Source organism: Acinetobacter johnsonii ANC 3681, assembly GCF_000368805.1.
In the GTDB taxonomy this organism is placed as follows: domain Bacteria; phylum Pseudomonadota; class Gammaproteobacteria; order Pseudomonadales; family Moraxellaceae; genus Acinetobacter; species Acinetobacter johnsonii.
In genome coordinates this window covers 1-115,343 of sequence record NZ_KB849708.1, presented here as the reverse complement: position 1 = coordinate 115,343, position 115,343 = coordinate 1, and the positions used below count along the sequence as shown (strand labels likewise).

At 41.4% G+C, this 115,343-nt stretch carries 116 protein-coding genes and 1 other RNA gene (1 of these 117 running past the window's edge); 39 read left to right on the top strand and 78 right to left on the bottom strand.

The window, feature by feature from the left end; translation table 11 throughout:
• The 3 genes in view from F946_RS15505 to F946_RS15495 are tightly spaced (at most 10 nt apart) and all read left to right on the top strand, a layout consistent with a single transcriptional unit that may run on beyond the window.
• Positions 1-1,191, top strand: the 3' portion of a protein-coding gene (locus tag F946_RS15505) for a phage tail tape measure protein (RefSeq protein WP_004984382.1). It extends 1,389 nt beyond the left edge of the window; the window shows 1,191 of its 2,580 coding nt (coding positions 1,390-2,580); the start codon falls outside the window, past its left edge; it ends in the stop codon at positions 1,189-1,191.
• A 10-nt stretch (positions 1,192-1,201) separates the two neighbouring features.
• Positions 1,202-1,627 carry a phage tail protein gene (locus tag F946_RS15500; protein ID WP_004984381.1) on the top strand — a complete coding sequence of 142 codons (426 nt, stop codon included), beginning with the start codon at positions 1,202-1,204 and terminating at the stop codon, positions 1,625-1,627.
• Complete coding sequence (locus tag F946_RS15495) at positions 1,624-2,610, top strand: contractile injection system protein, VgrG/Pvc8 family (RefSeq protein WP_004984379.1); 987 nt, start codon at positions 1,624-1,626, stop codon at positions 2,608-2,610. Before F946_RS15500 ends, F946_RS15495 begins: the two co-directional genes overlap by 4 nt.
• Here the strand turns inward: F946_RS15495 and F946_RS15490 are convergent.
• From F946_RS15490 to F946_RS15460, 7 genes are all read right to left on the bottom strand, one after another.
• Complete coding sequence (locus tag F946_RS15490; RefSeq protein WP_004984377.1) at positions 2,583-3,248, bottom strand: hypothetical protein; 666 nt, start codon at positions 3,246-3,248, stop codon at positions 2,583-2,585. The genes F946_RS15495 and F946_RS15490 overlap by 28 nt on opposite strands.
• 17 nt (positions 3,249-3,265) lie before the next feature.
• Complete coding sequence (locus F946_RS15485; RefSeq protein ID WP_004984375.1) at positions 3,266-3,979, bottom strand: hypothetical protein; 714 nt, start codon at positions 3,977-3,979, stop codon at positions 3,266-3,268.
• The gene (locus tag F946_RS15480) at positions 3,966-4,409 is read right to left on the bottom strand and encodes a hypothetical protein (protein WP_004984372.1); all 444 of its coding nucleotides are present in this window, start codon (positions 4,407-4,409) and stop codon (positions 3,966-3,968) included. The genes F946_RS15485 and F946_RS15480 overlap by 14 nt, the downstream gene beginning before the upstream one ends.
• 5 nt (positions 4,410-4,414) lie before the next feature.
• Positions 4,415-5,500: a hypothetical protein gene (locus F946_RS15475; RefSeq protein WP_004984364.1), complete on the bottom strand. Its 1,086-nt coding sequence runs from the start codon at positions 5,498-5,500 to the stop codon at positions 4,415-4,417.
• 167 nt (positions 5,501-5,667) lie between these two features.
• The gene (locus tag F946_RS15470) at positions 5,668-6,258 is read right to left on the bottom strand and encodes a hypothetical protein (RefSeq protein WP_004984361.1); all 591 of its coding nucleotides are present in this window, start codon (positions 6,256-6,258) and stop codon (positions 5,668-5,670) included.
• An 8-nt stretch (positions 6,259-6,266) separates the two neighbouring features.
• Positions 6,267-7,562 (bottom strand): DUF2207 domain-containing protein, encoded by a 1,296-nt coding sequence (locus F946_RS17330; protein WP_004984358.1) that lies wholly within the window; start codon positions 7,560-7,562, stop codon positions 6,267-6,269.
• Positions 7,563-7,723: 161 nt separating this feature from the next.
• Positions 7,724-8,737 carry a hypothetical protein gene (locus tag F946_RS15460; RefSeq protein WP_004984355.1) on the bottom strand — a complete coding sequence of 338 codons (1,014 nt, stop codon included), beginning with the start codon at positions 8,735-8,737 and terminating at the stop codon, positions 7,724-7,726.
• Between the two features lie 432 nt (positions 8,738-9,169).
• Between F946_RS15460 and F946_RS17305 the strand changes: the two genes are divergently transcribed.
• The 5 genes from F946_RS17305 to F946_RS17295 are packed head-to-tail and all read left to right on the top strand — an operon-like array spanning position 9,170 to position 10,662.
• A complete protein-coding gene (locus F946_RS17305; protein ID WP_004984353.1) occupies positions 9,170-9,313 on the top strand; it encodes a hypothetical protein in 144 nt (47 codons plus the stop codon).
• A gap of 10 nt (positions 9,314-9,323) precedes the next feature.
• Positions 9,324-9,500 carry a hypothetical protein gene (locus tag F946_RS17300; RefSeq protein WP_004984352.1) on the top strand — a complete coding sequence of 59 codons (177 nt, stop codon included), beginning with the start codon at positions 9,324-9,326 and terminating at the stop codon, positions 9,498-9,500.
• A complete protein-coding gene (locus tag F946_RS15455) occupies positions 9,500-10,192 on the top strand; it encodes a hypothetical protein (protein ID WP_004984350.1) in 693 nt (230 codons plus the stop codon). Before F946_RS17300 ends, F946_RS15455 begins: the two co-directional genes overlap by 1 nt.
• Complete coding sequence (locus tag F946_RS15450; RefSeq protein WP_004984348.1) at positions 10,182-10,487, top strand: hypothetical protein; 306 nt, start codon at positions 10,182-10,184, stop codon at positions 10,485-10,487. Before F946_RS15455 ends, F946_RS15450 begins: the two co-directional genes overlap by 11 nt.
• Positions 10,488-10,500: 13 nt before the next feature.
• Positions 10,501-10,662, top strand: coding sequence for a hypothetical protein (locus F946_RS17295; protein WP_004984347.1), 162 nt, complete (start codon positions 10,501-10,503; stop codon positions 10,660-10,662).
• Between the two features lie 32 nt (positions 10,663-10,694).
• On the opposite strand, the gene F946_RS15445 is transcribed toward F946_RS17295, so the two are convergent.
• Both F946_RS15445 and F946_RS15440 read right to left on the bottom strand, forming a co-directional pair.
• A complete protein-coding gene (locus F946_RS15445; RefSeq protein WP_004984345.1) occupies positions 10,695-11,468 on the bottom strand; it encodes a hypothetical protein in 774 nt (257 codons plus the stop codon).
• Between the two features lie 77 nt (positions 11,469-11,545).
• Positions 11,546-11,902 (bottom strand): helix-turn-helix domain-containing protein, encoded by a 357-nt coding sequence (locus tag F946_RS15440; protein ID WP_004984343.1) that lies wholly within the window; start codon positions 11,900-11,902, stop codon positions 11,546-11,548.
• A gap of 106 nt (positions 11,903-12,008) precedes the next feature.
• Between F946_RS15440 and F946_RS17200 the strand changes: the two genes are divergently transcribed.
• The 4 genes from F946_RS17200 to F946_RS15425 all read left to right on the top strand — a co-directional run bounded on the left by F946_RS17200 (position 12,009) and on the right by F946_RS15425 (position 15,737).
• Positions 12,009-12,182, top strand: a complete 174-nt coding sequence (locus tag F946_RS17200; protein WP_004984342.1) for a toxin-antitoxin system HicB family antitoxin — start codon at positions 12,009-12,011, stop codon at positions 12,180-12,182.
• A gap of 128 nt (positions 12,183-12,310) precedes the next feature.
• On the top strand, positions 12,311-12,709 hold the full coding sequence (locus F946_RS15435; RefSeq protein WP_322783415.1) for an ogr/Delta-like zinc finger family protein: 399 nt from the start codon (positions 12,311-12,313) through the stop codon (positions 12,707-12,709).
• Between the two features lie 9 nt (positions 12,710-12,718).
• On the top strand, positions 12,719-15,454 hold the full coding sequence (locus F946_RS15430; RefSeq protein WP_004984340.1) for a toprim domain-containing protein: 2,736 nt from the start codon (positions 12,719-12,721) through the stop codon (positions 15,452-15,454).
• A 94-nt stretch (positions 15,455-15,548) separates the two neighbouring features.
• Positions 15,549-15,737 carry a hypothetical protein gene (locus F946_RS15425; protein WP_004984339.1) on the top strand — a complete coding sequence of 63 codons (189 nt, stop codon included), beginning with the start codon at positions 15,549-15,551 and terminating at the stop codon, positions 15,735-15,737.
• Between the two features lie 27 nt (positions 15,738-15,764).
• On the opposite strand, the gene F946_RS15420 is transcribed toward F946_RS15425, so the two are convergent.
• Positions 15,765-16,913 (bottom strand): tyrosine-type recombinase/integrase, encoded by a 1,149-nt coding sequence (locus F946_RS15420; RefSeq protein WP_004984336.1) that lies wholly within the window; start codon positions 16,911-16,913, stop codon positions 15,765-15,767.
• 191 nt (positions 16,914-17,104) lie between these two features.
• Positions 17,105-17,463, bottom strand: a transfer-messenger RNA (tmRNA) gene (gene ssrA, locus F946_RS17120).
• A gap of 130 nt (positions 17,464-17,593) precedes the next feature.
• Here ssrA and glpK point away from each other — a divergent pair.
• On the top strand, positions 17,594-19,078 hold the full coding sequence (gene glpK, locus F946_RS15415; protein ID WP_004984334.1) for a glycerol kinase GlpK: 1,485 nt from the start codon (positions 17,594-17,596) through the stop codon (positions 19,076-19,078).
• 96 nt (positions 19,079-19,174) lie between these two features.
• On the opposite strand, the gene F946_RS15410 is transcribed toward glpK, so the two are convergent.
• The 3 genes from F946_RS15410 to F946_RS15400 all read right to left on the bottom strand — a co-directional run bounded on the left by F946_RS15410 (position 19,175) and on the right by F946_RS15400 (position 22,607).
• Positions 19,175-20,704, bottom strand: coding sequence for a DHA2 family efflux MFS transporter permease subunit (locus F946_RS15410; protein ID WP_004984332.1), 1,530 nt, complete (start codon positions 20,702-20,704; stop codon positions 19,175-19,177).
• Positions 20,705-20,710: 6 nt separating this feature from the next.
• The gene (locus F946_RS15405; protein ID WP_004984327.1) at positions 20,711-21,862 is read right to left on the bottom strand and encodes an HlyD family secretion protein; all 1,152 of its coding nucleotides are present in this window, start codon (positions 21,860-21,862) and stop codon (positions 20,711-20,713) included.
• A 247-nt stretch (positions 21,863-22,109) separates the two neighbouring features.
• Positions 22,110-22,607 (bottom strand): thioesterase family protein, encoded by a 498-nt coding sequence (locus tag F946_RS15400; protein WP_004694841.1) that lies wholly within the window; start codon positions 22,605-22,607, stop codon positions 22,110-22,112.
• 108 nt (positions 22,608-22,715) lie between these two features.
• Here F946_RS15400 and hemB point away from each other — a divergent pair, with 108 nt between their 5' ends.
• Both hemB and thiO read left to right on the top strand, forming a co-directional pair.
• Complete coding sequence (gene hemB / locus F946_RS15395) at positions 22,716-23,729, top strand: porphobilinogen synthase (RefSeq protein WP_004694843.1); 1,014 nt, start codon at positions 22,716-22,718, stop codon at positions 23,727-23,729.
• Positions 23,730-23,756: 27 nt separating this feature from the next.
• The gene (gene thiO, locus F946_RS15390) at positions 23,757-24,866 is read left to right on the top strand and encodes a glycine oxidase ThiO (protein ID WP_004984325.1); all 1,110 of its coding nucleotides are present in this window, start codon (positions 23,757-23,759) and stop codon (positions 24,864-24,866) included.
• Between the two features lie 7 nt (positions 24,867-24,873).
• Here the strand turns inward: thiO and F946_RS15385 are convergent, their stop codons facing one another.
• The 3 genes from F946_RS15385 to F946_RS15375 form a co-directional block, all read right to left on the bottom strand.
• The gene (locus F946_RS15385; RefSeq protein WP_004984323.1) at positions 24,874-25,794 is read right to left on the bottom strand and encodes a TIGR01777 family oxidoreductase; all 921 of its coding nucleotides are present in this window, start codon (positions 25,792-25,794) and stop codon (positions 24,874-24,876) included.
• A 59-nt stretch (positions 25,795-25,853) separates the two neighbouring features.
• A complete protein-coding gene (locus F946_RS15380; RefSeq protein WP_004984321.1) occupies positions 25,854-26,300 on the bottom strand; it encodes an ABZJ_00895 family protein in 447 nt (148 codons plus the stop codon).
• A gap of 334 nt (positions 26,301-26,634) precedes the next feature.
• Positions 26,635-27,612, bottom strand: coding sequence for a GGDEF domain-containing protein (locus F946_RS15375; protein ID WP_004984317.1), 978 nt, complete (start codon positions 27,610-27,612; stop codon positions 26,635-26,637).
• Positions 27,613-28,008: 396 nt separating this feature from the next.
• Between F946_RS15375 and F946_RS15370 the strand changes: the two genes are divergently transcribed.
• Together F946_RS15370 and F946_RS15365 are read left to right on the top strand one after the other, a co-directional pair.
• Entirely contained in the window at positions 28,009-29,262 is a 1,254-nt protein-coding gene (locus F946_RS15370; RefSeq protein ID WP_004984315.1) for an exonuclease SbcCD subunit D, read from the top strand.
• Between the two features lie 9 nt (positions 29,263-29,271).
• Positions 29,272-32,865, top strand: coding sequence for an AAA family ATPase (locus F946_RS15365; protein ID WP_004984313.1), 3,594 nt, complete (start codon positions 29,272-29,274; stop codon positions 32,863-32,865).
• A gap of 115 nt (positions 32,866-32,980) precedes the next feature.
• On the opposite strand, the gene F946_RS15360 is transcribed toward F946_RS15365, so the two are convergent.
• Positions 32,981-33,715, bottom strand: coding sequence for a hypothetical protein (locus F946_RS15360; protein WP_004984311.1), 735 nt, complete (start codon positions 33,713-33,715; stop codon positions 32,981-32,983).
• Between the two features lie 183 nt (positions 33,716-33,898).
• The gene (locus F946_RS15355) at positions 33,899-34,588 is read right to left on the bottom strand and encodes a YggS family pyridoxal phosphate-dependent enzyme (RefSeq protein WP_004984309.1); all 690 of its coding nucleotides are present in this window, start codon (positions 34,586-34,588) and stop codon (positions 33,899-33,901) included.
• Between the two features lie 122 nt (positions 34,589-34,710).
• On the opposite strand from F946_RS15355, the gene F946_RS15350 reads away from it, so the two are divergent.
• Together F946_RS15350 and F946_RS15345 are read left to right on the top strand one after the other, a co-directional pair.
• Positions 34,711-35,748: a type IV pilus twitching motility protein PilT gene (locus tag F946_RS15350; protein WP_004694862.1), complete on the top strand. Its 1,038-nt coding sequence runs from the start codon at positions 34,711-34,713 to the stop codon at positions 35,746-35,748.
• A 26-nt stretch (positions 35,749-35,774) separates the two neighbouring features.
• On the top strand, positions 35,775-36,896 hold the full coding sequence (locus F946_RS15345; protein ID WP_004984301.1) for a PilT/PilU family type 4a pilus ATPase: 1,122 nt from the start codon (positions 35,775-35,777) through the stop codon (positions 36,894-36,896).
• A gap of 59 nt (positions 36,897-36,955) precedes the next feature.
• Here the strand turns inward: F946_RS15345 and fur are convergent, their stop codons facing one another.
• Positions 36,956-37,393: a ferric iron uptake transcriptional regulator gene (gene fur, locus F946_RS15340; RefSeq protein ID WP_004694866.1), complete on the bottom strand. Its 438-nt coding sequence runs from the start codon at positions 37,391-37,393 to the stop codon at positions 36,956-36,958.
• Positions 37,394-37,505: 112 nt separating this feature from the next.
• On the opposite strand from fur, the gene F946_RS15335 reads away from it, so the two are divergent.
• Positions 37,506-37,904, top strand: coding sequence for an outer membrane protein assembly factor BamE (locus F946_RS15335; RefSeq protein ID WP_004694868.1), 399 nt, complete (start codon positions 37,506-37,508; stop codon positions 37,902-37,904).
• Between the two features lie 46 nt (positions 37,905-37,950).
• On the opposite strand, the gene F946_RS15330 is transcribed toward F946_RS15335, so the two are convergent.
• From F946_RS15330 to F946_RS15290, 9 genes are all read right to left on the bottom strand, one after another.
• The gene (locus F946_RS15330; RefSeq protein WP_004984298.1) at positions 37,951-38,274 is read right to left on the bottom strand and encodes an RnfH family protein; all 324 of its coding nucleotides are present in this window, start codon (positions 38,272-38,274) and stop codon (positions 37,951-37,953) included.
• Positions 38,274-39,356: a hypothetical protein gene (locus tag F946_RS15325; RefSeq protein WP_004984296.1), complete on the bottom strand. Its 1,083-nt coding sequence runs from the start codon at positions 39,354-39,356 to the stop codon at positions 38,274-38,276. Before F946_RS15325 ends, F946_RS15330 begins: the two co-directional genes overlap by 1 nt.
• 142 nt (positions 39,357-39,498) lie before the next feature.
• Entirely contained in the window at positions 39,499-39,954 is a 456-nt protein-coding gene (locus F946_RS15320) for a bacteriohemerythrin (RefSeq protein WP_035327235.1), read from the bottom strand.
• Between the two features lie 274 nt (positions 39,955-40,228).
• Positions 40,229-41,077, bottom strand: coding sequence for a class II glutamine amidotransferase (locus tag F946_RS15315; RefSeq protein WP_004984292.1), 849 nt, complete (start codon positions 41,075-41,077; stop codon positions 40,229-40,231).
• Positions 41,078-41,246: 169 nt separating this feature from the next.
• Positions 41,247-42,149, bottom strand: a complete 903-nt coding sequence (argB, locus tag F946_RS15310; protein WP_004984290.1) for an acetylglutamate kinase — start codon at positions 42,147-42,149, stop codon at positions 41,247-41,249.
• A gap of 10 nt (positions 42,150-42,159) precedes the next feature.
• The gene (locus F946_RS15305) at positions 42,160-43,587 is read right to left on the bottom strand and encodes a phosphomannomutase/phosphoglucomutase (protein ID WP_004984289.1); all 1,428 of its coding nucleotides are present in this window, start codon (positions 43,585-43,587) and stop codon (positions 42,160-42,162) included.
• A 196-nt stretch (positions 43,588-43,783) separates the two neighbouring features.
• Positions 43,784-44,236 carry a dUTP diphosphatase gene (gene dut, locus F946_RS15300; protein WP_004984286.1) on the bottom strand — a complete coding sequence of 151 codons (453 nt, stop codon included), beginning with the start codon at positions 44,234-44,236 and terminating at the stop codon, positions 43,784-43,786.
• Positions 44,237-44,279: 43 nt separating this feature from the next.
• Positions 44,280-46,319: a UvrD-helicase domain-containing protein gene (locus F946_RS15295; RefSeq protein ID WP_004984285.1), complete on the bottom strand. Its 2,040-nt coding sequence runs from the start codon at positions 46,317-46,319 to the stop codon at positions 44,280-44,282.
• A gap of 126 nt (positions 46,320-46,445) precedes the next feature.
• Complete coding sequence (locus F946_RS15290) at positions 46,446-47,096, bottom strand: YiaD family glycine zipper/OmpA-like lipoprotein (protein ID WP_004984284.1); 651 nt, start codon at positions 47,094-47,096, stop codon at positions 46,446-46,448.
• Positions 47,097-47,353: 257 nt separating this feature from the next.
• On the opposite strand from F946_RS15290, the gene F946_RS15285 reads away from it, so the two are divergent.
• The 6 genes from F946_RS15285 (at position 47,354) to F946_RS15260 (ending at position 51,767) form a co-directional block, all read left to right on the top strand.
• Positions 47,354-48,286, top strand: coding sequence for an acyltransferase (locus tag F946_RS15285; protein ID WP_004984283.1), 933 nt, complete (start codon positions 47,354-47,356; stop codon positions 48,284-48,286).
• 10 nt (positions 48,287-48,296) lie between these two features.
• Positions 48,297-49,346 carry a hypothetical protein gene (locus F946_RS15280; RefSeq protein WP_004984281.1) on the top strand — a complete coding sequence of 350 codons (1,050 nt, stop codon included), beginning with the start codon at positions 48,297-48,299 and terminating at the stop codon, positions 49,344-49,346.
• Positions 49,347-49,469: 123 nt separating this feature from the next.
• Positions 49,470-50,201, top strand: a complete 732-nt coding sequence (gene minC, locus F946_RS15275; RefSeq protein ID WP_004984277.1) for a septum site-determining protein MinC — start codon at positions 49,470-49,472, stop codon at positions 50,199-50,201.
• Positions 50,202-50,270: 69 nt separating this feature from the next.
• Positions 50,271-51,083, top strand: coding sequence for a septum site-determining protein MinD (gene minD / locus F946_RS15270; RefSeq protein ID WP_004694902.1), 813 nt, complete (start codon positions 50,271-50,273; stop codon positions 51,081-51,083).
• A 2-nt stretch (positions 51,084-51,085) separates the two neighbouring features.
• A complete protein-coding gene (gene minE / locus F946_RS15265) occupies positions 51,086-51,358 on the top strand; it encodes a cell division topological specificity factor MinE (RefSeq protein WP_004694905.1) in 273 nt (90 codons plus the stop codon).
• 121 nt (positions 51,359-51,479) lie between these two features.
• Entirely contained in the window at positions 51,480-51,767 is a 288-nt protein-coding gene (locus F946_RS15260; protein WP_004984275.1) for a PA4642 family protein, read from the top strand.
• Positions 51,768-51,831: 64 nt separating this feature from the next.
• Here the strand turns inward: F946_RS15260 and F946_RS15255 are convergent, their stop codons facing one another.
• Positions 51,832-52,737 (bottom strand): AEC family transporter, encoded by a 906-nt coding sequence (locus F946_RS15255; RefSeq protein ID WP_004984273.1) that lies wholly within the window; start codon positions 52,735-52,737, stop codon positions 51,832-51,834.
• A gap of 57 nt (positions 52,738-52,794) precedes the next feature.
• Complete coding sequence (locus F946_RS15250) at positions 52,795-55,890, bottom strand: DNA translocase FtsK (protein ID WP_004984271.1); 3,096 nt, start codon at positions 55,888-55,890, stop codon at positions 52,795-52,797.
• Between the two features lie 295 nt (positions 55,891-56,185).
• Here F946_RS15250 and trxB point away from each other — a divergent pair, with 295 nt between their 5' ends.
• The 3 genes from trxB (at position 56,186) to F946_RS15235 (ending at position 58,794) form a co-directional block, all read left to right on the top strand.
• Positions 56,186-57,139, top strand: coding sequence for a thioredoxin-disulfide reductase (gene trxB / locus F946_RS15245; RefSeq protein ID WP_004984269.1), 954 nt, complete (start codon positions 56,186-56,188; stop codon positions 57,137-57,139).
• A gap of 86 nt (positions 57,140-57,225) precedes the next feature.
• Positions 57,226-57,957, top strand: coding sequence for a leucyl/phenylalanyl-tRNA--protein transferase (aat, locus tag F946_RS15240; protein ID WP_004984268.1), 732 nt, complete (start codon positions 57,226-57,228; stop codon positions 57,955-57,957).
• 21 nt (positions 57,958-57,978) lie between these two features.
• Positions 57,979-58,794 carry an arginyltransferase gene (locus F946_RS15235; protein WP_004694916.1) on the top strand — a complete coding sequence of 272 codons (816 nt, stop codon included), beginning with the start codon at positions 57,979-57,981 and terminating at the stop codon, positions 58,792-58,794.
• A 29-nt stretch (positions 58,795-58,823) separates the two neighbouring features.
• Here the strand turns inward: F946_RS15235 and rimI are convergent, their stop codons facing one another.
• The 7 genes from rimI to F946_RS15200 form a co-directional block, all read right to left on the bottom strand.
• Positions 58,824-59,282 (bottom strand): ribosomal protein S18-alanine N-acetyltransferase, encoded by a 459-nt coding sequence (gene rimI, locus F946_RS15230; RefSeq protein ID WP_004984263.1) that lies wholly within the window; start codon positions 59,280-59,282, stop codon positions 58,824-58,826.
• 104 nt (positions 59,283-59,386) lie between these two features.
• Positions 59,387-60,268, bottom strand: coding sequence for a metal-dependent hydrolase (locus F946_RS15225; RefSeq protein ID WP_004984261.1), 882 nt, complete (start codon positions 60,266-60,268; stop codon positions 59,387-59,389).
• 295 nt (positions 60,269-60,563) lie between these two features.
• Complete coding sequence (tuf, locus tag F946_RS15220; RefSeq protein WP_004692776.1) at positions 60,564-61,754, bottom strand: elongation factor Tu; 1,191 nt, start codon at positions 61,752-61,754, stop codon at positions 60,564-60,566.
• 93 nt (positions 61,755-61,847) lie between these two features.
• A complete protein-coding gene (gene fusA / locus F946_RS15215) occupies positions 61,848-63,983 on the bottom strand; it encodes an elongation factor G (protein ID WP_004694927.1) in 2,136 nt (711 codons plus the stop codon).
• A 130-nt stretch (positions 63,984-64,113) separates the two neighbouring features.
• Positions 64,114-64,584, bottom strand: a complete 471-nt coding sequence (gene rpsG / locus F946_RS15210; RefSeq protein WP_004694929.1) for a 30S ribosomal protein S7 — start codon at positions 64,582-64,584, stop codon at positions 64,114-64,116.
• A 177-nt stretch (positions 64,585-64,761) separates the two neighbouring features.
• Positions 64,762-65,136 (bottom strand): 30S ribosomal protein S12, encoded by a 375-nt coding sequence (rpsL, locus tag F946_RS15205; RefSeq protein ID WP_002050319.1) that lies wholly within the window; start codon positions 65,134-65,136, stop codon positions 64,762-64,764.
• Positions 65,137-65,290: 154 nt separating this feature from the next.
• Complete coding sequence (locus tag F946_RS15200) at positions 65,291-66,748, bottom strand: EcsC family protein (protein ID WP_004984257.1); 1,458 nt, start codon at positions 66,746-66,748, stop codon at positions 65,291-65,293.
• Positions 66,749-67,026: 278 nt separating this feature from the next.
• On the opposite strand from F946_RS15200, the gene F946_RS15195 reads away from it, so the two are divergent.
• A complete protein-coding gene (locus F946_RS15195; RefSeq protein WP_004694933.1) occupies positions 67,027-68,256 on the top strand; it encodes a beta-ketoacyl synthase N-terminal-like domain-containing protein in 1,230 nt (409 codons plus the stop codon).
• A 23-nt stretch (positions 68,257-68,279) separates the two neighbouring features.
• A complete protein-coding gene (locus F946_RS15190; protein ID WP_004279237.1) occupies positions 68,280-68,732 on the top strand; it encodes a CopD family protein in 453 nt (150 codons plus the stop codon).
• Positions 68,733-68,816: 84 nt separating this feature from the next.
• On the opposite strand, the gene F946_RS15185 is transcribed toward F946_RS15190, so the two are convergent.
• The 5 genes from F946_RS15185 to F946_RS15165 all read right to left on the bottom strand — a co-directional run bounded on the left by F946_RS15185 (position 68,817) and on the right by F946_RS15165 (position 74,485).
• Positions 68,817-69,923, bottom strand: a complete 1,107-nt coding sequence (locus F946_RS15185) for an acyltransferase family protein (RefSeq protein ID WP_004984253.1) — start codon at positions 69,921-69,923, stop codon at positions 68,817-68,819.
• A 187-nt stretch (positions 69,924-70,110) separates the two neighbouring features.
• Entirely contained in the window at positions 70,111-71,553 is a 1,443-nt protein-coding gene (locus tag F946_RS15180) for an amino acid permease (RefSeq protein ID WP_004984251.1), read from the bottom strand.
• Between the two features lie 141 nt (positions 71,554-71,694).
• A complete protein-coding gene (locus F946_RS15175) occupies positions 71,695-72,054 on the bottom strand; it encodes a RidA family protein (RefSeq protein ID WP_004694941.1) in 360 nt (119 codons plus the stop codon).
• A 37-nt stretch (positions 72,055-72,091) separates the two neighbouring features.
• Positions 72,092-73,189: an alanine racemase gene (gene alr, locus F946_RS15170; protein WP_004984249.1), complete on the bottom strand. Its 1,098-nt coding sequence runs from the start codon at positions 73,187-73,189 to the stop codon at positions 72,092-72,094.
• Between the two features lie 36 nt (positions 73,190-73,225).
• Positions 73,226-74,485 (bottom strand): D-amino acid dehydrogenase, encoded by a 1,260-nt coding sequence (locus F946_RS15165; RefSeq protein ID WP_004694945.1) that lies wholly within the window; start codon positions 74,483-74,485, stop codon positions 73,226-73,228.
• 137 nt (positions 74,486-74,622) lie between these two features.
• Between F946_RS15165 and F946_RS15160 the strand changes: the two genes are divergently transcribed.
• Both F946_RS15160 and F946_RS15155 read left to right on the top strand, forming a co-directional pair.
• The gene (locus F946_RS15160) at positions 74,623-75,087 is read left to right on the top strand and encodes an Lrp/AsnC ligand binding domain-containing protein (RefSeq protein ID WP_004694947.1); all 465 of its coding nucleotides are present in this window, start codon (positions 74,623-74,625) and stop codon (positions 75,085-75,087) included.
• An 84-nt stretch (positions 75,088-75,171) separates the two neighbouring features.
• Complete coding sequence (locus F946_RS15155; protein WP_004984245.1) at positions 75,172-75,915, top strand: sporulation protein; 744 nt, start codon at positions 75,172-75,174, stop codon at positions 75,913-75,915.
• Positions 75,916-76,012: 97 nt separating this feature from the next.
• On the opposite strand, the gene F946_RS15150 is transcribed toward F946_RS15155, so the two are convergent.
• Positions 76,013-76,657, bottom strand: a complete 645-nt coding sequence (locus F946_RS15150; RefSeq protein ID WP_004984242.1) for an HAD-IA family hydrolase — start codon at positions 76,655-76,657, stop codon at positions 76,013-76,015.
• Between the two features lie 93 nt (positions 76,658-76,750).
• Here F946_RS15150 and F946_RS15145 point away from each other — a divergent pair, with 93 nt between their 5' ends.
• Positions 76,751-77,518: a hydroxymethylpyrimidine/phosphomethylpyrimidine kinase gene (locus tag F946_RS15145; protein ID WP_004984240.1), complete on the top strand. Its 768-nt coding sequence runs from the start codon at positions 76,751-76,753 to the stop codon at positions 77,516-77,518.
• A 116-nt stretch (positions 77,519-77,634) separates the two neighbouring features.
• Here the strand turns inward: F946_RS15145 and F946_RS15140 are convergent, their stop codons facing one another.
• The 9 genes from F946_RS15140 to rpe form a co-directional block, all read right to left on the bottom strand.
• Positions 77,635-78,288 carry a nuclease-related domain-containing protein gene (locus F946_RS15140; protein WP_407637097.1) on the bottom strand — a complete coding sequence of 218 codons (654 nt, stop codon included), beginning with the start codon at positions 78,286-78,288 and terminating at the stop codon, positions 77,635-77,637.
• Positions 78,289-78,409: 121 nt separating this feature from the next.
• Positions 78,410-78,895: a methylated-DNA--[protein]-cysteine S-methyltransferase gene (locus F946_RS15135; protein WP_004984234.1), complete on the bottom strand. Its 486-nt coding sequence runs from the start codon at positions 78,893-78,895 to the stop codon at positions 78,410-78,412.
• 33 nt (positions 78,896-78,928) lie between these two features.
• Positions 78,929-79,246 carry a quaternary ammonium compound efflux SMR transporter SugE gene (gene sugE, locus F946_RS15130; RefSeq protein WP_004984232.1) on the bottom strand — a complete coding sequence of 106 codons (318 nt, stop codon included), beginning with the start codon at positions 79,244-79,246 and terminating at the stop codon, positions 78,929-78,931.
• An 82-nt stretch (positions 79,247-79,328) separates the two neighbouring features.
• The gene (gene sugE, locus F946_RS15125; protein WP_004984230.1) at positions 79,329-79,646 is read right to left on the bottom strand and encodes a quaternary ammonium compound efflux SMR transporter SugE; all 318 of its coding nucleotides are present in this window, start codon (positions 79,644-79,646) and stop codon (positions 79,329-79,331) included.
• A 232-nt stretch (positions 79,647-79,878) separates the two neighbouring features.
• On the bottom strand, positions 79,879-80,805 hold the full coding sequence (locus F946_RS15120) for a copper resistance protein B (RefSeq protein WP_004984228.1): 927 nt from the start codon (positions 80,803-80,805) through the stop codon (positions 79,879-79,881).
• Positions 80,792-81,085, bottom strand: a complete 294-nt coding sequence (locus tag F946_RS15115; protein ID WP_004984226.1) for a hypothetical protein — start codon at positions 81,083-81,085, stop codon at positions 80,792-80,794. Before F946_RS15115 ends, F946_RS15120 begins: the two co-directional genes overlap by 14 nt.
• A complete protein-coding gene (locus F946_RS15110; RefSeq protein WP_004984223.1) occupies positions 81,072-82,940 on the bottom strand; it encodes a copper resistance system multicopper oxidase in 1,869 nt (622 codons plus the stop codon). Before F946_RS15110 ends, F946_RS15115 begins: the two co-directional genes overlap by 14 nt.
• Positions 82,941-82,985: 45 nt before the next feature.
• Complete coding sequence (locus F946_RS15105; RefSeq protein ID WP_004984221.1) at positions 82,986-83,459, bottom strand: hypothetical protein; 474 nt, start codon at positions 83,457-83,459, stop codon at positions 82,986-82,988.
• A 431-nt stretch (positions 83,460-83,890) separates the two neighbouring features.
• Positions 83,891-84,577: a ribulose-phosphate 3-epimerase gene (rpe, locus tag F946_RS15100; protein ID WP_004984219.1), complete on the bottom strand. Its 687-nt coding sequence runs from the start codon at positions 84,575-84,577 to the stop codon at positions 83,891-83,893.
• A 178-nt stretch (positions 84,578-84,755) separates the two neighbouring features.
• On the opposite strand from rpe, the gene F946_RS15095 reads away from it, so the two are divergent.
• On the top strand, positions 84,756-85,031 hold the full coding sequence (locus F946_RS15095) for a DUF2218 domain-containing protein (RefSeq protein WP_004984216.1): 276 nt from the start codon (positions 84,756-84,758) through the stop codon (positions 85,029-85,031).
• Positions 85,032-85,048: 17 nt separating this feature from the next.
• Here F946_RS15095 and F946_RS15090 read toward each other — a convergent pair whose 3' ends face one another.
• The 9 genes from F946_RS15090 to F946_RS15050 all read right to left on the bottom strand — a co-directional run bounded on the left by F946_RS15090 (position 85,049) and on the right by F946_RS15050 (position 93,311).
• On the bottom strand, positions 85,049-86,104 hold the full coding sequence (locus F946_RS15090) for a M48 family metallopeptidase (protein WP_004984214.1): 1,056 nt from the start codon (positions 86,102-86,104) through the stop codon (positions 85,049-85,051).
• Between the two features lie 10 nt (positions 86,105-86,114).
• Positions 86,115-87,224 (bottom strand): YjgN family protein, encoded by a 1,110-nt coding sequence (locus F946_RS15085; protein ID WP_004694984.1) that lies wholly within the window; start codon positions 87,222-87,224, stop codon positions 86,115-86,117.
• A 126-nt stretch (positions 87,225-87,350) separates the two neighbouring features.
• Entirely contained in the window at positions 87,351-88,187 is an 837-nt protein-coding gene (gene fghA, locus F946_RS15080; RefSeq protein WP_004984213.1) for an S-formylglutathione hydrolase, read from the bottom strand.
• Between the two features lie 23 nt (positions 88,188-88,210).
• Complete coding sequence (locus F946_RS15075) at positions 88,211-89,587, bottom strand: C13 family peptidase (RefSeq protein ID WP_004984210.1); 1,377 nt, start codon at positions 89,585-89,587, stop codon at positions 88,211-88,213.
• A 123-nt stretch (positions 89,588-89,710) separates the two neighbouring features.
• A complete protein-coding gene (locus F946_RS15070; RefSeq protein WP_004984208.1) occupies positions 89,711-90,529 on the bottom strand; it encodes a class I SAM-dependent methyltransferase in 819 nt (272 codons plus the stop codon).
• Complete coding sequence (locus tag F946_RS15065; RefSeq protein ID WP_004984206.1) at positions 90,523-91,347, bottom strand: undecaprenyl-diphosphate phosphatase; 825 nt, start codon at positions 91,345-91,347, stop codon at positions 90,523-90,525. Before F946_RS15065 ends, F946_RS15070 begins: the two co-directional genes overlap by 7 nt.
• Before the next feature lie 12 nt (positions 91,348-91,359).
• On the bottom strand, positions 91,360-92,025 hold the full coding sequence (tsaB, locus tag F946_RS15060; RefSeq protein ID WP_004984205.1) for a tRNA (adenosine(37)-N6)-threonylcarbamoyltransferase complex dimerization subunit type 1 TsaB: 666 nt from the start codon (positions 92,023-92,025) through the stop codon (positions 91,360-91,362).
• Between the two features lie 129 nt (positions 92,026-92,154).
• A complete protein-coding gene (locus F946_RS15055) occupies positions 92,155-92,685 on the bottom strand; it encodes a gamma carbonic anhydrase family protein (RefSeq protein ID WP_004984202.1) in 531 nt (176 codons plus the stop codon).
• 23 nt (positions 92,686-92,708) lie between these two features.
• Complete coding sequence (locus tag F946_RS15050) at positions 92,709-93,311, bottom strand: NUDIX hydrolase (RefSeq protein ID WP_004984200.1); 603 nt, start codon at positions 93,309-93,311, stop codon at positions 92,709-92,711.
• A gap of 123 nt (positions 93,312-93,434) precedes the next feature.
• Between F946_RS15050 and F946_RS15045 the strand changes: the two genes are divergently transcribed.
• Positions 93,435-93,983: an NUDIX hydrolase gene (locus F946_RS15045; RefSeq protein WP_004984198.1), complete on the top strand. Its 549-nt coding sequence runs from the start codon at positions 93,435-93,437 to the stop codon at positions 93,981-93,983.
• A gap of 58 nt (positions 93,984-94,041) precedes the next feature.
• On the opposite strand, the gene filF is transcribed toward F946_RS15045, so the two are convergent.
• From filF to filA, 6 genes are all read right to left on the bottom strand, one after another.
• Positions 94,042-95,961 carry a putative pilus system protein FilF gene (filF, locus tag F946_RS15040; RefSeq protein ID WP_004984196.1) on the bottom strand — a complete coding sequence of 640 codons (1,920 nt, stop codon included), beginning with the start codon at positions 95,959-95,961 and terminating at the stop codon, positions 94,042-94,044.
• Between the two features lie 19 nt (positions 95,962-95,980).
• Positions 95,981-97,198 (bottom strand): putative pilus assembly protein FilE, encoded by a 1,218-nt coding sequence (gene filE, locus F946_RS15035; RefSeq protein WP_004984194.1) that lies wholly within the window; start codon positions 97,196-97,198, stop codon positions 95,981-95,983.
• Between the two features lie 29 nt (positions 97,199-97,227).
• On the bottom strand, positions 97,228-98,892 hold the full coding sequence (gene filD, locus F946_RS15030) for a putative pilus system OmpP1/FadL family transporter FilD (protein ID WP_004984191.1): 1,665 nt from the start codon (positions 98,890-98,892) through the stop codon (positions 97,228-97,230).
• A gap of 12 nt (positions 98,893-98,904) precedes the next feature.
• Positions 98,905-100,062, bottom strand: coding sequence for a putative pilus system protein FilC (filC, locus tag F946_RS15025; RefSeq protein ID WP_004984188.1), 1,158 nt, complete (start codon positions 100,060-100,062; stop codon positions 98,905-98,907).
• A gap of 48 nt (positions 100,063-100,110) precedes the next feature.
• Positions 100,111-100,944 carry a putative pilus system C39 family peptidase FilB gene (gene filB, locus F946_RS15020; RefSeq protein ID WP_004695004.1) on the bottom strand — a complete coding sequence of 278 codons (834 nt, stop codon included), beginning with the start codon at positions 100,942-100,944 and terminating at the stop codon, positions 100,111-100,113.
• Positions 100,945-101,131: 187 nt separating this feature from the next.
• Complete coding sequence (gene filA / locus F946_RS15015) at positions 101,132-102,088, bottom strand: putative pilus system protein FilA (RefSeq protein WP_004984187.1); 957 nt, start codon at positions 102,086-102,088, stop codon at positions 101,132-101,134.
• A 254-nt stretch (positions 102,089-102,342) separates the two neighbouring features.
• On the opposite strand from filA, the gene pabB reads away from it, so the two are divergent.
• Positions 102,343-103,692 (top strand): aminodeoxychorismate synthase component I, encoded by a 1,350-nt coding sequence (gene pabB, locus F946_RS15010; protein WP_004984183.1) that lies wholly within the window; start codon positions 102,343-102,345, stop codon positions 103,690-103,692.
• 71 nt (positions 103,693-103,763) lie between these two features.
• Here the strand turns inward: pabB and hisC are convergent, their stop codons facing one another.
• Positions 103,764-104,855 carry a histidinol-phosphate transaminase gene (hisC, locus tag F946_RS15005; protein ID WP_004984180.1) on the bottom strand — a complete coding sequence of 364 codons (1,092 nt, stop codon included), beginning with the start codon at positions 104,853-104,855 and terminating at the stop codon, positions 103,764-103,766.
• A 174-nt stretch (positions 104,856-105,029) separates the two neighbouring features.
• Positions 105,030-106,331: a histidinol dehydrogenase gene (gene hisD / locus F946_RS15000; protein ID WP_171065428.1), complete on the bottom strand. Its 1,302-nt coding sequence runs from the start codon at positions 106,329-106,331 to the stop codon at positions 105,030-105,032.
• A 175-nt stretch (positions 106,332-106,506) separates the two neighbouring features.
• Between hisD and F946_RS14995 the strand changes: the two genes are divergently transcribed.
• A complete protein-coding gene (locus tag F946_RS14995) occupies positions 106,507-106,851 on the top strand; it encodes a nuclear transport factor 2 family protein (protein ID WP_004984175.1) in 345 nt (114 codons plus the stop codon).
• 74 nt (positions 106,852-106,925) lie between these two features.
• Here the strand turns inward: F946_RS14995 and hisG are convergent, their stop codons facing one another.
• From hisG to F946_RS14970, 5 genes are all read right to left on the bottom strand, one after another.
• Positions 106,926-107,627, bottom strand: a complete 702-nt coding sequence (gene hisG / locus F946_RS14990; protein ID WP_004984172.1) for an ATP phosphoribosyltransferase — start codon at positions 107,625-107,627, stop codon at positions 106,926-106,928.
• Entirely contained in the window at positions 107,624-108,883 is a 1,260-nt protein-coding gene (murA, locus tag F946_RS14985) for a UDP-N-acetylglucosamine 1-carboxyvinyltransferase (RefSeq protein WP_004984169.1), read from the bottom strand. Before murA ends, hisG begins: the two co-directional genes overlap by 4 nt.
• 6 nt (positions 108,884-108,889) lie before the next feature.
• Positions 108,890-109,141, bottom strand: coding sequence for a BolA family iron metabolism protein IbaG (gene ibaG, locus F946_RS14980; RefSeq protein WP_004695019.1), 252 nt, complete (start codon positions 109,139-109,141; stop codon positions 108,890-108,892).
• Positions 109,142-109,277: 136 nt separating this feature from the next.
• On the bottom strand, positions 109,278-109,610 hold the full coding sequence (hpf, locus tag F946_RS14975) for a ribosome hibernation-promoting factor, HPF/YfiA family (protein WP_004695021.1): 333 nt from the start codon (positions 109,608-109,610) through the stop codon (positions 109,278-109,280).
• Between the two features lie 171 nt (positions 109,611-109,781).
• Positions 109,782-111,236 (bottom strand): RNA polymerase factor sigma-54, encoded by a 1,455-nt coding sequence (locus F946_RS14970; protein ID WP_004984164.1) that lies wholly within the window; start codon positions 111,234-111,236, stop codon positions 109,782-109,784.
• A gap of 326 nt (positions 111,237-111,562) precedes the next feature.
• On the opposite strand from F946_RS14970, the gene F946_RS14965 reads away from it, so the two are divergent.
• Positions 111,563-112,117 (top strand): protease, encoded by a 555-nt coding sequence (locus F946_RS14965; RefSeq protein WP_004984161.1) that lies wholly within the window; start codon positions 111,563-111,565, stop codon positions 112,115-112,117.
• Between the two features lie 58 nt (positions 112,118-112,175).
• Here the strand turns inward: F946_RS14965 and F946_RS14960 are convergent, their stop codons facing one another.
• The 3 genes from F946_RS14960 to F946_RS14950 all read right to left on the bottom strand — a co-directional run bounded on the left by F946_RS14960 (position 112,176) and on the right by F946_RS14950 (position 114,819).
• Positions 112,176-112,487: an ankyrin repeat domain-containing protein gene (locus F946_RS14960; protein ID WP_004984159.1), complete on the bottom strand. Its 312-nt coding sequence runs from the start codon at positions 112,485-112,487 to the stop codon at positions 112,176-112,178.
• Between the two features lie 49 nt (positions 112,488-112,536).
• Entirely contained in the window at positions 112,537-113,370 is an 834-nt protein-coding gene (locus F946_RS14955) for a hypothetical protein (protein WP_004984157.1), read from the bottom strand.
• 99 nt (positions 113,371-113,469) lie between these two features.
• A complete protein-coding gene (locus tag F946_RS14950; protein ID WP_004984155.1) occupies positions 113,470-114,819 on the bottom strand; it encodes an aromatic acid/H+ symport family MFS transporter in 1,350 nt (449 codons plus the stop codon).
• Between the last annotated feature and the right edge of the window lie 524 nt (positions 114,820-115,343).

Below are 115,343 nucleotides of genomic sequence, written 5' to 3'. Positions count from 1 at the left end.
AACGAAACCTTAGCAAAAATGAATGCTCAAGCCGACCTGCAGAAACGTGTTAATGAGCAGCTCGGTACGTTAAAAAATCTATGGGATGCAGCTTCAGGAACTTTCACCAGTGCCATGACGAACTTCGGTGCTGCGATCGCACCTGAGCTAAAACAAGTCGTCACTGGCTTAACGGATATGACTGAAAAATTGGGAGCCTGGTCTAAAGAAAATCCTCAATTGTCGAATGCCATTATGAAGACCATTGCCATTATCGTGATTCTCCTTGCTGCGTTTAGTGCCCTATCGCTTGCATTGGTGACCATACTCGGTCCAATGGCTTTATTACGTCTGACGTTTGGCGTACTAGCCAAAGGCTTCGGTCTGATTAATATCATCAAGCTGATTGGCTCGGCCTTTATGTGGCTTGGAAAAGGCATCTTTTTTGTCGGTCGTTTAATGATGGCCAACCCTCTATTTTTAGCGATCGGACTTTTGGCCACGGCAGCCTTTTTGATTTATCGCAATTGGGGTTCCATCAAACAATTCTTTGCGGACATTTGGAATTCCATTGGCACTTCAGGCATGACGACCACACAAAAGATCGTTTTATTTTTTCAGCTTGCCCTCCAAAAAATTACCACCTTAATTTTGAACTGGTCTCCGATCGGCCTGTTTTATCGCGCCTTTGCTGCGGTGATGAATTACTTTGGGGTGCAATTACCAAGTACCTTTACAGGCTTTGGCCAAATGCTGATGCAAGGACTGGCCAACGGCATCAGTAATGGCATTGCAGGCGTGATTGGTAAAGCCAAAGCTGCAGCAGCTCAAGTCACTAATACAGTAAAAGGTGCTTTTGGCATCCACTCCCCTTCCCGTGTTTTTGCCCAATTGGGGGCATACAACATGCAAGGTTTAGCGAACGGCATCTCAAACAATAGCCATCTGGCCAGCAATGCAATCGGCACAGCAAGTCAGGATATGTTGGGCTTTTTTGATACCAGTGCTTTTAGTTTTGACCAACGTCCATCTATTTCAGCCAGTACCAAAAATGTCTCTGCAACAGCAGCTCCAGTGCAGCAAATTTTTAATATTTATGCTGCACCGGGTATGGATGAAAATGCGTTAGCACAATTGGTGGCAATGGAAGTGGCCAAGGCGCAGCGCATGCAACAACCAAGCAACGTCCGCAGCTATAGCGACAACGATTAAGGGGACAATCATGTTGATGAGTTTAGGACAATTCATTTTTAAGACCAGCACATTGGCCTTTCAAGAGATCCAACGCCAACGCTCATGGAGCTATGCCGAAAATGCCGTGGCCAATGGACGTGCGAAAAAGCAGTTCACTGGTGCAGGTTCAGACACGGTGACAATGCCTGGTCTCATTTACGAAGAATATGGCTTCGGTACACGCTTTGCGCTAGATGAGTTGGCAAGCATGGCCGATACAGGACAAGGCTATGTGTTGATGGATGGTTCAGGTTATTTATACGGTGTCTTTGTCATCGACAGCATCGACGAAACCAAATCCATTTTGATGGACAACGGTGTCCCACGTAAGGTCGATTACACCCTGAAGCTGAGCCGTGTTGATGATGAACGTATTGAAATGCAATCTGCACCACAACAGGAAGGTTCAGCATGATTAAAACGCCTGTATGTATGATTAGTGCTGACAATAAACCGTTAAATGAGCTTATTTCTAAGCGAATTTTAAGCGTCACCGTGACAGATAATCGCGCCAATGAAGCAGATGAATTGAGTATCGTGCTCGATGACCATGACGGGGCATTACAACTGCCTAAACGTGGTGTACGACTGAATTGTCTAATGGGTTTTAAAGGCGAAGGCTTACACGATAAAGGAGACTTTATTGTCGATGAGACTGAATGGTCAGGTACACCCGATCAAATCACCATTAAAGCCTCCAGTGCCAATTTTAAAAGCAACATCAAAGAAGCCAAGTCTAAGTCATACCACCGTAAAACTTTTGGTGCTATTGCGACTGAAATCGCGCAAAACCATAAACTGACGCTGGTCATGGCAGCAACTCTAAAGGAGATTGCTTTAAGCCATATTGACCAAACCAATGAGTCGGATCTCAACCTCCTGCAACGACTGGCCAAACAAAATGGTGCAGAGATGGCGGTGAAAAAAGATCGGCTTTTAATCTTTACCGCAGGTAGTGCAAAAACCGCTTCGGGTAAAAATTTACCGACAATCACTTTGACCAGGAACAGTGGTGACCAATTTCGTTACAGTGAGCAGGATCGTGAGTCCGACCATACTGGTGTATCAGCCAGTTATCAGGACACAGGCAAAGCCAAACGTGAAAAGGTGGTTAATGGTGATAAGGGAAAAATTAAACACTTAAAAGGGACGTTTGCTAACAAAGCTGAAGCAGAACGTGCGAGTGCTGCAAAGATGGCAGAGATTAAGCGTCAAATGGCGAAATTCAGTATCAATTTGGCTTATGGGCGACCTGAGATCAGTACTGAGTCTCCAATCAAACTACAGGGCTTTAAAGCTGAGGTAGATAAGCTAAAATGGATCGTTGAAAAAGCCACTCATAGCTATGCTAAAAGTGGTGGATTTACTACTCAATTAGACCTTGAAGCTCGTGTTTGAATTTCTGGTTCTTCAGGGCGATACTCTACATTTAACTTGTTATAAATGTTTAAAGCAGCATCAGCACTCCAAAAAAATATCCAAATAGAAGAAATTGTTAAAATGAATAAAGATAAAGAAAAAATAAATCCTAAAAAGTAAACACTTGAATTTACAGGAATAGGATTTACATACGGCAGCCATGTTAATATTGCAACTAACATATCATTTAGGTACAAAATCACTAGTGATAGAAAATATGAAACCGCAAGAAAAATCATTAACTTAATGAGTTGTGATTTAGTGTAATGAGTTACAAAGGTGGTTTTATCCTCAATAGTTTCTATCTTTATCAACTTTCTCGCAGTAATCACATCTTCAATTACTATAAAAAAACGCTGTGGGTAATTTGCAATCACATAGTCAACTTCAATGTGCCCTACTTTCTCAGATCCAACTAAAAGCTGTGCTGCACAGTCCCTTTCTATTTTTTCTTTATCAGAGTTATAGTAATTATCAAGATACTCTTTTACAGCATCTAACCTACTTAAATAAAATTTTCTTCGATGTGTAAAACGCTTACCTTTATCTAACCAAACAATAAATGGGACCAAAGCAACTAAGACAGTTGTAATTTTTATTAAATTATCTAAATTCACGAATGAACCTTTTAAAATTAAAAATCTATTCTAATATCCAAACAGCAATGTCGAATCTTGTACTTGATACCAGTTTTATGATGATCATGCTCAGAAACAAAAATTAGCGGATAGTCAGCACGATAGTTATAAGTAAAGTTCTTCAATCTAGCAGCTGAATCAATTGAAATTTGCTGAAGATACTCCTGCCATTGTGTAACTACCTCCATAACATTGTATTGTGTACTATTTAAATAAATTAGTACGCCTCCACTTTCGTTCGGATTACCAAGGGAATAGTCATTTACTAACTGATATAAGCCTTTTTCACTATATTTTTTTCCTCCATATAGTTTAGCCTCGCCTAACCACTTAAATTTTTTGTTTTGGCTTCGTACTAAAATATCAACATGCCCGTTGTGATTTGGATCGTGCTCAGCGATAAATCCACTTTCATCTAACATATGAGCAATTTGACAGGAAATATCATCTTCTAACTTCTTTTCTAATAGCTCTAAATGAAGTTTTAACTCTTTAGGATCCTGAATATTTCTTTTAGCAGAATCACATAGTTCATTAAATGTTTTAACAGATGAGTTTTTCTTTGCAGATGAGCAAACTTTTTCTGATGCAAGTACTAATTTATCTTCCAAAAGATTTAGAAATTCTTCATGCGAATCTACATTTATGATTTTTATCAGTGTGTGAACTAAAGGATGAGCATGCAAAGGATTTGAATCATATTGAGTCATTTTTATGATCCAAGAAATACTTTGTAACGGCAAAAAACGGTATAACCTCTTCGAAAAATTGATCCTCGGTTAGTTCGACTCCAGTATATGGATGTGAAAACTGTTTAGAATTGATCATTCTAAGCACTTTCTCTTTTCTTACTTCTACGTATCTATCTTCGACTGCTTTCCACGCTGAAAAACCCTGATCAAGAATCTTGATATCCTCTCGGGTCAAATAAAATACGCTAGTAATAAAATCTTCGTCACTGATCTTTTGATCAATATTTTCACGTAATTCATCAAAACTAAAACTGACCTCTAGGTCTCTGCCAGCCACTATTAGATAATCTAGAATTAAAAAACAGCTATAACGTACTTCAGAGAATTCAGAAAATTTCTGATCCCTAATTATCTTATGAAAATAGCTGTTTTTTATTTCATAGTTCATGGCTTTTATCTATTAGCTAATATCTTATCGATTATAAAACTATAATCTTTATAAGATTTTATATCGAAAATATGCGCTTCATATAAACTTTTCAAACCAGGTTTATTGAAATATCGATAGTGTATTCCTGCATAAACTTGGGGCCATTTATTTGTTACTCTTTCAAATCGCTTACTGATGCGATATGGACGAATTTTGCCACCCAAAGCCTCTTCTGCGGCTTTACCTCTTAAGTGATACTCAGCTTTTCGGATATCACGAGCTCGATCTCTCAAAGTTTCATGGTGGTTATTTTTTGAAGTAGAGAATGAAGCAGATGTTACCTCTCCTTCGTCATTATCATAGAATTTTTGTATAGCGTTATAAAGGTTTTCGAATTGAGCTTTTTCTGGTAAACGACAGTTCGTGACGCCAGCAACGTCGAAAGCTTTGTTAATACTAGTAATGAGTTTATGAAAAAATTTGTCAACAGCATTAGCTAAAACAATACTTCCCAAGTCTAACTGTAAAATTACACGATTATTTTTCGTATCTACAATTACAGCATCATAGCAAGTCACTTTGACAGGTCTATAACCAATTACACGATTATATTTATCTAAGACAGAGGCTAGTTCACCTAAATCGCTTTCTGTTAATTCTTTACGCTCTGATATTTCACGTATTATTTGAAAACAATAGATCGAAACATCATTTCCAACATCATAACTACTATCTGCAATGTATTCAGAGTCCTCGAATGCATCATCTACACTATAGACTTCACTAAATGCATTATTAAACTCATCTGATTCACCATCGAGCAAACGATCAAAAATCATGATGAGCTTGTCATCATACAAGATGTGATTAGTTAAAAGTTTATCTACTTTTTCTGTAATATTAGATGCAGCGTCATCACCGCAACTCGCGGCTGCAGCCGTCAATGAACTCCATCTATGAATTACATCAACCCCTTCTTTTTCAAAAATTTCTTCAACAATAGAAAGATCAATTCTACGTTCTTCACAGATTTTAATATTATCAATTAAGGCTTTTCGCGGGCGATTACTATCATCTTGTTCAATTTTAAGTGCTGTTTGATCAGTCATTTTTATAACTTTACATGATTTTTAACATAGTTAAATGTATAACAATTTAACAAAAGAATCATCATGTATTCGACTAATTGTTATTCTTTTCAATTTTTGCAAAATACAACATGTTTATAAAAATTTATGGCTTCGTTGCACAAAGCCATTGAATACTGAAAAGCTATTTAATCCAAATCTACAAATTCTTTAGCACACTTCAGTCGTTGATACTTGACGACATGTGATGCACCCACAAATAAGAATAAAATTGAAAAACATAGTGTTAAAATAAACTCTTTATAGTTATTACTTATATCCGAGTTATATTCCTTTGAAAAATAATACATGAGTAAAGCAGATAAAAACGACCAAAAAATATAAGCAGCCACAGACTTTTCTTTAATAGTTAACTCAGATTTTTTAGATTTATTTTTATCAAAGATATATTGATTTCCATCTTTCATTTCAACAGTATGACTTTCTTTATTGCAATAAATGTAGTTTTTCGCAATGTTATATAACTTAATCGCTTGATGCTGATCATTTCTTGAAAGGATATAGCTCAATACGTAATCTGGTACATTTCTTAGACCTAAAAATCTATTCTTTTCATGATTTTTCTGAAATGCAGTCAAACTATCATCAAGATTTTCACCACTTACATAAAGCTCCTCATATTGATCATAGCTTTTATGCACAAAGAAAAAATTAAGTAAACTATTCGCTATTGAATATATAAAAATCGAAATAAAAACAATTAGAAGAGATAAAAACATTTTTTAATTCAACCTCCACTTGTTTCTGATTGACTTGTACTATTACGTGGCTTGGTACTTGTAGAGTTTTCAGTAGTCTTGGTACTAGCAACTGATAGTGAAGCTGCTGCCTTGACCAGTTCACTACTTGTCTTAAGCTGTTCTTGCGCTATATCACCAATTTTCTGATAACCACTTGGATCAATTTCTTTACCAAAATACTTTAGTGCTAATTGTTCTTTGATTTCATTCGACTTTTCCTCACCAAGCTCGGCGGCATATTGAGGGAATGCTAGTAGCTCAAGATGCGTTTGTTCTGCTTGATCAGCAAGTCGTCGATAATGGGTAGAGATTTTTAAATAGTAAGCAATTAAAATCCCGAAGAAGACTACAATCATGATTTTTATCGAAATAAATTGAGAAAAGTCTATTGCCTTAAATATAAAGGCTATAATCGTTATTAAAGATAACATTAAACTAAATACTGTAACTCCAATAAATTTACTTTCACTATTTTTTGATCTAGCTGTGTTCTTATGATAAGAGTTTAAATATACGTTTTCTGTCTTAATCTGCTGAATCTTTTTCCAATCACTTTGTATTTTACTAAAATATTTTTCAAATTTATCGATCATTCCATCTCTATCCAAAACTACTTCATTCATAAACTCTTCAAATGCTTTATATTTGATACGATTTTCTTCAAATTGTTTGCTTTTAATTTCTTGAAGTTCTTTATCGTAGCCTCTGATTAAACTACCAAAGCTCTTATCATTATTTTCAAAAATAGTTTTTAATCTTTCTCTAAGAGAATTGATCTCTGATTGATTTCTTACTTGATTTTTTTCGATTATTTCGTTCAGTCTATCTCTTGCAATATCAATTTCTGCATTAATTTTATTTGCATTCTCCTCAAGCAATCGCTCCTGTAAGCCATCAATCCTTTTTCTATAATTAAAATCAATAATACTTATTAACTGTACATCATTTAATAAATCTTGTGTTTTATAAGAATATCTTAATAGTTCATCAACCTTTTCATTATAAGTTCTATCACTACGCACTGCACTTCGAATCTGCCCTTCTATCGATTTAACTTTGCGATAGACAAAGTCAAAAACGAACTCTTCGTCCAGAAGACTTTTTCTTTCATATAGACCCTCTTGAAACTGCGGTAAGAATGAATCTATATATCTTCGTAGTATATCTACCTTTCGAATTTCCGATTCAGAACCATCAAAATCTGTTTGATTCAAAAAGCTTTCAAGCTCTCTTCTTATATTATGAATTACATGAAATATATCTTCTAGGTTTCTATTCGCCATAACTATCTTCTATCTATTTGCCCCCATGCATCGTATCAACATGACCCGATCCATTAGCTCGAAATGAGCCAAACCATTGTACTAAAAGGGAAAAATTAATCTACTCAAATCCCCAAAAAAAGCCCTCCAATGGAGAGCTTTTAATTTTTCTTTGCCTGATATTACGATGACGTAGTGCTACCCTTGGCTTTTACCAACTCTGCACTTGCCTTAATCAACTCTGTCCCAGCAGAAAGTTGATCCTTCATCAAGTCCCCAATTTTATCATTCTGTGTTTGATCCAATTCTTTACCGAAGTATTTCAATGCTAACTCTTTGATTAATTCCTGCTTGTCTTCTTCTTTCAGCGATCGCACATGAATTGGAAATGCATCAATTTCGACATGTGTTTGATATGCTTGATCCTGTAATTTTTTGGCATGCGAAGCACGTCTTAGAAAGATCGAACACAAAGTTATTGCTAATGCTAATATCAATAATTTTATAGATACAAAAGTTATCCAATTTATTGAATTTTCATTTGCGTAATAGGCAATTGAAAAGAACGTTAGCGCAGCAGATACACCAAGACAAATATAAAAATATTTATAATATGCATTTGATTCCGCCTCATATTTCGTTGCCAAATTACTGTATATCTGATTTGTTGATCTCATCTCTAGAGCGAGGCGTACTGACTCAAGATCTTTTACTTTTTCAGCTACTTCATTAATTTTAGGCTGTAATTGCTTATTGAAGAGATCATTTGAATTTTTAATTGCTAACATCGATTGCTTTATAACTTTCATACTGCTATTAAATTCAAAGACATATTCATACAACTTATTAAAATCTTTGAATGAAACCTCACCTAATGAAGTAACTCTATTCTGTAAACTTAAGAACTCATCAGATAAAAAACTCCATAAATCATCATTATCTAATAAATTTAAGTAAGTTGATAAAGAAAGGATATGCATACTAAATTCTTTATCACAAAATTCTCTTAAATACTTATAATGATCATCAAGTGTTAATAGATTAATTTCTACTTCTTCACTACTTTTAATTTCAGCTAAATAAATAGAAATAGCATTCAAGGTTTTTTCAAAACTACTTATTATCTCATGAGCTCTAGGGCCAATATCATCTGTCTTATTTTCAATTTTTGATTGTTCTTCATTTAAATCATTCATTTTTAAATTACTCTATAACTTGCCCCCATGCATCGTATCAACATGACCCGATCCATTAGCTCACAATGAGCCAAAGCATTGTATCAAAAAGAACTTTTCTTCTATATACAAATAGAATAAAGAATAGAGTTATAAAAGAATGATCAAAGTTAAAAACAGTTGACTAAAAAAATATTTAAATTATATTGTCCATATCACAGCAAAATCTGTGATCAGGCGTGGAAACCTGTTTATCATCAAAGAGCGCAAAACCAAAGTCGCTTATGCGGCATTTTTTTTGCCCACTGTTTAGCAGTCGTTATGGCAGGCTAGGCAGGGCAGCTTCGTGCTGGCCGTTACTCTTTGAGCGGTATTTCCACCCCTGTTTAGTCTGCCACCATTCCGTGGAAAGAATGTTGGTAGGTGTTAAATCTTATCAAAGAGAAAACGACTATGAACACTCAAAACAAAAGTGTGCATTCAGCACATGTACGCCTCGACACCCTCTGTCTACAACGCTTACAAGCATCTAACTTTGCTCAACCCCAAATTCATAAACAAATTTTAAATTTTATTCGCCTACGTTTCACACGTTAAGGGGAATCGTATGCCTAAAATTTATATCAACACTGAACTCGGTACAGAAAAGCGCTGTACCCTTTGTGGCGACTACTACCCTCTCGACACAGATTTCTTCTATAAAAATGGTATTTGGCGTGGCAAAACACAATGGAGATCACATTGTAAAGCTTGTTTCACAGAAACCTATCGGGGAGAAAAATAATGAAAAATATCCTCCTTCAACACCAAGAATATCCACTCATTGCCTCCCCTCAACTCGCTAAAGAGCTGGGGACTGCAGCAGCCACATTCTTGCAGAAATTGCACTTCCTCATAAGTGAAAATCGGAAGTACAAACAAAAGAAAAACCTCACTGTCCACCAAAACCGTAAGTGGTGGTTTCACACCTTTGAAGAGTGGCAGTCCACACTGGGTTTGTTCAGTGTCTCGACCATCAAAAGAGCTGTGGCCAAACTCAAAGAACTCGGCTTAATTGAGATCAATAAGCTCTCAAAAATTAAGTCTATACGGGTGAATTACTACACCATCAACTATAAAAAATTAAAGCAACTGTTTGGGATTAGCATCTCACAGCCAACTAAAAAAGATCCTGGTACTCCATCTTCTGCTGAGCCAATTAAAGGCAATGATGCTCCAATTAATCCAGTTGCAACAAAGGAGGATTTATCAGTCTTTCACAGCGACTATCGCTCACTGTATTTACAGCTTCGCCAGTACAAACTAGACATTGCCCATGACGATCCACGACTACACCAGTGGCTCAACATCGCTCGAAAAATAATTACCTACACTGCTTCAGCACCAACACGACTCAACATCAACAGGTGGCAATGGCACACGCCTGAACAAATTCTACCAACCGAATTTTTACGAGGGACTGATCATGGGTATTGAAAAGCACGTTATGCGCCTACAAGAGCCAAGTACCAAGAAGCGTAAGTTCTTCATCAGTTCAAAGCATTTGTACCGCTTACTCGATACAGACGTGTCATATAAAACATTCGTTGAAACCAACATTACCTGGTCTCGCCTGCGTGAGCATATCGACTACCATTTCAATGAAGAGCATGAGACCTACAACCTTTCTATCTGTGCTGTGCAGGCTATTTTGATATTAGAAAATACAGAAAAAAGCTGGCGATTCTTCAATGAACTGTCCGACCTGATAAACAACGGTTTTAACCGTTAAGAGGGGGAATATCATGGATATTCAAACAAGATTATCATTATTAGATCAGCACTTATCTTTACTCATTGAATCGACGGAAAGCTGTGATTCTTTAACTGGGGAGTCGGTGGCTGCGACATTATTTATTATTCAGGAACAGGTACGGCAGATTCAAAAGACTGTAAATCAAGAATGATAAAAAAAGCCCTCTTAGGAGGGCTTTTTTTATCAGTAGCGTCTTCTATATTCACTGTAGTTTGAACAAGTAGAATTACTTTGCATATCTAATTTTTCTCTGTCTTCTTTCTTCTTTTGTTCATCATAAATTCTATATGCATTGTAAAACTTGGACAAAAACATAGATGTATCATCCATTGCAATAGCTAACATCGGAAAAAGAAAGGCTAAGAAAAAAGTAATGGTTCCAAAAATCACAGGAAATGCAAAATCATAAAAGTTTGTCGAAGTTAAAACTAAATATGAAAAAAATAGTGAATATAAAATCAACACTATAAAAAATGCATAGAAGCTTATGCTTGCCATTTTTTTTGTATTTTTGACTTTTTCAACATTTGAATAATATTGCAGGCTATTACTTTTACTAAATCTAAAGCTAAAACACTCATAGATATCGATATTTTTTTCATATTTTAAATATCCAAATTTGTATCCTCTTTTGAACAAATACATCATTTCGTTTAAATCTATAAGCTTTCTTTCATTTAACTCTAAGAGTAGATCAACTAAAAATGAATCTACATCTTTACTGCCAACTAAATCACAAGCAGCTGCATCTTTAACGTGCTTGGAAAAATTATTTTTTCTAGCATTCTTGGAAAATTTTTCATCATACTCAATGCTAGATTTAAGCTTCTTATTCAAAAAATTTTCATGATGATTCTCAAACTCTTTAAATTTGTAAAAAATCATGGCTATAGCGGTTAATGCAGAGAAAAATACACCTCCGAATGCCAATAAATTTTTTATATCTTCTGGAGCCATAAATACCACATATTATAAGGATAATTTTAATTATGAATTGAATGAGTAAATTCTCATTTACTCATTGTTAAATATGATTATTTTTTACCAAAACTTTCCGCAAAATTACGCACTAAAGTCATTAGCGTTTGATGCTGCTCAGGATCAACCTGATCCCAATATTTCAACAACTCTTTTGCTTCATCAGAAAGTAAATCAGGCTGGGTCCGTTCACCAGTGATCAAGTACCAAACATCCACACCCGCTTTATGCAGCGCTTCTAAGTCTTCCTGCCCCATAACGCGCTCGCCTTTCTCGTAGCGCATTACAGCCATGTTTTTCTTACCAAATAACGCAGCGAAATCTTTTTGCGACAGATCTAAGCGTGATCGTTCCTGACGAAGGCGTTCGCCTCTTTGATCGTTATTCTCATTTACCATTTGGGATAAATCCATATATTAATTATCCCAATTGGGATAATATTGCTTTGCTTATTTACCATTTTAACAAAGTTCTCTATTCACCACAGTTTAATAACTGTGGACTCAAAAGGAAACAAACATGGCTACTCAAGAGTCTCAAAAAGAAGTACAGATCAGCTTTCGCACTACACCAGAAAATCGTCGTCTCGCTCGTATCGAAGCAGCAAAGCTCAACATGTCACTGAACGAATGGATTAAAAGCCTTGTTGAAGCTGAACTAGAAACTTCACCTCAAGAAACAAAATCATCATAAGGCACACCTTTTGAGCCACTCACAGATTTACGGGGTTCTGTTTACAGATTTTTACAATTCTGTGTAAAGCAAAAAATATTAAGTACTTGGTGTCGGGAGCAACAACTACTTAATTCAATTCAGAGGTAATGATGAGTAAATCAATTGGTTTCTACTGCCCGCACTGTGGAAGACGTATGTATGTATCTAGTCGTAAAAAGCCCTCTCCTCTTTTACACGAACTGATTGTGAGCTGTCAGAACGACCAGTGCCTTGCCAGCTTTGCAGCCAGTCTAGAAATGGTTCGCCCAATTCAAAACAGCATCAATCCAAACATCGAAGTTCAAACCGGGTTACCGCAGCACAAACGTCAATGGGAAGTAGAACTAGAACATCACCTGTCCAGTTTAGAAATGATGACTGTGATCGACAAACAACAAGAAAACTATGTTGAAGGCTTTATCTCTGCCTTATTCCACTCATCCACGATTGATTTGACCAAAGCCAGTGTCTACCGCAATCGGCTTAAACAAATCAGACTCTTATAAGGCGTAGATATGTATCACCTACAGCAACGGATAGATGACCGACTCAACCAGTTATTCCATTTCAAGAAAAAAGGTGAATGGTATCGAGAGGGAGTCTGTCCGAAATGTAAAGAAAAAGAACTCTATACGCATGCAATCACCCCACGTATGGTGAAGTGTGGACGGATCAATAAATGTGGCTACGAAGAACATGTCAAAGAGATCTGTGAGGAGCTTTTTAAAGACTGGTCTGAGTATCACCCGCAAACAACAGCAAACCCACATGCAGCAGCAGATGCTTACCTCAAAGAAGGCCGTGGTTTTGATATCTCAAAGCTCAAGGGGCTGTATACCCAAGAGCTGTATCGTTCACCTAAAAACCGAAGCCTCGTTACAGCGACCGTTCGTTTTAAATTGGCTGAAGGTATTTATTGGGAACGCCTGATCGACCGCCCTGAACGCTTCGAACGCATGAAGGCTAACTTCATTGGAAAGTGGTCTGGCCTTGCTTGGACAGTGCATGATTTAGATGCACTGTGTAACGCAGGCAGTATTTGGATTACTGAAGGTATCTTTAATTCGATCGCACTTAGTCAATCAGAATTGATCAGTATGAGTAATATGAACAGTGGGAATTACCCTGCTGTACTTTTAGAGCAAATTAAGAACCGCTGTCATGAACTCAATAAAAGTAGACCGCGTTTAGTTTGGGCTTTGGACAATGATCCTGCAGGGAAAAAATATCTAGCGAAACACCATAAACGCGCAACGGATGAAGGGTGGATTTCTACTGCTGCCCTACCACCTGCGCCAATGAATGGTAAATCAGTCGACTGGAATGATTTGTTCCAAAGAGGACAGCTCACAGAAAAAGACCAGGATAAATATCTGCACTTCGGAAAGTTACAGATTTCAGAAACGCCTGAAGAAACAGGTTTATTAATTTACAATTTTTACGGTAGCAGTTTAAGCCAATTCTTTTTTAATCACCGTTTCCGTACCTACTGGTGGGAGCTTGATTATGAAAAATATAACAAGGCTGTTCAGTATGTAGAAGAATCTCAAAGCACTGTACTGACTGAAGAAGAAATACGGATTCAAGCATTAAAGACCTGCTCTTCAGCAAAAGAGATTTGTAATGCTCAGCTTGAGCCACTTTATTTCCAACGAAATGAAATTACCGATGAGTCCTGGTACTACTTTCATATTCAGTCACCGTGGGGTGAAGTTAAAACCACATTTACCGCAGAGCAAATGTCCTCTCGCAGCAAGTTTAAACCACGTGTATTAGCCGTATTATCGGGAACTATTTGGTCAGGTAACGACCATCAGCTAGAAACATTCATCAAGCGTAAAACAGAGCGTCTACGTGAAGTAAAAACTATCGACTTTATTGGCTACTCTAAAGAATATGAAGCCTATATTTTTGATAAGTTTGCTGTGCATAAAGGTCAAGTTATCCACAAAAATCAGCATGACTTTTTTAAAACAGGCAATAAGGAAATCAAAACCTTAGCTGCATCCCCTGTTATTCATTTAAATGCGAAACAAGAGTTTTCACCGACATGGTGGAAAGACTTTTATGCACTTCAAGGAGAGAAAGGATTAATCCTTTTAGCTTGGTGGACAGGCACATATTTTGCCGAGCAGATCCGCGCTATCAATTCCTCTTATCCATTCTTTGAGTTCGTCGGACAAGCTGGCTCAGGTAAATCTACCATCATTGAGTTTTTATGGAAGCTGAGTGGCCGTGAAGCCTATGAAGGTTTCGATCCAAACAAATCAACCAACGTGGCGATTTACCGTAACTTTGCCCAAACCTCCAATATGCCAATCGTACTAATTGAAGGTGACCGTAACGACCAGGCTGGATCTCAAAAAGCAAAGTTCAGTTGGGACGAATTAAAAGATGCTTATAACGGTCGAGCAATTCGCTCTAAAGGCCTAAAAACCGCAGGAAATGAAACCTACGAGCCACCTTTCCGTGCTGCGGTAATGATTAGCCAAAACACCCCGATTCAAGCATCTGAAGCAGTGTTATCTCGTACGTTGCATATTTCTGTAGACACTAAAAATCACAGCTTAGAGAAAAAGCACGTTGCCACTCGACTGACACAGATGAGTTTAGAAGATGCATGTAAATACATGACCTTTTGCTTAAAGAATGAGGAAAGCATCCTCAAAACTTATACCGAAAAACATAAAGAAATTGAAATTGAGCTACATCAAAAAGGCATTACCAATACCCGTATCGCCCTCTGTCATGCCCAAGTGTCAGCCATGATTGATGCCATTGCGGAGCACGTCTTTAAAGATGCAATCGATTTATCTGACATCTGTGATGCCAAAAGATATTTAGAGGGTATGGCCATGCGACGTATTGAAGAAATTGCAGCAGATCATCCATTTGTTCAACAGTTTTGGGATGCATTTGAATATCTCAATAGTATTCGTGGTACCAGCTTCCAATTGAACCATTACGCAACTACAGATTCGCAGATCGCCATCAATCTGAATGAGGTCTACAAAGTTGCTGCACGTAATTATCAGGCACTACCTGAGATCAATGAAATGCGGAATTTATTAAAAACAAGTAAGCGCTACAAATTCATTGAGGCAAACAAAACCGTTCGTTCATCACACCAACCTGCAGATGAAAGTAAAGCTATTCAAGGCTATGGCAATCAACCAAGTATTAAAGAAGACCGTATCGTCAAATGCTGGATTTTCTCTAACCCTTATCAAGCTGCAGGTGGGAAAAAATGAATATGACCGAAGTAACAATTTTATTAAGCACTTCAAGCTTTTGTGGTGCTGTCTATTTTTTGACTGAAACAGTTAAGTAAAGAGGGAAACTATAATGAAAGAAACTTCATCTACGATCGTAAAATGGTACTCAATGAGACAAGTGGCTGCTGAGTTAGGTATGGCAGTCAATACATTTAAAAAACACTATTTGGAAAAATACCCACCTGATCGATCATCAGATAAATATAAAGGATGGACCGAAACGTCCTTAAATAAGATCAAAAAAGAAATAGGCGCTTAAAGCGCCTTTTTTACTTTCTTTTAATTGTTAGACAATCCACTTTTCAACTTCATTGCTATACCAGTTCATTAATTCAACGCGCTCTGGCCAGTATTCAGCTCTGTTATAAATCTTGCTCGTTTTATCTGCTTTTGTCGTTTTATTGACATGCGCAATTTGATAATCAATCACTTCTGCCCTAAACAGCTTACTTTCATTTGCATGGGTAGAAAATAATGTCCTAAATCCATGTGTGACCATCTCATTTGCATAACCGTTTCTTTTTATGACTACCAAAGGCGTTTCAGAAGTCATATGCTTCCAAGGCTCACGTGTATGTTTGAAGATAAAGCCGTCATCACTCCGGGTGTGAAATAAAGCCATAAATAGATCATAGACTTGAGGTGATAAAGGAACCATTAATTCCTTTCGTCGTTTCATACGAAATGCTGGAATTAGCCACACTTTATTTTCAAAATCAATTTCACCTGAATCCCATCTCGCTTTTAAAAGCTCGCTGATTCGAGTACCAGTAAAACAGGCCAGTTTTAGAACAACTTTAGTAATTGGAAACGCATTACATTGCTCTAAACGTCTAAAAAACTCAGGCATTTCACTCGCAGGTAAGCACGGATAACTTTGAACCTCATGCTCAGGAATAAGCTCACCGACTAAAATACATGGGTTCTTTTCTGTATATCCTGATGCGATCGCAAAGTTAAAAACTGCATTGAGTAAACGTAGACAACGTGTGGCTGTTTCGAGTGTTCCTTTGGCCACAATTTCTTTTACTTTGGATGAAACCTGAAAGCGAGTGATTTCATCTAAAGGCAACTCTAAAAAATCTTCAGTGATGTAGTCCAAACGGTATTTAACCGTGCTGATATATTTTTCACTAGACCACTGCGGACTCATTAATTCAAACCATTCATCACACACTTGTTTTAAATGATGAGAGACCTTTGATTTACCTGAAACCTCGGCCTTAAAGTCCCTTGCAATTTTTCTTATGTCTTTACAGCCTACTTCGGGATATTCACCCAGTTGTTTTCTGGTCTGCTTTCCTTCAATTCGATATGAAAGTACCCATTTCTTTTTCCCAGTAGGAAAAACCTCAATAGAAAGCCCTTCCCCATCTGCTATTGAATATCGCTTTTCTTTTGGTTTAAGACTTTTAACTTGGATGTCTGTAAGCATTCTTATTGTTACACGCGTGTCACTATTGTGTCACAAGTATATTTGATAGAAAGCAATTATCAATGACTTACAATAACAGACGCTGATAAACAACAGGCAGAAAAAAAGCCCTGATTTATTTCTAAACCAAGGCTTTTATTCACTTTTTTGATTAAATCTGATCATTAGCGATCATCTTTAATCGGGAATTTTGGTGGAGGTGGCGGGAGTTGAACCCGCGTCCGCCAGCACTACGCTCGAGAATACTACATGCTTAGATATCGTCTACTGTTTTAACTCTTTGTGACCCGACGAACAGGGTACAAATCGCGATCCTCTTAATTTAGTACAAAACCCCGAGGCTTGGTTTTATACGGACTTGTGTGCGTGCGCTTCAGTCGGACTCTCTAACCACAAGTATTCGGAGAGGCGGACAAGCTGCCCTTAGGCAGCTAGAGCGTATGATTCGTCGTTTGCGACTAAAAAATGCAAATTTGATTTACGAGAGAAAATGCGCTCTCGACATGCATCTATGAGTTTCATCACCAGCGTCGAAGCCAGAAACACCCCCAAAGTAGCGACAATCATAGCATAGTTGCTAGAAAATACGATCTATTTTCTAAACAAACACACATATTGATGCGCTTAATTACATAATTGCGCTAATATTTTGGTTTTCAAGTCCAACAATAAAATAATTTATGAGCTACTTACTTGCACTCGACCAAGGAACCACTTCGAGTCGTGCCATTATTTTCAATGAACAAGGTCAAGTTCAGGCAACGGCGCAACGCGAAACACGTATACATACCCCCCAATCAGGCTGGGTAGAACAAGATGCCCAAGAGATTTGGAGCTCACAAATTGCTGTTGTACAGCAGGCTCTGGCCTCTGCTCGTATTTTAGCCAAAGACATCAAAGCCATTGGTCTTACTAACCAAAGAGAAACGACTGTCGTATGGGATAAACGTACAGGACAGCCGCTTGCACCAGCCATTATCTGGCAAGACCGTCGCGCATTTGAATGGTGCAATCAGCTCCTACAGCAAAACTTAAAAGATAAGATTCAATCCAAAACTGGACTCCGAATTGACCCTTACTTTAGTGCAGGAAAATTGGTCTGGTTACTTGAGCATGTCAATGGTCTACGCAGACTGGCTGAACAGGGGCATGTGGCCTTTGGCACGATTGATAGTTGGCTGATTTGGAATCTTACCCAAGGTGCTCAACATGTCATGGAAGTCAGCAATGCCTCTCGCACCATGCTCATGAACTTAAGTACCCAGCAGTGGGATGAAGAGCTATTAGATTTATTTAATATTCCGTCTGCATTACTACCGAAAATCATCAACTCAGATACCTACGTCGCAGATACCGCGGCAGGCTTGCTCGGTGCCAATATTCCGATCACAGGCATATTAGGCGACCAGCAGTCTGCACTGTTTGGACAGTCCTGTTTTGACATTGGGACTGCAAAAAACACCTATGGCACAGGTTGTTTTATGCTGTTCAATACAGGCGAGACCGTTCAATACAGTAACAACAAACTGCTTTCGACACTGGGTTGGAAAACGCAAAATCAAACCACTTATGCCCTAGAAGGCAGTGTATTTATGGCAGGTGCGATTGTTCAGTGGCTACGGGATAATTTAGGCATTATTCAAAAAAGTAGCGATGTTGAAAAATTAGCTTGTACAGTTAAAGATACCGATGGCGTTATGCTTGTTCCTGCATTTACTGGACTTGGTGCGCCACATTGGGACAGTGAAGCGCGTGCCCTCTTATGTGGAATGTCACGCGGCACCAATAAGGCCCATATTGCTCGTGCAGCCTTAGAATCCATTGCCTTTCAAGTCTCGGATGTACTGACCGCCATGCAAGCCGATATCCAGCAGCCGCTGAAAGAGCTCCGTGTCGATGGTGGCGCCAGTCAAAATGACATGCTCATGCAGTTTCAAGCCGATATTTTAAATGTGCCTGTACTACGCCCTAAGATGCAGGAGTCGACCGCATGGGGCGCGGCTGCTATGGCAGGCTTAAGGTCTGGCGTATTTTCAAGTTTGGATGAAATTGCACAGTCTTGGCAGCTTGAACGTGCTTTTGAACCGAAAATGAGTCCAGATCAACGTGAGTTTCATTTGCAACAATGGCAATCTGCCTTAAAGCGTGCAAAGTCAGAACTTTGATTATTTAACGCTATTGTTTTGAGATAACAAAAACATCATAAAACTGCATAACATGCATAATAAAAAACCGCTTCAAGAAAGCGGTTTTTTATTACCTTAATGCGCATGCCCGCCACCGCCTGCCCCTATTTTAGGTTTAGGACAGAGCCAAATAATAGATGCTGCAAATAGGAACACCAAGGCCAAGATTAGGAAAATATAGTTTGCCGATAGAGTCAACGCTTCTTTATCCACCAAACTAGAAATATAACCTAATGCACCTTCCGCGCTCATTCCCTGCTGCATCAACACCGACTGAGTTTGATCTGTATGCAAACTACCGACCATTTCGCTACGTGCAACTTTGGTATGGTCGTCCCAAATAGTGACAGCAATAGAGGCACCTATCGCACCTGCCATGGTTCTTAAGAAGTTCATTAAACCTGCGGCAGATGCCATTTCATGCGGCAATACCGATGACAGTGCCATATTTGATAATGGGATAAAGAAAAATGGTACAGCAAAGCCTTGCAAGATTTGCGGCAATGCCAATGCAAAAAAGTCTGCATCTGTGGTCCAGAACGAGCGCATCAAGGTCACCCCGCCCAAGATGCTCAAACCAAAACTGGCCAGTGCACGTTGGTCATATTTGGTTGCCAATTTCGCCACAATGGGTGACATAGCTAAACTACCAAAACCCATGGTTGCGGTTAAATAACCGGCCCAAGTTGCGGTATAGCCCAAATTGATCTGTAACCACTGCGGAATCAGCACAATACTGCCAAAAAATGCGCCAAAGCCAAAGGCCAGTGCCAAGACAGAAATCGTGAAACTACGGTATCTAAAGATTTGGATATTCACCACTGGATGCCGTTCGGTCAGCTCCCAAATGGTAAAAATCACCAAGCCAATCACAGCCGTTAAAGCCAGTACCACGATCGCTGGGCTATTAAACCAATCGCGTTCATGCCCCAGATCGAGCATGAGCTGTAATGCTCCAATCCATAAAATCAGGAGGATCAATCCACCGCGATCAATTTTGAGTTTGGCCGTGGCGGTTTCCGCAGGTTTAAGCAAACGCATCGCAGCAAAAGCACACGCGATCCCAACAGGAATATTAATAAAGAAAATCCAATGCCAAGACATGTTGTCACTGATGGTTCCTCCTAAAATCGGACCAAGAATCGGGCCAACCACCGTCGTCATTGCCCACATGCCCATGGCTTGGGATTGCTTTTCTGGAGGGAAAATCCGCATCAGTAACATCTGACTGAGCGGCATGATCGGGCCACCAAATAAACCTTGACCAATTCGGCAGAAAACCAGCATTTCTAAACTGGTCGATAAACCACACAGTACCGAAAATATGGTGAAGCCAATCAGACTTAAGGTAAAAACCCTCACTCCACCAAAACGACCTGCGAGCCAGCCTGTTAAGGGAACACAAATCGCTTCAGCCACGGCATAAGAGGTAATCACCCATGTTCCTTGTGAACTCGATACTGCAAGGCTTCCCGTAATATGAGGCACAGAAACATTGGCAATGGTCATGTCCAGCACGACCATAAAGTTGGCCAAAGCAAGGACGAAAGCCGCCAGCATCAGGCGACCACCCTTTAAGTCACCATAGGGAACGTAGCTATTCATGCGCAACTACTTCGATTTCAAATCGATTTGAGCTTCCATCGACAAGCCAACACGTAAAGGATGTTCAGCCAACTCTTTCGGGTCGAGTTGAATACGTACAGGCAAACGCTGTACCACTTTAATCCAGTTGCCTGTGGCATTTTGTGCAGGAATCAGCGCGAAGGCAGAACCTGTTCCACCAGAGAAGCCCAAGACCGTGCCATGGAACTCAACCGAGTCGCCATACAAATCTGAGGTTAAAACCGCTTTTTGACCTGGACGTACATTTTCCAGCTGGCTTTCTTTAAAGTTCGCGTCCACATATAACTGTGAAATTGGCACCACCACCATGAGCACAGAACCCGGTGCCACACGCTGTCCAACTTGAATTTTTCGGCTCGTCACCACCCCATCAAATGGTGCTTTAATTTCAGTACGTTCTAAATCAAGTAAAGCTTGTTTCAGTTTTGCTTGAGCAACCAAAACATCGGGAGTCGAATTTTCATTGCTGCCTTGAATTAAAGCTTCATTTGCAGCCAAATTGCTTTGCGCAGCTTTCTGACTGGATTTAGCCTGCGCCCAACCCGCTTGCGCCAAGTTATAGCCCGCTTGTGCATTATTTAAAGCAGCTTGTGCCGTGCTTAATTCTTCTTTAGAAATCGCGCCTGTCGCACTCAACTGCTGACGACGATTCAAGTCATCTTGCGCTTTATCTAACTCTGCTTTGGCTTTAGCCACTTGTGCTTCAGCACTGTGAATAGCATCATCACTCACAAAGACTTGCGAGTTTAGAGAGCTGCTGTTGGCCGCACTTTGTTTATACTGGCGCTGTGCTTTAAGTAATTCGGCCTGAGCTTGCGCTACAGCAATTTCAGCATCACGATGATCGACCAAAACCAGCACATCACCTTTTTTTACAGTTTGCGTGTCACTGACCAAAACTTTTTCAACTTGGCCTGTCACCATAGAGGTAATCGAGGCCGTTTCCGCGCCCACATAAGCATTATCAGTTGAAACCGAATGGTTAAAGAACAGTTTCCAAATCAAGAATAAAATGGCAGCAATGATCAGGATCACAGCCACGAAACCTAAGCTTTTCTTACGTTTAGCTTTCAGTGCTTGATCATTGATTTGATCGGCTGGATCAGTATCTGGCAGTGTATTTGAGGCATCTGTCATTGATTTTTCCTAAATCTAACAGACTTGGTCAGCCGGCATCATCCCTGCGAAAGGGACATCAGACAAGTATTGTCTGCATTGGTGTCGATGAGAAAGTCACAATAAAATTTGATGCATTCTAAGAGCAAATAATCACATTTTGAGAAAATAAATTGTAACTGCTCAGTCTATTTTAGTTTTCAGCATCCAACTTCCTATTAGATGCTGTAGATTTCACTTGAATATTAACTACTTAATTAATTTAAAACTAATAAGCATAAGAAGCAATCGCTGTTGCAATCGATTTGCCTTCATCATTGACCATGGTCATGCGCATCGTGCAGCCTTTACGCCCCAATCTTAGGGTTTCAGCACGGGCAATAAAGTATTTTCCACGTCCCGGCGCAAGATAATCAACTCGCATATCGACTGTAGCTAAACGGGATACTTTTTTAATGGTGTCCGCAATCGTGTCAGGTTCCGCTTTTTTATACAGCTCCCCCATCGCTACAATACCACCAATACTGTCCAAAACCGTTGCAGCCACGCCCCCGTGTAGAATCTGGAACGCAACATTGCCAATTAAGTAATCTTGCATATCGATATAGGCTTCAATTTGCCCGTCAACGACTCGCATAGTCATGGTGTTGTGCTTAAAAAATGGCGACGCATTAAAAGCCTTAACCAACTGCTCAAAAACCACATCTATATCCACTTTTGCTCCTAAGTGTATGCTGCCCGTCCAGCTTTTTTCACCACTACTCATAACAATCTGCTTCACTCTTAAAACAATAAAAACCCGTCAATATGTGCCCAAAGCCATAAGATAGGTCTACAATACTGACCTAGTTTAATACCGATTATCGAGATTTGTATGACCTATACGTTCAACCGTCCCGCCTTCCCCGCTACTCGCATGCGCCGTATTCGTAAAAATGAACATCTGCGCTCTATGGTTCGCGAGACCCATTTAACGACAGATCATCTTATCTATCCAGTATTTGTACTGCCGGGACAAAACCAAACGCAAGACATTCCCAGTATGCCGAAGGTGCAACGCCTATCTGCGGACTTACTCTTAAAAAAAGCAGAACGTTTACTTGAACTTGGCGTATCGAAACTGGCGCTATTTCCAGTTACTCCCCAAGAAGATAAAAGCTTAAGTGCCGAAGCAGCATGGCGTGAAGATGGTGTGGTTCAAAACACGCTACGTCTGCTCAAAAAAGAATTACCTGAAATGGTGCTGATTACCGATGGAGCACTTGACCCGTATACTACGCATGGTCAAGACGGCATCATTGATGAAACAGGTTATGTACTCAATGACGAAACCGTTGAAGCCCTGATCAAACAAGGGTTAAGCCACGCTGAAGCTGGAGCAGATGTCTTTGCGCCAAGTGACATGATGGATGGTCGTATCGGTGCGATTCGTCAAGCCTTTGAAGCCAATGGTCATATCTACACCTCAATCATGGCCTATTCAGCAAAATACGCGTCGAGCTTCTATGGCCCTTTCCGTGATGCGGTCGGTTCATCCAGCAACCTTAAAGGTGGCAACAAATACAACTATCAAATGGATGTCGGCAACCGCGCAGAAGCATTACATGAAATTGCCCTTGATATTCAAGAAGGGGCTGACATGGTGATTGTGAAACCGGGTATGCCGTATTTGGACATTGTCCGCGAAGTCAAAGACAACTTCGGCGTGCCAACTTTCGTTTACCAAGTCAGTGGCGAATATGCCATGCTCGCAGCGGCCATCCAAAACGGCTGGTTATCGGACAGCGTGATTATTGAATCACTGATGAGCTGCCGCCGCGCGGGTGCAGATGGCATCTGGACCTATTTTGCAGAAGAAGCGGCACTGAAACTAAAAGACATGAAATAACAGCGCGTTTAAAAGGATTGAATTTCAATGCATATTGCCATCATTGGCGCAGGAATCAGTGGTTTACTGACAGCGCTTGAGCTGATTGAACACGGTTGTTCGGTTGAGATTTTTGACCAACAGCAAGCGGGACAAGCGGCTTCATGGGCAGGTGGAGGGATTCTCTCCCCGATGTACCCATGGCGCTATCCACAAAGTGTCAATGACCTCGCCAAATATGGCCAAAGCATATATCAAGCATGGAATGAAAAAATTAGTCCGGTTTCGGGGATAGATTTTGAAATCCACGAAACAGGTATGCTGATTTTTGATGAAGCTGATTTTGACATTGGCCTAAATTATAAAGATCAACACCAAGAACCGATGCAGCATTGTGAACTTTTGCAACGCGAACAACTGGAACAGGTCAATCCGCGCATTTCTTCGCACTTTCAACAAGCCATCCATTTTCCACAGTTAGCCAATGTCCGTAATCCTCGACTGCTCAAGTCGATTGTGGAATATCTCAAACGGCAGCCACAAGTCACCTTTCATGAGCAAGCGTGGGTACATACCTTTGACATGGTCAATCAGCAAGTTCAAGGGATAAAAACTGCCGATGGTCAGAGCTATTCAGCGGATCATGTGGTGATTGCAACAGGCGCATGGTCACAGCATTGGTCCGAACAACTCCAGTGCAGCATTCCAGTGAACCCCGTACAAGGACAAATGCTGCTGTTTAAAACCCCTGAAAACTGGCTACCAACTATGTGTATGAATCAGGTTATGTATCTGATTCCACGTTTGGATGGTCATATCGTTTGCGGTTCAAGCATGGCGGATGTCGGTTTTGACCAACGCCCTTCTTTACAAACCCAGCAAAATATTTATAAAGCATGTTTGGACATGGTGCCTGAGCTGGCTGATTTTCCGATTGTGAAACATTGGGCGGGTCTACGCCCAAGTTCACCCACGGGTGTTCCTTATATTGGAGCATTCCCTGAAATAGCCAATCTCTGGGCAAACTTCGGTCACTATAGAAATGGTCTATGTATGGGGCCTGCATCTGCACGACTGCTACGCGAATTGATGTTGAGCCAAAGCTTAACGGTTGACGCCAGTGCCTATAGCCCTGAGCGTTTAGTAAGCTTTGCTTGATCAAACGCTATTTGGGTAAATTTTGCGGTTGAATAATGTGGATCAAGGCTTCTTTTAAAGTGGGATATTTAAACTCAAACCCCTGTGCTTTCAATGCTTCGGGGCGAACAAATTGACCATTCAGCACCAGTTGAGACTGCTCACCTAAAAGTAACTTCAGCACAAAAGCAGGTAAAGAAAGTACAGGTCTACGTTTCAGAATTTGCGCTGCGGTTTGTGCAAATGCTGACTGGGTGACTTTTTCTGGACTGACGACATTAAAGACTTGTGCAGTGGTTTCATGCAACATTAGAAACTCAATCGCTCGCAGCACGTCTTGAATATGCACCCACACCACAGGTTGTCGCCCCGAACCAATACGTCCACATAAGTTCATTTTGATCGGAAACAACATTTGCGGCAAAATGCCGGCCCCACGTCCAAAGACCACGCCTAAACGAATAATTTTGGTATTTTGCGAAGTGTCTTGCCGTGCAGATTGTTCCCATTTTTGACACAACTCTGACATAAAAATAGACTGCGGAGCTGACTGCTCATTACAACACTCTGTCCATTGTTCAGTTGAATCAATACCGTAATAGCCCACTGCCGAACCCGAAATAATACATTTCGGTTGAATCTTTCTTTTAGCGAGATATTGATAGAGCATTGTCGTGGTTTCAACACGACTGGCAATCAGCTTTTGTTTGCGGGCATCTGCCCAACGCCCCTGAGCAATACTTTCCCCTGCCAAATTCACCACATAATCAATGCGATCATGCTTGAGTTCTTCTAAAGCTCGAATCCAAGTCAAATGTGGGTGAATTTTAGGCAAATTTTTCTGTCGGCTTAAGCCGATCACTTCATAATCTTTTTCTAATAAATAATCGAGCAAGTTTGAACCAATAAAACCACTTGCTCCTGTCACCAATACACGTTCTTTTTGCATAGCGTGATCTCAAATGATGCTTTTGCTCAAACTATAGCATTTAGAAGAAAGCTTTACGATTAATCGATCATTTTTGCTGCCATACGCTCTGCTTGTTTGCCATAAAACCAGTAAGTCAGCACATACAGCGGAATCGCGATCAATAAAATCAAAATCACCACCATACTGATAAATTGAGGTTGTTGAACGTAGAGCATAAAGTTTTGCCAAACTTCGGCATCTCCCTGCGCAAAGATAAATAAACCTAACATGAAAAAGGCAAAGTTATAGCTCCAAAAAATCAGACTAAAACCTAAAGCGAATTTCTTCCGCTCTGCTTGGGTTGGCGCACGGCGCTGCTGCTTAATAAATTTAAGTAAAACCCAAATCATGGCCACCAAATAAGGTACAGCCGTTAATACCGCTCCCATCCCTGTCGGAAGTAGAGCAGCGAGTACACCACAGACACAACTAAAGACAAAACATATGAAAAAAAACCAGAGAAAATATCGTGTTAGCGAAATCATAGCGCTACTTTAAACCCAGCCAAAAAATCATTATAAAAAAAATTCAGTTTTTTTTCATTTTTATGTCAACCAATCGAAGTTGATGTGCGTTAAATAGGGTACAAGGTCGCAGCAACCGTCAACATTGTACCGGCATCCACAATACGTACGGTGACCTTTCCTAGAGCAATAAGATTGGCTCCAAATTTAAATGTTGTCAGCAGCCGACATTTAAGCGTGAAGCAGTTTTCTTTGACCGACGATTTCATCATCACTCGAATCGTCGGTCTTTATTTTTTTGAGGACTGATTTTTCAGTGCTCCCCCACCTCAATAGATGAAGAAGCCCTTAAAAGTTAATATGAGTTTAAGTGCTGGACGTCTTCTGCATCCTGAATGACATAACCATTACGTCCCTGCTCTTTGGCCAAATACAGATTCTGATCGACCTCTTTTAAAAAGGCCATTTTGTCATTTTTCTGGGTTGGGATAATGGTTTTCACCCCTAAACTGACCGATAAACGCTGATCCAATGGCGATGAGCTATGGCAAATATCAGCGGTTCGAATACTCTGTAAAATACGCTCCACCACTTCAATTGCAGACGCTTGTGAGGTATCGGGTAATATCAAAACAAACTCTTCCCCGCCAAAACGCGCCACCAAATCACGTGGACGTGAGACACTTTTTTTCAGTATTTGTGCAATCTGTTTCAGACAAGCATCACCGAGAATATGGCCATTATAGTCGTTGTATTGTTTAAAATAATCGATGTCTAATAACATGATGGTCAGTGGTTGCTGTTCACGTTGCGCATTGAGCCATTCACGTTGGTAGCTATCTTCAAAGAAGCGGCGGTTGGCAATCCCCGTTAGACCGTCTTGATAAGAATATTCTTCCAGTTGCTTTTTCAGTGTTTCTAATTCTTGTTCCTGTTTTTTACGCTCCGAAATATCGAACATAAATCCAACCAAACTATCGACTTCCCCGTCTGGTTTTCGCACTACATGCACCACATCGCGAATCCAAATATATTCTCCATTGATGGTCAGTGCGCGATAGTCTGCTTCATGATCAACCCCCGAAATCGACTGCGCCACACAAAAATCAACCACCCATGCACGATCATTTTCATGCATTCGCATCGCCCAATCTTCGACTGTTCTCCACGAGTCTTGCTTCCAACCCAACACTTTTTCAATTTGTGGGCCAATATAACTAAACGTTTTGGTTTCCCAATCAATACTCCAAGGAATAGCAAGTGTTGATTCAATCAGCGTCTTATACACCAGATCATTGACAATACGGGGCGAATTGAAAATAGAATCAGACATAGTTACGTTCTCCTTATACCCTGTCCTACTCAATACATGACTTATTTTTTAGACATTCTGCATAAATCATTCTTATAAAGTCTCAAAATTGAATCCGTGAACGAGCTGCACATTTCCTTTATGACTATGACACGATATACAATTTCATAGAATTACATAATACCCTATTAAAAGAACATTTTTTAATCATAATTTATCTATTTACTATAGTGTTAATCAAATAAACCCATCACTTTCTTTTTCACATAAACACTCACTGATTTCTCTGTAGAGTTTAACTTAACAATAGGCACTCAACTGCAGGTCAGAGGTTGTCGCCGTAGCGACAATTATCCATCGAATAATTTTGATTTATGTTAGCTTATAGCTCTATTGCGCTTTGAGCTTGGGGGATCTATGGCTGTTCGTTTTTTTCATACATCTGATTGGCATTTGGGACAGTTTTTTTATAACCATTCCCGTCAGTATGAACATGAACAGTTTTTAGCATGGTTACTGGAACAAATCAGTGCAAGACAGCCAAATGCGCTTTTGATTGCAGGAGACATTTTCGATGTCATCAACCCTGCATCGTCCGCACAAAAGCAACTCTATCAGTTCTTAGCAGATGCGCATGCACGTGCACCGCATATGCAAACCCTGATGATTGCAGGCAACCATGACTCAGGCTACCGCATTGAACAAGTTGAACCGTTATTGGCCAAATACAATGCCAAAGCGGTGGGAGTAATTCATAAAAATAGTCAACAGCAGATCGATCTTGAGCACTTATTGGTGCCAATTTTAGATGAGCAACAAAATACTGTGGCATGGTGTCTGAGCCTGCCCTTTTTACGTCCTGCTGAAATTACAGGCTTTAATGAACACACCACCAATAGCCAAAACGCGATTGCCTATTTGCATCAACAATTGATCGCCGAGGCTAAAGCTCGAAAAACAACGGATCAAGCCCTGATTTTAATGTCTCATGCACATATGCAAGGCGGCGAAACCTCTGACTCTGAGCGTCCTATTGTAATTGGGAATGAAGAAGCACTCTCCACGACATTATTTGATGAAATCATTGACTATGTGGCACTCGGGCATTTGCATAAACCGCAAAAAGTCGGTGAAGAGCATATTCGCTATAGTGGCTCCCCAATTCCACTATCTTTTAGTGAAATTAACTATAAGCATCAAGTGGTTGAAGTGACACTTGATCCCACACAAAACGATTCCTCCCGTTTTCAGTTGAATGTTTTAGCGATACCACGAAGCATTCAACTGCATAAAATACGCGGTGAATTAAATGAAGTACTGGAAAAGCTGCAAGCATTGCCTCAAGGCATCATCCCAGAGATTGATCAACGTGAATATGTCGATATTGAATACCATACTACTGTTCCACCGCAGCCCAATTTAAGACAACAATTCGAAGAGGCTCTCCCCAAAGACCGTTATCGTTTAGTCCGTATTTCACGTCAATATTTAGCGACTGAGCAAGACCGCAATGCACCTGCTAAAGTAAGTTTAGAACCGCCTACACCAGAAAAACTGTTTCAGCAAATTTGGGAAAAACAGGGTTATCACAATGATGCAGAAGTGTTAAACGATTTCATGAGCTTAATGCATGAAGCAGAACAATCCCTTGCAGATGAACACGAGGCTTAAAGGTTTAGTATGAATATTTTATCAATTCGAATTAAGAACCTTGCTTCACTTTCTGGGGAACATCTGATTGATTTTGAAAGTGATCCCTTAGCCAGTGCAGGTCTGATTGCCATTGTAGGGAAAACAGGCGCAGGTAAATCCACCATTTTAGATGCCATGTGTTTGGCCCTATTTAACCGTATTCCACGGTTAAAAGACAGTGATGGGAAACTTCAAGATGTCGATGGCTCAGAGCTGCTCACCAACTCCCCATTGACCGTTCTGCGTCGTGGCACTGCACATGGTTATGCAGAGCTTTGCTTTATTGCACAAGACCAAAAGCGCTATATCGCACGTTGGGAATTAAAACGTTCGCGGGAAAAAGCAGACGGCAAACTGCAAAGTGTGCAGCGTTCTTTAAAATGTGTCACCGATGGTGTTGTGGTTGCTGATAAAGCCAAAGCCGTCGATGAAAATATCAAACGCATCACACAGCTCAGTTTTGAACAATTTACTCGTGCCGTTTTATTGGCCCAATCTGAGGTCACCGTTTTTTTAAAAGCACGGGACAATGAACGCGGTGAGTTGCTGGAATATCTGACCAATTCCGCTATTTTTGGGAAAATTGGTCAACTGGCGTATGAAAAAACCAAATCCGTCGCCACGCAGCGCAAAGAACTGGAAAATGTGCTGGGTCATATTGAACTGTTAACCGATGAACAAGTCACAGCATTATCGACACAGTTCCAGCAGTGCGACAGGGATTATAAACAGCTTGAAGCTCAAAAGTCGCAACTAGAAAAACAACAACAATGGTTTGAGCAAAAACAAAAACTAGAAGCTGATATTCAAGGTCGTCAGCAACAATTGAAACTTCAACAACAATATATTGAGGCACTCGCTCCGCAAAAAGCACAATTACACCAACTTGAGCGCTTTGCTTCTATTCACCCATATGTCATTCAACATAAGAATTTCAATACTGATCTTGGCAAATTACAACCTCAATTGTTCAAAGCACAGCAAGATTTCAATACTGTTGAGCAGAAATACAATACTGAAAAACTTGCCTTTGAAAAAATAGATACTGAGCACAATCAACTACAATTATTTGAGACTCAGCATCAAGACAAAATTAAATTGGTGCGTGATCGAATTGCAGACCGCCGTCTATTGGGTGAGCAACTTCGTAAAGCTCAAAGTGATATAAAAGAGTTAGAGAATCAACAGACTCCCCATCTTGATCAGGAACAATTAGTTCAAAATCAGCTTAAACAATTACAACTCAGTATTTCTCAACATACGGCGCAGTTAAAAACATCCAATCATTTTGGTTCTTTGGATGATTCCCTTTCAGCACACATCTCCCAAATTCAACGCTTTATTCAAAGTTACGCTCTATTTGAAAAAAATTATGGTGATGTGCAACATGCCAATCAGCAACTTTTGGCAAAACAGAAACAGCTTGAGGACATAACCATACAATTCGGTCAAGATGATTCACTTAATCAAAAAATCAAAACCTTGGGCATCGAGCGTGATCAGCTTGTACAAAAATTAAATCAATTCAATGTGATTCAACATCAATGGCACAACTTTCAACAGATTGATGCTGAACATCACAAATTAACAAGCTGGGGAAATACGCTAAATCAGCAAATTATACAAACTCAAACTGAATTAAAAACTGCCGAATCTAATTACCAAGAACAAAAAAACGCACGTGAACGACTGCAAAAAATCTTGCAACAACAACGTTTACTGAATACTAAAAATATTGAAAAACTGAGAGCTGATTTGGTCGATGGTGAACCTTGTTTAGTTTGTGGCAGTACACATCACCCATATGCTGAAAAAGAAACTTTTTCTGATGAGTTATTGAAACTACAAGAACAGCAAGAGCATCAAGCACTTGAGTTTGAAAAAGTGGCATTTGAAACTTGGCAAAAGTTACAAACAACACTCACTCAGCAAACAGTATTGATAGATGCAAATGCAAAACAACTGGCTACTCTCACAGCTCAAAGACTACAGCTCCAGTCTGAGCTTGAACATCAACTTATAACGCTTCATATCACTTTTGATTTTTCAAAAAATCATGATGTGTTAACTCAGATCATTCAGACTCAAAAAGAGAATATTCAACGAACTCAAAAACAGTTTGAAGACAGTTTAGCTTCACATGGAAATGCTCAAAAGCTACGTCATGAACTTGTACAATCGATTCAACAAACCACACAGCATTTATCAAATGTTCAACAAGCTGAATCAAATATTCAGCATATCGTAAGTTTGTTGAATGCCACAGAAAAACAAATGTGGACACAATCTACATTAAATACCGCAGAACACGTTTCAAACTGCTTGCAACAACGTCAGCTCACATTAAAAGAACTCAATCATCTAAACAAACAACTCGATCAAACTACTCAACAACTTCAACAATGTGTACAGCAAATTAAATTTGGTCAGGAAAAAATTCATTCAGCTGCAAAGCATATTGAAAATTTAACCATTGAAGGCAAAAAAAATAGCGATATTGCAATCCAAGTTATTTTTGAAATAACGCAAAATACCGTTGAAAAGCCACATGAATGGTTAACCAATTTTGATAAAAACCAACAATATTTACAAAAGCAATTTAAAAATGCACGTCAAAGTTTTGATCAAATCCGACAAGACTTTGAAATTACAAACAATATACTAAAAGAATGTCTTGCTCATAACTCACAACTGCAAAAACAAGCTGAGCAAGCGACTACCCATATTCAGCACTGGTTAAACCAAAATACTGATTTTACGTATGCAATGTTAGAACAACTAAGTACGATTTCTCACGAGCAAGAACAGCAATTAAAACAAGATATTTTAAAAGTTGAACGTACTTATGCAGATCTACAAGCAGGAATTAGAACCGTTCAGGAACAACTCAAACAACACATTGAGCATCAACCTGAAATTGCATTTGAAATATTAATTTCTAAGCTCACTACACTTGTTGAAAATATGCAAACTTTAGCTGAACAACGAGATCAATATAAAGTTCAGATCGAATTGCATCAGCAAAATGTCGCAAAACAAAAGCAATTTGCAGATCAGATTCAAGCCATACAACAGGAAGAACACCGTTGGGGGAAAATTTCAGGCCTCATGGGAGATGCCACTGGCAAAAAATTCCGTGATTATGCGCAGCAATATAATCTCGATATTTTACTGGAACATGCCAACCAACAGCTCAACCAACTCTCACAGCGTTATACCTTAAAGCGTTTAGAGCATTCGCTGAGTCTGGCTATTATTGATCATGATATGGATGGAGAGATCCGCTCCGTTGCATCACTTTCTGGGGGCGAGTCTTTCCTGACTGCCCTTGCCCTATCTCTTGCCATTGCCAATATGGCCTCAGGCTCAATGAAAATCGAATCTCTATTTATTGATGAAGGCTTTGGGACTTTGGATGCATCGTCCCTGCACATGGTCATGAATGCTCTCGATCAACTGCAAAATCAAGGACGTAAGGTGGTGCTGATTTCACACATCCAAGAAATGCATGAGCGTATTCCTGTGCAAATCCAAGTCAAAGCTTTGGGCGCAGGTGCCAGTACCATTGAGGTGGTGGGATAATTTCAGATTTTTGAAAGTCAAAGTTTGATTTGTTTTAAGACACCACCTCTCGGTTAGAAATAAAGGGAGCATCCTACTTGATGTAAATGCTCCCTGTGAGATCCAAACGAATGCTTTAATCCGCTGGGAATGCTTTTGGTGAAGGTACATATTTAGATGCATCTGCGGCTTTGTCTGTAGTCGCCACAGACTGTAGCGGGTAGATCACGGTACCTATCACACCTGTATTTTGGATGGAACCATGATCTGAGTTTGCAGCATAGGCATCTTCAGGTCGACTAAAGGTAAAAGATGCCACCGCAGAGTCACTCTTACGGAAGCCTTCAATAATCAACTCCCCCTGTGGACGAAGCACATAACCTGAATTGCTACGTGATGCTGCACGTCCATCAATAACATCTAAACCATCGACACTGGCAACCACTTCAAATGTGCTATTGCTATGGTTTTGGTATTTGAGTTGATAACTTTGTCCATCTTTGCCAGATAAATAATACTGCTGACCATCTCGAAATAAAGGCAGTGGACGCTGTGCATCATCTACAATCGAAAAACTGATTTTTCCAGCGGCCAATGACAGACTGTTCACGGCCTTACCCACATATTTTTTGCTGGCATAGCGAACTTGTGATTCAGCAATTGGGCTACTGGATAAGCGTTTTAAATTGACTTCCGTGACGTTTGAACTAATCTCATCGCCCCACTTGGTGCCTAATTTTTCACTTTTAGCGACCTGAGCATTCTGAACCGTAGATTCCGCACTCATCTCACTCATTTTGGTATTTGTACTACTACAAGCTGCCACAAATAAGCTCAAAAGCAGGGAGATAAATAAATAGAGTTTTTTCATTTTGGCTTCATCCTAAATGCAATTTTTATCGTTGTCAGGCAATCATTGTTCATCTGTCTAATCTATAGACGGTTCAATTCATGAGTTTAAATTAAGCCTATTTTTTCAGCAGCCTATTAGTTTTATATAATTGTAAGTTAAGCGCTTCTCACTGCCTTTAAGCACAAGAAGCCCTATTTAGACTTAATGCTGTGAATAATCTCTCGCTCCGAACAAGGCGGTTCCAACACGAACCATAGTCGACCCTGCTGCAATCGCATCGACCATATCGCCTGACATGCCCATGCTTAAGGTATCCCAGTCTTCAGGATGTACATGCAGCTCTTTCACTTGGTCAAATAACACTTTCGCGGCCTTAAAGGCTTGAGTATTGTTCTGTGCAGGAATCACCATCAAACCACGCAGCTTAATGTGAGGCAACTGACTGATACTTTTTACCAACTCAGCAACCTCATCAGGTTGGCAGCCATCTTTGCTGTCTTGACCATCGATATTGACCTGTAGACAAAGATTTAATGGTGGTTGTGTTATCAGACGCTGCGCCGATAAACGCTCTGCAATAATTAAACGATCAACTCCATGCACCCATGCAAATTTTTCAGCCAAATGTTTGGTTTTATTGCGTTGTACATGCCCAATAAAATGCCATTCGATCTCTAAATCTTGTAGCGCCTCTATCTTCTGCAAAGCCTCTTGTAGGTAGTTCTCACCAAAGGCGCGTTGACCACAAGCGTACATGTCTCGTAACACTTCGCTCGGATGTGTTTTAGAAACCGCCAAAAGTTCTACAGACTCCACGTCACGACCTGAAATTTCGCAGGCCTGTTGAATTTGGGATAACACGTGTTGACGTGAATTTTGCAAGATATTCATTGACGAGGGTCTCATTTCGGTCATCTTTTTTGCTTTGCCTTTCAACAAACTGTTGGTTAAGTTGATTGAAAGCCTTATTATTCTATCAAAATAATTAGCATTTAAATGAACTCGGGGAAATAATGGATATCACAGAATTACTAGCCTTTTCGGCTAAGAACGGGGCATCAGATTTACACTTATCTGCAGGTATGCCACCGATGATTCGTGTCGATGGTGAAGTTCGTCGTATCAATTTACCAGCTTTAGAACACAAAGAAGTGCATAAACTGGTCTATGACATCATGAATGACAAACAACGTCGTGATTTCGAAGAAAAATTAGAAACGGACTTTTCTTTTGAAGTTCCAAGTATTGCTCGTTTTCGTGTGAACGCATTCAACCAAAACCGCGGTGCAGGTGCAGTATTCCGTACCATTCCGTCTAAAGTCCTGACTATGGAAGACTTAGGTTTAGGACAAACCTTTAAAGAGTTGTGTGAATTGCCACGTGGTTTGGTTTTGGTGACAGGACCCACCGGTTCTGGTAAATCTACCACTTTGGCGGCAATGATCGATTATATTAACGATAACCGCTATGACCACATCTTAACAGTTGAAGACCCTATCGAATTTGTACACCAGTCAAAAAAATGTTTGATCAACCAACGTGAAGTGCACCGTGATACACATGGTTTTAACGAAGCACTGCGTTCTGCACTCCGTGAAGACCCCGATATTATCCTCGTGGGTGAGATGCGTGACCTTGAAACCATTCGTTTGGCGCTCACTGCCGCTGAAACGGGTCACTTGGTCTTCGGTACACTACATACCACCTCTGCGGCAAAAACCATTGACCGTGTGATTGACGTATTCCCTGCTGAAGAAAAAGACATGGTTCGTGCCATGTTATCTGAATCGCTACAAGCCGTGATTTCTCAAACCTTACTCAAGAAAAATGGCGGTGGCCGTGTTGCCGCGCATGAAATCATGATTGGTATTCCTGCCATTCGTAACTTAATTCGTGAAAACAAAGTGGCACAGATGTATTCTGCTATTCAGACTGGTGCAAACTACGGTATGACCACACTGGATCAAAGTCTGAAAAACTTGGTCACCAAAGGAGTGATCAGTCCGCAGACCGCGCGTACAGCTGCCAAGCAACCTGAAACCTTCTTATAAGAAAACAATGGATTTGGGGTATAGATATGGACTTTAACGACTTACTCAATTATATGATTCAACAAAAAGCGTCGGATTTATTTATCACCGCTGATGTTGAGCCCTCCATGAAAATTAACGGTCAAATTGTGCCTGTGGCTAAGGGTAAGCTGACGGGTGATGTCGCGGGGCAACTGCTCAACTCGATTATGAGTGACAAGCAGCGTAAAGAATTTGCGGACACACGTGAGTGCAACTTCGCGATTATGAATCGGGATAAAACTGCACGTTTTCGTGTCAGTGCCTTTCAACAGCGTGATATGCCAGGTATGGTTTTGCGCCGAATTGAGACGCAAATTCCAACCATGGATGAGTTAAAACTCCCGCCTGTACTCAAAGAGTTAGCCATGACCAAACGTGGCATCATTATCTTTGTGGGTGCAACTGGTACAGGTAAATCGACCTCTTTGGCTTCGATCATTGGTTACCGTAACCAAAACTCGAAAGGTCATATCATTACCATTGAAGACCCAATTGAATTTATTCATGAGCATGCAGGCTGTATCATTACCCAGCGTGAAGTGGGCATTGATACAGACTCTTTTGAAATCGCGCTGAAAAACACCTTACGTCAGGCACCCGATGTGATCCTGATTGGTGAGATTCGTTCCCGTGAAACCATGGATTATGCGATTGCCTTTGCTGAAACAGGTCACTTGGTATTTGCAACGCTGCACGCCAACAACGCCAACCAAGCCATCGACCGTATTATTCACTTCTTTGAAGCAGACCGTCATAGCCAATTGTTTATGGACTTGTCTTTAAACCTTAAAGCAATGGTTGCTCAGCAGTTAATTCCAACACCTGACGGTAATTCACGTCGCGCTGCGATTGAGATTTTGATTAACTCACCGTTAATTTCCGATTTGATCCGTAAAGGTGAAATCCACGAAATTAAAGACCTGATGAAGCGTTCTCGTGAACTCGGTATGCAAACCTTTGACCAAGCCTTATTCGATTTGTACAAAGCTAAGCAGATTACCTATAAAGATGCGCTGAAACACGCCGACTCTCCAAACGACTTACGCTTACAAATCAAGTTGTCTGAAGAAGGCGGTGATCGTCTATTGCATGCCAGTGCAAACATCACGTTTGACGGCCAAGCTTAAGCATTTCTCTAAGCAATAAAAAAGGGCTTCTCATGAAGCCCTTTTTTAGGTCTAAGTTATTACTTTTTACGCAGTGCTTCTTGGCACTCTGCAGCATCACAGTAACCGTATAGGTTGAGTGAGTGACCTGTTAAAGTAAAGCCATGCTTTTCAGCAACTTCATGCTGCTCATGCTCAATCACTTCGTTGCTAAACTCAACCACTTTGTTGCAGTTTTGACAAACGATATGATCATGGTGATCGTCTTGCATGATTTCGAAAACAGAATGGTTATTTTCAAAGTGATGGCGCTGAATAATGCCCGCTGCTTCAAACTGCGTTAACACGCGGTAAACAGTTGCTAAACCGACATCTTCACCTTGTTCAAGTAAAGTCTTATAAATATCTTCCGCACTTAAATGGTGTTGCTTTGAATTTTCTAGTAGTTCTAATATTTTAATTCGTGGAAGTGTAACTTTAAGTCCAGCTTTGCGTAGATCTTGATTTGAAATTGGCATGTAAAAAGGTCTCTCAACAAATTTAAAGTTAGAATATGCAACAAAGTGTAGATGCAGTATGATCTATCCGTGGCTCAATTGCATCATAATTAATTTGGGATAGTGTAGCAAAATGCAAAAAATCATGTTGGCGTTATTCGTCACTTCACTGCTCGCAGGCTGTTCGACCTTGGGCGTTTATAAAGTTGATATTCCTCAAGGTACGCCCTTAACTCAAGCACAAGCGTCAAAAATACAAGTTGGCATGAGCCATCAACAAGTTCGCTTTTTGCTTGGCAGCCCGACAGTTTCAGATCCAATGAATCCGCTACGTTGGGACTACATCTACAATTATACCCCAGGAACGTATGCTAAAAAAGCCAAGATTCCTGCTGCACAAGGTCAACACCTGAAAGTCTATTTCGACCCAAACGGTATTGTCCAAAAAATTGAAGGCTTAGAAACCATTCCTGCATCTCAGCCGGGCTTACCAGCATCGAAAGAAGCGATTCTAAACGCGCCCCCACTATAAAGCCTTATTCTAAAAAAGAAACCCCTCAACTGAGGGGTTTTTCATATCATTTCGATTGTTTTAAGCGATTGCCTTTTGCAAAGCGACCCACAGGATTATTTTGTGCACGTATCCTTCGAATATCTTTAGGATTAATGCTCAAAGGACGATAAATTTCAACACGATCCCCTACTTGCAAAACCTGTTGAAGATCTTTCAAACGGATACCAAAGATGCCCAATTGTAAAGGCTCAGGCAATTCAACCTGCGAACCTATACCACTCAGTTGAATCGCATCCTGCGCCGTCATTCCTTCAGAAAACGGCACACTAATATGAAACTGCTGGTCTGCTGTTGCATAAGCAACCCAGACTTGTTGAAGCATGCGCATTAAATCAGTTTTCCAAGTACGGCTACAATGGCCAATACGATAGAAACAGGTAATACCACACGCACGGCAATGCGCCAAATATTATAAAAAGCTTCATTACTAAAGTTCATCGACTTACGTAAATGGCTAATTTTCATAATCCAACCGGCAAAAATGGCATAAATCAAACAAATCACTAAGCCCCACAGCATCAGTAAGATGTTAAAGATCGGGCCAGTGGCTGGAATTAACCACACCAAAGTTGCAGCAAGCAGCACGAGCCACTGAATCACAATATTTAACTGGCGCTGTGCCAACTGCTCACGTGCCATCTGTAACAACACGGCTGCCGCTGCAACCGCAGTTAAAGCAATCGCATACGCAGGTAATGCCGCTTGGACTGCAAAAAATGCAAAAGCAACTACCGCCAAAATTTGTGCAATCCAAATCGGTAAAACAGTCTTGGTTGCAGCATCTTGCTGTTGAACTTGAGCTAAACTGTTCTGCCAGTACAGGCCGAGTCCTAAACCGCTTGCCACCAAAGCCAATACCGTTGCACTGCCCCATTCTGAAAATTCAACCGGTGTCACCTGCCACTCAGCAATTCCTGTACCAGAGAGGTTTGCAAGCACTAAGGAAATCAGCACACCGACCGCCGTTAACGCTAAGGTCAGCAGACGTGGGGCAAAAGACAACGCGATGGCAACCACAGCCAAAGCAATAAAGATCACGGACGATGTCATATCGGCCAGTGCATATTGATTTAATAATTGCGCAGCATTAGACAACATGCCGCCCGCTAAAAAAGGAATAAAGACGACAGCAAGCCATCCTACAAGACGCCACGTCTGTGAAGCATCGGCATCACGCGTTAAACTCGACAAAGCATTCAATGCCGTGGTTTTTGAACGCTTGGCTAAGGCAATTTCTAAGTAACACACAGGTAAAGCCAAGATCACCATGGTCACTAACCAAAGTAACCAAAAGTCGAGCTGACGTTCAACCTGAATTCCCACCAAGGGTGCAAGTGTGGCAATGATAATAAATGATAAACAAAATGCCATCAGCGGCGATAACCATCGTGACAGAGCATTGTCTTGCATGATGCGTTCCTTCAATAAGTCTTGCGCTATTTTGCCTTGCTCGCTTCTGAAAATCAAAAACAAAAAGCAAACCATCAAAACTGATGATTTGCTGCGCTAAATATAATTAAAATTTATTGTTTTTATCCCTCGTTTGGCTCACTTATGAAAAGAAACGAGCAAACCAATTTTTCCCTTTTTTCTTTTCTTTTTCTTTGATAATGCCCATCATATTTTCTTTTACGGCACCGACATAATCTGCATCATCGTGATGGATATGATTAATTAGCCATTTCGACAACACTTCATGCAGCTCAGCTTCGATTGAATGACCCAGCTCAAAACGGTCACGATAAGATTCAATTTTTTTTATAAATAAATCATGTACACGTTTGTGCGGTACACGATATTTATAACCCGCTTCTTCTTGGAGAGACTCTTCAAAAGTGAAGTGAGACTGTGTGTAATCAATAATATTTTCTAAAATCTGTTTCACGCGTTCACGGTCAGTATTGACATCAATCGCATCAATTTCATTGATATAATCAAGAATACGACGGTGTTGATCGTCAATCACATCGATACCAGTATTATATTCTGGAACCCACTTCATTATCATTCCGACCACCCAATAAAAATTAATAGATTAATTACATGAATTAATCATATCGACTATAATTAAAAATAAAAGTGAATCAAATTGGTTGGTTTTATACTATTTTCACAAAATTAAACTTAAGTATATATTTTAAATAGGTAAATAAATTTAAATCCGACCAAAAGAATAAGTTATTATTTAATCGATTTTATTATTTTATAAGTATGTATCAAAATAAAAGCATGTTTTATATTATTATCAACATGCTTTTATATTCTAATCATTTTGAAATAAATTAATATTGATCTGCTTTAGTAACGCGTTTTAAAGACGGATCTTTGGCTTCTCGGATTAAACGCTCCACATGGGTCATTTGGTGGCGGATCGCTTTGCCATATTGAAATAAAATCATTTCACCGGGTGAAAATGCCGTCCACGCTTCATTTTGAGTCAACGGTTCGGTAGTAATCACGGCCACGCGATCGTCTGCAGTAGTGACTTGGCTAAAATCAACTTCAACATCAATATCGATCAGCTGCGCAGGTTTAAATGGGTACTCACGCACCAACCAATGCAGTTTGGTAATGGCATAACTAAACAAGGCTTGTCCATTCGATAAACAAAAATTGAACGTGCCATGCTCCGCAATCCGTGGAGAAACATCGGTTAATAAATCAAAAACTTGATCTAGACTTGGCTCAGTATAGCCAAATTTATTCACCAGTTGGTCCAGTAAATAGCAAAATGCACGTTCACTGTCGGTATTGCCAACTGGGGTAAAGCGTCCTGACAGTACAGGATCAAAGTCATGCAAATCGCCATTATGCGCAAAAATCCACTGTCGTCCCCATAACTCACGGCTAAATGGATGTGAGTTTTCTAAGTTAATTTTTCCCTGTGTCGCTTTGCGGATATGTGCAATCACATTGCGTGATTTGATTGGATAATTACGAATTAATTCAGCAATCGGGGACTCAACTGCAGATTGATTGTCAACGAATAAACGGCAGGCTTTATCCTCAAAAAAAGCAATCCCGAAACCGTCACAGTGGTCTGAAGTAATCCCCGCGCGCTGTGAAAAGCCTCGAAATGAAAAGGTAATATCAGTCGGTGTTGCACAGTTCATTCCGAGCAGTTGGCACATAATCTTGATCTTATTTAAACATATTTATTTATGATGGTTTTATTGTGCATGAGTCCAGACGGGCTTGCAATTCACAATGCTTCATAAACCCACACACATTCACGCATAAAACCATTTTTATAAAATGCATCGGCCTAAAAAAAGCCTCCGAGGAGGCTTTTCAAAATATTTAGTGTTTATTACTGCGATTGGTAATTAATGTACCGACACCATGATCGGTGAAAATCTCCAACAACGTTGCATGTGGCACACGACCATCTACAATATGCGCGCTTACCACACCACCTTTCACCGCATCTAGAGCACAACCCACTTTCGGAATCATCCCGCCGTAAATCACGCCCGTTTCAATGAGACGGTCAACTTCTTGGGTGGTTAGACCCGTGAGCAGGTTTTTATTTTCATCTAAAACACCTGAAATATTGGTCAACAAAATCAGCTTTTCAGCACCTAAAGCTTCAGCCACTTTTCCAGCCACCAAATCCGCGTTGATGTTGTAGGTGTTACCCTCTTCATCCACACCTAAGGGTGCAATCACAGGAATAAAATCACCACTGGTAAACATTTCCAATACATCAGTTTTAACACTGGTCACTTCACCGACTAGGCCAAGATCAATTTTTTGTACCGTGCCATCTTCTGCAGTTTTTTCCATCAGTAACTTTTGTGCACGCAGTAAGTTACCATCTTTACCCGTTAAACCAATGGCACGACCACCATGTTGATTAATCAAGTTCACGATAGATTTATTCACACTACCGCCCAACACCATTTCAACCACTTCCATGGTCGCTGGATCAGTCACTCGCATGCCATCAATACGGTCAGACTCACGCCCCAATTGCTTTAAAAACGAGTCCACTTGTGGACCACCACCATGCACCACAATCGGATTTAAACCGACGGTTTTTAACAAAACGATGTCACGTGCAAACGAGCTCTCAAGCTCAGGATCGGTCATTGCATTGCCACCATATTTCACTACTAGCGTTTTTCCAGCAAAACGTTGAATGTACGGCAAAGCTTCAGTCAAGACTTGTGCTTTGTCGAGGCCAGTATGTTGATGTGGCATGTGCCTCTCCTTAATGGGCGTCTAATAGGTCTTGCGCAATCTGCGGATAATCTACCGTCAGCATGTGCACAAAGTTATGGCGAATTTGATGGAGCCGCTGATCACTGTCCGCGTCGAAACGTACGGTAAAATACTCACCTGTATTCGATGCTCGAATAATGCCAAATCCATCCTCAAAATCAAGTCTTACGCCATCAATTTTACTCATTTCTGCTTGAAAGTGCTGACTTTGTTTTTCCACATTCGCTAAAACCAGCGCGGGTGAAATCTGATGGGTGCTAATATAAATATCCTCTGTACTGGCACGTTCTGGGTAGTCTGCCAGTGCTTCCGACAAAGTGCATTGCTTCAAGCTTAAGTATTCCAACACACGTAGTGCGGCATATAACCCATCGTCATAACCAAAACCACGACCATCATTAAACACATAATGCCCTGCATATTCACCGCCAAAAACCGCATGCCCTTCAGATTGCGCCAAATATTTCCGCAAAAAAGAACTGCCTGTGCGAATCATTTTTGGAATACCGTGATGGGCCAATACTGTATTTCGGACCATGGTGGAACATTTCACATCAAAAACCACTTCATGTGCTGGATGATCAGCCAAACACATGTGCGCAAACAAGGACAATAAACGATCTGCTGAAATGATTACGCCCTTTTCATCAATCAATACAACACGATCACCGTCACCATCAAAGGCAATACCGATATCAGCATGCTGCTGTTGCACGGCATTTCGTAGCATATCTAGATGTTTGGCTTGAGATGGATCGGGGGCATGTTCAGGAAATTCACCATTGGCCTCACAGCGTAAAGCATGCACCTCACAGCCGAGTTTCTTTAAGACCAAAACGGCACAACGTCCCGCTGAACCGTATAAACCATCCACCACGACTTTATAGGGTCGAGGTTGAGGCATGAGCTGTATATCATTGAGCAATGCCCCCTGATAAGCCAGACAATATTCAGGCACAATCTGATGTGGCAACGTTTGCCAGTTCATCTCTGCATGGCTGTCAAAATATTCATTTGCATCGCGTGCCACCTGCTGGATTGCCTCAGGTAAAGGGGGCTCACCCTGCATAATCCATTTGATCCCATTATCCGACTTTGGATTGTGGCTGGCTGTCACCATAATGCCGTTGCCATCAAACTGACGTGCCGTGTAATACAACACAGGGCTAGCACAGCATCCGATAATTTTCGCATCTAAGCCCTGTTTAAGACATTCTTTGTAAATAATTTCTGCAAAAGCAGGACTGCTTTGTCTGGCATCATAACCAATGGCTAAACGTGTCTGCCCAGTCTTTAAATATTGAGTTGCGAGCGCTTGTGCAATGGCACGAATCAGCTCAGCACTCATGACATCCAATTTGCCACGGATGTCATAGGCACGAAAAATATGTGCAGGAAATTTTGGCTGAAAATCCATAGGTCTAACTTCTAATTTATTCAGATCAACAGCTCTTTCAGCTGTCCTTGTTGTTATGCTTAACGCTGCATTTAATTTTACTAAGGATTCAAAAAAGAGTTGTAACTTTTTATGAACTAAAAATGATCATTCAGCATTAAAACAACAAAGCCTCTTTTATGGAGAGGCTTTGTTGTTTTACTTTATCACTGAGAGATTAGTTTTGACCAGTATGTCCGAAACCACCTGCACCACGTTCTGTCGCTTCAAATTCATTTACAATATCAAACTGTGCTTGCATCACAGGTACAAGTACATACTGTGCAAGACGTTCACCCGGTTCTAAACTGAAAGCTGTTTGGCTACGGTTCCAAACTGAAACCATCAATTCACCTTGATAGTCCGAATCAATTAATCCCACCAAGTTACCCAAAACAATACCGTGCTTATGACCTAGGCCTGAACGCGGTAAAATTAAACCTGCAAAGTGTGGATCTTCAATATAAATAGATAAACCCGTTTTGACCAAAACAGTTTGTCCCGGTTCAATGACGGTCGCAGCATCGACACATGCACGAAGGTCTAAGCCTGCTGAACCCGTTGTCGCATAAGTTGGCATTGGCCATTCATTGCCTAAACGTGAATCCAACACTTTAACCTGAACTTTCATTCTCTTTTTCCTAGTACAATAAAATTCTAAAACAAAAAAATATTTAGCGCTTAATCAACGCACGTAAATTGTCTAAATAATGCTGCGCTTGTAATTTCGGATCGACATTGCCCGCCAGTTTCTTTTTACGCCCCAGCCATTCCAACTCATCTTGCGGCAACTCATCCAAGAAACGACTTGGTGTCATTTGCTTCATTTGACCGCCTGCCTTACGTTGTTCTGCAAGCGTGATGGTTAAACCCTGACGCGCACGGGTGATGCCCACGTACATCAGGCGACGCTCTTCCTCAACTGTATCTGCGGCAATCGAGTTTTTATGCGGCAGTAACTCTTCCTCAAGACCAATCAGATAGACATATGGAAACTCTAGACCTTTAGATGCATGCAGCGTGAGCAGGTTTACTTTGTCAGTGTCTTCTTCTTCTTGCTGCTGCTCTAACATATCCAGCAACACCATTTTACGAATTACACTTTCAATATTTTTCTCATCAACATCTTCAGCACGGTTAATCAAACTTTGAATACTGCTATACAGCACTTCAATATTATCAAGCTTGGTTTTTTCTTGCGCAGGCGTCGCCGCAGACTCTTTGACATAGTCGATATAACCCGCTTCAACCATCATCTTGCGAATAATCGGTACAGGTTCATCATCCTCAAGCAACTCACGGGTAAAGGTGGTAATGAAGTCTGCAAACTCCGCCAACTGCGTGGTGGCTTTTTTAGGAATCACCATGGTGAGACGCTGATCACCTGCGGCAGAGAGCAAAGACAAATGATTTTCTTGTGCAAACAGCCCCAGCTTTTCTAAAGTCACAGGCCCAATGGCACGTTTAGGTGTATTGATGATCCGTAAAAATGCACTGTCATCTTCAGGATTAATAATGACGCGCAAATAGCTCATCACGTCTTTGATTTCAGCTCGTCCGAAGAACGACTGACCACCTGATAATTTGTACGGAATCTGCATTTGACGCAGTTGTGTTTCCAATGCACGTGCTTGGAAGTTACCCCGATACAAAATGGCGTAATCCTTCCAATTTTTACCATTCATCAGTTTATGGGTAATTAAGTCTTTCACTACGCGTTCTGACTCATCGTCATCATTGCGGCACGTAATCACTCGAATTACTTCACCATGACCTTTATCTGACCACAGTTTTTTATCAAAAATATGCGGATTGTTACCAATCACGGTATTGGCCGCTTTTAAAATACGACTGGTCGAACGATAGTTCTGTTCGAGCTTAATTACTTTTAAATTGTGAAAATCTTCATTGAGCAAAGCCATGTTTTCAGGCTTGGCACCACGCCATGCGTAGATCGATTGGTCATCATCACCCACCGCAGTGAACTGTCCCATCACCCCGACCAGCAATTTCACCAAAATATACTGTGCGGTGTTGGTGTCTTGATACTCATCGACCAATAAATAGCGAATACGATTTTGCCAGCGCTCACGAACTTCTACATTTTCTTGTAAAAGACGCGTCGGCATCACGATCAAGTCATCAAAATCGACCGCATTATAGGCACGTAAATTACGCTCATACAGTTGATACAAGTGCGCAAATTGAACATCTTCTGCAGTTTCACAGGTGGTGTGTGCTTGCTCAGGTGGAATCAGATCGTTTTTCCAATCTGAAATCATCTTCATGGCTTTGGCAATCAGTTCTTTACTTTCCGCACCGGATAAATTGTCACGGTGCATCAAGTCCATCAAAATACGCTTACAGTCGTCTGCATCTAAAATAGAAAAATTATTTTTTAATGGCGTGTGTTTCAGCTCTAAACGCAGCATGTTTAGACCGAAGGTGTGAAAGGTCGAGACTGAAAGCCCTTTTGCCTCTTCACGTGACAGCAGCTTGGTGACACGTTCTTTCATTTCACGTGCTGCTTTGTTGGTAAACGTCATCGCGGTAATACGATAAGCAGGAATGCCGCAGTGTTTCACCAAGTATGCAATCTTACGGGTAATCACCGAAGTTTTACCTGAACCAGCCCCTGCAAGTACTAACAAGGGTCCTTGAGTGTATTTCATGGCTTCAAGTTGCTTGTCGTTTAATTGACTTGCCAGTGACATAGTCTTTCCTCTATTTCATTCCGAGCTCGATTATAGTCATCTCCGCTACAGATGCATAATGCAAATTCATATTTTAACAGTCATAAAAAAACCACCCGAAGGTGGTTTTTCAGTCTTCAATAAAAATTATTGAATTGCGTAGATGCTGATTTCTACACGACGGTTTTGCTCACGGCCTTCAGCAGTCGCGTTAGAGGCGATTGGGTTTGCTGAACCTTGACCTTGTGCATTAATACGTGTTGTAGAAACACCTTGGGATGCCAAGTAACTTGCTACAGATTGCGCACGCGCTTGAGACAGAGGAATGTTGATTGAATCATTACCTGTACTGTCTGTATAACCTGTTACAAGAATACCGCTCTTGTTATCTTCAGTTAAGGTTTGCGCAACTTTGTTTAAAGTTGAATAGAAGTTCGGCTTGATGTTTGATTTGTTGGTATCAAAAGTGATGTTACCTGGCATAACCAAACCTACAGAACCATCTGGATTACGGTTAACTTCTACACCAGTACCCGCCATTTGTTGACGAAGTTTCTTCTCTTTGTTGTCAAGGTAAACACCAGTTGCACCACCGACAACTGCGCCAATCGCTGCAGCACGGTTGTTTTGACGGCTAGTATTTGCACTTCCTTTAGAAATACCATAACCCGCAGCAGCACCAATTAAGGTTCCTAAAGCAGCTTTATCGTATTCTACACCACCAATGTTATTACCAGTGCTTTGACAACCTGTAAGAACCATTGCCCCAACGACTGCGGAAATTGCTAGTGCACGCATCGCATGCCTCCTTCTTTGTGTGTTTTGTTTATAGAACGAATATTGTCGTAAAACGATGATCTAGACCATTGATTTTTTGTTAATAATAAAGCCTTTATTTACAATATGTAATAAAAAATTTCTTTTTCAAGACTTTCTTCGTCACAATTTCTACACAGTTAATGTTTGGTGCTTTTCTATTTGATCATCCCGTACTATATTGACCTTTAGAAAATAGAACGAGTTGCGAAACGCATTATATTTTAGGGTTTATTTTTATGTCATCGCCAAACCAAAAACAACCTTTATTAAAAAAAATCACCCGTGGTCTAACTGTTGGTTCAGTCATTACAGGCAGTACTTTTTTTCATGGCCCGCCAGTGCTCGCGCTTGGCCTGACCAAACTGTTTAAAAAATCAAAAAAAGTGGATGAGACCAATATTCAAATCACCAACAGCTGGCTGGCTGTGAACAATTATTTAATCGATCATGTCCTACCCAACACGAAATGGGACATTTCTGTCGATGATGATCTTGAGCTAAGTATGCAGGGTCGTTACCTGATGACTTGCAACCATCAAAGTTGGGTCGACACCACGGTTAACCAATATTTTGGTTTAACCCGTATGCCCCTCACCCGCTTCTTTACCAAGTGGGAACTTATTTTTATTCCATTTGTTGGCCAAGCCTTTAAAATTCTAGGCTTCCCAATGATGAAGCGGCATAGTAAAGAGCAAATTGCGAAAAACCCTGCGTTAAAAACACGCGATATGGAAGAGGCACGCAAGTCTTGTGAACAACTGCTGAGCCAACCATTCACTCTATTAAACTATTTGGAAGGCACGCGTTTTACTCCAGAAAAACATGCACAGCAGCAATCGCCTTATCAAAATTTGCTTAAACCGAAAGCGGGTGGCTTGGCCTTAGCCTTAGGTATTTTAGGTAATGACATTGATGCCTTGGTGGATATGACCATTGTCTATCCTGACGGTGCGCCTGGCTATAGTGAATTTTGGCTTGGGGAAGTCTCACGGATTGCGGTCAATTTGCGTAAAATTGATATTCCTGCATGGGTGCTCGCTGGAAACTATGAAGACGATCTGGACTTTCGCGAACAATTCCAACAGTGGGTCGATCAACTTTGGACTGAAAAAGACCAGTTGATTGAACAAATGAAAGCCAAATACTCAACGTCCAATTCAACCCAGTAAGAGACTATGCATGATGCAGAAAAACCAAGTCAAAAAGTCTAAATATCATCAGGTTGACCCTCAAAGTTTGTATTTCAAACTGTTTTTGATCTATGACATTTTTATGGTGTTTCTGATCATTTTTAACTTGTTTTGTTTGTGTGCTAATTTTTTTATCATGAGCAATATCGGTGGATGGTTTTTCAATGCCATTCATCTTGAAAGTGTCTTAACCTTCTATCGTGAGCATTTACATCCGTGGGTCATCACCACAGAAGCTTGGTTTATTCTGTTCTTGATTACTGAATTATTGGTGCGTTGGGGCATTGCGATCGTTTATCGACACCATCGTCGCTGGTTTTTCTTTCCCTTTATTCATTGGTACGAAATTTTAGCGATTATTCCTCATTTACGTTTTTTAAGATTATTTCGTGCGGGGGTGATTGCTTTTCGCCTACATGAGTTGGGCTATAACGTGATTCCTGAGTCGGTACAAGCTAAGGCCAAATTTTACTACCGCGTGGTGATGGAAGAGCTCTCTGACCGCGTCGTGATTACTGTATTGGATGGGGTGAAGCACGAATTAAATACCAGTTCGACCCATAAAAAAATTATCCATGATCTCGTCGATCATCATCGGGCTTTATTTGCACAAGCATTGGCTGAAATTTTACAAGAATCTCTCGCCACCGAACTGAAACAACGTCAATATTTCATTGCTCAAAATGTCGGTCTGATTGTCAATCGTGCGATTGAAGATACTCCTGAACTGACCCAATTACTGCGTTTGATTCCAATTGTGGGTGGAAAAATTGAACAACAAATTCAAAGTATCGGACAACGACTCGGTGAAAACATCACACAAGGTTTACTGGAACCAATGGTGGTGGGAAATCCTGCACAGCCCAATGCCACCTATCGCTTGATAGCTGAAAAAGTCAGTGATTTAAAAATCGATAATCAGTCTTTGGAACAGTTGGTTGAGTCTGTGGTCTATGAAAGTTTGGATGCCATTCGCAAGCAAGTTAAGGTGAAACAGTGGTTAGAAGAGCTTGAAAAAGATGATCAAGCCAAAGAATAAGCATTAAGGTAAAAATATTACAAACGCAGCTAGTGCAATCCTTCATTTTGTTCTAGGATTTGCTCTATTTACAACATCACTTCTTTAGTAAAAAATAAATCTGAGAAGTCTTAAGGAAAAATTATGGCTGATATCCGGATAACTGGCAGAATGGTCAATGCGATTCGCATTACCCTTGACACCAATGATCATGATGCAATCCGACAGCAATTAAGTAAAACATTACAAAATGCATCGACTGCTGGGGCGTTAGTTGTTCTAGAAAGTAGCGTTGAGCAAGAGTTAATTTCCTTGATTCAATTATTGCTGGATCTGGATGTACAGCCGATGGCAGTACAAGAAGGAATTTTGGCTGAACAAGCCCGTGCCATTCAGTTCCCAGTGATTCCAGCGCAAGGACATGGTATTAGCTCTCAACTTCTAGAAGTCAAAGCAACCAAAGAGCAAGTGGTTGAAGCCCCTGCTCCTGCTGCGACAGCTTCTACCAATGCACCAGTTGCGGCAGCACCTGTCATTCGCCATGCAACTTCATATCATGACGAAATTTTACGTACGGGGCAGTGCTTAGTTCAAAATCAAGGCGATATCATTATTACCGCAGGCATTAACAGTGGCTCGGAAGTGATTGCTTCAGGAAATATACATATTTATGGTAGTGCTCGTGGTAGAGTCATTGCCGGCGCGGGCGGAAACAGCGCTGCACGCATCTTCTGTCATGCTTTAGAAGCCGAATTGGTTTCAATTGCAGGGACCTATTGTGTTGCAGATGATATTCCAGCGCAGCATTTAAAACGCCCAACACATATTTACTTAAATGATCAACAAGAGCTTGTATTTGAAGCGCTTGAATTTTAATGTATAAATAAACACCAAAAGCCCCAAATGATAAATAAGGGGATTTAAACCATAACAGGAGTGGATTCGGTGGCGAAAATTGTTGTCGTAACATCAGGCAAAGGTGGCGTAGGCAAAACTACGACAAGCGCATCTTTTGCAACAGGTTTAGCCCTACGTGGTCACAAAACTGTTGTGATCGATTTTGACGTAGGTTTACGTAACCTTGATTTGATCATGGGTTGTGAACGCCGCGTTGTGTATGATTTTGTCAATGTATTAAATAATGAAGCTCGATTACAACAAGCGCTTATCCGCGATAAAGATATCGAGAATTTATATATTTTACCTGCGTCGCAAACCCGTGATAAAGATGCCTTAACTGATGAAGGCGTAGCACGTGTCATGGATGAGTTGTCACAAGAGTTTGACTACATTATTTGTGACTCACCCGCAGGTATCGAACGCGGTGCAATTTTAGCAATGTACCATGCCGATGAAGCGATTATTGTGACCAACCCTGAAATTTCATCTGTACGTGACTCTGACCGTATTATTGGTATGCTCGACAGCAAAACCAAAAAAGTTGAAATGAATGAAGGTCGTATTCGTAAACACTTGTGTATCACACGTTTCAACCCTGAACGTGCCGATAAACAAGAAATGTTAACCATTGACGACATTTCTAAAGATATTTTACGTGTGCCAACTTTGGGAGTGATTCCTGAATGTAAGAGCGTTTTACAAGCATCGAACGAAGGTAAACCAGTGATTCTCTTTACAGAAGAATCAGCAGGCCAAGCCTATGATGACCTTGTGGCACGTTTCTTAGGTGAAGAACGTCCTTACCGTCATATTACGGTGAAGCCTAAAGGCTGGTTAGCACGACTATTTGGAGCGTAGACATGGCAGGATTTTGGAGTAAGCTTTTTAGTAATGATGAAAAACCGTCTAGTGCTCAAACAGCAAAAGATCGTTTGAAAGTCATCGTAGCGTCTGAAAGCGGTTTAGGTAAACGTCTTAGCCAAGACAAAATCGACCAAATGAAGAAAGAAATCATGCAAGTGGTGAATCGCTATGTTCGCGGTGTAGATGAACAGCACATTCAAATGGCTGTCCGTTCTGAAGCGAATATTGAAATGCTTGAAATGAATATCAATTTGCCTGAAGAACGTTAATCTGATTTTTGATTAGTCAAGCAAATTGAATCAAGGCAGAATATGCGCAGATACAAGAAAGTATTTTCTTTGTCTCCCATATTTTGCCTTTTTTAATGATTAAACCAGCAAGGAGATTGCTATGGCATTATCTCAGCCAGCAACGTTCAATGAAGAATGGTCAGATGAGCGTGTATTTGCCTACTTAACTCAGCTTCCTCCTGAAGGTGTGAATGGCGACTTTCATGTGTTGTACCATGCCTTTAAACACATGCGCCCAAGTGATTATGAGCGTCTGCTCACCCAATTTAAAACGGATGGTCGCGACATTAATGCCACCAATCCAGAAGGTCAGCGTATCCATGACGTGATTGCCGCTTATCCACATCAAGCAGCTCCCTTCTTAGAGGTTTTGGCTAAATTCGCCTAAACCTAGATCTGCTTAATGCGCATGATCTACAAATGCCAGTTCATTCCTAGGAGACTGGCATTTTTTATGACTGTAAAAACCACATCCAAAGTGGAAAAGTCAAACCGAAACACAAAGTTTGCAAACTAATGATTGCTGCCATGAGTTGACTGTCCCCTTGAAAATATTTGGTCAGGACATAGGCTGCTGAAGCCGTTGGGAGCGAGAAGAATACCACTACAATCATGGTTTCAAATGTTGCTAAACCAAATAAAAGACAGCCTACATAGGCTAAAATAGGCACCAAGATTAAACGTCCAAAAGTGTTTAAGATTAGCGCTCGACCCGCATATTTTAACGCATTAAACTGGAGTGCTGCGCCCACACACAAGAGCCCAAGCGGGAGGCTCATCCCTGCTACTAGCTTTAAAGATTGGTTAATGCTCTCGGACAAATGCATACCTGAAAAATTAAAAATGATCCCGACCAGACAGGCGAGAATCAGTGGATTTTTCGCAACCGACCACGCAATATTTTTATAAGACAGTCCCTGCCCTTGAGAAAAACCAAGTACGGAAAGTACATTCACTAAAGGAATAACAAAGGCAATAATCATGGCAAAGACTTGCATCCCTGCAGCGCCAAAAATCAAAGCCATACTGGTCAAACCAATATAAGTATTGAAACGAATATGACTCTGTAAATAGACGCCAAATTGCGCCACAGGCGTACCATACACCGCTTTTAATACCCACAGCACCACACTCATCAGCAAGGTCACACTAAAGACCACAGCAAGCGCTGGCAGGACTTGCCCGACATTAAAATGAACGGTGGCTAGACTACTGAACAGCAAAACAGGAAATAAAATCCAATAATTCAGTCTTTCAGCACCTTGCCAAAATTCCACTGTTAAAAAGCGATACCGCTTTAATACATACCCCATGGCAATGAGTACTACCAATGGAATTAATGCATCAATAATTTGCATGACTGGATGCCTAAACTGAATGATTAAGAAAAAGCCTGCAATCCGCAGGCTTTCTTTTTAAACTAAAATTTCTCGCTTACCGTTCGCACCTTGCGCACTCACGATCCCATTTTCTTCCATTTGGTCGACAATCCGCGCGGCACGGTTATAGCCCAAACTAAACTTACGTTGTAGCGAGGACACCGAAACCTTGCGTGTTTCCAATACAAAGGATACACACTGGTCATAAAGTGCATCACGGTTTGGATCGCCATCACCATCTTCAAAGCCACGAGAACTTGGCTCTTCATCAAATGGCGTTAGGATTTCATCAACATAATTTGGCGAGCCACGTTCACGCCAAGCATCACAGATGCGGTTCACTTCATCATCGGCAATAAAGGCACCATGTACACGTTCAGGTTCAATTTTACCCGGCCCTAAGAACAACATATCACCATGACCCAGTAAGTCTTCCGCCCCACCAGCATCCAAAATCGTGCGTGAGTCAATTTTTGAGTTCACACGTAAAGCCACACGTGTTGGGATATTGGCTTTAATCAGACCCGTAATTACATCGACCGATGGACGCTGCGTTGCAAGTAACAAATGAATGCCTGCGGCACGTGACTTTTGTGCCAAACGCGTAATCATTTCTTCAGCTTTCTTACCGACCTGCATAATCATATCGGCAAACTCGTCCGCCACAATCACAATCGATGGTAATGGGGTCAAACGTGGTGCACGCTCACCGGCAACCGAATCACTGGCTTTCCAGGTCGGATCAATCAGCTCTTCGCCATTGGCAATCGCTTCTTCCACTTTACGGTTATAGTCCGCTAGCTTACGAATTTTTAAGAAAGACATCAGCTTATAGCGACGTTCCATTTCATTCACACACCAGTTCAAGGCACTGACTGCATCTTTCATGTCCGTGACCACAGGGGTAAGCAAATGTGGAATATCGTTATAGTTAGCGAGCTCTAACTGTTTCGGGTCAATCAAAATTAAACGCAACTCATTCGGCGTATATTTCAACAACATCGATAAAATCATCGAGTTTACTGCCACCGATTTACCTGAACCTGTGGTGCCTGCAACCAGCATATGCGGGGCTTTACCTAAATCAGCAATGACCGGGTTACCCGAAATATCTTTGCCCATTGCCATCGAAAGAATGCTATTTGGATCGGTAAAAGCAGGAATGGTCAACAACTCGATTAAACGCACCATTTCACGTGTGCTATTCGGCACTTCAATCCCGATATACGGTTTACCCGGAATAACTTCAACCACACGTACAGATGCCATCGACATTGAACGCGCAAGGTCACGGGAAATATTGGTCACTTTAGAGGCTTTCACGCCCGGTGCTAAATCCAACTCAAAACGAGTTACTACGGGCCCTGGCTGCGCTTCGACCACTTTGGCTTTGACATTGAACTCTTGTAGTTTAATTTCAAGCAATTCAGATAAACGCGCCAACTGTTCAGCAGTGAAATTGACTTTTTTATTGAGGTCAACTTCATCCAGTAAATCCAGTCCTGGCAGCGGTGATAAATCACGACGACGCTCTGCTACTTGCATGGACAAAGACATTGGACGGCCTGATGCATCAGTCAATGGCGCATCAAAGTCAAACTCTTCTTCGTCTTGCGGTTTTCCAGCGGTGTCCTGCCATGCTTCAATAAACGCTTCTTTGGACAAAACTTCTTTGGCTACAGCCGCTGTAGCACTTGTGCTCACTGTATTATGATGCTGAATGGGTGCTTGTACAAAAGCAGATGACTGCGCATAGCTACTGCTGGTGCGTACATCTGAAGCAGCTACTTTCTGCTCTGACCAATCCTCAGCAAGGAATTCGTCTAAATCATCCAATTCATCAAGCTGTGCTTTTGCAACTCCACTCGGCGCTGCTTGTAAGGCAACGGGACTTGCAGCAGCACTTAAGGTTGCAACCTCGGCTACCGCAATTGGATCTTCAACCACATGTAAATGAGACACAGGTTCAGGCGTATTAAAGGGGCTGTGAACATCCGTTGCTGTTTTGCCATTGGGTACGGCAGCAAGCAGCTCGTCAAAGATTTCATCATCATCCCAATCGACATTTTTCTTCTGTGCAGGGGCATCGTCTTGGAAATAATTAGGATCAGCAATTGGCGCTGTATGATCTTGCACCACTGCTTGAAAATGTTGTTCTGGGCTAAATGGGCGATCTTCTTCGGCAGCACGAAGTAAAGCATCAATATCATTTTTATGACGTTGATCTTCAGCTGAGTTTAATGCACGCCACACTTCCCCTGTCGCTACCACGCGCTGACTGTCTTGTTCTAATTGGTGCGCTTTTTCTATAGTCCGCTCAAGCTCTACTTCATCATCCACATCCACCTGTTGTTCTTGAACACGTTGCTCTTTGGCCACCATGTCATTAAACAAATGCTCTGCTGAATAGTCGCGCTGAGGTGCTTTAACTGATGCCTCTTGCACGGCTACTGGCGCCTCGACCAATTCCGTTGCTTCAATACCCTTTTTCGGTGCCGTTGCAATCACTTCTTTTTTGACGCTTGGCGTCGTACGATCAAAGGCAGACTCGCTTTCAGGTACGTTCCGGTAAAATAAATCTTGTAAATAAGCAGGAGTTGCTTTGAGGGTCGCGAAAGTACGGTTCCATTTGATACCGAAAGCCAAGGTCAATAAGACCGCGGTAAACACGACCAAAAATAAGGTTGCACCGTAAATGGTTAAAATCTGCGACAAACTTTGTCCCAGTTCATAACCAATAATGCCGCCAGAGGCATTGTCTAAAGTGTCTGCTGGAACTTTCCAAAACAAGAACAGTAAGCTGGCGGTTGCAAGCAAAATAAAGAATTGTGCAGCATAACGAAATGGGCGGTTTAAAAAACTATGCGGCCACCAGACTTGAATGGCTTCAATGAACAAAAACACAGGAATAAGTAGACTTGCCCAGCCTAAAAAACCGAACAGTAAGTCAGCAATCCACGCCCCTGCAACGCCACTGGCATTCGAGACTTGCAAAGTATCACTTGATATATGCATCCAGCCCGGATCAAATGGGGTATAGGTCACGGTAGCAAGGAACAAATAAATGCCAAACGAGACTAAAAATAATGTCATTAATAAGCGCTGTGCATAAGCACCCGACACCTCAGTCATATACTGTCCTGTAACAAATTCTTCATTAATGTTTTTGTTCGAAACCTAAAGCAAAAGTTTCACAATAAACGTCATATTATGCACCTCTTCTTTATAAAAAGATGCACTATTCTTAAATGCTTTATGTATAGCGAGCAGATGATTTTTCCACTTTTTCCCGCTCTACACCGCATATTTCTTCTATATAGCTCAAATCGATTTGATTGATCAATAATATCGACATTGAACTCACACAACTGTTATAGAGTTTCACGTATAATTCCACAAATTTCTAAATAAAAAAAGGATTCTACGTATGAGCGCTCGTCACTCACGTTTGATTATTCTCGGTTCAGGCCCTGCGGGTTACAGCGCTGCGGTATATGCTGCGCGTGCCAACTTAAAGCCGACACTGATTGCGGGTATCCAACTCGGTGGTCAGCTAACGACAACGACTGAAGTTGATAACTGGCCGGGTGACCCTGAAGGCTTAACAGGTCCTGTACTGATGGAACGTATGCAAGCGCATGCGGAACGTTTTGGTACTGAGATCATCTATGATCATATCAATGAAGTCGATCTTTCTGTACGTCCCTTTGTACTCAAAGGTGACATGGATGAGTTCACTTGTGATGCACTGATTATTGCCACAGGTGCGACCGCTCAATACTTAGGTCTTGAGTCTGAGGCTGCTTTTATGGGCCAAGGCGTGAGCGCATGTGCAACCTGTGATGGTTTCTTCTATAAAAACCAAAAAGTCATGGTTGTGGGTGGCGGTAATACTGCCGTTGAAGAAGCACTATATTTGTCTAACATTGCATCGCATGTGACTTTGGTTCACCGTCGTGACTCATTGCGTTCTGAAAAAATCCTTCAAGATCATTTATTTGAGAAAGAAAAAGAAGGCAAAATCAGCATCATTTGGAATCACCAAGTGGATGAAGTTTTAGGTGACAACACGGGTGTAACCGCAGTTCGCTTAAAATCGACTCAAGACGAATCTACACAAGATATTGATGTTCAAGGTTTGTTTGTTGCGATTGGCCACAAACCAAACAGCGCAATGTTTGATGGTCAATTGAACTTACGTGATGGCTATATCCAAGTCCAAAGTGGCACATCTGGTAATGCCACAGCTGCTTCTGTTGCAGGTGTATTCGCAGCAGGCGACATTGCTGATAGCGTTTATCGTCAAGCGATCACTTCAGCGGGTTCTGGCTGTATGGCTGCGCTAGATGCAGAAAAATATTTGGATGCTTTAGGCGAATAATCTGAGCCTTGAAAAAGACCGCCTCCCATAGGCGGTTTTTTTATGTATGATCTAAAAGTCATTTTTTATCATGTATACACACCACTATGCAGCAGTTACCGCCTTCTGAGTATATCTTTCCCGATCCGCTTGAAGTTGACCCCGAGGGTGAAGGCTTAATTTGTATCGGTGCAGACCTTTCCCCTTCTACCCTGTTTGAAGCATATACCCATGGTTTGTTTCCATGGTTCTCAACAGGCGAGCCCATTTACTGGTGGTGCCCCGAGCCACGTTGCATCATCCGTCCGCAGGATTATCAACCCAGCAAAACTCTCCTTCGGAGCATGAAAAAGCAGGATTATCGCATCACCATCAATCAAGCTTTTGAACGGGTGATCCGTGCCTGCTCACTACCACGCAGCTACGCTGATGACACGTGGATCAGTGATGACATTATAGATGGCTACTGTGCAATGTTTGATGCAGGTTATGGCTATAGTGTTGAAGTATGGGATCAAACACTCTTGGTTGGCGGACTATACGGCATCAGCATTGGACACGGCTGTTTTGGGGAGTCTATGTTCAGTACCGAAACGGATGTCTCAAAAATGGCATTTTATACTTTGATGTTGATTGGCCGTGAAAATAAGCTGCCTTGGATCGACTGCCAATTGGTCAATGATCATCTTTTAAGCCTTGGTGCTTGTACACTTTCTCGGCAAACCTACTTAAAATCGTTACAAGATGTTGTAAATCAACCTGCTATCGATTGGAAAATGTATCAGGAGGGTGTATTTTCAAGTAAAACAATAGCGCAAAATGCGCGACTGACTGAATAAAGAATAATAGAGGGATTTATCATGAATTCGTATCACCCGAAGTCCCTACTGAATGATTTACAGTATTACATCACGCCACCGCATGACTGCAGCTATCTAGAAAAAAAGTCAGCCCGGATGGTATTTCTCGATCCAGCGCATCGTATTGATGTCGTCACGCTGTCCGAACTTTCTCGCGTAGGTTTTCGTCGGAGTGGTGATTTTGTCTACCGCCCAGAGTGTCATCTGTGTCGACAGTGTCTGTCTAGCCGCGTACCTGTGCGCGAATTTAAAATGAACAGCAGTCAAAAAAAAGCATGGAAACGCAATCAAGATCTCACTTTAAAAATTACCCGCACTGCGGATGCCACCAAAAAACATTATGACTTATATGAGCGTTATATCTTTAAACGCCATGCAGATGGAGACATGTTCCCACCCAGCCGCGATCAGTTTGATAAATTCCTCGTCCATAGCTGTACCGAGAGCTTTTTCTTAGAACTGTGGAAAGAAGACCAGCTCATCTGTGTTTCGACCTGCGACCCTTTAGATGATGGCTTATCTGCGGTTTATACCTTTTTTGATCCCGATGAAAACAAACGCTCACTCGGCACTTTCGCCATTTTAAAACAAATCGAGCTCGCCAAAGCACGCGCTTTGCAGTTTGTGTATTTGGGCTATTGGGTGCCGCACTCAGAAAAAATGAACTACAAATCGCAGTATTTACCGCTAGAATTGCTGATTGATGGTCAGTGGCGCAGACTCAATCATAGCCTGAGTAGCGAGGAAGTGCAGCAACTGGGAAACTCCTTAATGACCACCCTACCTTCGGGGTGGAATAACGCCATTATTAAATAATGACGTTATACAGAAGCTCAACTGTTCTCTTATTTAAACAACTCGGAAAAGTCATCACTACACGATTTCACCATAATAATGGCATGCTCACGGCCACCATCTGGTTTAGGATAATAATTTTTACGCAAATCAATTTGATGAAAACCGGACTTTTCATACAAGGCAATCGCTGCCTGATTGCTCTCACGGACTTCCAAGAACACCTGTATCGGGTTGTTTTTGAGTTGTGCCAGTGATGCATCTAATAGCTGGTAACCCAACCCTTTGCCTTGCTGGCTTGGATGAATGGCCATCAACAATAAATTAGCCTCATCAAGAACAGGCTGAAGGATACAAAACCCTACGACCTGCCCTGCCTGTTCAATCACGGTGCTGTGATAAGACTGCATGGACTCTTGGAACTGTTGTAGGCTCCAAGGATGGGTTTGAACTAAATTTTCAATCTGCGCAATTTGGCTTAAGTCCGCAGCTTGCATTAAACGAATCATCTTCGTTTATCTTTCTAAAATGTGGAGGTCACAGTATAAAAAATTTGTGCTAAAAACCGAACAAAAAAAAGAGCGATTTACATCGCTCAAAGAGCCAAAACTGCTTAAAATCCTAATTTTAACTTCCACTTCTCAAGTAACGCATCGGTGTCGTGATGATTAGGATGAAAACCCGGTTTAAAGTACATGATCATTTCACGTGCCATCCCTGTAATAATTCCTTTCGATGGACTATATGCATAGGTATAAATATCCTTCAGCGCAGCCCTGTTCAGTTGTTTATCTTGCTGTAATAAACGAAATACAAAATACGACTGCACGCAGAATAAAATAGCCATGGCTGCAACCAGCGATCCTGTTCGTAGTAGATAGGATTTGATTCCCTTACCAAAAACCCCTTCAAACACATCATAAGCCACAGCTTTGTGCTCATTTTCTTCAATAGCATGCCATAACCACATGGTTTTCATGGTTTCATCGCTCATTAGCTCTTGAATGTGGTTATTGACCAACAACTGAGAGGCAATAGTTGCAGTAAAATGTTCCAGCGCGGTGGTTGCCGTTAAATCCACCATCTCTTGAGTAATACCCACAGGCTTGCCTAGAAAAGCAAACACTTTACGCGTGGTTTGAATTGCACGGTCGGTATAGCGATCAAGTGTTGCAACATCGTGCCCATACTTTTGTGCAGATGCATTAAAACCTTCATGTTCTTGCGTATGCATCGCTTCTTGACCAATAAAGGCTGAAATCTCTTTTTGTAATTCAGCATTATCCTTGATCGAGGGATGCTGTCTGACCGCACGAACACTGTCGATAAAAAACATTTCACCTGCTGGAAAGAGTGCTGACAGCGCGGTCATAAAATGGGTCAGTCCAGCTGAACCATTCATCCAATATTCAGGTACGCTTTCAAACTCAAAGTTCATCCGACGTACAGGGAAACTCGCACCCGCACGATTGGTGATTTTTACCTTCGCATTCATCTTTTTGCTCCTATGAATATCCTGAAGACATCCACTGCTTATAGTTGTTTTCGTCTTTTTATCTTACGTGATTGGGCTCCGCCTATAAGTGCAGTTAGGGTCAGCAAAATATCAGTTTAGGACAGTTTTCAGGGTGGATTGTTAGACAATTTAGTGTGCGTAATGTTCTACGCTATTTTTATGATGAACACTAAAGCATGCTGTATCTTGCCCGAGAATAATTACTTGCTTAGTAAAATGAATAGATAAAAAAAAAGCGCCCCAAAGGAGCGCTTTTTTTCACACAATCAGATGATTATGCAGTTACTTTAGCAACTACACCAGCACCAACTGTACGGCCACCTTCACGGATCGCAAAACGTAGACCTGGGTCCATTGCGATTGGGTGGATTAATTCTACTGACATTTCTACGTTGTCACCAGGCATAACCATTTCAACGCCATCTTGTAATTTGATCGCGCCAGTTACGTCAGTTGTACGGAAGTAGAACTGTGGACGGTAACCGTTAAGGAATGGAGTGTGACGACCACCTTCTTCTTTAGAAAGTACGTATACTTCTGCATCGAATTTAGTGTGCGGCTTGATTGCACCTGGTTTAGCAAGTACTTGGCCACGTTGTACGTCTTCACGCTTAGTACCACGTAGAAGAACACCACAGTTCTCGCCCGCACGGCCTTCGTCCAGAAGTTTACGGAACATTTCTACGCCAGTAACTGTAGTTACTTGAGTATCACGAATACCAACGATTTCAACTGATTCGCCTACTTTCACAATACCAGTTTCTACACGGCCAGTTACTACTGTACCACGACCAGAAATAGAGAATACATCTTCGATTGGCATTAAGAATGCTTGATCGATTGCACGTACTGGCTCTGGAATGTAAGTGTCAAGTGCGTCAACAAGAGCAACAACTGCTTCTTCGCCATACTGACCAGCGTCACCGTTAAGTGCAAGAAGAGCTGAACCACGGATAACTGGAGTGTCATCACCTGGGAAGTCATAAGTAGAAAGAAGTTCACGAACTTCCATTTCTACTAATTCAAGAAGTTCCTCATCATCAACAAGGTCACACTTGTTAAGGAATACAAGAATGTAAGGTACACCAACCTGACGAGAAAGAAGGATGTGTTCACGAGTCTGTGGCATTGGACCATCAGTCGCAGCACATACAAGGATCGCGCCGTCCATCTGAGCAGCACCAGTAATCATGTTTTTAACATAATCGGCGTGGCCCGGGCAGTCTACGTGTGCGTAGTGACGAGTTGGAGAATCGTATTCTACGTGTGAAGTATTGATTGTAATACCACGTGCTTTTTCTTCTGGTGCAGAGTCAATTGCAGCGTAGTCTTTCGCTTCGCCACCGAATTTCTTCGCACATACAGTTGCAATTGCAGCTGTTAAAGTTGTTTTACCATGGTCAACGTGACCGATTGTGCCCACGTTAACGTGTGGCTTATTACGTTCAAACTTAGCCTTAGCCATGAGATCTTCCTTTTTAAACTACTCATGCAGGATCACTGCATGAGCACTTGGTTTTTAACTATGAATTAGTTTGGGCTTATAGTAATCGAAAGATTACTCGTCGTCACCTTTTTTACCGCCAGACTGGAATTTAGAAATGATGCCTTCAGCCACGTTACGTGGAGTTTCAGCATATTTAGCAAATTCCATAGAGTATGTTGCACGGCCTTGAGACATAGAACGCATTTGAGTCGCGTAACCAAACATCTCTGCAAGTGGAACTTCAGCTTTAATTGCTTTAGTACCGCCAGGCAAGTCGTCCATACCTTGAACCATACCACGACGACGGTTTAAGTCACCCATGATATCGCCCATGTAGTCTTCTGGAGTTTCTACTTCAACTTTCATGATCGGTTCAAGCAAGATAGGATCTGCTTTCATGAAACCGTCACGGAATGCGTAAGAACCTGCCATTTTGAACGATAATTCGTCCGAATCGACATCGTGGTAAGAACCGTCAAACAATGTAGCTTTGATGCCAACAACTGGGTAACCAGCAAGGACACCATTCTTCATACGCTCTTGGATACCTTTATCCACAGCACCGAAGAATTCTTTAGGAACTACACCACCAACAACTTCTTCAACGAATTCGTAATCTTTTTCTGATTCAGGATCCATTGGCTCTAAACGTACGTATACGTGACCAAATTTACCTTTACCACCAGTTTGACGTACGAATTTACCTTCTTGTTCAACTGTCTTCTTGATCGTTTCACGGTAAGAAACCATTGGTTTACCAATGTTTGCTTCAACACCGAATTCACGCTTCATACGGTCAACAATGATGTCAAGGTGAAGTTCACCCATACCAGCAATAATTGTTTGACCTGACTCTTCGTCAGTACGAACGCGGAATGATGGATCTTCCTTAGCCAAACGACCTAAAGCAATTGACATTTTTTCTTGGTCAGCTTTAGTTTTTGGTTCAACAGCCAATGCAATTACTGGCTCTGGGAATTCCATACGCTCAAGTGTGATGACATTTTTCTCATCACAAAGTGTATCACCCGTAGTAACGTCTTTAAGACCTACACACGCAGCGATATCACCCGCACGAATTTCTTCAACGTCTTGACGATCGTTCGCGTGCATTTGCACGATACGGCCGATACGTTCACGTTTAGATTTAACTGGGTTATAAACAGAATCACCTTGTTTAAGTACACCAGAGTAAACACGTACGAAAGTTAAGTTACCTACGAATTTGTCGTTCATGATTTTGAACGCAAGCGCAGAGAACGGAGCTTCGTCAGATGCTTCACGAATCGCTTTAGTTTCAGCTTTGTCGTCAAGAACACCTTCAATCGCTTTAACTTCTGTAGGCGACGGTAAGAATTCAATTACTGCGTCCAACATACGTTGAACACCTTTGTTTTTGAACGCTGTACCACAAAGCATTGGTTGAATTTGACAAGCCAAAGTTTGAACACGTAGACCAGCAACGATATCTTCTTTAGATAGTTCGCCTTCTTCTAGGTATTTGTCCATTAGCTCTTCAGAAGCTTCAGCAGCAGCTTCAACCATGTTTACACGCCATTCTTCAGCAGTAGCTTGAAGTTCAGCCGGGATTTCACCGTATTCGAACTGCATACCTTGTGAAGCTTCATCCCAAATGATCGCTTTCATTTCGATCAAGTCGATTACGCCTTGGAAGTTTTCTTCAGCGCCAACAGGGATTACTACAGGTACAGGAGCTGCACCTAAACGTGTCTTCATTTGTTCAACAACACGGAAGAAGTTTGCACCAGTACGGTCCATCTTGTTTACGAATGCTAAACGAGGCACTTGGTATTTGTTCGCTTGACGCCATACAGTTTCAGACTGAGGTTGTACACCACCTACAGCACAGTAAACCATACACGCACCATCAAGAACACGCATAGAACGTTCAACTTCAATTGTGAAGTCAACGTGTCCCGGTGTATCAATTACGTTGATACGGTGTTCAGGGAACTGTTTAGACATACCTGACCAGAATGTAGTCGTAGCAGCAGAAGTAATGGTAATACCACGTTCTTGCTCTTGCTCCATCCAGTCCATTGTTGCTGCACCGTCGTGTACTTCACCAATTTTGTGAGATACACCTGTGTAGAACAAAATACGTTCTGTAGTTGTGGTTTTACCCGCATCAATGTGCGCAGAAATACCAATGTTACGATAACGAGAAATTGGGGTTTGACGAGCCATGATTTCTTGCATTCCTAAATTTTGTTGTTTAAAACAGGCGCTTTAAGCTGACGAACAGCTTAAAGCGATTCGATGACAGTTTGGCGTAAGCCAAGCTATCACCCTCCTGAATAGGGGCTGTTTTAGTCGCTTAGAAGCGGTAGTGAGAGAATGCTTTGTTGGCTTCAGCCATACGATGCACGTCATCACGTTTTTTAACCGCTGCGCCTTTACCTTCAGCTGCATCAAGCAACTCACCAGCAAGACGTAAAGCCATAGTTTTTTCAGAACGCTTAGCAGCAGCATCTACTAACCAACGCATAGCTAGAGCAGTACGACGGGATGGGCGTACTTCCATAGGTACTTGATAAGTAGCACCACCAACACGGCGTGCTTTTACTTCAACCATAGGACGAACTTTTTCAAGAGTAGTCTCGAAAAATTCAACTGGGTCTACTTTGTTTTTTTCTTGAACGCGGTCTAAAGCACCGTAAACGATACTTTCAGCAATAGATTTTTTACCATCTTGCATTACGTGGTTCATGAATTTAGCGATTGTTTGGCTGCTGAACTTAGGATCCGGAAGGATTTCACGAGCAGCAACTACGCGACGTCTTGGCATTTTAAACTACCTATATATATGACACTTCAGGTTAATCCAGCCGTAGCACAAAGTGTCATGTGCTTTCGCTGGCCTTACTACACGTCGCTTGAATTTCACAAAATTAATGCAGAAATCAGACAAGCGAGACGATAAAGGATTGCAGTTCTAGCGAACTAAGAAGTTAATCTCGAAAGATTATTTCTTAGGACGTTTAGTACCGTATTTAGAACGAGACTGGTTACGATCTTTCACACCAGCACAGTCTAAAGAACCACGAACGGTATGGTAACGTACACCTGGTAAGTCTTTAACACGACCACCACGGATAAGAACAACACTGTGCTCTTGTAGGTTGTGGCCTTCACCACCGATGTAGCTAGAAACTTCAAAGCCAGAAGTTAAACGCACACGGCAAACTTTACGCATTGCTGAGTTAGGTTTTTTAGGTGTAGTTGTGTAAACACGTGTACAAACACCACGACGTTGTGGACAAGCCTTCAACGCAGGAACTTTAGATTTTTCAACTAAAGTCGTACGACCCTTACGGATCAACTGATTTGTTGTTGCCATTTGGCAATTCTCCCGTTAATAAAAAACCCAAAAAAAGACGACTTTTTGAGGGCATGCAATTGTAAGCTAAGACGTAAAAATGGTCAACATTTCAAACTACATGTAATGTTGACCAAATCAGGGCTTTTACAAATTTCTATCTATTTTAAAGGGTTTATTTTTTACTTGGTGCATTTCGTCTTTTTGTAACCTTTTTTTCAGTCGACTCTACTGCAGGTTTTGCTGTGACTTTTGAAGCCGTATTGGGCTCATTTTCCGTAAAAGACTCATTATTGTTCTGTATGGTCTCTTCAACCTCATCCACCGGATATAAATCTGCAAGATCTTCTTCTACTTGTAGGGCTGGTTGCTGCGGTGCGACAGCATCATGAGGTTCAACCATTTGATCTGCGAGCTGTTCTAACCCTTGTTGAACACGCTCTTCGGTTGCGACAGGCTCTGTGACTTTGTCAGACTTTTTCTGAATCTTAACCTTGGCAATACTTTGATGACCATTTAACTCTACTTCAGCCCCAAGCTTCAAATCTAAGCTATCCGTATCTGATGTACTGCGCTGTGACAACAGTCTTGGCGAGGCTTTCACCAAAAGCTCAAGTGAGCGTTCATATGCAGTTAAAGCACTCAGGCTAGTATCTTTTTGTTGAATGATATATTGACGGGCTTGTGAAAAAACCAGTTGTGCTTTTTGGTGTACATCATCAACAAGGCGCCAATTATAGGCTGCACTCACCCCTGCACTGGCAATTGGTGTGAGTTTTGCTAGCTTATTCAGTAGCGAGAGGTTGGCAATCGACTGTCCCCATTTCAGCTGACCATCGGCATTGGTCAACCATTTCTTTAAGGCTTCAATATCATTGCTTGAACCTAAAAGCTGTTGTAACTGAGAGACATCATGGGTTTGCAAGGTACTTGAAATGGCTTTTATCGCCATCAACAAAGTTTGTTTTTCCGCAATCAGCCCAAGATCAATCTGTTTAAAAATAAACTGGACGATGTCTTGATCGGACTCTTTACTTAAGTCAAAGCCATAAGAACGTCCCACTTGGTAAATCATACGTAACGACATCACCAAGGAAGCAGGGACATCTACGGTTGAGCCCATAAAGCCCGTTGCTCCAGTCAGTGCACCTTGCAAGATAGCAATAATTTTATTTTGTTCGGACAATGCCTGACTAATCCGTTTTGAACGGTCGACATCTTGGGTCAGCATTTCTAAATCACGCACGCCTGCTTCATCTAAAACGGCATCGACCGAGCTCATACTCGAGCTAAATTGATTGAGCTGGCTAAAAAAATAATCTGCGGCTTTATCGGAAAGTTGTGGCGACACAAAATGCGCGACTCGATTTGCGTTCACATAATGACGTCCTAATAAATGACGTGATACTGTCGGCAGATGGTCTCTTAAGACTTGCTGCGGGTGTTCATAACGCTTATTTTTCGATTTTGTTTTTGTACTCGCACTATCACCAGTTGTAGCATTGGTCAGTGCTGAGGCCGTATCTGGGCTCACTTGGTTTAATATGTTTAAACCTGTATGGCTGAGCTTTTTAGCCACTCCGAAGGCATTTGAAAAGAAACCACTGCGCTGTTTATTGTTTGAATCCGCCATTCCGTACCCCGTACTTTATAATCTTTCATTTCTAGCTAAATACTAGGTGTAGTACGCATTTATCTCAATAAGAATATGTGTCTTTTAGTAAAGTTGAAATGCTCTGCTCCTGATTTTAAGACAAGTCAAATTGGCATAGGATTTGCCATAAGAATTAAAAATTCTTTCTGCTATTATGATCTGCATTGAAAACATAAGAGTTGCAATTGGCTTAGAAATAAATTGTTGATTCATCTTTAAGCGCAACTCTGCAAAACCACCATATAAGGGATCTTTAAATGAAACGTGTAGTAATCACTGGCATGGGTATCAACTCATGTATCGGTAATACTTTGGAAGAAGTTACTCATGCATTACAAAACGGGATTTCTGGGACACGTTTTAACCCAACCTATGCTGAACTCAATTTTAAAAGTCATATCAGCGCTGCTGCTGAACAAGACTTTGATGGTATCGACCGTAAGCTAAAACGCTTTATGGGTGTTTGTGCCATGTATGCATACAATGCTGCGGTTGCTGCAGTTGAAAATGCAGGCTTAACAGCAGAGCAAATTGGTGGCAACCCACGCTATGGTATCGCGGGCGGTTCAGGTGGTGGCTCAACTGCATCTGTAGTTGAAATGAAAGAATTGTTAGACACTAAAGGCGCACGTAAAGTTGGTCCGTTCTTCGTACCACGTAATATGTCGAACACAATTACAGCAAACGTTGGTGTTGCTTTTAAAATGCAAGGTGTTGCACACACCATTACCAGCGCATGCGCAACGTCTGCTGATGCAATTGGTTATGCCTACAACCTAATTCAACTCGGCAAACAAGACTTAATGCTTGCAGGTGGTGGTGAAGAAGATCACTGGTCTCAAAGCTTGTTATTTGATGCGATGGGTGCACTGTGCTCAAAATACAATGACACACCAGAAACAGCGTCTCGCCCTTATTCAGCAGACCGTGATGGTTTCGTGATTGCTGGCGGTGGCGGTTTTGTAGTGCTTGAGTCTTTAGAACATGCGCAAGCACGTGGTGCCAACATTTTGGCTGAAGTCGTGGGCTATGCTGCAAACTCTGATGGTGCAGACATGGTTGCGCCATCTGGTGAAGGTGCGACACGTTGTGTACTGATGGCACTTGAAGAAGCAAAACAACACGGCGTAGACAAAATTGACTATGTGAATACGCATGGTACGTCGACGCCTGCTGGTGACATCACTGAATTAAAAGCAATGGAACGTGCATTTGGCGAAGGTCAAGTTCCTCCATTGAGCTCAACCAAATCAATGACAGGTCATAGCTTAGGTGCAGCGGGCGTACAAGAAGCGATCTACTCAGTCCTAATGATGCAAAATGACTTTATTGCTCCAAACATCAACGTGACTGAGCTGGATGAAGGCGCAAAACCGTTTGATATCGTGCTTGAAAAACGTGACGCAAAATTGAATACTGTGATGAGTAACAGTTTCGGTTTCGGCGGCGTAAACGCTTGTCTCATTTTCAAAAAGTGGGAAGGCTAAGCTGCCCAATTTAGGGTGACTTGATGGATGCTCCTTCTGATGCTTTCTTGTGGGTAAAAGCATTACATATTATTGCGGTGGTATGCTGGTTCGCAGCTTTGTTCTACTTGCCACGGCTGTATGTTTACCATGCCATGAGCGAAGATGCCGTCAGTCATCAACGCTTTGAAGTCATGGAACGTAAGCTGTACCGTGGCATCATGTGGCCAGCCATGTTGGCTACCTTGATTACGGCGCACTTTTTGGTGGATTGGGGTGATGCAACGCGTCACTATCATGAAGCCTTATGGTTTTACCTTAAAGTCGGCCTGGTCGGCTTATTGGTGATTTACCATCTGGTGTGTGGTTATTACCGCAAGAAGCTGATTGATAATGCACATTACAAGTCACACAAGTTTTGGCGTTATTTTAATGAGATGCCAACCCTGATCTTATTTGCAGTGGTGATTTTAGTCGTAGTTAAACCTACTTTCTAATTCACCTGCACAATAAAAAAATCCCCGATCAGTCGGGGATTTTTAATATCTGTAAAAAATCAACAGCACAACCAAAGATCCGCGCTACGAGCGTATCCAAGATTGACGAATTTTTAAATTGAGCGGGGTCGAATAATATTTCTCAATCGCCCAACTCAAAATAAACACCGCGATAAAATAAACAAGCAACAACATCAACTTTTCAGCCGCTACAGTTTCTTTGGGAAAATACACCACTTTCATTAAGCCGAGAATAATCAAATGAAACAGATACATTTCATAGCTACGCCGTCCAATCCAGACCAAACTCTGTGTTGTGTATGAGGTAGGTTTAACTTTCAGGTCTTGGGTAAAACACAATATGAGTAACGCCGTAAGTAAAGCACATACGCTAATGCCCCAAGTACTCACCTCTTTGATGGGTGCATAAAAATATAAAGCGGTCATTAGAAACGCTGTCACAGCAACAATTACTTTTGGATTGTAAATAGCAGCTTTAAAATGTTGCGCATACATTGCGGTGAGGCAGCCAATGGCAATTCCATCAAAGCTGGAGAAATAATGATACAGATAAGCGCCGCTTTCCTCGCCAAAATGGAGTGCACGAAAATACGGTGCATACGCGATGACAGCGAGCAAAAAAACAATAAAGCCTTTGCCCCGACCAAGCCCTAAACACAGGACAGGAAACGCCAAATAGAAAACCTCTTCAACCAATAAAGACCATAATACGCCCAAGGCATAGTTCACCCAGCCGTATTCAATAATCAATAGATTCATCCAGAAACTCAAAGCTGAAAGAACAGTCACAGCATAGGACACCTCTACGCCATTGGGCGACTGATTGATAAAGGGTTGCAATCCTAAACTTCCGAGCACACTGACCATCGCGACCAATAACACCAGACACGGCATGATTCGGGCAATACGACGGATATAAAAATCTTTCAGCTTAATCTGCGCCAAAGATCCACTACGCTGTAAAGTATGCTGGGTAATCAAAAAACCTGAAATGACAAAAAACATGGTCACACCATAGTTGCCGTTTCGGGCAATCAAGGTACTTAAGCTCTCGCCTCCGATTAGGATGCCGAGAAAGGTATCGTGTAATTTATACGGAATATTGAAATGGTGAATCAGCACCAACAGGATGGACACGCCACGCAGGATGTCAATTTTATAATTACGCATAAATCATTATTAAAATTTTAAAGTGCCTCATTAAAATTGAAATCGCCTGATTTAGACAGCTTTTATATATAAAATCATACAATGATCTAACACTGAATTAGAACCCATTGATTCAGCTCAAGCAAAAAGAAAGCCCTGCTTATGCAGGGCTTTCTTTTAAACATCACGAGTACAGAATAAATGTTACTTAGTTATCCAATTGCTGCCCTAACAGACGTTTTTTCATACGCGGTTTGTACAGCAGTTGATACGTCACGGCTAAAATAATCACCCATAGTGGACTGATCATCAATGCGCGAAGCGTATCCGCCTCTAAACTCAAAATAATCAACGTAAAGAACAAGAAGATTAAGACCACATAAGACATCCAAACACCGCCCGGCATTTTAAAAGTCGATTTTGCATGTAGCTCAGGACGCAATTTACGGTAGCGGATATAGCACACCATAATAATGCTCCAGATACTAATGAACAGAATCACACACAATGAGCTGGCTAATGTAAAGGCTTCAACCGTATTTGGTACAAAGTACTGTAGCGCCGCACCTGCCATGATAAAAGCACATGAGAAGAATAAGCCTTTTGCTGGTACAGCACGTTTTGACAGACGCGCTAGGCTCTGTGGTGCTTGCCCTTCTCTTGCCAAACCAAACAGCATACGTGATGTAGAGAACACACCACTATTCATTGAAGACATCACTGAAGACAGCACCACCAAGTTCATAATGATGGCTGAAGTTGGAATACCTGCATGTAAAAATAGTGAAACGAACGGACTTTGATCCGCAGGAATTTGATTCCACGGCGTCACCGACATCACCACAAATAATGACAAGACATAGAACAAAATGATACGGGTTGGAATCGCATTCACTGCTTTCGGTAAGTTCTTTTCAGGGTCTTTGGTTTCAGCAGCCATGGTTCCAATCAGCTCTACACCGACAAAGGCAAAGAGTGCAATTTGGAAGCCTGCTAGAAAGCCACTACCACCTTGAGGGAACATACCACCATGCGACCAAACATGACTGAAGCTTGCAACTGAACCGCCCGGTGCTTGGAAATGGCTAAACACCATAAAGCCACCAATCACGATCAGCCCTAAAATGGCTAAAATTTTGATTAAAGCAAACCAAAATTCAATTTCACCAAAGAGTTTCACGGTCAGCAAATTTAACCCAAGGACAAACAGCACACAGCCGACACTGATTAAAGCCTGCCCCATGGGAGTAAAGGCCATGTCTGGCGGGAGCCAAAAGCCGAGATAGTTAATAATGGCTGCCAAGTCCGCAATACCAACCAAGACCCAACCGAGCCAATAGGACCAACCGATATAGTAACCCGCACCCGGCCCAATCAGATCATGAGCCATATCGATAAACGACTTATAGTGCAAATTTGACAATAAAATTTCGCCCAATGCACGCATTAGGAAGAAGAACATGGTCCCGATAATCATATAAATGATCAGAATAGAAGGACCAGCAAGAGAGATGGTTTTGCCCGAACCCATGAACAGGCCCGTACCAATCGCGCCACCAATAGCAATCAATTGCAGGTGGCGGTTGGATAATTTCCGTTGTAATTCATGCGATGATGCATTTGCACCGTCAGCTTGTGGGGTAGTCGTCATAATTTAACATCCTGTTAAAGTCCTTTTTTGCGTATAAACCATGTTCATACAGTGCTCGTTATCCTAACGGGCGGCATTTATACGCTCATCAGCACTTCGGTTGAAATCCAAGCGCTGATATACACGGGGAGAGTTTAAAAATTAGTTTTGTGCAGCCGTCACTGCAATTTCGATCAACCAGTTTGGATTAACCAAATCAGCCTGAATCGTGGCACGTGAAGGTGCTACACAACCATTCATCCAGTCAATCCAAATCGCATTGACTGTAGAAAAATCAGAGAGATTTTTGATGTAAAGCTGAGCAGATAACAAACGTGATTTATCTGTATTTGCCAAAGCTAAAAGCTCATCAATTGTTGCTAAAATTTCACGGGTCTGACCTGCGACATCATTGTCGGTATTTTTTGGCACTTGCCCTGACAAATACACCACTTGATTAAACACAGTGACTGCACTCATGACTTCGTTGGTGTTGAATTTTTGAATGTCTGAATGTGACATAGGTCTTTCCTTGTATGAAACTGTATAAAAATAAAATTTAATCTTGGATAAAATTGACACGTGCAGTGACAGCACACATCAGCTCATAGCCAATCGTGCCTGAACCTGCTGCGACTTCATCAATGCTGAGCACAGCACCCTGTTTCGATGTACCCCACAGCACCACTTCACTGCCGACGTGGGCATTTGGAAGGTGAGATAAATCGACCGCCAACATATCCATGCTGACACGTCCGACCAAGCTACTGCGTTGTCCATCGACTAAAATAGGCGTACCTGTTGCGGTAATCCGTTGATAACCATCAGCATAACCACAAGCCACAATACCCACACGCATATCGGTTTCAGCAATGAACTTTGAGCCATAACCAACGCTATCGCCTGCTTTTAATTGCTGAATAGCAATCAGCTCACTGCGCAAACTCATGGCTGGTTGCAAGTCCCAGTCTTGAATGGAGTGGCTTGGATAATCTGGAGAACTACCATAGAGCATGATGCCGCTACGGATCACATCCGACTGCAACTGTTCATGGCGTAAGATGGCTGCACTGTTGCTAACAGAACGTGCACCCGGCAGATCATGGGTAATGGCATCAAATAACTGACATTGATGCGCAATGCCATCACGCCCGAAACGCTCACCATCGGCATCTGAAAAATGCATCATATGGGTTAAACGTTGAACTTGAGGCAAATTGGAAAGCTGCTGCCACACTTGACGGTATTGTTCAGGACGGAAACCTAAACGATTCATGCCGCTGTTCATTTTCAAATAAACATCGAACTGCGCCTCTAAAGGAAAACGCGCTAACCATTCGAGTTGATATTCACTATGAATACTGAAGCTTAGACCCAACTCATGGCAGTCAAATAGGTCTTGCTCTGAGAAAATACCTTCGAGTAACAGAACTGGACCTGTCCAGCCCAAAGCACGGATACGTTTCGCCTCTGCCAAATCGAGCAACGCAAAACCATCGGCAGATTTGAACGCTTGATAGACGCGTTCAATGCCATGACCATAGGCATTGGCTTTGACCACCGCGTAGACTTGGCTATTCGGCATTTTAGTGCGAGCAACATTTAAATTATGCTGCAGTGATTGGCTATGAATCACTGCAGTAATTGGACGTGGCATTTTCTTCTTCCTTGAATCAATATGACCTAAAACGGATTAGGCTGCTGAAGGGTAACGTTGAATCGATAAGCCTTCAGTACTGATGTCTGGTTGATGATTCATCACTAAGTCACTAATAAGCTTGCCTGAACCACATGCCATGGTCCAACCCAAGGTGCCGTGTCCTGTATTCAAGAATAGGTTTTTAAAACGAGTCGCACCAATAATCGGCGTAGAATCTGGTGTCATTGGACGTAAACCGGTCCAGAAACTTGCTTCAGCTAAGTTTCCACCTGGGAATAAGTCTTGAGTGACCATCTCCAAGGTTGCACGGCGGTCTTGGTTTAACCCGTGGTTGAAACCACTCAGTTCAGCCATACCACCCACGCGGATACGTTGGTCAAAACGCGTGATGGCAATTTTATAAGTTTCATCAAGAACCGTAGACTGCGGTGCAAATGCAGGATCTACAATTGGAATGGTCAGTGAGTAGCCTTTGACAGGATACACAGGCAAATTCAAATTCAATGGTTTCAAGAAATCACGTGAATAACTACCAAAAGCAAGCACATAACGGTCTGCTGTAAGCACTTGACCATCAACCACCACGCCTTTGATTTCATCGCCTTCAACCACAAGTTTTTCAACATTTTGGTTAAATTTAAATTCTACGCCCATGTCTTTCGCAAGGTTTGCCAAAGCGTTGGTAAATAAGTAACAGTCACCTGTTTCATCATTCGGTAGGTGTAAACCACCGACCAGTTTGTCTTTGGCATAGGCTAAAGCTGGCTCGACTTTGGCTAAGTCATCTTTTAATAATAGTTCGTAGTCGACGCCACATTCTTTTAACACTTGAATGTCACGTTGTACTGCATCCAGCTGTGCTTCATTACGGAAAACCTGCAAAGTTCCTTTCGCACGGTTTTCATAGTGAATGCCTGTTTCTTTACGCAGTTCACGTAAGCAGTCACGGCTATATTCAGCAACACGCGTCATACGCTCTTTGTTAATAGCATAGCTTTGTGGATTGCAGTTTTTCAACATTTGCGCCATCCAGTTCAACTGCCACATGCTACCATCGATGTTAATCGCTAACGGTGCATGGTGTTGGAACATCCATTTTACGGCTTTAAACGGAATACCAGGTGCAGCCCACGGTGTAGAATAACCTGGAGAGATTTGCCCTGCGTTACCAAAGCTAGTTTCTTCAGCAGGACCAGCTTGACGGTCTAAAACCGTAACGCTTGCGCCTTGTTGTGCAAGGTAATACGCACTTGCAACACCGATGACACCACTACCTAAGACAATTACACGCATGACTGATCCCTTACACACACTAGTTTATTTCACTAGTATATTTTTAGGTTAATAGTTTTTTTCACTGTTTTTAATATTATAATCTAGGTAAATCGCCATTTTTGTCGCGCTAAAATTCTAAACATAGGAAATTTATAATGCGTAAATTAGATCGGATTGATCAGCAGATTTTAGACATTTTACAGCGCGATGGACGAATTGCGATTAGTGAATTGGCCTCTCGCGTTAACCTTTCAACAACGCCGTGTTCGGAACGCGTCAAACGCTTAGAGCGCGACGGTATTATCATGGGTTACTACGCACGCCTCAATCCACAACTGGTCGATCGAAACTTATTGGTGTTTTTAGAAATTAAGCTATCTGCCAAGTCTGGCGATGTGTTTGATCAAGTGGCACGTGACTTGGTCGAAATTCCTGAGGTTTTAGAATGCCATCTGATCTCAGGTGAATTCGATTATTTGGTCAAAGCCCGTTTAAAAGAAATGAGTGCCTATCGACGCCTATTGGGTGATTTACTGAAAAAACTGCCCTCTTCAGCATCATCGCACAGTTACATTGTGATGGAAGAAGTCAAAGAAAGTTTTTATTTGGACATTCGCTAACAGCTTATTAAAAATACGCATTTTAAAAATGCATTCACTTTAAATATTTAAAACCTATCGATTCCCTATTGGAAGTTCTGCACCATGTTTAACAAACTCATGTCTAGCCTTGGCTTACAAGGCATTCAAGTCGATACTCGTCTACACACCACCGCACCACAAGCGGGTCAAGCCATTCAAGGTGAGGTTATTTTTAAAGGTGCTGCGTCTAATAAAATTATCAACGGTATTTATTTAAAGCTCATGACCACAGCCGAGGTTGAGTCAGACGATGCTGAGTACAATAGCGCGTTAAGTATTGCCGAATGGCACATTAGCGGGGCTTTTGAGTTACAAGCCCATCAGTCACATGCATTTCCTTTTTCGATTCAACTGCCCTTTGAAACACCAGTTACAGATGTGCCTTGCCGCATCAATAAAACCCGAGTGTGGTTACATACGCATTTAGATGTGGACTGGGGGCTCGATGCAACGGATAAAGACTATTTACAGATTTTACCGACACCGGCTATGCAGGCGTTTATTCAAGCCATGCAGCAATGCGGTTTTCAGTTGATGACCGTCGATGTTGAAAAAGGTCAACTACGAGGCAATGGCTTCCACTCAAGCATTGGTTGTTATCAAGAACTTGAATTTAAACCTACGCAATTGTTCAACAGCATCAATGAAGTTGAAGTGTCCTTTGTGGCAGAGCAACATCAAACCCATGTACTTTTGGAAGTGGATCGTAAATTTCGTGGTGATAGCTTCAACAGCCTTAGCATTCCGCATCAACAGGCCAATCCTGCACTGTTAGCAAATGAAATTAGACGTATGTTAGGCATTTAATTTTTAATCCCTGCGCACGACTGTTTCAATATAGAAAAGTCGTGCGCAGTCGAAAAAGACGTTATTTAAATCCTGTCCGAATTAAATTCTGTCTGCGTTAAATCAAGTCCAAGACATCGGCAAAGGTTTTAATTCGTGCTTTAGGTGCGGCTTCCGTCAACTCTTGATCAGAACCATAACCGTATTCCACCGCAATGGTTTCAATGCCGTTACGACGTGCACCCAAAATGTCATGCTCACGATCACCAACCATCAGACACTCTTCCGCTTTTAACTGCTCTTTTTCTAAAATATAAGCAATCAACTCTCCCTTATTGGTGCGCTCACCGTTCAGTTCACTGCCATAGGGATGGATAAAGTATTGCAGTAAATTGAAATGCTCTAAGATTTGACGTGCATAAATTTCAGGTTTTGCTGTCGCCAAATACAAGTGATAGCCCTCTTCGGTCAGTTTTTTTAAGGTCGGTTCAACATCGGCAAATAAATGGTTTTCATATAAACCTTTCACCGCAAAGCGCTCACGATAGCCCAATAAAGCTTGCTCTGCCAAAACATCGTCCACTGCAACATTTAAGAGTTTTGCCAAAGACGCTTTTAGGGGTGGCCCAATAATCCAGTCAATGTTTAGATCTTCAGCAATGGGGTGTCCGACTTTGTTTAAGCCATAACGCGCACTGGTGGTAATGCCAACTTTCGGATCTGTTAAGGTTCCATCTAAATCTAGCAAAATATGTTTAATCACAGCTGATCCTTCTTGGGCTTTAAATAAAATACTATCGAGAGTTCTGCTAAAGTTGCCTATACTATCGCAAATTTTCGCAACAAGGATATTTCTGTGCGCGCAACCGTACTGTGCTTTTCTGGTTTAGACCCTTCAGGTGGTGCTGGTTTACAGGCCGATATCGAAGCGATTGGTCAGAGTGGTGCGCATGCAGCCATTGCGTGTACAGCACTCACTGTTCAAAACTCGCAACAAGTGTTTGGCTTTGAAGCGACGTCAAAAGAATTGCTATTAGCTCAGGCGCACGCTGTTGTCGGTGATTTACCGATTAAAGCCGTAAAATCTGGCATGTTAGGCACCACAGATAATATTGCAGCACTGGCTGAGTTTCTACGTGAACATCCTGAGTACAAGTATGTACTCGACCCTGTTTTAGTGGCAAACAGTGGCGGTTCATTGGGTGATCAAACAACCTTAGTCAAAGCTTTTGTTGAACTGATCTCATTGGCGGACATTATTACCCCAAATACAGTTGAACTACGAGCGTTAACAGGTCTTGATGACTTAGATGCCGCAACACAAAAACTGTTTGAAATGGGTGCCAAAGCGGTACTGGTCAAAGGTGGTCATGAAGACACACCAGACTATATTCGTAATGCCCTGTTTGTGAATGGCGAGCTCATTTCTGAAACTCGCTGCCCGCGTTTAGCAGGCGAATATCACGGTTCAGGTTGTTCGCTGGCGAGTTTTATTGCAGGTCGTTTGGCGCAAGGTGACAGTGTTAAAGTCGCAGTACATCATGCCGAAACATGGCTCTTTGGCGTATTAAAACAGGCTGAAACACCTGTTGAAGGCGGTCAAAAAATTCCAAAGCGTTTTTAAGTTAGAAAAAAACTGCAAAGATAAAAGCCAGTCCATGAAGAAATGGACTGGCTTTTTTTAAATTCTAGATTTTATTTTCGGCACAAAATGAATCAGTCAGCTTTGAAATGGAGTATTTAACTATCTTGATGGCGTTGTTTTAAATGTGCCACATGCCCACGGTTGGTTTTCCATGACTTTTCTAACACTTCTTTTTCAATCCGAAGCTGAATCCGTTTCAGTTTCATCGCTGGAATCACTTCTGTGTTAAAGGTCTTAATATAATCGACCCATGTTTTACCTTTAAATACCGTACTGGGCATCGCAGTTTTAAACTCGCATTCAGGCATAAACACCACAGCAGAATGGATATAATCTACATCGACAATATCTTGCAACACACTTTGCAGTACTTTGACGTGTTTATAATTTTGATGCAGCGGATTTTGAAATTTAAAACTCTTTTTATAAATTTTCTGTGTCCACATCTTTTGACGTTCACCACCAAAAATCCAGCCCTTATAGTTTTTGGTTTCAATCACAAAAACACCAAAAGGGCTCAATACAATATGGTCTATTTGAGTTGTCCCGCCCTGCTCATCAGGCAAAGTCACATCGTTAATTAAAATATAACACTCATCCAAATATAATTTCACATGCGCTTGAACTGCGAACTCGCCGAATTTTCCTTTCAGATAAGGCTTAAACGCTTTTAAAAGGCCGATCCCGAACAAGATCAGTAGCATCCACCACAGTTCTGAAAACACATTCCCCACAATTTGACTTATCATATTATTCATCATTATTTGAGTTAGAGACACGATACTTCAAAAGAATATAGATTAAAAAACAACGTACTGATTTTTAAATTAAAAAACTAAAATACGAGCGTAAAAACTCCGAAACACACGCTTAATTCACAATTTTCTCAAGTTTCAATAAAATATCTTTATTGTCCAGACCGCCTGCAAAGCCGACCAATTTTCCATTCGCACCTACCACCCGATGGCACGGCGCAATGATTGAAATTGGATTTTTGCCATTAGCCGCGCCCACTGCACGAACGGCTTTGACATTACCAATCTGTAGCGCAATATCTTTATAGCTTCGGGTTTCACCAAACGGAATTTGCAGTAAAGCCTGCCAAACTTGCTTCTGAAAATCTGTCCCTGCAAAATCCAAAGGCAAATCAAAACTTTGACGTTTTGCCGCAAAATACTCGCTCAACTGTTTCTCTGTTTCCAGCAAAATCGGATGCTGATTGTGTTCGACCAGCTCAGCTAAACGTACCCGTTTGGGATTTTCATTTTCCCACAATACGGCAACCAAAGCTTGATCATGTGCCACCAGTCTCAGTACCCCGACAGGAGATGGCATATATTTAAAAAATAAGCGCATGGTTTACCACAAAAATTGTCTATGTATGCAACATTATGACGATGAAAGTTTCATCAGTACAAGTCCAGAAATGATTAAAACCGCTGCGAGCATCCGCATGGCATTGGCAGGTTCACCTAAAATCAAGATACCAACCAAAAATGAACCAATCGCGCCAATCCCTGTCCAAACAGTATAGGCAGTGCCCAAAGGTAAGGTCTTCATGGCATAAGACAGCAGCACAAAACTGGCCACCATAAATACAAGGGTCAAAATACTCGGCGTCAGTTTAGTAAAACCATCTGAGACTTTCATCGCATAGGCCCAAACCACTTCGAGCAAACCTGCAACTATTAAAATCACCCACGCCATACGTCACACACCTTTTACATAGAGCAGAAACAACAAAGCTTCAAACGAAGGATCGCTTGAAGCTCTACATATTTGAATGAATTTAGCTGGATGAGAGTTTCATCAAAATCAGGCCAGATACAATCAGCGCCGCAGCAAACATCCGCATAGCTGTCGCGGGCTCACCTAAAATAAAAATCCCCACCAAGAAAGATCCAATCGCACCAATCCCAGTCCAAATGGTATATGCAGTCCCTAGCGGCAAGGTTCGCATTGCATAGGCCAGTAAACCAAAACTTAAAATCATGAACACAATGGTAATGATGCTGGGTGTGAGTTTGCTAAACCCTTCGGACAGCTTCATTGAATATGCCCAAACGATTTCAAACAGACCCGCAAAGATCAGAAAAACCCAAGCCATGCTACTGACTCCTCTTCACTAGAGTCAGGCCGTCCTGACGAATTTTCTCAATATGAGGGAGGTCGTTCCTCCTAAATATGCCTCAAATTATAGCAAAGAGCGCTCCAAAATGAATTATTTTCACACTTAGAAATCATTAAAGTGCAAAAAGAGCGATCCGAACCAGCAGATCACTCTTTCAGCACAAATCTGGTGCAATTGCAGGTATTCACTTTAAACCTAAACGTCCGACTTAAAACTTAAAGCGAAGACCCATCCCATATTGCCAACCTTTCTCTTCATCGCTTTCAGCTTGCCAAGCCGTCGCTTCATTGCCTTTGCTATATTCATAGGCAATGTCCACATAAGGCATGACTTTTTTGCTGATTTCATAACGCGTCTCAAGACCGACAGCTGCATTACTAAGGCCTGATTTTTTGGCATATTTAGAGTCATCACTGAAAATAATGTTCAGATCTAAATAAGGTTTGAAAATCAGCTTTTGGGTCAGTAACAAGTCCCGCTCAGTTTCTAAACTAAACGCAGCATAGTTGTCTGCACCAGCATATACATAGGCATCGGTTTCAAAGAAATACGGCGCTAAACCATGTAGGCCAAGCACCCCATCCAATTTTTCTTCCGTATCCCATCCCTGCTGTTCACGCTCCACCTTTTCAGCTCGGTAACGTGCACCCGCCTGTACATCCCAAAAGTCTGAGATCATACGGCTATACAGCACTTTGGCATCATATTCAGCCTTATGCGCTTCCTGCTTATCCGCATGTACTTTGATAAACAGCTTATTTTCATCTGTCCCGATACGGGTTTCAAACTCAGACTTTAAACTGCCATCGCCGTCTTCATTCAGCAACCATTTGTTATCGACAGTGGTGACCGCATAAATTTGCGCACCATGCTCTTTGCGGTGATCATGCGTATGTGCTGTTGAGTCATGATTCATCTGCTGTACATGTTGTGCGCTAGCCTGTGGAACAGCTTGAGTTGGAGTGGTCATCACCTGATGCTGTGCATGTTGTGACATCACGGACTCAGTGGTCATGGACATATTTGCATTTGCTTCAGCAGGCATATGATGCCCTTCATGCGCCATAGCCGCAGTACTCATCAACACGAAAGAACTGCTCAATATGCTTTTTGAAAAAAGATTAATGGTGCGCATGATGATCTCCTTTCTGAACATTTGGCTGCTTGCTTGGTTGAGTCTGAGCTTGCTTCTCCGATGAAGGCAGACCCACCGCATTTTTCTGTTTCAGCATCTGAGTATGCTCATCGGCACTATGCTGATGATGCTCATGTGCCGTATCTTTGGACTGAACTTGGCTTGTAGATTTGGCTTTTTGTTTTTCATGCTGTGCATGAGATTCGGCAGCCATAGAAAACGAACTCACTAAGACACTAACAGCTAGGGCAAAACCTGAAAAAAGATTAGTGATGCGCATGTTCGTCTCCTTTTGGTTCAGCTTGAGCTGCTGTTTTTTGCTCTTGAATTGGGGTGGTGGACACTTGACTATCACTCACATTGGCCACAATCAGTTTATTCATCATGCCTGAGCTCATGTGGTAAAGTAGATGACAGTGAATGGCCCATTCGCCTAACTCATCTGCGGTCAGTAAAGCAGTCACTGTTTTGCCCGGTGGCACAATCAAAGTGTGCTTATTCGGCATATCAACGGCGGCTTGTCCATTTTCCAGCTGCATAAACATACCGTGCAAATGCATCGGATGCGCCATCATGCTGTGATTGATAAATTTGATCCGAATACGCTCGCCGTACTTCACTTTCAACGGTTCAGCGTCGCTAAATTTTTTCCCATTGATGGTCCACAAATAGCGTTCCATAGTTCCACCCAAACGAATCACTAACTCGCTCGTCGCCTCACGGGTATCTTTTTGAGGCTCTAAAGATTTGAGATCGCTATATTGCAATGCCTTATCACCTTTAGGGGTAGAGGCATTCGCCCAACCATACACTGGTGTAACAGCTTTCTGTACCGAACTTGCTGTCGTATTCTGTTGCGCATGACCCATCTGTGTATGATTCATCTCAGACATGGTCTCATGATTCATCTTTGAATGATCCATCTCAGACATGGTCTCATGATTCATCTTCGAATGATCCATTTCAGGCATCGCTTCAGGGTTCATTTTGGAGTGATCCATTTCAGACATTATTTCATGGTTCATCTGTGAATGATCCATACCTGCATGTTCTGAGCCGTGTCCCATATCTTCCATGGTCAACAATGAGCGTGGACGTGGCGCAGGCATATGTATGCTCTGTGCCATTGGAGTCAACTCATTGTGCAAAGTTCCAATGGCGTAGCCTGAACGGTCAATCGACTCTGCTTCAATTTGGTAATGCCCTGCTTTCGGCTCCACAATCACATCATAAGTTTCAGCAGTTCCAATCCGAAACTCATCCACTGGAACGGGTTTAACGGGTTGACCATCTGCACTGACCACAGTCATTTTTAAATGAGGAATACGGATATCAAAAAAAGACATGGCTGAGGCATTGATAAAACGCAACCGAACCTTCTCATTCGGCTTAAACATACCTGTCCAGTTCTGCTCAGGCGTTTTACCATTGATCAGGAAGGTATAACCCGTGACATCCGACAGATCCGTTTTTAGCATGCGCATTTGGTTCCACATGGAACGGTCTTGCCACGCGGCTTTTAAGCCCTCACGCTGTACTTGTTTCCACACGTCAGCAACGGTTTCACGCTGATTTTGATAATATTCGGCAGAAATTTTCAGATTCTTCTGAATTTGTTCACTACTCTGCTCATGGAAGTCCGACAGCATCACCACATAGTCACGCTCAGTTTTTTCATGCTGAGCTAAAGGCTTTTTGTCTTTGGGATAAATGACCAATGCGCCATACAGCCCATCTTGCTCTTGTCCTTTCGAGTGTGCGTGATACCAATAGGTTCCACTTTGGCGCACTTTGAACTTATAGACAAATTCGCTCTTCGGCTGAATACCATTAAACCCGTTAAAACCTGGCACACCATCCATTAGCCCGGGCAAAAGCAAACCATGCCAGTGGATCGATGAATCCTGTTTTTTTAAGTTGTTTTTAACCCGAATGACCGCATCATCGCCCTCCTCAAATTCAAGCAAGGGAGCTGGAAACTGTCCGTTGACACTAATCCGCTTGAGCGACTTTCCGGTTAAATTGACGGGACTTTCATCAATCACCAATTGGTATTCTTTGACTGCGGCAAAGCTCCAAGAAGATGACATCAGACATGCCCCAAGGATGAGGCTTTGTTTAAATTGAATAGACATGACTAAATCCTAATAATTTTAAAAATAAAGTTTTAAAAATCAGGATTAGGCTTTAGGGGGGCGTAGAATTTCTTGCCAATAGCCCACTAAATGTTGAGCTTGATAGAGAAAATGGGGGGATGATTGTACTAAAGCGGCTTCAAGCTGGACCACTGCAAGCGGTTCAGCCTCTAAAAGTGTCAGCGTTGTTTGGCAGTGATACTGTGCACACTCCTGACACTGAACTTGCTTATTTTGCAGCATATCCGACGCATGACAGTTGCTCTTCGCTGTTATGTCGGTCTGAGCCATATGCATTTGATGTCCAGAGACTGGACTCGATGATTTCGTTTGATGACAGTCCGGCATGGTTTGCATACCTGCTTCATGCGCTGAACTTTGCTCACTGGTTGCAGCCTGCATACTTAGTTGCATCATTTGATGCATCGGCGCTGCCGAAGCTTGGGCAATACCACTCCATCCCATTACCAAGGTAATGAGTAAGACAAACCAAGAATGTGTCTTGAGCAATGAACGCACAATCAATCCTATTTAGTCAGTGAAGAATGATATTTCAACGCAACAAAACGCTCTTTGCATGTAAATGCCTAACCTTTTGTTGCTGATCCCAATCAACAGGATAAGCAAAGAATGGCTTATACACAAGATTATAAATTTAAATTCAATTACTGCGACGGTCTAACCACTACGCCCACTTAAACAATAAAGTTATTTTTTAAACAGCACTATTTTTAAGTAAAGATGAATAAAGCATCAGTAACAATTAGGCTTTCACAGCATAAAAAAGGACTCAAATGAGTCCTTTTTATACATTTAACGTCTAAATACTAAACTATTGCTGTGTAAACGTTTGAATATTAATCAAGTTATCCATATGGTTATCAACATAGATATCCACCACTTTATCCATAAAGTTATCCACAACCTATATAGCATTTATACCGATGAGCTTAAACCTTTACCGCCCCTACTTTTGCAAGCTCTACACGCATATCATCAATCACAGCTTTATAATCTGGTTTTCCAAAAATAGCTGAACCCGCAACAAACATATCTGCACCCGCTTCCGCAATCTCTCGAATATTTGCAGGCGACACGCCGCCATCCACTTCTAAACGAATATCACGCCCTGAAGCATCAATAATTTTGCGTGCTTCACGCAGTTTGTCTAAAGTCATCGGAATAAATTTTTGACCGCCAAAACCTGGGTTCACACTCATCAACAAAATTTGATCGACTTTATCCAGCACATAATCTAAATAATGTAACGGCGTTGCTGGGTTAAAGACCAAACCTGCTTTTGCACCGCCTGATTTAATCAACTGTAAAGAACGGTCGATATGGTCAGAGGCTTCTGGATGAAAGGTAATAATGTCCGCACCTGCTTCTAGGAAGTCACCAATCATGCGATCGACAGGTTTGACCATCAAATGAACATCAATTGGGGCTTTGATGCCGTAGTTCTTGAGTGCCTTACAAATACCCGCACCAAAAGTCAGGTTTGGCACATAGTGGTTATCCATCACATCAAAGTGAACCACGTCTGCACCTGCTGCAAGTACATGTTCAACGTCTTCACCTAAACGGGCAAAGTCAGCAGAGAGAATAGATGGTGCAATTAAATAAGGCTTGGACATGCGTGTACCTGGCTTATACAAAAGGGAATAAAGGCATTATAGCAAATTCAGCTTTTGAACTGGGACTTGTGAAAAAAGAAAGCGCTAAGCTTTCTAAATTTGCAACGTAGCGTTGCAACATTCAACTTTTCATTTGGCTTGAAACTGTTATGGTAAATGATCAATCGACGAGGTAAATATGAAAAGTACTGCGGATATTGTCACGACAGATGCGGCTCGAATTGCAAAACGACTGGTGAATCACTGGAAACATAAGTTTGAAATCGAACAAGAACCCAGTAGTTTTACCATTATCATGCCTGAAGCACGGGTACTGTTAAGCCCTCAAGCCGAACATTTACATGTCAGCATTGAGGCGAGTGAAGAAAAATTGAGTCACTTAGAACACGTGGTCTTAGACCACCTGATCCGTATGGGACAAACGCCACTCACAGCAACATGGACACAAGTTTAAGTCAACGGCTGAATGAATTAGTTTGATAACCGTTGCTGTTGGTTAAATTGGCGAATAGCCGCAATACGCTCTTGGGTCGCAGGGTGACTTTGGAAAAATGAACCAATGCCACCGTCCTCCTCTTCTTCGGACTTCCCTTGCGGCTGCTTTTCTTCCTCTTCGGCACGTGCATCATCTTCCATACGTGCTAAAAAGTTTGCCAAATGTAAGCTTGAAATCTGGTTTTTATCCAGCACTTGCATGGCATACAAGTCCGCATCACTTTCAAAATTGCGTGAATAACTGGCACCAACCAAAGCCACGGGCAAAGTTGTAAATAAGGCCGAACTGTCCCCCGTCACCGCAATCAATAGCACACTAAAACCTAAACTGGATAAGGCTTGCTGTAAGCTATGTCGCTCAACCAAGTGCCCTTGCTCATGTGCTAAAACCCCAATAATTTCATGATCATCTTTAGCTAAATTAACCAGTTCATCGGTCAGAATAATGGTGTTGTTTGGCAGCGCTAAAGCATTCGTTCCAATTTGTCCACCTGCACGAAACAATACTTTGGCAGGTTGCCCATTGGCAACAAGGTCTTGATAGCTTTGCATGATTTGTTTTTGACGTGCAAGAGGGACAGTCGAAGGTCCCGTCAGCTTAAACACTTGTTCTTGCGCTTCATCGCCGAGTTTATAGATGGTATCGGCAGGTAGTTGCATCGCGACATAATGTGCTGCGCTTGGAATACCCCATCTTAAAATGGCAAAGATAAAAGCGGCAACAAACACCACACTAAATAAGATGAGACTTGGTGAGCGTTCTAATTTCCAAATCGAATGCTGTACATGCTTTTTGTTCAGCTCAAACCAGTCAGGCAATGCTTGTGGAAATTCAATCCGTGCATCATCTTTCAACTCAATCACAGGTTGAATCTGCCCCAATGCCCCAATCAACTGCATATCGGCATAGTAATAACGACGCTGCTGCTGGTTATAACAGATCAACACCGTTTCTCGGTCTATCGGTGCAATCGTGGCTGGATAAGGCTTAGAAATCTGCCCATCGTAAAAGGTGATGTTTTGTTCCTGCATTTAAGCCTCGTTACAGCGAAATATCGATGTCAAAAATATCACTCAGCTCTTCAGCTATCGCATTCGGGTCATCTTGAGCCAAATTGTACATACGATCTGGATCATTTTTTAGGGTTAAAGTTAATGACTCAATTTGATACTGATATAAACGTACTGCAGCCCATGCCGATAACAAACCGAGCGAAAGGATTTTTAAAATCCAGTTGGTCATCACGATCCATGCATAATGCATCTGACCACAGTCCGTTTGGAAAGGGCTACGCCCCAACGTGGCTTTATTCCATGTGGTAATAAAAATACGCGCCATCATCAGCGGCCAAATCATAAAAGCAGCAATCATATAAATCACCGCCACGATGATCCCAAACTGGGTTGGAGAACTGCTCCCCACTTGAAGAGTGAAGGCAACAAATAATCCTAAAACAAAGACGATTCCAATAAACAAAAACACAGGGACGTACATAGCACGCATATAGTCAGGCCAATCGGCATGTAACTCAAAACGTAATTGCCCAAGTTGTAAATTATCCAGCGTATATTTTTTAAAATACCAAAACAGCACAGGGAAAAAGATCCCAAGGGTAAAGATGTAAATCAAAATGCCTTTCAGCGCCAAGATATAGGCTTCTTTGGTCGTGCCTGTAAAATAAAAGCGGCTATTACCAAATTTACTGTTTCTGGCACGAAAGCGAATAGTAGAACGCACCAACCACGGAACCAATAAAAATATGATGAGGAAACCAATTAAAGAAGCTTGCCAAGATACCTGAGCCAAAGCTGAAGCACCAAAGTACACGCCCAAAGCAATAATTCGACCAATCAGGATACGTGTAGGTACACCCGTAAAATCAAACTTGCGGCGATAAAACACCGTGTTGCCATAAAAATAGCGTAAGCGTCTAACCTTCGCCCAAGGCGCATATAAACTGAAGGTAACAATGGTCAATAAGATATTCACAATCCAAATGCCAAAGTACTCTCGGGCATTACCACGGAATTGGAAACGAAAGGTCTGTCCCAAATAGGCGTTTGGCTCATCCGTGGGAACAGCTGGTGGAGGTGGCCAGCTTGCTTCAAAAGAAGCCTCTACAGGTGGCAAAGATGCCTCTGAATTTTGCATGTATACCCTATCTATTGTTTTACTGTTTTATTTTTTAAGAACAAAAAATCAATCACCCAACCATGTTAATGCCAGTGCTGGATGATTTCTAGTCAAAAATTAAGAATAAATATGACAAATCAAGATTTAAGATTCGAGCTGTACGGCATGAAACTGCAGGTGATCATCAATAAAACTTTGAATAAAGTAATAACCATGGTCATAGCCAGCATGTTCGCGAAGCATCAGTGGCTGGCCCGCAGCCTGACAGGCTTGCTGAAATAATGCAGGATTGAGCTGGCTATAAAACTGATCACTCAAACCCTGATCAATTAAAATATCGGCAAAATGAGCTGTTTTTGTTTGCACCAAAGCGCTTGCATCATGTTTCAGCCACTCAGCTTGATCTGAACCTAAATAGTTTGAAAACGCTTTTTCGCCCCAAGGACATTGGCTTGGTGCGCAAATCGGAGCAAATGCAGACACCGACTTAAACTTCTCAGGATATTTCAAGGCCAAGGTTAAAGCGCCATGACCGCCCATGCTGTGCCCGAAAATACCAATACGCTCTGCTTGTACAGCAAATTGCTGAATCACTAAATCATACAACTCTTCAACAACATAGCTTTCCATCTGGAAATGCTCAGCCCACGGCGCTTGGGTGGCATTAATATAAAAACCTGCCCCTTGCCCAATATCCCAATGATCACCTTGCGCAACCTGTTCACCACGGGGTGAAGTATCAGGCGTTACCAAAATCAGACCTAGCTGAGCTGCTAAACGTTGTGCGTGCGCTTTAATGGCAAAGGTTTCTTCGGTACAGGTTAAACCTGCCAAATAAAATAATGTTGGACACGCTTGCCCTGCTAACGCTTGAGCGGGTAAATAAATACCAAACCTGCTCTCACCTTGAAGGCTGATGGAATTAAATCGGTAAATACGCTGTTCACCATCAAAACTACGGTTAGATTGTACTAATTCCATCAGGGTTCCTTTTTAGATCCAAATTAAGGGTTTGCAACAGCTTTAGGTGGAAACAAGCGCTGTTCAAGTTGTGGAAGCATCAGCTCCATATTTTTACCCATCGACCACTGCGGTTCAGAGGGCTCAAAACCCTGTGCTGTTTCCCATTGACTCACAGTCTTTTGTGCTTGGCTAAAAGCAGTTTCTATACTGTTTTGTTCACGCATTGCTTGATCAAAAAACGCCCGACCAAAATAAGTATAATCAGCTTCATTGGTACACCCAAAAGACTGGCGGTCTGCCGCCGAAGCAGTAATGATCAAGGTATTGTCATTTTGCAGTGCTGGTACAAAGCTTCCAGAGAAGCACGATGAAATAACAATCACACGCCAGCGAATACCCGATGCATCTAAGGTTTCGCGTAACCATTTCGGGTCGACCTGAGTTAAGTCTAAAGGTGCATTTTCCATTTCGAACTGGTTCGGTAAACCATGCGAGGTCATATATAAAAATAACACATCACTTTCACGGTTCATCTGCTGTCCCATACGACGCAGCGCCATTTCAATACTGTGTTTAGAGGCAATCGGAATTTCTGTTCGTGTAGCAGGGTTATTTACCAACATCATCGAACGGCCCAACGTACCAAAACGCGTATCGAACTGTTCTTTGATTCGCTCGACTTCCGAACGGAATACATCTTGATAACTCGCTCCCGCCACCCCAAGGAAATACCAATGTGACTGGGCAAATTCGCCATATTGCACAGACTCAAGTGCTTTATTGAGTAAGCGACTTTGTGCATAGAAAGCATCTTCTGCAAAGGTTGGTGGTGTTTCTTCTACTTTCCAAATCGGCTGACTGGTCACTGACATTTGCCAAACCACAAGGGTAAACAGCGTGGCCAAGACAATCAGGGCTCGCTCCCACCAAGGCCATTTCAGTTCACGTGAAAACACCCACACCACAGCCAAACTCTGCCAAACAAACAGTACCATGAACACATTCGGCAGGTAGTCGTAGAAGAAATACGGCAGGACATCCATCATGCCTAAATATTGGATAAAACTTTGTAATAACGCGATATGCGTATCCAACACCAACCAGAGCAGTGCTGGTACCAACATCAAACGCGGATTATTCACCCGTTGAGACAGAAAAATCCCGACAATCAGGGCAATAAAAGGCCAAAGTGCGTAACTAACCAAACCTTGTGGATTAAAGTCACCGATCTCTCCTGCGCTCAACCAGCTAAATAAAGTATTGGCTGAGCCACCTAAAATCCCCCAAAAAATGAGCTGCATAATCGAAGGATGGACAATTTGCAAAGAGCGTCGTGAACCTAGAAACAACCACATCCCCGCAGTTTGGTTGCTTTTAAAATCATGCCAAAAGTTGATGGAGGGTTTGAAGTCGATCATAAGATTCTAATTAAATTGTGACTTGCGTAGGGACACACTAAGTTTATGCTTGATCAGCATTTTATCAATGATGTTTTTAACTATATAACAAATCTTTGCATACTTTTGAAGCAGTCTTCCACTTCAGTCTAAGCGTTCATGCTGAAAATAGGCATCAAAACGGCATGCATCCCCCAGCCACTGATGAGTGGTTTCTTGATTTGCCAAAAATACGGCCAAGCGAGGACGTTTGACCACCACCCGTTTTGCCACTTTTTGCGCTAAGCCAAGCAGATTATCACCCAAATCCATTTCACCATCTTCAGGCAATAACATATGTAAAAGTTGCATTTGCTTCTTCACTTGTGCCTGTTTTTTCACCGCTTGCTGATTTTGATCCCGTTGCGGAAACATCGGATCTAGATAAACCACATCGACCGTATTGCCCTGCTCTGCTTGTTGCTGCAAATACTGTGCGGAATCTGAAAAAACCAAGTCAATTCGAGTCACCACAGGGTTTAAGAATGCATCCTGTAAAGCCTGTTCCTTACTTGACTCTAGCAAGGTGAATAAAATGGGATGGCGTTCTACCAAAGTGACATTGGCTCCCAAATGTGCCATGAGCAGTGAGTCATGCCCAAGCCCTGCCGTTGCATCAATGAGCTTAGGTTTTTCAGTCAAGTGGCAAGCACGAGCAATCATTTCAGACTTTAACGATGCACGCTTTAAACGTGGAACTTCAGCTTTCCAATCCGGCTGCATTTTCATGCCATTGGCACACAGCCAAAGCCCATCGGCATCGGCACACAAACCCAGTTCAGGATGAAAACGCAAGAAACGTGCATTTAACTTTTCGGCAACTTCAATACTGACCTCGACACCACGAGAAAAAAGCACAGCAACATAGTGCTGTGCTTTTTCTAAATGCTCTTGTTCCACATATAAGCGCATTCGGCTTACCATAACGTCCAACCCGTAAAGGCAAACAATAGAATCACTAAGCCTGAAGCGATGCGATACCATGCAAAAATCATGAAATCACGCTTCGCCACATAAGCGACTAAAGCACGAATCAACAGTAAAGCCGAAACAAAAGAAACAATAATGCCTGTTGCCAATACGATCCAATCTTGTTGTCCGTCAAACACATGTGCGCTTTGGTATAAATCTAACAGACCCGCACCAATAATTACTGGAATACCCAAGAAGAATGAAAACTCAGTGGCTGCTTTGCGCGATACACCTAAAAACATCGCACCAATAATGGTTGCCCCTGAACGTGATGTCCCTGGAATTAAAGACAGCACTTGAATCAGACCAATCCAAATCGCATCTTTGATACTCAGGTCTTCAACTTCATGCACGCGCTCTTGTGGTGGATGCTTTTCAATCCAAATAATAATCAAGCCACCTACAATCAAGCCGATTGCAATGGCAATATCATTAAATAAAAGCTCTTTCACCGTTTGACCAAATGTCAGACCAATCAGCACAATAGGAATCGACGCTAAAATTAGCCCAATCCCAAGACGGCGACCTTGGGGTTCACCACTAAAAATCCCCGTTGCTGCTCCCCACAAACGTGCCCAATATTCATAAATGACGGCTGCAATTGCCCCCATTTGAATGGCGATCACAAAGACATCACTTTTTTCTTTGGTCCAGAAATTCATGAGTTCTGAAGCTAAAATTAAATGTCCAGTACTCGAAATGGGTAAGAATTCAGTAATACCTTCAACAATACCCATAATTGCCGCTTTGAGCAGCAGTAAAAGATCCATAAAAAACCCTAATTATGCTTTGCCCTGTTCCGGGATTTTTTTCCAAGCGTTATCACGTAAATAGACTGGAAGTGCAAGTTCAGCACTCACCCAGTGTTGTTGCTGTGCATTCTTGCGCGCAATTGTGGCAATATCTTGCGCGGTTGCACTTAAATCTTTGTATTGTATTTGTGATGGGTCAATTAAGGTTGCGCCTGAACCAACTAAAATAAACGGTGTACATTCAGTAGCCGCGGCATAGCTTAAAAGCTGCTCTTCATCAACTGCTTGCATGATGCCATCTGCATCTAATTGAAAACTTGCAATATAGACTTCACTCATACGAGCGTCTAAAACTGCGGTGACTGTGGTTAGATCATGCACGCGATGTGCGGCTTGTGCGAGCGCTTGTAAGGTTGAGACAGGAACCACAGGCAAATCATTCGACCATGCCAAAGCTTGAGTCACAGCAGCATTAATACGAACACCGCTAAAAGAACCAGGACCTCGACTAAAAGCGATACAAGACAAATCTTCTGTCTTAATATCCAACTGTAAAAACCCTTGTTCAATCATTGGGAGAATCGTTTGCGTTTGTGCTTTTGCGCGCGTATCCAATTGGAAAAAAAGTTCTTGATTTTCATCTACAATAGAGACGGAACACTGCTCATTTGCAGATTCCAATGCCAGCACTTTCATGCACAACCTTAATGATTTAATCTATAAAAACGTGGCTATGATACTCCACTCAAAAGCACTAGGCGAGATGTTCTCAGAACAGAGCTAAAAAAGCCTAGAAAAATCTAGGCTGAATGGGAAAAAATAAGCTTATAACTGTGCCGGCTCTAAATCGATAAATTGTTTAAAGTGTTCTGCATAATGCAGCGCACTCATTTTCAAACGAGCCTCAGCCATTTCATCCAAAGTTTTGACGACTTTACCCGGTGAGCCCATGACTAGAGAATTATCAGGAATGACTTTCCCTTCAGGAATCAGTGCATTCGCGCCAATAATACAATTTTTCCCAATCACGGCATTGTTTAAAACGACAGCATTAATCCCAATCAGACTATTATCTCCCACAGTGCAACCATGCAACATGGCTTGATGCCCAATCGTGACATAATTGCCAATATTCATTTCAATCCCAGCATCGGTATGTAAAACCGCGTTTTCCTGAATATTGGTAAAGCCCCCTAAACGAATTTTACAATTGTCTGCACGTACGACCGCCCCAAACCAAATACTAACCTGTTGTCCCAATTCGACTTGACCGATCACTGTGGCATTTTCCGCAACCCAGCCATTCCATGGTTGATGCATTGCTTGTGGGGCATGACCTTTAAATTTGTACAACATATTTTTTCCTTAAAATACTCAACTTACTTTGGGAACCGAAAAGTCGGTGAATTGACTAAAAATGGCCACTCTTTATGGTAGCCCAGACCATATTGAAATAAGGCAACCAACATCCGTGCTGTCAGCCCCCAAACAATTTCATTTTCCACCCGCATACTCGGGAAATAGAGAGATTGATGGGCAAAACGAACTTCATAAGGCACCGCCGGCACTTCCATCAGCTGTTTGAGTGAAGCAAAGAAAATACGATCAATTTCAGTCGGCTGGGCAACCAGTTCAACTTCAGGCGGAATCAGCCCGACCACAGGTTTGACCAGCATGCCATTACGGGCCTTTTGCATCGGCAAATCACCGAGCAACTGTACATCAAAAGGATTCAGCGCGGTCTCTTCATAGGCTTCACGTAAGGCAACCACGATATTACTGGTATCTTGCGGATCTCTTTTTCCGCCAGGAAAAGACACTTCGCCAGCATGATTAGATAGGTAAACAGAGCGGCGGGTCAATAAAACTTTGGGATCGTCTTCATTGGTGATCGCGATTAACACAGCTGCATCTGCCGATTTAATTTTGCTTGAAAACCGTAACTGTTGCTGCAGTATGCGTGTTAATGAATGTTCATCCATTGAACGTCGTCCCCATCATTCTTTTTTTCATCATAGCTGAATTTGATACTGAAAAAAGAGAAATGATGCCAAAATTTAATTTTTAAGTTATGCTGAGTCTGAACTTTATCATTGATGATGAATATGGACTTTTGCAGCAATTGCGGACAAAAAACAACAGAACAAATCCCTCTTGGCGACCATCAATTGCGTCGTGTTTGCACCTCTTGTAGTTCTATTCATTATGTGAACCCTAAAGTGATTTGTGGTGCACTCGCACTTTGGGAAAATAAAGTATTGTTGTGCCGCCGTGCTATTGAACCGCGTTATGGGCTATGGACTTTACCAGCAGGTTACATGGAATTGTTTGAAACCATGGAACAAGGTGCTGCACGAGAAACCCGTGAAGAAGCTGAAGCGGAAGTTGAAATTGAACAGCTATATTGCATGTACAATATTCCGCGTATTGGTCAAATTTATGTGCTCTTTAAAGCGAACTTAGTGGATGGAATATTCGGTGCTGGTGAAGAAAGCATTGAATGTCGTTTATTTGAAGAAGATGAAATTCCTTGGTCAGAACTGGCTTTCCCAAGTGTCGAACATACCTTACGTCACTATTTTGCCGACCGTAAAAGTAATCAATTTAATCTTCATCTCGAAACCCTAGGTACACGCTTAGACCATACAGGTTAATGTTGCCTAATATCAAAAAAGCCCATCGATGATGGGCTTTTTTGTGTTTACAACGATATTATTTTGCTAACACTTTATAGCAATCAGCAATTTCAATTGAAACTTCGCCTTCACGGAAGTCTGCGGCTGCTTGATTGGCAATGCTATTTTTTTCATAATAATTACTCAAATACGCCTTATAGATATTGGTCCACTTTACCCCTGCACCAGAAAAATCACTAAGAGAAATATAAGCACTTTCATTTACATTGGCAGACAATAAATTACCGAGATTAACGCGTGCCCCACCAATCACTGTAGAGGTCTGTTTTCCTTCACTATTCACATCACTCACAATATTGGTATTTGCACCAATAACTGCGCCATCAATTTTATCAAAGATAGGATTTGCCAAGAGGATACGAAAGGTTACAGCTTTATTTGAAGTATCTGTCGCACCCAGTGTTCCAATTCGGTACTGTACTTGATTATTATCTGTCGTTAAGGTTGCACCCGTTGTTAGTAGCGGTGTACACGCCGTCGTTTTATTACTAGCGGACTGCATATCAGTACGAATATCTCCCGACTCATCAATTGCAATACCTAAGGCTACGCTATCACTAGAATTTTTTGCCTTAAAAATTAAGTTGGCATACAGTGGAAAAATATACTTCTGCCCAGCCGCTACATTGCTCTTCGACTTAAATACATCATTATCTAAATAGCCAATTGGAAAAATTTTAAAGGCATCAAATGAACCTTTGAAGGTATCTGTGCCATAGTTTTGCTGCCATAAACCATAGGATGATGGGCTAGCATTCGGATCCTTGGTTAATTGTTTATAAAATTTTTCCGTCCCTGCAATCAAATAATCATTAAACAGTTTGCCTTGGGTAATGGTGAAATCATCCGAATTTGGATCTGTCAGATTAAACTTAAACGGTTGCTGAATACTTTTGGTCAAGGGATTAATCCAAGACGTTTGCGCTAAAGCATTCATTTTGGCAGGTTCAATATTTTTCAGTAAATCGACCGTCACACTGGTTGCCAAATCACTGCCTAATTGTTCTTTTAATGGCCCACGCCACTGTACACCTGAACCAAAGGTATAACCTTGTCGATCCGTTAGAATAATAAAGCTTCCAATTAAATGACGAAGATTAGCAGGACTGGTCTTACAGTCTGTAGCATTACAACCATATAAGCCTTGTGGTAAACCAATCCCTGTCTTGTCCGATAGGGCATTTGCAAAAATCGGGAAGTCCGCTTGATAGGTGGCAGAGTTATTCATGAGCACCAATGTTTGGACCACTTTAAAAGCATCCTCATTGCTGACTTGGCTGACATCAATCCATGGTCGGATTTTATCGACATACGCTCCTGAGGCATAATCTTCAGCACTAATTGATGCCAAGAGGAGTGATAAGTCTGCTTTTTTAGAGGCTAAAATACCAAAAGGTTGTACATCTCCAACCACCCCAGCACCACGCTCTAGACCTAAAGCTTGAAAAATTTTCGCCAAAGCCATCGCAATTTTTACGGTCTTATCGTTTGGACTCAAACTGGTTGCAGCCGTTCCACCATTTAACCCTTTTGCCATATCTAAAATACTGAGGCGTGGTAGTGAGGCTGAAACCGTACTCACATTGCCAATTTCAGACAAAGGAACTGTACCGAGTTCGACTTGTTTATCCGAACTTCCAGTCAACAAGAAGTGAATTTTGTCCCCTTCAGAGCATCGGCCTGTTGCCGCATTGGTTTTCGGCTCCATCAGAGTCATATACGTATTATCGGGGTCGCTACTACAGACAAAATTAATCCCATCAACTGGGTAATCCAAGGCAAACTCAACACAGTTTTTATCTTTCAGTAGACAGCTTCCGTTGACAGAATTCACTTGATTCGGCTCTGGATTCACATTGGCACTTTCTCCACCACAACCAGCTAAGGCAACAACCAATGTCGACAAGGTAAATGGCCATAAAATTTGTTTTTTCATTTTCATACTCTATTTATTTTTAGCGAATTGCGATTAATTTTAACTGACCATGATTGGTTAGAACTTTATGTTCGACGTCTACAGCAGAAGAGAGTGGTGTCAACAATAAATAATGACTTTGTTCAGGTACATGTAAAATACCTGCGATCATTTCATGCGATAACATAGAAGGTGAGTTTTCATCATTTTTAAACCCACCTACCCCTTCAAGCACACAGGCATTTTGGTCTAAGAACACAGCAAAAGGCCAATAAAATGTGGGATCATTTTGTGTAGATGCATACGAATTTAATTGAATATTTTGAATATTGCTGTCCACTTTGATGATTTCGAATTCAAAATTTTCTTTGATCGGCTTTTTCGGCCAAACATTAATATCGTGATTGGCTTGTAAGCTTTTTGCTTTTTTCAGCTTTTTATCCTTAAAACAGCTTTGTCCTAAGCTAGCGATCGTGTCTTGTTGTGACATTCGGTAATAGGTCGATGCTAAGGCAATCGGTGCTAAATTGTCTTTTTGCTTGGGTTTAAACATAGCGTTAAGGACAGATTTACTCACTCCTTTTTCTCGCTCAATGACCTGAAAGCGAGTCGCTCCAGTTTTATGATCAATCACCCCTTCAGGCATGGTATAAAAACGGCGTTTGCCTTCTAAGTTAAATTCACGGTCTTCTAAATATTCGTTGCGAACGTAATCAGTTCCATCCATTTGATTAAACATGTTTGAGGATGCAGTTGATTTCTCTGCACTTACCGAATCCGTATGCGTTATGCTTTGAGGCGTTGATGCAGGCTTAATGGTTTGAGTACTACTCACTGGGGCTTGCGGGATCTGCTGAGTGGTTTCAATCACTTTTTGTTGAACCAGCACCTTGGTTTCAGTTTTGCTTAATGGACGCTCAGCCTGAATCACTATAGAAGAAGTGACTTGCTTCTCAGCAGAAAGTTTCTTTTTTGGCGCAGGCTTTGTATCTGGTAAATGTGCCTTCATTTCGGTTACAGGCTGTATCGGCTGTGGTGCAAATTCCTGAGCGGGCATTAGTACTGGTACTCTGACCTCAGAGACTTCACGCGTTCCCTTTTCTTCCTGCTTACGGCCCTGTTTCACTTGCTTTTCTGGGGACTCACTGGCTTTGCCTTGTACCACCATCGGTCTACCATCTGGACCAATAATCGTAAAAAACTCTCCCGCAAAACTTGCACTCGAAATCCAACCCAATAAGCATAGTGATGAGGGCAATAAAATCCTTTTTATTGTATTCAATGTGCTTACCACCGTGTTCTATAGTTCAACCCTAAAATCGTAATGGTTGTATCAGTTTTTACATTTAAACCGGCATACGGGTTTAATAAAATATTATTTACCCCAGTTTGGTTCGCTAAGCTACTAGAATTTGCTGGAATTTTATCTCGGCTTTGCAAAAAACCAATGGATAGATCTAAATCAGTATCTGCGTCAAAACGATAACCAACACCTAAACCAAACAAGCGTGCATTGTTAATTGGTACCATGGTATTCCGCTTATCATCAGGGATCGCACTGGTGCGTGGCTCATAGCCTGCACGGAGTTTTAAACGATCTGTTGCTGAATATTCAATCCCAATACCGTAGTTCCACGGTGACTCAAATGCCAGAGGCAAAGCCAAACTACTATCGGAGATATTGGCTGAAAGCAATTTTGCAATTTTGAGCGCCGAAACTTGACGGTCAAATTCAAATTTAAATTTGTCCCATGCTTTATAGTCGGTCCATCCCACATCAACATTGACTTGTAAATCGGGTAAAAGTTTATATTTAATCCCCGCTTGGAAATGTGCTGGATATTCTAAATCCATTGATACCAGACCCGACTCACTGGCTGGCACAGAACTTGGAAAACCTAAAACTGCAGCCAGAATCTGCCCTGTTGGGGAGGACATCAACCCCTTAATGAGTTCTTGTGGTGCTTTAGCATTGTCTATGTGATATTTACCTTTCATTCGCATTTTGGCAGCACTTTGGTAGACTACACCAAAACTAAAATCTTCTGTCGGCTCCCACAGCACCCCCAAGTTATAGCTTGGGCTCAGAGACTGCTCTGCTGAAAGTTCGAGTTGACCAAAGCGCCCAAAAGGATTCATTCCCTCTTCAGCATTACACATGCCCAGCAAGAGAATGTCGGTAATCACATCAGAGTTTTCTTTAAACGGGGTACAGACCACATCATCAATCATCCGCAGCATCCCAATCAACTCATTGGGAAAACGTAGATCATTTTTTAATGCCAAAGCTTGATAAGACATCCCAATTGAACCACCAATGGAAAGCTGATCATTGATTTGGTAGGCCATAGACGGTGATAAATAGGTGATCCGTTCTAGCGCAACTTGTTGACCCATAAAGTTGCCAGGATTGCCATCTTCCGCACCGAATCCTGCAATTAATGGCGCATACATGGCAGTTGCAAACGTCATTTTAGATCCCGGCGGATTATATGCTATACCCGCAGTCGGGGCAGCCACAGGCATACCTTTACCCAAGTCCACCATTTTCTTCAAACCAGGTACATATAAGCTCGGGTATTCAACATCACCGCGGACGGGCCCTTTAAAGTCGGTACAGATATCGGCATCTACTTCAGGCCCATCATTACAAACAATCGGGTCATCTGAATAGCCAAATACGTTATAACCTGCAGGAACAGAAAACTCCCGCTCGATATTAAAATCAGCGAGAATACCTTGCACATCCGTTTGCAAACCTTCAATTTTGGTCAGTGCTGCTGGGTTAAAGTGAATGGCACTGATTCCAGGTGGATCAGCAGTGACTGCATTGCCCATAGCCAAAGAGCGAATATCAACTGATAAGTTTTGCCCTAAAGCAGCAAAGGTAACACTAGAATAGCCCGTTAATAATATGGCAGACACCAAAGGGCTAAGTCGGATATTTTTCATACGACTCCCCTATTATTTAAGCTTTTTTCCAAAACCAAGAATATCTAATGGGAAAGACAACCCTAATGACACATCAGGTGCATCTTCTGTTAAACCAAGGCCAACCGTACCATTCACAATTGTTTCAGGTGAAACGCGTACACCTAAGGAAATCGCAAAAGTTGAACTGGTTTGATCTGCTGGAGAGTAACTTTCCCCTGAGCTGTAGGTAAATTCAGCTCCAGTATTGAAACTTTGTTGGTATGACATCGTCATCGAGACATCATAGTTAAAGGAATAGGCAAAACCGAAGGCAAAACCACCACTAATCCCTGGTTCAAACGCTTCAATCACACGGCTACCACGGCGCTGATCTAAGCCCGATTCTTTGAAACCATAGTTCGCAGAGACCGATGCAAACAGCACCACGGGATCAATATATTTACGCGTACTTGCCCCAACACCTGCTGAATAATACCCCTTGCCTGTTGCTAAGTCTGAAGTAGCATTAATTTCATAAGGACTATCCCCAGTTTTAGTAGATACGTTACCAAATAAAATTAAAGGCAAACGGCCAGCTTTGAGTGGAAACGGTTCCCAACGTGCACCAAAGGAAATGTCCCCAAGACCCGCTGTAGAGGTGTCTTTTAATAAGTCAGTTTTGGCAACCAAAGGCAATGATGCCGTTAACGTTAAGTTATCTCTTAAACCATATTGTGCCGTAAAAGTATTGGTTAGACTGTGTGTTGCATTTTCTTGTACCCGCAGTTGATAGAGCTGACCTTGTGCCATCTCTAAATCAAGTTGAGTATCTCGGTAATAGGTATAATCGATGTCGTAATAAGATGAAATCTCACCTTGTTTAATCAATGAATACTGACGTTCATTTGAGGTAAAAACTTCTTCTAAGTTGGTCTCTTTAGTTGCATCACCCTCTTGCTGTTGCAACGCAGAAGAAGCTGCTTGCTCAACACTTCCAGTGTTTACAGATGCTGGCTTTTCTGGTTGCGCAGGCACAGTAGGTTGATCAGATCCAACTTTATCTTGTGCTTGCTCCTTGGTTTGTTCTACCTCAACTGTTTCACCGACTGTTTCGTATCCACCTAAGCTCGGTTCTTCCGCAGCATAGGCCACCCCAAGAATCATCTGCACACTCACTGCGAGCAGTGTTTTATTCATCCATGTCTTCATCATTGTCCCTTACCCACACCATTGTTCTTGTTTTATTTTTTTCACACTTTATTTGTTTTTATAATAAAGCCTGAGAAAATTGTACGTCGGCTGTCCATAGTATTCCGACTCTTTATTTTTATTACGCTCTAGGCGAATTGTAGATGCACGATCGGCTATTTTTTCCATATAGTGTTGCGGATATTGAATATCGACGAGTGCATAGCGATTGACCGTAGCATCATCTACATGTCGCAGATCGGCTTCCTGTAAAGCCAACATATTTTTACGCATTTCAGTCGGAACATTAATTAAAAACAACGTGTTATTTTCCCAAACATCCTTGAAACGTTGTTCATCAAAACTAATATTTCCTAAGGCAGGATCGGCAACATAAACCCGTCCGTCTTTATAGCCCTTATACACCACAAAATGTTTAAAACCAGCATAGGAGATTGGAACAATAGCAGGTTGACCTTGCTTAACCAAATCTTCAAACTCCCCTTTGTAGCCTCCACTTTCTAAACCTAGTGCAGTCACAAAGCGTTTCATGTCCAATAAAGAAAAACTACGACGCTCAATAATTCGCTCATATTCGCCATAGCGAAGCAAGCCATCCATGGTTTGTTGTTCTGTAAGTTGAGCACCGACATAGCCATTGATTAAGGTGGTCAGTGCTGCTGAACCACAACTATAATCATAAGCTTGACGGACAATACCTCGAAATTGGTCTTCTACAGCAGGGTTAATTAGGACAGGTTCATGATGCATTCTGGTAAAAGATGCATTTCGAGAGTCTAAAACTTCAGTATAGTAAACCGCTTCCGCTGGTTTTTTCTTAATATCAAAGGCTTCGGTGGCAAAGTAATACATCATTGCTGAGCCCAATGCGATCTCTAACATAGCTTTTTACTTTTTTTAATAATATAGGCATCCCGCCCATTTTTTGTTTTTAGAGTTAATACTCTATATCCATACATTCAAGAAGATACTGTGTTTTATCTAAAAAAAATAGTCTTTTTTTCATTTTTTTATGAATATATTTTAGAAAAAAAGCGCGTGAATTCACGCGCTTTCTTGAAGTCTAATTTTAGTGACCAGAAATGGTAATCACAGCACCTGGTGTATACACCCCAGCAGCAGGGCTAAAGTATGTTTGCATACCTTGAACTTCTACATCACCAATCGATGCAGCATTACGGCTACCCAAATGCACACCTTTCACATAAGTATCGTGTGCACCACTTGTGCTAATCATACGAATATAACCCTTATTCGCGCCCTCTTCACCAATCACACTAATTTTTTGATTCAGTGTTAAATCTAGAGAATTTGCATCTGCAACTTTAATACTTTCAACAAAGATTTCACCTGCAGCACGTGTTGCTGTTTTAGTTGAATTATCTAAAATACCTAAGTTTTTAATTTCTAAACCACCAACCATAGTCGCACTTAATTGGATCATCGCGCCTTGCGGTGCAGCACCCAATTGAATGTTTGCAGACATTGGACCTGTTTTCAGTGATAAACCACTTAAAATCGGATTCACCGTACCTGTACCACCACGGCGGATAGAGGTTGCTCCTGTTGTAGGAACATCAGCCGAAGCAACTACACCAATTTGACCAATTTTAATATCTAAACCTGAAACTTGAGCTGCAATGTTAATAAATGCATTACCACCGTTTGCATCTGTGTCAATTTGCAAATCAGCTAAGTTACGAGAAGGAAGCAAGTATGCTCCTGCATTATCATAGTTTGCACCAATAATAATACCGTGATTTTCTAGCGTATCGCCCGCTATACCATTACCTTGGATAACGATAGCACCAGCAGTTGAAGTACCGCCTAGAGATGTAGTCGCTAAACCATCATTATCGTGAACGAAGACTTTACCAATTTCGATTTTAGAAATACCGATACCGATATTTAGACCATCTTGACCTGTAGCGGCACTGAGCGAAGCGTCATCCATTGCTTGCATTGCCATTGCATTTGCACTGATTGCCATTGAAGAAACTAAAGCAAGTTTAGTAATAATTTTCATCTTGTTCCTCTCCTAAGAGCTTTATTTTTGTGATACCAATCACTCGATGTTAACTACTGCTTTTTTTATTTTGACCCAGTATTAACATCTATCCTTGAGTGACTTCATTGCCTGAACTAAGTTATATGCGAGTGATTTTTTGATCAACTGCTGTTGGTCGCAATCCATAGCTTACCGATAAACGGTATTTCCTCTATGCGTACACGTACAATGCGGTAAAATAGCCTGAATTTTTTAATCCTATTTGCGTTAGCATGACTCTAAGCCAATCATTTAAAAAGATAATTTGTGATTCAAGCCTCTCTGTATCTCATATACTACAGGCATTGAATGAGCTCACACAGTTAGTCTATTTACAAAATGTCGATGCACCTGTCATTGCTTTTTTACCCGAGCGTTACCAAGTTTTTCAAAAAAACCAGCACTTTTTCTTTCAACGCACACAGGATTTTTGTTATATCCGTGATGACGAAGAAATAGACATTTCCAGTAATATTCAGCCAAGCTCAGAACAAAAAGAAGCATCTTTTAGTGGCGGACTCATTGGATTCGTCAGTTATGATTATGCCGCCCAGCAACACGTTCCGGTTCAAATTAAGTCACAGCCAAGCCTATTTTTAGGTTTATACAGTAGTTATCTACAATGGACTGATGCAGGCTGGCTATTTTGCAGTAGTGATTCACAAGCCGAACGCATTTATCGCAAAATTGAATCGTATTTATTACAGCCATCTGCCTTAACCCATCCACTCCAACTCGCATCGATCTGCCAAGCACGCTGGACTGAAACCGAATACAAACAAGCCTTTCAGAAAGTACAGGAATACATCAAAGCTGGGGATTGCTATCAAATCAATCTGACACAAGAGTTCACTGCCAAGGCACACGGTCAACTCCTAAGTGCAGTCGAAGCATTTTGGCAATTGACCGATGCACCTTACTCAGGCTATCTCCGTATCGATGATTTTGAACTCTTAAGTTGTTCGCCCGAGTTGTTTATTGATTTTCAAACCCATCGTAAAATCATCACTAAGCCAATTAAAGGCACCATGCCGCGCCATACAGATCCAGTCTTAGATGAACAATCTAAACAACGCTTGATGGCTTCAGAAAAAGACCAAGCTGAAAATGTGATGATTGTTGATCTACTGCGTAATGACTTGAGTGTTTATGCAGAAACAGGCTCAGTCAAAACACCTAAACTGTTTAATATTGAAAGCTTTAATCAAGTCCATCATATGGTCAGCGAAGTCGGAGCAACACTGAAAGCAGAAGTTCATCCCTTTCATGTGCTGCTCTCGGCACTACCTGGCGGGTCTATTACAGGTGCACCTAAAATTCGAGCGATGCAGATTATTGAAGAACTTGAAGGGGCGCCACGCGGAGCGTACTGTGGCTCAATGGGTTATTTTAATTTCGATGGTACGGGTTCTTGGAACATTCTGATTCGTTCCATTCAAAAATTCCAAGATGAGGTTTCACTTTGGGCTGGCGGTGGAATTACCATTGCATCAGAGTGTGAAGCTGAATACCAAGAATGCTTTGACAAGGTCTCAGCACTGCTTAATTTACTCAATACCTTTGTGCAAACGGACACTGAATAGCAACCAAAATAAAAAAGTGAACCTTCATATTAATGAACGTTCACTTTTCAAAGATCAAAACTGTTGAAAGTTTATTTTAAAATATCATTTTTCAATGTATCGACTAAGCGTTGATTTTGTTCATCAGTTCCAACGGTGATACGTAAAAACTGGTTAATACGCGGTTTATTGAAATAACGCACAATAATACCCTGTTCACGTAATTCAGCCGCTAACTCACCTGCATCTTTGCTAGGTAATGATGCAAAGATAAAGTTGGCACTTGATGGCAAAACGTTAAAGCCCAGTGCGGTCAATTGTTCAACCAAATGTTCACGGCTTTGAATTACTTTTTGATTTTGTGCTTCGAAATAAGCTTGATCTTCAAATGAAGCAACCGCAGCAGCTATCGCAAAACGGTCCATCGGATAAGAGTTAAAACTATTCTTCACCGCTTCAAGTGCCGCAATCAAATGCGGTTGAGCAATCGCAAAACCAACACGTAAACCTGCCAGTGAACGAGACTTAGACGTGGTTTGACACACCACCAAGTTCTCATACTTTTCCACCAAACTGACTGCCGATTCAGCACCAAAGTCTACATAAGCTTCATCAATCACCACGACTGAATTTGGGTTGGCTCGAAGTACTTCCTCAATTGCTGCCAAACCAATATCAATACTGGTTGGCGCATTTGGATTGGTGATAATAATGCCGCCATTGGCTTGTTTATAGTCATCCACCACAATTTCAAAGTCATCATTGAGTGGCAAAACTTTGGTTTTTACTCCAAAGAATTGGCTATAAACAGGATAGAAGCTATAGGTAATATCTGGGTAAAGTACCGGTAACTCTTGCACAAAAAATGCTTTAAAAATGTGGGCTAAGACTTCATCTGAACCATTGCCGACAAAAATATGTTCAACTGCAACATTTTGTTGTTTCGCAATCGCCTGCTTTAACGCAGAAGCATCTGGATCTGGATATAAACGCAGTACATCTGCTGAGTTTACCAAGACTGCTTGAACAGCCTCCACCACCTTTGGTGAGGGTGGATATGGATTTTCATTAGTATTGAGCTTCAATAAATTTTGAATTTTCGGTTGTTCGCCTGGCACATACGGTTCTAATTCACGTACTTCAGGACTCCAAAAACGCATTTGTTCTGTAGTAATGTTAGACATTGTCTATCTCATTTATGTACTCAACTTACTTTTATGTAAGCCCTCTCCTGCTAGGAGAGGGTTTGGGAGAGCTTTATGATGTCCCAAACTGAATTAAATATTTTCCCCTCTCCTAACCTCTCCCATAGGGAGAGGAACATTCATTACTGAACACATGAGGGATCTAAATTTATATTATTGATAACGATAACGTGCTGAACGCGCATGGGCATCTAAGTTTTCTTGTTGCGCCAAGATATCCGCGGTTTTCGCCAATGTTTTCACACCCTGCTCAGAGCACATAATCAAACTTGAACGCTTTTGGAAATCATATACACCCAGCGGCGAAGAAAAGCGTGCCGTACCTGAAGTTGGCAAAACGTGGTTTGGCCCTGCACAATAGTCGCCAATCGCTTCTGGCGTATAACGCCCCATAAAGATTGCGCCTGCATGGCGAATATCTTCAGCCATTTCCTGTGCTTCATCTAAGCAAAGCTCTAAATGCTCAGGGGCAACTTGATTAATCAGCTCAACTGCTTCAGCGCGGTCTTTCACAAGTACCAAGGCACCACGATTGGCAATCGATGTACGCGCAATCTCCGCTTTAGGTAAAGCTTGCAAATGCGCTTCAATAGCGAGTTCTACTTCATTTAACAACTGTTCATCCGGTGTAATAAACACAGCTTGTGCCACAGTATCGTGTTCAGCTTGGGACAATAAATCCATTGCCAACCATTGTGCGTTATTTACGCCTTCGGCATAAACTAAAATTTCAGATGGCCCTGCAATCATGTCAATACCGACCTGTCCGAATACCGCACGTTTCGCAGCCGCGACAAAACGGTTGCCCGGCCCTGTAATCTTATCCACCGCTGGAATCGTTTCTGTACCATAGGCTAAAGCCGCAACCGCTTGTGCCCCACCAATGGTAAAGACACGGCTGACACCAGCCAAATAAGCAGCTGCTAATACCAAAGGATTCAACTCACCATTCGGTGCAGGCACCACCATAATAATTTCAGGCACACCCGCCACATGCGCAGGCACAGCATTCATCAGTACAGACGACGGATAAGATGCCAAACCACCCGGCACATAAATACCAACGCGATCTAAAGGCGTTACTTTTTGCCCAAGTGTGTTCCCCAAGGCATCTACATAGGTCCAGCCTTCTTGTTTTTGCGCTTGGTGAAACTCACGAATACGGTTTGCAGCAAGCTCTAACGCCTCGCGGACTTCGGTACTCAAACCTTCAAAAGCGGTTTTTAATTGTTCTTGGGTCAGTTCTAAATCTGAGAATTGATGCGCGGGATGTCGATCGAACTGTTGAGTGAGTTTAAGAACATGAGCATTACCATGCTGACGAACTTCAGCGATGATTTGATCTACGGTTTTTAAAAGTTCTGGGTCACTCACGGTTTCAAAAGCCAACAAATCAGCAAAGACTTGTTTAAAGTTCTGATCTTGAGTCGATAAACGTCGCATCAATTTATCCACAATGAAAATAAAGGGAAGCTTTAGTTTACCTTGTTTCCTGTATTTTGTGGGCAACAATCCTCCAGCTAAACACGGAGTGTAATGAAAAATTACTTTTAACTTCATCGGGAAATGAATGTGATCATGATTTTTAAACTAGAATTACCGAATCTGAATAAAAAACAGGCAAAACAAAATGACCCTCACGGACATAGCCATATGCTTTTCAACGGGGCAATTTAGCCGAATCCAACAGCATTTTTCAGAAACCATTACATGGGAAATTGTGGGTGAACAACGGCTTTCAGGTTTTGATCAAGTACTCAAGCATTGCCAATCTATCGAACATTATTTTACGACGGTCCCACATGAGTTCCATATTCAAGCAATTCATGAAACGGGTCATCATGTGATTGTTCAAGGGGAAGCGCAATTTCATGACGCCAAGCAGACATCCCGAATTTCTGCTTGTGATGTCTATACTTTTAATACTTTAATTCAACTGGTTCAGATTCAATCCTATTGTATTTCAATCCAATAAAAAAATTTAAAAATGAGCAGGTACAAAAAAACCGCCATCATCGATAGCGGTTTTTTTAAACAAAAAAGATCAACTTATTTGTTTTTTAACGCTTCACGTTCAGCGACTGCTGTTTCTAACTGTGCAAGTATTGGGTTTAACAATGCTTGCTTACGTTTGAAACTTGCCTTGTTCACAATCAAACGTGAAGACACTTTACAAATTTCTTCCAAAGGTTCTAAACCATTGGCACGTAAAGTATTCCCAGTATCGACCACGTCAACAATGTAATCGCCCAAACCCACCAACGGTGCAAGCTCCATTGAACCGTACAACTTAATCACATCGACTTGCTCACCTAAGCTTGCATAGTACTGACGGGTTAAGTTTACGTATTTAGTGGCAATTTTTAAACGCCCTTTTGGACGTTCCATGCCAACTTTGCCCGCGGTCATCAGTTTACATACTGCGATTTTTAGATCGAGTGGTTCATAAACGTTTTGCGCGCCATGTTCCATAAGCACGTCTTTGCCCGCAACACCAATATCCGCCGCACCATTTTCCACATAGGTGGGTACGTCAGAAGCACGTAAAATTAAAATACGGACTTGTTTATGGGTGGTTGGGAAAATTAACTTGCGTGACTTATCAGGATCTTCCAGTAAGTTAATTCCAGCCGTTTCAAGTAAAGGCAGGGTTTCTTTTAAAATACGACCTTTACTCAATGCCAATGTTAAACCATGATCAAAATTGCCCATTACGTCAAAATTTGGATCATCGTTTCTCATATCGCTCATGAACTTACTCGCTTAATTTGGGCGCCTATACCTTGTAATTTCGCTTCGACATCTTCATAACCGCGGTCAATATGATAGATACGATCAATCAGCGTCTCACCATCCGCAGCAAGTGCAGCTAACACCAGCGAGAAAGAAGCGCGTAAATCTGTTGCCATCACAGGTGCAGCAGAAAGTTTCTCTACACCGGTCACAACAGCATCATTACCTTCGACCTGAATATTGGCACCCATACGTGACAATTCAGGTACGTGCATAAAACGGTTTTCAAAAATCGTTTCAGAAATAGTAGCAAAACCACGACCAATGGCATTGACCGCCATAATTTGTGCTTGCATATCGGTTGGGAAGTCAGGATGTGGAAGCGTTTGGAAACTCACTGCTTTAGGGCGTTTACCCATCATATCAAGCTCGATCCAATCATCACCACGGGTCACTTCCGCGCCCATTTCTTCAAACTTTTCTAAGACCGATTCCATCAAAGTTGGATCCGTATGTGTGGTTTTTACACGACCACCGGTAATGGCCGCAGCAGCCAAATACGAACCCGTTTCAATACGGTCAGCAACTACAGCGTATTCACAGCCATGTAGTTTTTCAACACCTGTGACCACTAAGGTATCTGTGTCTAAACCTTCAATTTTTGCCCCCATCGCGATCAACATTTTCGCAAGGTCCGTAATTTCAGGTTCACGTGCCGCATTACGAATCGTAGTCACTCCTTCTGCCAATGCCGCAGCCATTAAGATATTTTCGGTACCACCCACGGTCACCATATCAAAAATGACTTCACCACCTTTCAGACGGCCATCAACTTTAGCGTGTACATAACCCGCTTCAACTTCAATCTCTGCACCTAAAGCTTCTAAAGCTTTTAAGTGTTGATCAACTGGGCGCGAGCCAATCGCACATCCACCCGGCAAAGATACTTTTGCACTACCATAGCGCGCCACCAATGGGCCCAGCACTAAAATAGATGCACGCATGGTTTTCACCAGCTCATACGGTGCAAACTGATTATCCAGTGTTGAGGTATCTGCAGTAACCGTGTCACCTTCGTAGGTCATGGTAATGCCTAGACCACCAATCAACTGCACCAAAGTATTGACATCTTTTAAATGCGGCACGTTGATAAGCTTGGTTGGAGTTTCAGGCAAAATCATTGCTGCAAGCAACGGCAAGGCAGCATTTTTAGCACCCGAAATACGAACTTCGCCTTCGAGCTTAGTGCCACCTTGAATTAAAAATTTATCCATCTAATTTTAAGCTCCGAATAAGCTTGCTTTACGCCATTCTTCTTTAGTCATTGCACGAATAGTCACCGCATGCACTTCGCCACTTGCGATATAAGAATTTAATGGTGCATAAACAGCTTGCTGACGTGCAACAGGACGTTTGCCTTCGAATTGGTCGTCGACAATACGTAAGTCAAACTTTCCGCCTTGCCCACTAACTGCAACTTCAGCTTCAGGAAAAGCAGCTTTTAAAATTTCAGTGAGCTGTTCACTATTCATCACAAAGACCTCTTATAGGACCAACGGTGTAAAAACCTGCCATTTTACTATAAATCTGAAAAATAAATCATAAACCCGCACACTTTATATATAAAAAAAGAGGTTTTAAAAAACCTCTTTTTGCATAAAAATCAAACTAAATGGCAATCGGTTGGTAAACCTGCTGCATTTTACGGTGCTTATCGAGCTGTCTTTTTAGTTTTTCTGATAATTTTTTAATCGACGTATACATATCATCTGCTGAAGCCTGAGCAAAAAATTCAATGCCCGGCAAACGGATAATTGCTTCTGCAATATGATTGCTACTGCCTTTTTTAGTATGTTTATCGACCTGATGATCCTTGGTTAATTTCACCTGCATACTGTTCACCTGATCAATATGCTTGGTCATTTCTGCAAATTTGCAGCGAATGGTATCTTCAATAGCTGGGGTAATGCTCAAATGATGTCCACGAATTGTTATTTGCATATATCTATCCCTCACCTTCATTAGGATTAATGAGGAAAAGCCAAAACGATTTAATGACTGCAAAACAACCAACGCGCATAGAAACATCAAATCATTTTAGCCATTCCTTAAAGAAAAAAGAGGTTCATTATGTTGTCATAATGAACCTCTAGAATAGTCAGATTTTAAATTTTAGATCAAGACTTTTCGTTCAGAAGATGACGGAATATGTAACGATTCACGATACTTTGCCACTGTCCGACGCGCTACATCAATTCCATCGTCCTTTAACAGATTGGCAATTGCGTTATCAGACAAAGGCTTACGTGCATTCTCTTCAGCAATCAATTTTTTAATCTTGGCGCGAATTGCAGTTGAAGATGCTTCACCGCCTGACGTAGTCCCCACATGGCTTGAAAAGAAATATTTCAACTCGAACAAGCCGCGTGGCGTCAGCATATATTTGTTGGTGGTCACCCGAGAAACGGTCGACTCATGCAATTCAACTTCTTCTGCAATATCTCGAAGTACCAAAGGCTTCATCCCCTCAGCACCAATTTCTAAAAATGCACGTTGATGTTCAATGATACACGTCGCCACTTTCAGTAAAGTTTTATGACGTTCATCGACACTTTTAATAAAGTTTTTCGCATCCAACATTTGATTACGTAAGTATTGATTATCTTCACTTTGATCAGCACGCTTAATCATATTGGCATAAAACGAGTTCACACGAAGTTTCGGCATCACATCAGGATTTAAAGCCACTTGCCATTGTTCATTTTTCTTCATTACCACGACATCTGGAATTTGATAATCCGAGTCTTTATCTTCAAACTCAAGCCCTGGATGCGCTTTTAGCGTTTTCAATAAATCAACTGCACACTTGAGCTGCTCTTGATTTAAACCCGTTTGTTTAATCAGTTTCGCCAGTTCATTGCTGATCAATAGTTCATAGTTTTTCAGCAGATTCATGGCATCATTTCGACAAGCGGTCTGCGTTGGTAAGGCTTCCAACTGCACCATTAAACACTCTGCAAGATTCCGGGCCCCAACGCCAAGTGGGTCTAAACGCTGAATATGCTTGAGCACCACAACCACTTCGTCATCTTCAACTTCATCGTCATAGTCCATGCTTGTTAAAAGATGTTGAACTGAAGTCGTTATTTCTGAAATATCACTGTCTAAAAAACCTTTATCGTCCAAAGAGTCAATAATGCAATAAGCAATCAACATATCTACTTGTGAAAAATGCAACAGATTGATTTGCTCGAGCATATGCTCTTTTAAGCCCAAATGACCTTGACGATTATCCTCTCGCTCTTCAAATTCTGCTGCACCCAAACTGGTCGGTTGATGGGTGTAAACATCATCCCAGTCGGTATCGACCGGTAAATCATCGGGTAAATGATCTGCATTGAGTTCGTTGGTTAAATCCTTCTTATCCTGTTCTTGCTCTTGCACACTGGATAAGCTTTCGATAGATGACTGTTCTTCTACTTTTTCTAAGAGCGGGTTACTGTCGAGTTGAATCTGAATTTCTTGTTCAAGTTCAAGGCTCGACAATTGAAGCAATCTAATAGCTTGTTGTAATTGGGGGGTTAACGACAAAGAGTTCGAAACTTTCAATCCAACCGATAACTTCATAAAACTCTACTCATCAATACAACTATTTTTAAAGCACGCTTTATAAGCAATTTTTGTGCCGTTTTATTTTTTATAGCATAGAAAATTTAAAAAACCTACATTTTTTGAGCAGATTGTTTTTCATTTCCTGCCTAGTTTTAGATTTTATGGATGTCTTAATGCATATCAATTATTGAAAAGGATCATTAATACCTTCACACAGTCTAAAGTTACACGAAACACTGCATCGGCTACTTTCACTTACTTACAAGAGTCCGTTAAATCAAAACATCAGGATTATTCTGCTTTGTTAGGCTAAAAGCATAGACATTGTTTAGGAGGTTTATATGACTCAAAAAGTATTGTTTATAACCTCAAATGTAGGCGTAGAGCATGATGAGCTAATTCAGCCTCTCCATTTTTTACAGTCCAAAGGCATAGAATGTATTCATGCCGCCATTGAAGCTAGCGAAGTTCGAACTGTTAAAATGGACTCAGAATCGGCAGCAAGCTATCCTCCAGATGTCGATTTAGATCATGTTCATTACAATGACTACGATTTGCTGATTATCCCCGGCGGTGCAGTTAATGCTGATTTATTACACCACCATCCTAAAGCGCTCGAAATTATCCAAAGTTTTAACAACCAAGCCAAACCAATAGCTGTGATTTGTCATGCGCCTTGGGTTTTGATTAATGCTGAACTGATTCAAGCTAAACAACTGACTTCGCATCAAAATATACGACTCGATCTGGAAAATGCAGGTGCTATATGGGTCGATGAAGCCGTTCACAAATGTGATGCAGGTGGCTGGACACTCATCAGTTCACGAAGTCTAGAAGACCTTCCCGCTTTTAATCAAGCGATATTGAAAGAACTTGAATCCAATTCGTCCGTTTAAGATGCTACAAAATAAAAGAGCCTGAAATTGAGCAGGCTCTTTTATTTATCTTTAAAAGTTACAGGCTTTTTAAGTATTCAATAATTTCTACTTGTTCCGCCATTTCAGCCAGTTGAAGCGCAGTATATTCACCTTTGTAGTGGACATTCGCACCTTTTTCAACCAGTAGTTTTACCACATCTAGATAGCCATTTTCAGCCGCCGCTTGGAGGGCGCTATAACCTTCATCATCGGTCGAGTTCACATCTACACCATTGGCGAGACTTTTTTCTACTTCAGCGAGTTCACCTAAAGAAGCCCAATACACCAGTTCAGGTAAGTGCAGTTCATCATCGTTTTCAGGAATTGGGGAGAATGAGGTAAGTTTCATAAATGTCAAAGCTCTTCAGTTTATCTAAATTATAAAATTAAATAGCATATTAAACCGTATCACTATCAATTTTTTCTGGAACATCAAGCACAGCGTGTATCCTTTTCTTATGTTTTGGCAACTCCGCAAGTTGTAGAAGCTGAGCAATAAATATTTCACGCTTCCTTCTACTCACATGTTCTTTATTAAAAGAGTTATCAAATATGAAATCAAAAAAGTTTACTATCATAAATATTGTATATTTTAATATATAAAATAAACCAAACAAAGAAAGACTTACAAGCAATACCACAAGAAAAGATTCCAATATTTCTATCGAATCAAAAATATCAAAAATATACTCAATATTAACACCTGTTGAAATTAGCATCGCTGTAAACAAAGCAACAAGCCCCATAAACATCGCTAATATACGATTCTTAGAATCAGTTGAAAAAATAAAGTCAAAAAACTTTTCTCTACTAAATTTTTTCCCACTATATTTAGAATGAGTTATATAATATTTTTCCAACTTTTCAACCAAAGCTAAATATTCCTCTCTAGGTACTGCTAAGAAATCACGAAACCACCTCTTTTTAATCTGGAACAAAGATAGATTTTTATTTTTATAAATTTTTTGAAATTTTAGCTTAACGATTTCATTCCTTTGCCGCTCAACGGCATAGAATAAATAAAGAACTAATACTTCTAATAGCAATATTAAAGACATATAGAGTTTTTCAAACTCTTTATTTTCTACATTCAAGACAAAAAGCCAAAGAATAATACCTAGCAAAAATAAACTTAAAGAAATAATTAGCCATACAAATAAGGAATTTTTTAGTACCCATACCTCATGATATGATTCAAATTCCTGAAAATATTTTTTAATTAAATAATTCAATAAATTTTTTCCAAATAATTATGTTTTTCTTATTCTTATCATATTCTTGATCGTCAGAGAAGCCTCCCTCCTTATGGAGGCTTCTTTTAATTTCATATTTTAAGCTTTCGAAATCGCAGGCTGACTTGCACCAATCTTTTCAGATTCATCCTCATGCATAATCAGTGCAACCGCAATAGCAGTAATCAACACAGGTAAACCCACTGCAATAAAGTTAAAGTGTGCAGGCAAATTCATTCCCAACAAACTCCCGATTAAAATTGGTCCAATGATTGCACCCATACGGCCAATCGCAGACGACCAACCAATCCCCGTTGAACGAACAGCAAGTGGATAGTACTGAGCGACATAGCTATAAAGCAGCATTTGCGAACCAATGGATGCAGCACCCGCCAATAATACTAAAATATATAAAAGGAATTGATTCGATTGAAAGCCCATCAAGCTCATTACAACAGCACCCATCATGCCCAAGCACATCAATACAGGTTTTAAATGGAAGCGATCGGCCAAGATCCCTCCACCCACAATACCAATCACAGCACCAATGTTCATCACCATCATAAACATCAAGCTATTGTCCATTGAGTAGCCTGCCGCCATCATTAACTTCGGCAACCAACTGCTTAAAGCATACATAGTCAATAAGCAGGTGAAGAATGCCAGCCAAAACAACAAGGTATTTATCGCACGCCCACGCTTAAATAAGCTCACAACATTTGCAGACTCTGGCACATCAACCTGATGCAACTCAAAAGTTGTATCTTCTTTTACTGTCACCGTTGGTGCTAAGCGACGAACAATTTTACGTGCTTCCGCCTGACGGTTTTGTTGCACAATAAAAGTCAAAGACTCGGGCAAAAACTTCCAAATAATAGGTAATAACAACAAAGGAATACCCGCAATAAAGAACATAATTTGCCAACCAAAACTTGGAGTAAACCACACACCTAGCAATGCAGCCATTACACCACCCACAGCATAACCACTAAACATTGTGGTTACTAAGGTACTACGCATTTTTTGTGGCGCATATTCAGATGTCAGCGCAACAAGGTTTGGCATTACCCCACCAATTCCTAGTCCCGCAAGGAAACGTAGAATCGCAAATTCCGTTGGGTTTGATGCAAAACCACCTGCACAGGTAAGCCCACTAAAAAGCACAATACAGATCATAATGACTTTTTTACGGCCAATTTTATCTGCTAAAGAGCCAAATATCATTGCACCAAACATCATGCCGGCTAGGGCAGTACTGGCAAGCATACCCGCCTGCACAGCACTTAAGCCCCAGTCTTCCATTAATAATGGCAATACCACACCATTAATTGCCAAATCATAACCATCAAATAAAATAATTAGCAAACACCAAGCAACAACTTGAAAATGGAAACCGGAAAATTTTGCACGATCAATAATATCATTCACATTCACTGCTTTAGCTGACATTATTCACCTCTTATGAGCTATTGTTTCATTGCACTTTAACTAGCGCCCTTCAGTTTTTATAATGTGCTAATTCAGCCCAAACAGAAGTCATTCACCAAAGTAATTTGGTGTTATATTCACACAATTTATAGTGATATAAAAATTCAACATTAGTCTAAATAAATGATTTAATTCGCATTAAAAATAAATAAAACCAACCATTAACACTTGACTTTTTGATATAAAATAAAATAAAAATTAATAATAAAAACCTAATTTAAATTAGATATAAATATGATACTTAATTCATAACTAAAAAATTAAATAGATATGGAAAGGTTCATTTAAATAATAATTATGGCTATTTAGAGCATTTTATTTAATTAAGATAAACGCCAAAGTACGTAAGATTCCTACCTTCATCTTTCATTATTATCTTTTTTATCTTCCTGCATAAAAAAATCCCCCTCTGCGATTAGCGGAGGGGGATTTGAATTAATGAGCTGGCGATGACTTACTCTCACATGGATAACTCCACACTACCA

Bases quoted from the DNA above. Each gene is read 5' to 3' on its own strand.
- F946_RS14965 (WP_004984161.1), top strand. From the start codon at position 111,563: ATGACTCAAAAAGTATTGTTTATAACCTCAAATGTAGGCGTAGAGCAT.
- aat (WP_004984268.1), top strand. From the start codon at position 57,226: ATGCAGCAGTTACCGCCTTCTGAGTATATCTTTCCCGATCCGCTTGAA.
- F946_RS15470 (WP_004984361.1), bottom strand. From the start codon at position 6,258: ATGTTTTTATCTCTTCTAATTGTTTTTATTTCGATTTTTATATATTCA.
- rpsL (WP_002050319.1), bottom strand. From the start codon at position 65,136: ATGGCAACAACAAATCAGTTGATCCGTAAGGGTCGTACGACTTTAGTT.
- F946_RS15095 (WP_004984216.1), top strand. From the start codon at position 84,756: ATGAAAAGTACTGCGGATATTGTCACGACAGATGCGGCTCGAATTGCA.
- F946_RS15370 (WP_004984315.1), top strand. From the start codon at position 28,009: ATGGCTGTTCGTTTTTTTCATACATCTGATTGGCATTTGGGACAGTTT.
- F946_RS15295 (WP_004984285.1), bottom strand. From the start codon at position 46,319: ATGTCACTGGCAAGTCAATTAAACGACAAGCAACTTGAAGCCATGAAA.
- F946_RS15140 (WP_407637097.1), bottom strand. From the start codon at position 78,288: ATGATAAGTCAAATTGTGGGGAATGTGTTTTCAGAACTGTGGTGGATG.
- F946_RS15110 (WP_004984223.1), bottom strand. From the start codon at position 82,940: ATGTCTATTCAATTTAAACAAAGCCTCATCCTTGGGGCATGTCTGATG.
- murA (WP_004984169.1), bottom strand. From the start codon at position 108,883: ATGGATAAATTTTTAATTCAAGGTGGCACTAAGCTCGAAGGCGAAGTT.
- pabB (WP_004984183.1), top strand. From the start codon at position 102,343: ATGACTCTAAGCCAATCATTTAAAAAGATAATTTGTGATTCAAGCCTC.
- F946_RS15115 (WP_004984226.1), bottom strand. From the start codon at position 81,085: ATGCGCATCACTAATCTTTTTTCAGGTTTTGCCCTAGCTGTTAGTGTC.
- F946_RS15485 (WP_004984375.1), bottom strand. From the start codon at position 3,979: ATGACTCAATATGATTCAAATCCTTTGCATGCTCATCCTTTAGTTCAC.
- filC (WP_004984188.1), bottom strand. From the start codon at position 100,062: ATGAAGACATGGATGAATAAAACACTGCTCGCAGTGAGTGTGCAGATG.
- F946_RS15120 (WP_004984228.1), bottom strand. From the start codon at position 80,805: ATGCGCACCATTAATCTTTTTTCAAAAAGCATATTGAGCAGTTCTTTC.
- filD (WP_004984191.1), bottom strand. From the start codon at position 98,892: ATGAAAAATATCCGACTTAGCCCTTTGGTGTCTGCCATATTATTAACG.
- glpK (WP_004984334.1), top strand. From the start codon at position 17,594: ATGAGCTACTTACTTGCACTCGACCAAGGAACCACTTCGAGTCGTGCC.
- F946_RS15135 (WP_004984234.1), bottom strand. From the start codon at position 78,895: ATGCGCTTATTTTTTAAATATATGCCATCTCCTGTCGGGGTACTGAGA.
- filF (WP_004984196.1), bottom strand. From the start codon at position 95,961: ATGAAAAAACAAATTTTATGGCCATTTACCTTGTCGACATTGGTTGTT.
- tuf (WP_004692776.1), bottom strand. From the start codon at position 61,754: ATGGCTAAGGCTAAGTTTGAACGTAATAAGCCACACGTTAACGTGGGC.
- F946_RS15165 (WP_004694945.1), bottom strand. From the start codon at position 74,485: ATGCGTGTAATTGTCTTAGGTAGTGGTGTCATCGGTGTTGCAAGTGCG.
- hisG (WP_004984172.1), bottom strand. From the start codon at position 107,627: ATGAGCGATATGAGAAACGATGATCCAAATTTTGACGTAATGGGCAAT.
- F946_RS15425 (WP_004984339.1), top strand. From the start codon at position 15,549: ATGAAAGAAACTTCATCTACGATCGTAAAATGGTACTCAATGAGACAA.
- F946_RS15290 (WP_004984284.1), bottom strand. From the start codon at position 47,096: ATGCGTGCACTAGCAATTTCCGCAGTCGTTGGGGCAATGGTTCTTACA.
- F946_RS15280 (WP_004984281.1), top strand. From the start codon at position 48,297: ATGATGCAGAAAAACCAAGTCAAAAAGTCTAAATATCATCAGGTTGAC.
- minC (WP_004984277.1), top strand. From the start codon at position 49,470: ATGGCTGATATCCGGATAACTGGCAGAATGGTCAATGCGATTCGCATT.
- sugE (WP_004984230.1), bottom strand. From the start codon at position 79,646: ATGGCTTGGGTTTTTCTGATCTTTGCGGGTCTGTTTGAAATCGTTTGG.
- F946_RS15430 (WP_004984340.1), top strand. From the start codon at position 12,719: ATGTATCACCTACAGCAACGGATAGATGACCGACTCAACCAGTTATTC.
- F946_RS15500 (WP_004984381.1), top strand. From the start codon at position 1,202: ATGTTGATGAGTTTAGGACAATTCATTTTTAAGACCAGCACATTGGCC.
- F946_RS17200 (WP_004984342.1), top strand. From the start codon at position 12,009: ATGGCTACTCAAGAGTCTCAAAAAGAAGTACAGATCAGCTTTCGCACT.
- F946_RS15190 (WP_004279237.1), top strand. From the start codon at position 68,280: ATGGATGCTCCTTCTGATGCTTTCTTGTGGGTAAAAGCATTACATATT.
- F946_RS15070 (WP_004984208.1), bottom strand. From the start codon at position 90,529: ATGGTAAGCCGAATGCGCTTATATGTGGAACAAGAGCATTTAGAAAAA.
- F946_RS15075 (WP_004984210.1), bottom strand. From the start codon at position 89,587: ATGATCGACTTCAAACCCTCCATCAACTTTTGGCATGATTTTAAAAGC.
- F946_RS15155 (WP_004984245.1), top strand. From the start codon at position 75,172: ATGTTTAACAAACTCATGTCTAGCCTTGGCTTACAAGGCATTCAAGTC.
- F946_RS15410 (WP_004984332.1), bottom strand. From the start codon at position 20,704: ATGAATAGCTACGTTCCCTATGGTGACTTAAAGGGTGGTCGCCTGATG.
- F946_RS15085 (WP_004694984.1), bottom strand. From the start codon at position 87,224: ATGCAAAATTCAGAGGCATCTTTGCCACCTGTAGAGGCTTCTTTTGAA.
- F946_RS15475 (WP_004984364.1), bottom strand. From the start codon at position 5,500: ATGACTGATCAAACAGCACTTAAAATTGAACAAGATGATAGTAATCGC.
- F946_RS15050 (WP_004984200.1), bottom strand. From the start codon at position 93,311: ATGGATGAACATTCATTAACACGCATACTGCAGCAACAGTTACGGTTT.
- F946_RS15360 (WP_004984311.1), bottom strand. From the start codon at position 33,715: ATGAAAAAACTCTATTTATTTATCTCCCTGCTTTTGAGCTTATTTGTG.
- sugE (WP_004984232.1), bottom strand. From the start codon at position 79,246: ATGGCGTGGGTGATTTTAATAGTTGCAGGTTTGCTCGAAGTGGTTTGG.
- F946_RS15495 (WP_004984379.1), top strand. From the start codon at position 1,624: ATGATTAAAACGCCTGTATGTATGATTAGTGCTGACAATAAACCGTTA.
- F946_RS17300 (WP_004984352.1), top strand. From the start codon at position 9,324: ATGCCTAAAATTTATATCAACACTGAACTCGGTACAGAAAAGCGCTGT.
- F946_RS15400 (WP_004694841.1), bottom strand. From the start codon at position 22,607: ATGAGTAGTGGTGAAAAAAGCTGGACGGGCAGCATACACTTAGGAGCA.
- trxB (WP_004984269.1), top strand. From the start codon at position 56,186: ATGAGCGCTCGTCACTCACGTTTGATTATTCTCGGTTCAGGCCCTGCG.
- F946_RS15315 (WP_004984292.1), bottom strand. From the start codon at position 41,077: ATGTGCCAACTGCTCGGAATGAACTGTGCAACACCGACTGATATTACC.
- F946_RS17330 (WP_004984358.1), bottom strand. From the start codon at position 7,562: ATGGCGAATAGAAACCTAGAAGATATATTTCATGTAATTCATAATATA.
- argB (WP_004984290.1), bottom strand. From the start codon at position 42,149: ATGCCACATCAACATACTGGCCTCGACAAAGCACAAGTCTTGACTGAA.
- F946_RS15045 (WP_004984198.1), top strand. From the start codon at position 93,435: ATGGACTTTTGCAGCAATTGCGGACAAAAAACAACAGAACAAATCCCT.
- hpf (WP_004695021.1), bottom strand. From the start codon at position 109,610: ATGCAAATAACAATTCGTGGACATCATTTGAGCATTACCCCAGCTATT.
- F946_RS17295 (WP_004984347.1), top strand. From the start codon at position 10,501: ATGGATATTCAAACAAGATTATCATTATTAGATCAGCACTTATCTTTA.
- hemB (WP_004694843.1), top strand. From the start codon at position 22,716: ATGACCTATACGTTCAACCGTCCCGCCTTCCCCGCTACTCGCATGCGC.
- F946_RS14970 (WP_004984164.1), bottom strand. From the start codon at position 111,236: ATGAAGTTATCGGTTGGATTGAAAGTTTCGAACTCTTTGTCGTTAACC.
- F946_RS15330 (WP_004984298.1), bottom strand. From the start codon at position 38,274: ATGCGCATGCTTCAACAAGTCTGGGTTGCTTATGCAACAGCAGACCAG.
- F946_RS15285 (WP_004984283.1), top strand. From the start codon at position 47,354: ATGTCATCGCCAAACCAAAAACAACCTTTATTAAAAAAAATCACCCGT.
- alr (WP_004984249.1), bottom strand. From the start codon at position 73,189: ATGCCACGTCCAATTACTGCAGTGATTCATAGCCAATCACTGCAGCAT.
- F946_RS15440 (WP_004984343.1), bottom strand. From the start codon at position 11,902: ATGGATTTATCCCAAATGGTAAATGAGAATAACGATCAAAGAGGCGAA.
- F946_RS15175 (WP_004694941.1), bottom strand. From the start codon at position 72,054: ATGTCACATTCAGACATTCAAAAATTCAACACCAACGAAGTCATGAGT.
- filB (WP_004695004.1), bottom strand. From the start codon at position 100,944: ATGTTAGAGATCGCATTGGGCTCAGCAATGATGTATTACTTTGCCACC.
- F946_RS15375 (WP_004984317.1), bottom strand. From the start codon at position 27,612: ATGTCTGATTCTATTTTCAATTCGCCCCGTATTGTCAATGATCTGGTG.
- hisC (WP_004984180.1), bottom strand. From the start codon at position 104,855: ATGTCTAACATTACTACAGAACAAATGCGTTTTTGGAGTCCTGAAGTA.
- F946_RS15180 (WP_004984251.1), bottom strand. From the start codon at position 71,553: ATGACGACTACCCCACAAGCTGACGGTGCAAATGCATCATCGCATGAA.
- F946_RS15055 (WP_004984202.1), bottom strand. From the start codon at position 92,685: ATGTTGTACAAATTTAAAGGTCATGCCCCACAAGCAATGCATCAACCA.
- rpsG (WP_004694929.1), bottom strand. From the start codon at position 64,584: ATGCCAAGACGTCGCGTAGTTGCTGCTCGTGAAATCCTTCCGGATCCT.
- minE (WP_004694905.1), top strand. From the start codon at position 51,086: ATGGCAGGATTTTGGAGTAAGCTTTTTAGTAATGATGAAAAACCGTCT.
- rpe (WP_004984219.1), bottom strand. From the start codon at position 84,577: ATGTCCAAGCCTTATTTAATTGCACCATCTATTCTCTCTGCTGACTTT.
- F946_RS15185 (WP_004984253.1), bottom strand. From the start codon at position 69,923: ATGCGTAATTATAAAATTGACATCCTGCGTGGCGTGTCCATCCTGTTG.
- F946_RS14950 (WP_004984155.1), bottom strand. From the start codon at position 114,819: ATGTCAGCTAAAGCAGTGAATGTGAATGATATTATTGATCGTGCAAAA.
- F946_RS15435 (WP_322783415.1), top strand. From the start codon at position 12,311: ATGATGAGTAAATCAATTGGTTTCTACTGCCCGCACTGTGGAAGACGT.
- filA (WP_004984187.1), bottom strand. From the start codon at position 102,088: ATGAAAATTATTACTAAACTTGCTTTAGTTTCTTCAATGGCAATCAGT.
- F946_RS15405 (WP_004984327.1), bottom strand. From the start codon at position 21,862: ATGACAGATGCCTCAAATACACTGCCAGATACTGATCCAGCCGATCAA.
- F946_RS15365 (WP_004984313.1), top strand. From the start codon at position 29,272: ATGAATATTTTATCAATTCGAATTAAGAACCTTGCTTCACTTTCTGGG.
- F946_RS15350 (WP_004694862.1), top strand. From the start codon at position 34,711: ATGGATATCACAGAATTACTAGCCTTTTCGGCTAAGAACGGGGCATCA.
- F946_RS15065 (WP_004984206.1), bottom strand. From the start codon at position 91,347: ATGGATCTTTTACTGCTGCTCAAAGCGGCAATTATGGGTATTGTTGAA.
- F946_RS15225 (WP_004984261.1), bottom strand. From the start codon at position 60,268: ATGAATGCGAAGGTAAAAATCACCAATCGTGCGGGTGCGAGTTTCCCT.
- F946_RS15420 (WP_004984336.1), bottom strand. From the start codon at position 16,913: ATGCTTACAGACATCCAAGTTAAAAGTCTTAAACCAAAAGAAAAGCGA.
- F946_RS15380 (WP_004984321.1), bottom strand. From the start codon at position 26,300: ATGATTTCGCTAACACGATATTTTCTCTGGTTTTTTTTCATATGTTTT.
- rimI (WP_004984263.1), bottom strand. From the start codon at position 59,282: ATGATTCGTTTAATGCAAGCTGCGGACTTAAGCCAAATTGCGCAGATT.
- F946_RS15345 (WP_004984301.1), top strand. From the start codon at position 35,775: ATGGACTTTAACGACTTACTCAATTATATGATTCAACAAAAAGCGTCG.
- F946_RS15355 (WP_004984309.1), bottom strand. From the start codon at position 34,588: ATGAATATCTTGCAAAATTCACGTCAACACGTGTTATCCCAAATTCAA.
- F946_RS14960 (WP_004984159.1), bottom strand. From the start codon at position 112,487: ATGAAACTTACCTCATTCTCCCCAATTCCTGAAAACGATGATGAACTG.
- F946_RS15335 (WP_004694868.1), top strand. From the start codon at position 37,506: ATGCAAAAAATCATGTTGGCGTTATTCGTCACTTCACTGCTCGCAGGC.
- F946_RS15235 (WP_004694916.1), top strand. From the start codon at position 57,979: ATGAATTCGTATCACCCGAAGTCCCTACTGAATGATTTACAGTATTAC.
- ibaG (WP_004695019.1), bottom strand. From the start codon at position 109,141: ATGAATAGTGAACAGCTCACTGAAATTTTAAAAGCTGCTTTTCCTGAA.
- F946_RS15445 (WP_004984345.1), bottom strand. From the start codon at position 11,468: ATGGCTCCAGAAGATATAAAAAATTTATTGGCATTCGGAGGTGTATTT.
- fghA (WP_004984213.1), bottom strand. From the start codon at position 88,187: ATGGAATTAGTACAATCTAACCGTAGTTTTGATGGTGAACAGCGTATT.
- F946_RS15320 (WP_035327235.1), bottom strand. From the start codon at position 39,954: ATGATAATGAAGTGGGTTCCAGAATATAATACTGGTATCGATGTGATT.
- F946_RS15450 (WP_004984348.1), top strand. From the start codon at position 10,182: ATGGGTATTGAAAAGCACGTTATGCGCCTACAAGAGCCAAGTACCAAG.
- dut (WP_004984286.1), bottom strand. From the start codon at position 44,236: ATGAAAGTTCAGGTTAAAGTGTTGGATTCACGTTTAGGCAATGAATGG.
- F946_RS15160 (WP_004694947.1), top strand. From the start codon at position 74,623: ATGCGTAAATTAGATCGGATTGATCAGCAGATTTTAGACATTTTACAG.
- F946_RS14995 (WP_004984175.1), top strand. From the start codon at position 106,507: ATGACCCTCACGGACATAGCCATATGCTTTTCAACGGGGCAATTTAGC.
- F946_RS15455 (WP_004984350.1), top strand. From the start codon at position 9,500: ATGAAAAATATCCTCCTTCAACACCAAGAATATCCACTCATTGCCTCC.
- fur (WP_004694866.1), bottom strand. From the start codon at position 37,393: ATGCCAATTTCAAATCAAGATCTACGCAAAGCTGGACTTAAAGTTACA.
- F946_RS15255 (WP_004984273.1), bottom strand. From the start codon at position 52,737: ATGCAAATTATTGATGCATTAATTCCATTGGTAGTACTCATTGCCATG.
- F946_RS15090 (WP_004984214.1), bottom strand. From the start codon at position 86,104: ATGCAGGAACAAAACATCACCTTTTACGATGGGCAGATTTCTAAGCCT.
- F946_RS15250 (WP_004984271.1), bottom strand. From the start codon at position 55,890: ATGACTGAGGTGTCGGGTGCTTATGCACAGCGCTTATTAATGACATTA.
- F946_RS17305 (WP_004984353.1), top strand. From the start codon at position 9,170: ATGAACACTCAAAACAAAAGTGTGCATTCAGCACATGTACGCCTCGAC.
- F946_RS15480 (WP_004984372.1), bottom strand. From the start codon at position 4,409: ATGAACTATGAAATAAAAAACAGCTATTTTCATAAGATAATTAGGGAT.
- F946_RS15305 (WP_004984289.1), bottom strand. From the start codon at position 43,587: ATGGATTTTCAGCCAAAATTTCCTGCACATATTTTTCGTGCCTATGAC.
- fusA (WP_004694927.1), bottom strand. From the start codon at position 63,983: ATGGCTCGTCAAACCCCAATTTCTCGTTATCGTAACATTGGTATTTCT.
- F946_RS15260 (WP_004984275.1), top strand. From the start codon at position 51,480: ATGGCATTATCTCAGCCAGCAACGTTCAATGAAGAATGGTCAGATGAG.
- F946_RS15195 (WP_004694933.1), top strand. From the start codon at position 67,027: ATGAAACGTGTAGTAATCACTGGCATGGGTATCAACTCATGTATCGGT.
- F946_RS15325 (WP_004984296.1), bottom strand. From the start codon at position 39,356: ATGCAAGACAATGCTCTGTCACGATGGTTATCGCCGCTGATGGCATTT.
- thiO (WP_004984325.1), top strand. From the start codon at position 23,757: ATGCATATTGCCATCATTGGCGCAGGAATCAGTGGTTTACTGACAGCG.
- tsaB (WP_004984205.1), bottom strand. From the start codon at position 92,025: ATGAAAGTGCTGGCATTGGAATCTGCAAATGAGCAGTGTTCCGTCTCT.
- F946_RS15385 (WP_004984323.1), bottom strand. From the start codon at position 25,794: ATGCAAAAAGAACGTGTATTGGTGACAGGAGCAAGTGGTTTTATTGGT.
- F946_RS15200 (WP_004984257.1), bottom strand. From the start codon at position 66,748: ATGGCGGATTCAAACAATAAACAGCGCAGTGGTTTCTTTTCAAATGCC.
- F946_RS15460 (WP_004984355.1), bottom strand. From the start codon at position 8,737: ATGAATGATTTAAATGAAGAACAATCAAAAATTGAAAATAAGACAGAT.